General features: G+C 41.8%; 114 protein-coding genes, 3 pseudogenes and 1 riboswitch (2 of these 118 cut by a window edge). Of the genes and pseudogenes, 37 read left to right on the top strand and 80 right to left on the bottom strand.

Annotated features, from left to right (window positions below):
- From argS to speE, 4 genes are all read right to left on the bottom strand, one after another.
- Nucleotides 1-669, bottom strand: the start of a protein-coding gene (gene argS, locus LQ216_RS06320; RefSeq protein WP_230127895.1) for an arginine--tRNA ligase. The gene continues 1,002 nt to the left of window position 1, outside the view; only the first 669 of its 1,671 coding nucleotides appear in the window; it begins with the start codon at nt 667-669; the stop codon falls past the left edge of the window.
- A 4-nt stretch (nt 670-673) separates the two neighbouring features.
- The gene (locus tag LQ216_RS06315) at nt 674-1,114 is read right to left on the bottom strand and encodes a DUF1934 domain-containing protein (protein WP_230127892.1); all 441 of its coding nucleotides are present in this window, start codon (nt 1,112-1,114) and stop codon (nt 674-676) included.
- A 349-nt stretch (nt 1,115-1,463) separates the two neighbouring features.
- The gene (gene speB / locus LQ216_RS06310) at nt 1,464-2,342 is read right to left on the bottom strand and encodes an agmatinase (RefSeq protein ID WP_230127889.1); all 879 of its coding nucleotides are present in this window, start codon (nt 2,340-2,342) and stop codon (nt 1,464-1,466) included.
- Nucleotides 2,343-2,416: 74 nt separating this feature from the next.
- Nucleotides 2,417-3,244, bottom strand: a complete 828-nt coding sequence (speE, locus tag LQ216_RS06305) for a spermidine synthase (RefSeq protein WP_230127887.1) — start codon at nt 3,242-3,244, stop codon at nt 2,417-2,419.
- Between the two features lie 208 nt (nt 3,245-3,452).
- Between speE and LQ216_RS06300 the strand changes: the two genes are divergently transcribed.
- Nucleotides 3,453-5,519, top strand: a complete 2,067-nt coding sequence (locus tag LQ216_RS06300; protein ID WP_230127884.1) for a transglycosylase domain-containing protein — start codon at nt 3,453-3,455, stop codon at nt 5,517-5,519.
- 209 nt (nt 5,520-5,728) lie between these two features.
- On the opposite strand, the gene LQ216_RS06295 is transcribed toward LQ216_RS06300, so the two are convergent.
- On the bottom strand, nt 5,729-6,238 hold the full coding sequence (locus tag LQ216_RS06295) for a YwhD family protein (RefSeq protein ID WP_230128294.1): 510 nt from the start codon (nt 6,236-6,238) through the stop codon (nt 5,729-5,731).
- A gap of 35 nt (nt 6,239-6,273) precedes the next feature.
- Nucleotides 6,274-6,939, bottom strand: a complete 666-nt coding sequence (locus LQ216_RS06290; protein WP_230127881.1) for a site-2 protease family protein — start codon at nt 6,937-6,939, stop codon at nt 6,274-6,276.
- A 137-nt stretch (nt 6,940-7,076) separates the two neighbouring features.
- On the opposite strand from LQ216_RS06290, the gene LQ216_RS06285 reads away from it, so the two are divergent.
- Nucleotides 7,077-7,262 (top strand): 2-hydroxymuconate tautomerase, encoded by a 186-nt coding sequence (locus LQ216_RS06285; protein ID WP_117306339.1) that lies wholly within the window; start codon nt 7,077-7,079, stop codon nt 7,260-7,262.
- Nucleotides 7,263-7,477: 215 nt separating this feature from the next.
- On the opposite strand, the gene LQ216_RS06280 is transcribed toward LQ216_RS06285, so the two are convergent.
- The 3 genes from LQ216_RS06280 to LQ216_RS06270 form a co-directional block, all read right to left on the bottom strand.
- Nucleotides 7,478-7,987, bottom strand: a complete 510-nt coding sequence (locus LQ216_RS06280; RefSeq protein ID WP_230127878.1) for a YwgA family protein — start codon at nt 7,985-7,987, stop codon at nt 7,478-7,480.
- Nucleotides 7,988-8,035: 48 nt separating this feature from the next.
- On the bottom strand, nt 8,036-9,346 hold the full coding sequence (locus LQ216_RS06275; RefSeq protein WP_230127875.1) for an HD domain-containing protein: 1,311 nt from the start codon (nt 9,344-9,346) through the stop codon (nt 8,036-8,038).
- A 180-nt stretch (nt 9,347-9,526) separates the two neighbouring features.
- Nucleotides 9,527-9,748 carry a DUF1450 domain-containing protein gene (locus tag LQ216_RS06270; protein ID WP_230127873.1) on the bottom strand — a complete coding sequence of 74 codons (222 nt, stop codon included), beginning with the start codon at nt 9,746-9,748 and terminating at the stop codon, nt 9,527-9,529.
- A 274-nt stretch (nt 9,749-10,022) separates the two neighbouring features.
- Here LQ216_RS06270 and LQ216_RS06265 point away from each other — a divergent pair, with 274 nt between their 5' ends.
- Nucleotides 10,023-10,787 carry an RsfA family transcriptional regulator gene (locus LQ216_RS06265; RefSeq protein ID WP_230127871.1) on the top strand — a complete coding sequence of 255 codons (765 nt, stop codon included), beginning with the start codon at nt 10,023-10,025 and terminating at the stop codon, nt 10,785-10,787.
- Nucleotides 10,788-11,035: 248 nt separating this feature from the next.
- On the opposite strand, the gene LQ216_RS06260 is transcribed toward LQ216_RS06265, so the two are convergent.
- Complete coding sequence (locus LQ216_RS06260; protein WP_230127867.1) at nt 11,036-11,896, bottom strand: lipoate--protein ligase family protein; 861 nt, start codon at nt 11,894-11,896, stop codon at nt 11,036-11,038.
- 189 nt (nt 11,897-12,085) lie between these two features.
- The gene (gene pta / locus LQ216_RS06255) at nt 12,086-13,063 is read right to left on the bottom strand and encodes a phosphate acetyltransferase (RefSeq protein ID WP_230127864.1); all 978 of its coding nucleotides are present in this window, start codon (nt 13,061-13,063) and stop codon (nt 12,086-12,088) included.
- A 384-nt stretch (nt 13,064-13,447) separates the two neighbouring features.
- Between pta and hemQ the strand changes: the two genes are divergently transcribed.
- Complete coding sequence (gene hemQ / locus LQ216_RS06250; RefSeq protein ID WP_230127861.1) at nt 13,448-14,191, top strand: hydrogen peroxide-dependent heme synthase; 744 nt, start codon at nt 13,448-13,450, stop codon at nt 14,189-14,191.
- Nucleotides 14,192-14,332: 141 nt separating this feature from the next.
- Entirely contained in the window at nt 14,333-14,869 is a 537-nt protein-coding gene (gene gerQ / locus LQ216_RS06245; RefSeq protein WP_230127858.1) for a spore coat protein GerQ, read from the top strand.
- Nucleotides 14,870-14,941: 72 nt separating this feature from the next.
- On the opposite strand, the gene LQ216_RS06240 is transcribed toward gerQ, so the two are convergent.
- The 4 genes from LQ216_RS06240 to LQ216_RS06225 form a co-directional block, all read right to left on the bottom strand.
- Nucleotides 14,942-15,310 carry a DUF423 domain-containing protein gene (locus LQ216_RS06240; protein WP_230127855.1) on the bottom strand — a complete coding sequence of 123 codons (369 nt, stop codon included), beginning with the start codon at nt 15,308-15,310 and terminating at the stop codon, nt 14,942-14,944.
- A gap of 27 nt (nt 15,311-15,337) precedes the next feature.
- Nucleotides 15,338-15,628: a YwdI family protein gene (locus LQ216_RS06235; RefSeq protein ID WP_230127852.1), complete on the bottom strand. Its 291-nt coding sequence runs from the start codon at nt 15,626-15,628 to the stop codon at nt 15,338-15,340.
- A gap of 214 nt (nt 15,629-15,842) precedes the next feature.
- Nucleotides 15,843-16,040, bottom strand: a complete 198-nt coding sequence (locus LQ216_RS06230; protein WP_230127849.1) for a hypothetical protein — start codon at nt 16,038-16,040, stop codon at nt 15,843-15,845.
- A gap of 313 nt (nt 16,041-16,353) precedes the next feature.
- Nucleotides 16,354-17,034 carry a uracil-DNA glycosylase gene (locus tag LQ216_RS06225; RefSeq protein ID WP_230127846.1) on the bottom strand — a complete coding sequence of 227 codons (681 nt, stop codon included), beginning with the start codon at nt 17,032-17,034 and terminating at the stop codon, nt 16,354-16,356.
- A gap of 180 nt (nt 17,035-17,214) precedes the next feature.
- On the opposite strand from LQ216_RS06225, the gene LQ216_RS06220 reads away from it, so the two are divergent.
- Both LQ216_RS06220 and LQ216_RS06215 read left to right on the top strand, forming a co-directional pair.
- Nucleotides 17,215-18,660, top strand: coding sequence for a phospholipase D family protein (locus LQ216_RS06220; RefSeq protein WP_230127843.1), 1,446 nt, complete (start codon nt 17,215-17,217; stop codon nt 18,658-18,660).
- Nucleotides 18,661-18,806: 146 nt separating this feature from the next.
- Nucleotides 18,807-19,136 (top strand): general stress protein, encoded by a 330-nt coding sequence (locus LQ216_RS06215; protein ID WP_230127841.1) that lies wholly within the window; start codon nt 18,807-18,809, stop codon nt 19,134-19,136.
- 54 nt (nt 19,137-19,190) lie between these two features.
- On the opposite strand, the gene LQ216_RS06210 is transcribed toward LQ216_RS06215, so the two are convergent.
- The 4 genes from LQ216_RS06210 to LQ216_RS06195 form a co-directional block, all read right to left on the bottom strand.
- Nucleotides 19,191-20,210, bottom strand: a complete 1,020-nt coding sequence (locus tag LQ216_RS06210; protein ID WP_230127838.1) for a MoeB/ThiF family adenylyltransferase — start codon at nt 20,208-20,210, stop codon at nt 19,191-19,193.
- A 20-nt stretch (nt 20,211-20,230) separates the two neighbouring features.
- Nucleotides 20,231-20,464, bottom strand: a complete 234-nt coding sequence (gene moaD / locus LQ216_RS06205) for a molybdopterin converting factor subunit 1 (protein WP_230127835.1) — start codon at nt 20,462-20,464, stop codon at nt 20,231-20,233.
- Nucleotides 20,457-20,921 (bottom strand): molybdenum cofactor biosynthesis protein MoaE, encoded by a 465-nt coding sequence (locus LQ216_RS06200; protein ID WP_230127833.1) that lies wholly within the window; start codon nt 20,919-20,921, stop codon nt 20,457-20,459. Before LQ216_RS06200 ends, moaD begins: the two co-directional genes overlap by 8 nt.
- Nucleotides 20,922-21,078: 157 nt before the next feature.
- A complete protein-coding gene (locus LQ216_RS06195) occupies nt 21,079-21,699 on the bottom strand; it encodes a molybdenum cofactor guanylyltransferase (protein WP_230127831.1) in 621 nt (206 codons plus the stop codon).
- Nucleotides 21,700-21,922: 223 nt separating this feature from the next.
- Between LQ216_RS06195 and pdxK the strand changes: the two genes are divergently transcribed.
- The 3 genes from pdxK (at nt 21,923) to bshB2 (ending at nt 24,189) form a co-directional block, all read left to right on the top strand.
- Nucleotides 21,923-22,753, top strand: a complete 831-nt coding sequence (gene pdxK, locus LQ216_RS06190; RefSeq protein ID WP_230127829.1) for a pyridoxine/pyridoxal/pyridoxamine kinase — start codon at nt 21,923-21,925, stop codon at nt 22,751-22,753.
- Between the two features lie 397 nt (nt 22,754-23,150).
- Nucleotides 23,151-23,498 carry a YojF family protein gene (locus tag LQ216_RS06185; protein ID WP_230127826.1) on the top strand — a complete coding sequence of 116 codons (348 nt, stop codon included), beginning with the start codon at nt 23,151-23,153 and terminating at the stop codon, nt 23,496-23,498.
- A 19-nt stretch (nt 23,499-23,517) separates the two neighbouring features.
- Nucleotides 23,518-24,189, top strand: coding sequence for a bacillithiol biosynthesis deacetylase BshB2 (bshB2, locus tag LQ216_RS06180; protein ID WP_230127824.1), 672 nt, complete (start codon nt 23,518-23,520; stop codon nt 24,187-24,189).
- Between the two features lie 168 nt (nt 24,190-24,357).
- Here bshB2 and LQ216_RS06175 read toward each other — a convergent pair whose 3' ends face one another.
- The 8 genes and pseudogenes from LQ216_RS06175 to LQ216_RS06140 form a co-directional block, all read right to left on the bottom strand.
- Nucleotides 24,358-25,437: a PQQ-dependent sugar dehydrogenase gene (locus LQ216_RS06175; RefSeq protein ID WP_230128291.1), complete on the bottom strand. Its 1,080-nt coding sequence runs from the start codon at nt 25,435-25,437 to the stop codon at nt 24,358-24,360.
- A 74-nt stretch (nt 25,438-25,511) separates the two neighbouring features.
- A complete protein-coding gene (locus tag LQ216_RS06170; RefSeq protein WP_354958549.1) occupies nt 25,512-26,387 on the bottom strand; it encodes a Cof-type HAD-IIB family hydrolase in 876 nt (291 codons plus the stop codon).
- A gap of 153 nt (nt 26,388-26,540) precedes the next feature.
- A complete protein-coding gene (locus tag LQ216_RS06165) occupies nt 26,541-27,440 on the bottom strand; it encodes an aldo/keto reductase (protein WP_230127820.1) in 900 nt (299 codons plus the stop codon).
- A 227-nt stretch (nt 27,441-27,667) separates the two neighbouring features.
- Entirely contained in the window at nt 27,668-28,771 is a 1,104-nt protein-coding gene (locus LQ216_RS06160) for a PRK06851 family protein (RefSeq protein ID WP_230127816.1), read from the bottom strand.
- 121 nt (nt 28,772-28,892) lie between these two features.
- Entirely contained in the window at nt 28,893-30,125 is a 1,233-nt protein-coding gene (locus tag LQ216_RS06155; protein WP_230127813.1) for a benzoate/H(+) symporter BenE family transporter, read from the bottom strand.
- A gap of 114 nt (nt 30,126-30,239) precedes the next feature.
- Nucleotides 30,240-30,491, bottom strand: a pseudogene (locus LQ216_RS06150) (YbaK/EbsC family protein); the annotation flags it as partial.
- 556 nt (nt 30,492-31,047) lie between these two features.
- Nucleotides 31,048-32,460: a DUF4179 domain-containing protein gene (locus LQ216_RS06145; RefSeq protein WP_230127810.1), complete on the bottom strand. Its 1,413-nt coding sequence runs from the start codon at nt 32,458-32,460 to the stop codon at nt 31,048-31,050.
- Complete coding sequence (locus LQ216_RS06140; protein ID WP_230127807.1) at nt 32,453-32,992, bottom strand: sigma-70 family RNA polymerase sigma factor; 540 nt, start codon at nt 32,990-32,992, stop codon at nt 32,453-32,455. The genes LQ216_RS06145 and LQ216_RS06140 overlap by 8 nt, the downstream gene beginning before the upstream one ends.
- A gap of 474 nt (nt 32,993-33,466) precedes the next feature.
- Between LQ216_RS06140 and LQ216_RS06135 the strand changes: the two genes are divergently transcribed.
- The gene (locus LQ216_RS06135) at nt 33,467-34,243 is read left to right on the top strand and encodes a hypothetical protein (RefSeq protein ID WP_216824904.1); all 777 of its coding nucleotides are present in this window, start codon (nt 33,467-33,469) and stop codon (nt 34,241-34,243) included.
- A gap of 508 nt (nt 34,244-34,751) precedes the next feature.
- Here the strand turns inward: LQ216_RS06135 and LQ216_RS06130 are convergent.
- The 14 genes from LQ216_RS06130 to LQ216_RS06070 are packed head-to-tail and all read right to left on the bottom strand — an operon-like array spanning nt 34,752 to nt 45,852.
- Entirely contained in the window at nt 34,752-35,468 is a 717-nt protein-coding gene (locus LQ216_RS06130) for an ATP-binding protein (protein ID WP_230127804.1), read from the bottom strand.
- A complete protein-coding gene (locus tag LQ216_RS06125; protein ID WP_354958544.1) occupies nt 35,465-35,962 on the bottom strand; it encodes an ECF transporter S component in 498 nt (165 codons plus the stop codon). Before LQ216_RS06125 ends, LQ216_RS06130 begins: the two co-directional genes overlap by 4 nt.
- Nucleotides 35,959-36,543 (bottom strand): cob(I)yrinic acid a,c-diamide adenosyltransferase, encoded by a 585-nt coding sequence (locus LQ216_RS06120; protein ID WP_230127802.1) that lies wholly within the window; start codon nt 36,541-36,543, stop codon nt 35,959-35,961. Before LQ216_RS06120 ends, LQ216_RS06125 begins: the two co-directional genes overlap by 4 nt.
- Before the next feature lie 12 nt (nt 36,544-36,555).
- The gene (locus LQ216_RS06115; RefSeq protein WP_230127799.1) at nt 36,556-36,984 is read right to left on the bottom strand and encodes a bifunctional adenosylcobinamide kinase/adenosylcobinamide-phosphate guanylyltransferase; all 429 of its coding nucleotides are present in this window, start codon (nt 36,982-36,984) and stop codon (nt 36,556-36,558) included.
- A complete protein-coding gene (locus LQ216_RS06110) occupies nt 36,903-37,553 on the bottom strand; it encodes a histidine phosphatase family protein (RefSeq protein WP_230127796.1) in 651 nt (216 codons plus the stop codon). Before LQ216_RS06110 ends, LQ216_RS06115 begins: the two co-directional genes overlap by 82 nt.
- Complete coding sequence (gene cobS, locus LQ216_RS06105) at nt 37,511-38,317, bottom strand: adenosylcobinamide-GDP ribazoletransferase (protein ID WP_230127793.1); 807 nt, start codon at nt 38,315-38,317, stop codon at nt 37,511-37,513. The genes LQ216_RS06110 and cobS overlap by 43 nt, the downstream gene beginning before the upstream one ends.
- Entirely contained in the window at nt 38,299-39,813 is a 1,515-nt protein-coding gene (locus LQ216_RS06100) for a cobyric acid synthase (RefSeq protein WP_230127790.1), read from the bottom strand. The genes cobS and LQ216_RS06100 overlap by 19 nt, the downstream gene beginning before the upstream one ends.
- Complete coding sequence (locus LQ216_RS06095) at nt 39,810-40,394, bottom strand: bifunctional adenosylcobinamide kinase/adenosylcobinamide-phosphate guanylyltransferase (RefSeq protein WP_230127787.1); 585 nt, start codon at nt 40,392-40,394, stop codon at nt 39,810-39,812. Before LQ216_RS06095 ends, LQ216_RS06100 begins: the two co-directional genes overlap by 4 nt.
- A complete protein-coding gene (gene cobD / locus LQ216_RS06090) occupies nt 40,355-41,452 on the bottom strand; it encodes a threonine-phosphate decarboxylase CobD (RefSeq protein WP_230127784.1) in 1,098 nt (365 codons plus the stop codon). Before cobD ends, LQ216_RS06095 begins: the two co-directional genes overlap by 40 nt.
- Nucleotides 41,427-41,690 (bottom strand): cobalamin biosynthesis protein, encoded by a 264-nt coding sequence (locus tag LQ216_RS20475; protein ID WP_354958613.1) that lies wholly within the window; start codon nt 41,688-41,690, stop codon nt 41,427-41,429. Before LQ216_RS20475 ends, cobD begins: the two co-directional genes overlap by 26 nt.
- Nucleotides 41,621-42,394, bottom strand: a complete 774-nt coding sequence (gene cbiB / locus LQ216_RS06085; RefSeq protein WP_354958540.1) for an adenosylcobinamide-phosphate synthase CbiB — start codon at nt 42,392-42,394, stop codon at nt 41,621-41,623. Before cbiB ends, LQ216_RS20475 begins: the two co-directional genes overlap by 70 nt.
- Nucleotides 42,391-43,869, bottom strand: coding sequence for an adenosylcobinamide amidohydrolase (locus LQ216_RS06080; RefSeq protein ID WP_230127781.1), 1,479 nt, complete (start codon nt 43,867-43,869; stop codon nt 42,391-42,393). Before LQ216_RS06080 ends, cbiB begins: the two co-directional genes overlap by 4 nt.
- The gene (locus tag LQ216_RS06075; RefSeq protein ID WP_230128286.1) at nt 43,866-44,840 is read right to left on the bottom strand and encodes an iron ABC transporter permease; all 975 of its coding nucleotides are present in this window, start codon (nt 44,838-44,840) and stop codon (nt 43,866-43,868) included. The genes LQ216_RS06080 and LQ216_RS06075 overlap by 4 nt, the downstream gene beginning before the upstream one ends.
- A gap of 46 nt (nt 44,841-44,886) precedes the next feature.
- Nucleotides 44,887-45,852: an ABC transporter substrate-binding protein gene (locus LQ216_RS06070; RefSeq protein ID WP_230127778.1), complete on the bottom strand. Its 966-nt coding sequence runs from the start codon at nt 45,850-45,852 to the stop codon at nt 44,887-44,889.
- Between the two features lie 189 nt (nt 45,853-46,041).
- A riboswitch (cobalamin riboswitch) is annotated at nt 46,042-46,226 on the bottom strand.
- 395 nt (nt 46,227-46,621) lie between these two features.
- Between LQ216_RS06070 and LQ216_RS06065 the strand changes: the two genes are divergently transcribed.
- From LQ216_RS06065 to LQ216_RS06055, 3 genes are all read left to right on the top strand, one after another.
- Entirely contained in the window at nt 46,622-48,811 is a 2,190-nt protein-coding gene (locus LQ216_RS06065) for a DNA topoisomerase III (protein WP_230127776.1), read from the top strand.
- A 492-nt stretch (nt 48,812-49,303) separates the two neighbouring features.
- Nucleotides 49,304-49,534, top strand: coding sequence for a hypothetical protein (locus LQ216_RS06060; RefSeq protein ID WP_230127773.1), 231 nt, complete (start codon nt 49,304-49,306; stop codon nt 49,532-49,534).
- Nucleotides 49,535-49,666: 132 nt separating this feature from the next.
- Nucleotides 49,667-51,220: an ABC-F family ATP-binding cassette domain-containing protein gene (locus tag LQ216_RS06055; RefSeq protein ID WP_230127770.1), complete on the top strand. Its 1,554-nt coding sequence runs from the start codon at nt 49,667-49,669 to the stop codon at nt 51,218-51,220.
- Nucleotides 51,221-51,473: 253 nt separating this feature from the next.
- On the opposite strand, the gene LQ216_RS06050 is transcribed toward LQ216_RS06055, so the two are convergent.
- From LQ216_RS06050 to LQ216_RS06020, 7 genes are all read right to left on the bottom strand, one after another.
- Complete coding sequence (locus tag LQ216_RS06050) at nt 51,474-52,661, bottom strand: methyltransferase domain-containing protein (RefSeq protein ID WP_230127767.1); 1,188 nt, start codon at nt 52,659-52,661, stop codon at nt 51,474-51,476.
- A gap of 32 nt (nt 52,662-52,693) precedes the next feature.
- A complete protein-coding gene (locus LQ216_RS06045; RefSeq protein ID WP_230127764.1) occupies nt 52,694-53,326 on the bottom strand; it encodes a response regulator transcription factor in 633 nt (210 codons plus the stop codon).
- The gene (locus LQ216_RS06040) at nt 53,319-54,362 is read right to left on the bottom strand and encodes a sensor histidine kinase (RefSeq protein ID WP_230127761.1); all 1,044 of its coding nucleotides are present in this window, start codon (nt 54,360-54,362) and stop codon (nt 53,319-53,321) included. Before LQ216_RS06040 ends, LQ216_RS06045 begins: the two co-directional genes overlap by 8 nt.
- On the bottom strand, nt 54,359-55,102 hold the full coding sequence (gene liaF, locus LQ216_RS06035) for a cell wall-active antibiotics response protein LiaF (RefSeq protein ID WP_230127758.1): 744 nt from the start codon (nt 55,100-55,102) through the stop codon (nt 54,359-54,361). Before liaF ends, LQ216_RS06040 begins: the two co-directional genes overlap by 4 nt.
- 93 nt (nt 55,103-55,195) lie before the next feature.
- The gene (locus LQ216_RS06030) at nt 55,196-55,843 is read right to left on the bottom strand and encodes a PspA/IM30 family protein (RefSeq protein WP_230127756.1); all 648 of its coding nucleotides are present in this window, start codon (nt 55,841-55,843) and stop codon (nt 55,196-55,198) included.
- 19 nt (nt 55,844-55,862) lie between these two features.
- Entirely contained in the window at nt 55,863-56,210 is a 348-nt protein-coding gene (locus LQ216_RS06025) for a flagellar basal body rod protein (protein WP_230127753.1), read from the bottom strand.
- Nucleotides 56,211-56,381: 171 nt separating this feature from the next.
- Nucleotides 56,382-57,725, bottom strand: coding sequence for a DEAD/DEAH box helicase (locus LQ216_RS06020; RefSeq protein ID WP_230127750.1), 1,344 nt, complete (start codon nt 57,723-57,725; stop codon nt 56,382-56,384).
- Between the two features lie 248 nt (nt 57,726-57,973).
- Between LQ216_RS06020 and LQ216_RS06015 the strand changes: the two genes are divergently transcribed.
- Complete coding sequence (locus LQ216_RS06015) at nt 57,974-59,272, top strand: NCS2 family permease (protein ID WP_230127748.1); 1,299 nt, start codon at nt 57,974-57,976, stop codon at nt 59,270-59,272.
- Nucleotides 59,273-59,526: 254 nt separating this feature from the next.
- On the opposite strand, the gene LQ216_RS06010 is transcribed toward LQ216_RS06015, so the two are convergent.
- Both LQ216_RS06010 and LQ216_RS06005 read right to left on the bottom strand, forming a co-directional pair.
- The gene (locus tag LQ216_RS06010) at nt 59,527-60,105 is read right to left on the bottom strand and encodes a hypothetical protein (RefSeq protein WP_230127746.1); all 579 of its coding nucleotides are present in this window, start codon (nt 60,103-60,105) and stop codon (nt 59,527-59,529) included.
- An 11-nt stretch (nt 60,106-60,116) separates the two neighbouring features.
- Nucleotides 60,117-61,316: a ParM/StbA family protein gene (locus LQ216_RS06005; RefSeq protein WP_230127743.1), complete on the bottom strand. Its 1,200-nt coding sequence runs from the start codon at nt 61,314-61,316 to the stop codon at nt 60,117-60,119.
- A 442-nt stretch (nt 61,317-61,758) separates the two neighbouring features.
- Between LQ216_RS06005 and LQ216_RS06000 the strand changes: the two genes are divergently transcribed.
- From LQ216_RS06000 to LQ216_RS05975, 6 genes are all read left to right on the top strand, one after another.
- Complete coding sequence (locus LQ216_RS06000; RefSeq protein ID WP_230127739.1) at nt 61,759-63,297, top strand: FAD-dependent oxidoreductase; 1,539 nt, start codon at nt 61,759-61,761, stop codon at nt 63,295-63,297.
- A gap of 253 nt (nt 63,298-63,550) precedes the next feature.
- Nucleotides 63,551-64,336: an SDR family oxidoreductase gene (locus LQ216_RS05995; RefSeq protein ID WP_230127736.1), complete on the top strand. Its 786-nt coding sequence runs from the start codon at nt 63,551-63,553 to the stop codon at nt 64,334-64,336.
- A gap of 268 nt (nt 64,337-64,604) precedes the next feature.
- Entirely contained in the window at nt 64,605-65,234 is a 630-nt protein-coding gene (locus LQ216_RS05990) for an SIMPL domain-containing protein (RefSeq protein ID WP_230127733.1), read from the top strand.
- Nucleotides 65,235-65,379: 145 nt separating this feature from the next.
- Nucleotides 65,380-66,162, top strand: a complete 783-nt coding sequence (locus LQ216_RS05985; RefSeq protein ID WP_230127730.1) for a transporter substrate-binding domain-containing protein — start codon at nt 65,380-65,382, stop codon at nt 66,160-66,162.
- 33 nt (nt 66,163-66,195) lie between these two features.
- Complete coding sequence (locus tag LQ216_RS05980; RefSeq protein ID WP_230127728.1) at nt 66,196-66,861, top strand: amino acid ABC transporter permease; 666 nt, start codon at nt 66,196-66,198, stop codon at nt 66,859-66,861.
- A 13-nt stretch (nt 66,862-66,874) separates the two neighbouring features.
- Nucleotides 66,875-67,618, top strand: a complete 744-nt coding sequence (locus tag LQ216_RS05975) for an amino acid ABC transporter ATP-binding protein (RefSeq protein ID WP_290369233.1) — start codon at nt 66,875-66,877, stop codon at nt 67,616-67,618.
- Nucleotides 67,619-67,785: 167 nt separating this feature from the next.
- Here LQ216_RS05975 and adhE read toward each other — a convergent pair whose 3' ends face one another.
- Nucleotides 67,786-70,389 carry a bifunctional acetaldehyde-CoA/alcohol dehydrogenase gene (gene adhE, locus LQ216_RS05970; protein ID WP_230127725.1) on the bottom strand — a complete coding sequence of 868 codons (2,604 nt, stop codon included), beginning with the start codon at nt 70,387-70,389 and terminating at the stop codon, nt 67,786-67,788.
- Nucleotides 70,390-70,997: 608 nt separating this feature from the next.
- Between adhE and LQ216_RS05965 the strand changes: the two genes are divergently transcribed.
- The gene (locus LQ216_RS05965; RefSeq protein ID WP_230127723.1) at nt 70,998-72,662 is read left to right on the top strand and encodes a glutamine--tRNA ligase/YqeY domain fusion protein; all 1,665 of its coding nucleotides are present in this window, start codon (nt 70,998-71,000) and stop codon (nt 72,660-72,662) included.
- 86 nt (nt 72,663-72,748) lie between these two features.
- Here LQ216_RS05965 and LQ216_RS05960 read toward each other — a convergent pair whose 3' ends face one another.
- Nucleotides 72,749-73,183 (bottom strand): Lrp/AsnC family transcriptional regulator, encoded by a 435-nt coding sequence (locus LQ216_RS05960; protein WP_230127721.1) that lies wholly within the window; start codon nt 73,181-73,183, stop codon nt 72,749-72,751.
- Between the two features lie 118 nt (nt 73,184-73,301).
- Between LQ216_RS05960 and LQ216_RS05955 the strand changes: the two genes are divergently transcribed.
- Nucleotides 73,302-73,730, top strand: coding sequence for a carboxymuconolactone decarboxylase family protein (locus tag LQ216_RS05955; protein ID WP_230127719.1), 429 nt, complete (start codon nt 73,302-73,304; stop codon nt 73,728-73,730).
- A complete protein-coding gene (locus tag LQ216_RS05950) occupies nt 73,723-74,280 on the top strand; it encodes a cysteine hydrolase family protein (protein WP_230127717.1) in 558 nt (185 codons plus the stop codon). Before LQ216_RS05955 ends, LQ216_RS05950 begins: the two co-directional genes overlap by 8 nt.
- Before the next feature lie 32 nt (nt 74,281-74,312).
- Here the strand turns inward: LQ216_RS05950 and msrB are convergent.
- The 4 genes and pseudogenes from msrB to gnd form a co-directional block, all read right to left on the bottom strand.
- Nucleotides 74,313-74,605: pseudogene (gene msrB / locus LQ216_RS05945) on the bottom strand (peptide-methionine (R)-S-oxide reductase MsrB); the annotation flags it as partial.
- Between the two features lie 132 nt (nt 74,606-74,737).
- Nucleotides 74,738-75,919 carry a nucleoside transporter C-terminal domain-containing protein gene (locus LQ216_RS05940; protein ID WP_230127715.1) on the bottom strand — a complete coding sequence of 394 codons (1,182 nt, stop codon included), beginning with the start codon at nt 75,917-75,919 and terminating at the stop codon, nt 74,738-74,740.
- Nucleotides 75,920-76,049: 130 nt separating this feature from the next.
- Entirely contained in the window at nt 76,050-77,600 is a 1,551-nt protein-coding gene (gene gntK, locus LQ216_RS05935) for a gluconokinase (RefSeq protein ID WP_230128280.1), read from the bottom strand.
- 44 nt (nt 77,601-77,644) lie between these two features.
- Nucleotides 77,645-78,538, bottom strand: a complete 894-nt coding sequence (gnd, locus tag LQ216_RS05930) for a phosphogluconate dehydrogenase (NAD(+)-dependent, decarboxylating) (protein ID WP_230127713.1) — start codon at nt 78,536-78,538, stop codon at nt 77,645-77,647.
- Between the two features lie 145 nt (nt 78,539-78,683).
- Between gnd and LQ216_RS05925 the strand changes: the two genes are divergently transcribed.
- A complete protein-coding gene (locus LQ216_RS05925) occupies nt 78,684-79,529 on the top strand; it encodes a MurR/RpiR family transcriptional regulator (RefSeq protein ID WP_230127712.1) in 846 nt (281 codons plus the stop codon).
- 47 nt (nt 79,530-79,576) lie between these two features.
- Here the strand turns inward: LQ216_RS05925 and LQ216_RS05920 are convergent, their stop codons facing one another.
- The 4 genes from LQ216_RS05920 to LQ216_RS05905 form a co-directional block, all read right to left on the bottom strand.
- Complete coding sequence (locus LQ216_RS05920) at nt 79,577-80,926, bottom strand: GntP family permease (RefSeq protein WP_230127709.1); 1,350 nt, start codon at nt 80,924-80,926, stop codon at nt 79,577-79,579.
- 177 nt (nt 80,927-81,103) lie between these two features.
- Nucleotides 81,104-81,832 (bottom strand): amino acid ABC transporter ATP-binding protein, encoded by a 729-nt coding sequence (locus LQ216_RS05915; protein WP_290369232.1) that lies wholly within the window; start codon nt 81,830-81,832, stop codon nt 81,104-81,106.
- Nucleotides 81,829-82,473, bottom strand: coding sequence for an amino acid ABC transporter permease (locus LQ216_RS05910; RefSeq protein WP_230127707.1), 645 nt, complete (start codon nt 82,471-82,473; stop codon nt 81,829-81,831). The genes LQ216_RS05915 and LQ216_RS05910 overlap by 4 nt, the downstream gene beginning before the upstream one ends.
- A 63-nt stretch (nt 82,474-82,536) precedes the next feature.
- Entirely contained in the window at nt 82,537-83,310 is a 774-nt protein-coding gene (locus LQ216_RS05905; RefSeq protein ID WP_230127705.1) for a transporter substrate-binding domain-containing protein, read from the bottom strand.
- 283 nt (nt 83,311-83,593) lie between these two features.
- On the opposite strand from LQ216_RS05905, the gene LQ216_RS05900 reads away from it, so the two are divergent.
- Both LQ216_RS05900 and LQ216_RS05895 read left to right on the top strand, forming a co-directional pair.
- Nucleotides 83,594-83,926, top strand: a complete 333-nt coding sequence (locus tag LQ216_RS05900; RefSeq protein ID WP_230128274.1) for a DUF485 domain-containing protein — start codon at nt 83,594-83,596, stop codon at nt 83,924-83,926.
- Nucleotides 83,927-83,940: 14 nt separating this feature from the next.
- Nucleotides 83,941-85,485 (top strand): cation acetate symporter, encoded by a 1,545-nt coding sequence (locus tag LQ216_RS05895; RefSeq protein ID WP_230127702.1) that lies wholly within the window; start codon nt 83,941-83,943, stop codon nt 85,483-85,485.
- 49 nt (nt 85,486-85,534) lie between these two features.
- Here LQ216_RS05895 and LQ216_RS05890 read toward each other — a convergent pair whose 3' ends face one another.
- The 5 genes from LQ216_RS05890 to LQ216_RS05870 all read right to left on the bottom strand — a co-directional run bounded on the left by LQ216_RS05890 (nt 85,535) and on the right by LQ216_RS05870 (nt 90,880).
- Complete coding sequence (locus tag LQ216_RS05890) at nt 85,535-87,181, bottom strand: hypothetical protein (RefSeq protein ID WP_230127700.1); 1,647 nt, start codon at nt 87,179-87,181, stop codon at nt 85,535-85,537.
- A gap of 4 nt (nt 87,182-87,185) precedes the next feature.
- Nucleotides 87,186-87,992 carry an ABC transporter ATP-binding protein gene (locus tag LQ216_RS05885; RefSeq protein WP_230127697.1) on the bottom strand — a complete coding sequence of 269 codons (807 nt, stop codon included), beginning with the start codon at nt 87,990-87,992 and terminating at the stop codon, nt 87,186-87,188.
- 528 nt (nt 87,993-88,520) lie between these two features.
- On the bottom strand, nt 88,521-89,567 hold the full coding sequence (locus LQ216_RS05880; RefSeq protein WP_230127695.1) for a class I SAM-dependent methyltransferase: 1,047 nt from the start codon (nt 89,565-89,567) through the stop codon (nt 88,521-88,523).
- Between the two features lie 115 nt (nt 89,568-89,682).
- Nucleotides 89,683-90,111 (bottom strand): threonine/serine exporter family protein, encoded by a 429-nt coding sequence (locus LQ216_RS05875; protein WP_230127692.1) that lies wholly within the window; start codon nt 90,109-90,111, stop codon nt 89,683-89,685.
- Between the two features lie 16 nt (nt 90,112-90,127).
- Nucleotides 90,128-90,880: a threonine/serine exporter family protein gene (locus LQ216_RS05870; protein ID WP_230127690.1), complete on the bottom strand. Its 753-nt coding sequence runs from the start codon at nt 90,878-90,880 to the stop codon at nt 90,128-90,130.
- Between the two features lie 155 nt (nt 90,881-91,035).
- On the opposite strand from LQ216_RS05870, the gene LQ216_RS05865 reads away from it, so the two are divergent.
- Nucleotides 91,036-92,304 carry a dicarboxylate/amino acid:cation symporter gene (locus LQ216_RS05865; RefSeq protein WP_230127688.1) on the top strand — a complete coding sequence of 423 codons (1,269 nt, stop codon included), beginning with the start codon at nt 91,036-91,038 and terminating at the stop codon, nt 92,302-92,304.
- 51 nt (nt 92,305-92,355) lie between these two features.
- On the opposite strand, the gene LQ216_RS05860 is transcribed toward LQ216_RS05865, so the two are convergent.
- From LQ216_RS05860 to LQ216_RS05850, 3 genes are all read right to left on the bottom strand, one after another.
- The gene (locus LQ216_RS05860) at nt 92,356-93,555 is read right to left on the bottom strand and encodes a class I SAM-dependent rRNA methyltransferase (protein WP_230127686.1); all 1,200 of its coding nucleotides are present in this window, start codon (nt 93,553-93,555) and stop codon (nt 92,356-92,358) included.
- 136 nt (nt 93,556-93,691) lie between these two features.
- A complete protein-coding gene (locus tag LQ216_RS05855) occupies nt 93,692-94,708 on the bottom strand; it encodes a PTS sugar transporter subunit IIC (protein ID WP_117307500.1) in 1,017 nt (338 codons plus the stop codon).
- A 510-nt stretch (nt 94,709-95,218) separates the two neighbouring features.
- Nucleotides 95,219-96,622, bottom strand: coding sequence for a PLP-dependent aminotransferase family protein (locus LQ216_RS05850; protein WP_230127683.1), 1,404 nt, complete (start codon nt 96,620-96,622; stop codon nt 95,219-95,221).
- Nucleotides 96,623-96,732: 110 nt separating this feature from the next.
- On the opposite strand from LQ216_RS05850, the gene LQ216_RS05845 reads away from it, so the two are divergent.
- From LQ216_RS05845 to LQ216_RS05835, 3 genes are all read left to right on the top strand, one after another.
- The gene (locus LQ216_RS05845; RefSeq protein ID WP_230127681.1) at nt 96,733-97,269 is read left to right on the top strand and encodes a pyridoxamine 5'-phosphate oxidase family protein; all 537 of its coding nucleotides are present in this window, start codon (nt 96,733-96,735) and stop codon (nt 97,267-97,269) included.
- Nucleotides 97,270-97,418: 149 nt separating this feature from the next.
- Nucleotides 97,419-97,883 carry a DUF3052 domain-containing protein gene (locus tag LQ216_RS05840; RefSeq protein WP_230127680.1) on the top strand — a complete coding sequence of 155 codons (465 nt, stop codon included), beginning with the start codon at nt 97,419-97,421 and terminating at the stop codon, nt 97,881-97,883.
- A 44-nt stretch (nt 97,884-97,927) separates the two neighbouring features.
- Nucleotides 97,928-98,590 carry an NAD(P)H-binding protein gene (locus LQ216_RS05835; protein WP_230127677.1) on the top strand — a complete coding sequence of 221 codons (663 nt, stop codon included), beginning with the start codon at nt 97,928-97,930 and terminating at the stop codon, nt 98,588-98,590.
- Nucleotides 98,591-98,636: 46 nt separating this feature from the next.
- Here LQ216_RS05835 and LQ216_RS05830 read toward each other — a convergent pair whose 3' ends face one another.
- Nucleotides 98,637-100,868 (bottom strand): HAMP domain-containing sensor histidine kinase, encoded by a 2,232-nt coding sequence (locus LQ216_RS05830; RefSeq protein ID WP_230127673.1) that lies wholly within the window; start codon nt 100,866-100,868, stop codon nt 98,637-98,639.
- A complete protein-coding gene (locus tag LQ216_RS05825) occupies nt 100,846-101,538 on the bottom strand; it encodes a response regulator transcription factor (RefSeq protein ID WP_230127670.1) in 693 nt (230 codons plus the stop codon). The genes LQ216_RS05830 and LQ216_RS05825 overlap by 23 nt, the downstream gene beginning before the upstream one ends.
- Before the next feature lie 426 nt (nt 101,539-101,964).
- Here LQ216_RS05825 and LQ216_RS05820 point away from each other — a divergent pair, with 426 nt between their 5' ends.
- The 3 genes from LQ216_RS05820 (at nt 101,965) to LQ216_RS05810 (ending at nt 104,936) form a co-directional block, all read left to right on the top strand.
- Entirely contained in the window at nt 101,965-102,876 is a 912-nt protein-coding gene (locus tag LQ216_RS05820; protein ID WP_230127667.1) for a DMT family transporter, read from the top strand.
- Between the two features lie 654 nt (nt 102,877-103,530).
- Nucleotides 103,531-103,941 carry a hypothetical protein gene (locus LQ216_RS05815; RefSeq protein ID WP_230127665.1) on the top strand — a complete coding sequence of 137 codons (411 nt, stop codon included), beginning with the start codon at nt 103,531-103,533 and terminating at the stop codon, nt 103,939-103,941.
- 59 nt (nt 103,942-104,000) lie between these two features.
- Nucleotides 104,001-104,936, top strand: coding sequence for an aldo/keto reductase (locus tag LQ216_RS05810; protein WP_230127662.1), 936 nt, complete (start codon nt 104,001-104,003; stop codon nt 104,934-104,936).
- Between the two features lie 68 nt (nt 104,937-105,004).
- Here LQ216_RS05810 and LQ216_RS05805 read toward each other — a convergent pair whose 3' ends face one another.
- Nucleotides 105,005-105,757, bottom strand: coding sequence for a class I SAM-dependent methyltransferase (locus LQ216_RS05805; RefSeq protein WP_230127659.1), 753 nt, complete (start codon nt 105,755-105,757; stop codon nt 105,005-105,007).
- Nucleotides 105,758-105,953: 196 nt separating this feature from the next.
- On the opposite strand from LQ216_RS05805, the gene LQ216_RS05800 reads away from it, so the two are divergent.
- Entirely contained in the window at nt 105,954-106,199 is a 246-nt protein-coding gene (locus tag LQ216_RS05800) for a hypothetical protein (RefSeq protein WP_230127657.1), read from the top strand.
- A 344-nt stretch (nt 106,200-106,543) separates the two neighbouring features.
- Here the strand turns inward: LQ216_RS05800 and LQ216_RS05795 are convergent, their stop codons facing one another.
- The 4 genes and pseudogenes from LQ216_RS05795 to LQ216_RS05780 form a co-directional block, all read right to left on the bottom strand.
- The gene (locus LQ216_RS05795; protein WP_230127654.1) at nt 106,544-106,882 is read right to left on the bottom strand and encodes an MGMT family protein; all 339 of its coding nucleotides are present in this window, start codon (nt 106,880-106,882) and stop codon (nt 106,544-106,546) included.
- A gap of 45 nt (nt 106,883-106,927) precedes the next feature.
- Entirely contained in the window at nt 106,928-107,389 is a 462-nt protein-coding gene (locus tag LQ216_RS05790; RefSeq protein WP_230127652.1) for an SRPBCC family protein, read from the bottom strand.
- Between the two features lie 165 nt (nt 107,390-107,554).
- The gene (locus LQ216_RS05785) at nt 107,555-108,448 is read right to left on the bottom strand and encodes a triple tyrosine motif-containing protein (protein WP_290369237.1); all 894 of its coding nucleotides are present in this window, start codon (nt 108,446-108,448) and stop codon (nt 107,555-107,557) included.
- A 72-nt stretch (nt 108,449-108,520) separates the two neighbouring features.
- Nucleotides 108,521-108,940: pseudogene (locus LQ216_RS05780) on the bottom strand (L,D-transpeptidase); the annotation flags it as partial.
- A 419-nt stretch (nt 108,941-109,359) separates the two neighbouring features.
- Here LQ216_RS05780 and LQ216_RS05775 point away from each other — a divergent pair.
- Both LQ216_RS05775 and LQ216_RS05770 read left to right on the top strand, forming a co-directional pair.
- On the top strand, nt 109,360-110,115 hold the full coding sequence (locus LQ216_RS05775) for a hypothetical protein (protein WP_354958610.1): 756 nt from the start codon (nt 109,360-109,362) through the stop codon (nt 110,113-110,115).
- Between the two features lie 45 nt (nt 110,116-110,160).
- On the top strand, nt 110,161-111,411 hold the full coding sequence (locus LQ216_RS05770; RefSeq protein ID WP_230127646.1) for a polysaccharide deacetylase family protein: 1,251 nt from the start codon (nt 110,161-110,163) through the stop codon (nt 111,409-111,411).
- 115 nt (nt 111,412-111,526) lie between these two features.
- On the opposite strand, the gene LQ216_RS05765 is transcribed toward LQ216_RS05770, so the two are convergent.
- From LQ216_RS05765 to LQ216_RS05745, 5 genes are all read right to left on the bottom strand, one after another.
- Nucleotides 111,527-112,369, bottom strand: a complete 843-nt coding sequence (locus LQ216_RS05765; RefSeq protein WP_230127642.1) for a neutral zinc metallopeptidase — start codon at nt 112,367-112,369, stop codon at nt 111,527-111,529.
- A 222-nt stretch (nt 112,370-112,591) separates the two neighbouring features.
- Entirely contained in the window at nt 112,592-112,783 is a 192-nt protein-coding gene (locus LQ216_RS05760) for a hypothetical protein (RefSeq protein ID WP_230127639.1), read from the bottom strand.
- Between the two features lie 132 nt (nt 112,784-112,915).
- Nucleotides 112,916-113,587, bottom strand: coding sequence for a YdeI/OmpD-associated family protein (locus LQ216_RS05755; RefSeq protein WP_230127637.1), 672 nt, complete (start codon nt 113,585-113,587; stop codon nt 112,916-112,918).
- A gap of 296 nt (nt 113,588-113,883) precedes the next feature.
- Entirely contained in the window at nt 113,884-114,933 is a 1,050-nt protein-coding gene (locus LQ216_RS05750) for an LLM class flavin-dependent oxidoreductase (RefSeq protein ID WP_230127633.1), read from the bottom strand.
- 232 nt (nt 114,934-115,165) lie between these two features.
- Nucleotides 115,166-115,343 carry the 3' portion of a hypothetical protein gene (locus LQ216_RS05745; protein WP_230127631.1) on the bottom strand. Its footprint extends 143 nt past the window's final position, so 178 of the gene's 321 nt are visible here — the last part of the coding sequence; the start codon falls outside the window, past its right edge — the gene reads right to left on this strand; it ends in the stop codon at nt 115,166-115,168.

Genomic DNA, 115,343 nt, shown 5'->3' with positions numbered 1-115,343 from the left:
TACGAACTTATCGCCATGTTCCTCGGCGAGCTTTTTACCTATGCCGATAATATCGGCTCCATGATAGCCGTCAGCGGGCATGTCCTTATCGATGCCAAGCGCCTGGAAATAACGCGCCTCGACAGATAAGGCCAGGTTGTTTATCTGGTTTCCGGCGTCGTTAATGTAATATTCCCGGGATACATCGTAGCCGGCTTTAGCCAGCACATTACATAAGGAATCCCCAACAGCTGCGCCCCGTGCGTGGCCAAGGTGAAGGGAGCCTGTCGGGTTGGCGGAAACAAATTCAACCTGGATCTTTTGATTGTTTCCAAAATTGCTTTCACCATAACGGTCCCCCGCCTCCAAAATGGCTGGAATCAGTTCCGTTAAATATTCATTGTTCATGTAGAAATTAATAAAACCCGGGCCAGCGATTTCTATTTTTTCGATTGAAGCTTTCGAACGATCAAAATGTTCGACAATGCCGAACGCAATCATCCGAGGGGCTTTTTTAGCGACTCTCGCCAGCTGCATCGCCATATTGGTGGAGTAGTCGCCATGCTCCTTCTCCTTCGGTAATTCTAATATCACATCAGGAATCTCTTCTTCTGTCGCCAAACCCGCCTTTACCACTGCCGCTATGATCTCCAGCTTTATTTTATCCTGAACCTGCTTCACTACGTTCATCGTATTACGTTACCTCCTTATAAGTGATCACCATTTCATATTGGCCAAGCAAGTTACCCTGCATGAAAAGTTCATAGTCGAATAGAAACTTTCCTTCACGTTTATTCTCATCCCAAAGATGGCTGATTAGCTTTGTCCTCGTTTGCGTCGTCATTGTGCCATATATGCTTTCATAATGGCCATTCGTCACTTCAGAGAGGCTGAAAACCTGCCGCATCTTTACAACACCACTACGCATTAACAACGCGTCAGCTTCTTTAAATTTAAGGGTCGTGTACGTTTTCCCGTTATCATCTTCTTCCGTATACTGCAGGTACAAAGCATTCCCTTTAGTAAACTTTGTACCAGAAGTGACTATTTCATATGTATCTGTTTCATCACCGTTGCTTATTTTCGTATTCAATTTCACTTTAACATCTTGTTTATCGGTGTTTTGCATAGTCATATGCTACACTTCCTTAAATAGAACTATAACTTTATAAGTATAAATATTCTGCCCTAAATTTTCAACTTATCGTTAGAAAAGCGTAAGCGCCCTGCAAGTAAGGAACATCGACTAAGACCTGCCACATCGTGTGGCAAACATCGACGCCAGCCCATCCTGGGCAAGTCCGACAGGCATAAGACAAACCGCGAGGAGACAGTTCCTAAAGTGAAACAGTGGTTTGGCTTATGACCCGAGGGGCTGGGCGCTGCAGCTGGACATCAGTCAAATTTTAAAAATAATACTTTCCTAATCTTAGAAAAAAGACTGTCCTGATGATGATTCAGGATCAGTCTTTTATCCACAAAGTTTATCGCTTTTGGACCCAGCCTAAAATCATTTCACGAATCAGTTTACTGGCCGTATTGGCCGTTTGCTCGGAAACATCATAGATCGGCGCCACTTCCACTAAATCACAACCGACTATCTTAATGTCCGATTTCGCGATTTCATGAATGGAAGCAAGTAATTCTTTCGATGTAATTCCGCCAGCGTCAACTGTGCCTGTACCAGGGGCATGGGCCGGATCAAGCACGTCAATATCAATCGTTACATAGACCGGTCGGCCGGTAAGCTTCGGCAAAATTTCTCTCAACGGCTCAAGGACTTCAAATTTAGAAATATGCATCCCATTTTCTTTCGCCCACTCGAACTCTTCCTTCATGCCTGAACGGATGCCAAAAGAATAGACATTAACTGGTCCGATATGCTCGGCGATTTTCCGGATTGGCGTGGAGTGGGAAAGCGGTTCACCTTCATAATGCTCACGCAGGTCTGTATGGGCATCCATGTGGATGATGGCCAGGTCGGGATATTTTTTGAAGACAGCCTTCATCACCGGCCAGGAAACCAGATGTTCGCCGCCTATCCCAAACGGAAACTTGCCTGCATCGAGAATACCGTCAACAAACTCTTCAATGATGTCCAGACTACGGTGGGGATTCCCGAATGGAAGCGGAATATCTCCGGCATCATAATATTTTACTTCCTCAAGATCACGATCAAGGTATGCACTGTATTCTTCAAGTCCAATAGATACCTCGCGGATTCTTGTCGGACCGAAACGAGATCCCGGCCGGTAGCTAACCGTCCAATCCATCGGCATCCCGTATATGACTGCTTCAGATTCTTCAAAATCCGGGTGGCTTTTTATAAACACGTTGCCCGAGTATGCTTCATCAAAACGCATAGCATGTCCCCTTTTCTGTCAGGTGCCTGACCCCCAGTGGTTTAACGCATTACCACGATGGGGGACTGACCCCTTTATTTAATTAGATCCTGAACGAATTTTGGAAGTACGAAGGCAGCTTTGTGAAGCTCTTTTGTATAATACTTCGTTTCGATTTCATGGAATCTATCTTCGCTTACTTCAAGCGGATCATATTTTTTTGAACCGATCGTGAATGTCCATAAACCGCTTGGATATGTCGGGATGTTGGCTAAATACAAATGGGTAATTGGAAAGATTTCTTTCACATCTCTTTGCACTTCTGTAATCAGATCTGCTTTAAACCACGGATTATCGGTTTGAGCCACAAAGATGCCGTCTTCCTTCAATGCCTTAGAAATGCCTGCATAGAAGCCTTTTGTAAATAGATTGACGGCTGGACCAACCGGCTCAGTGGAATCAACCATGATTACATCGTATTCATTCTCACTGTTGGCGATATGCATAAATCCATCATCAACCTTTACTTCGACACGAGGATCCACAAGCTTGCCCGCGATTTCAGGAAGGAATTTCTTTGAGTACTCAATGACCTTACCGTCTATATCTACTAAAGTAGCTTTTTTGACGCTCGAATGCTTCAAGATCTCACGGATTACCCCTCCGTCTCCTCCTCCGACAACAAGGACATTTTCTGGATTAGGATGGGTAAACAAGGGAACATGCGCAACCATCTCATGGTAAACGAACTCGTCTATTTTCGTGGTCATGACCATGTCGTCAAGAAGAAGCATATTTCCCCATTCTTCCGTTTCTACCATATCAAGCTTTTGAAATTCCGTTTGTTCAGTATGTAAAGTCCGGTTCACTTTCATCGTAATTCCAAAGTTCTCCGTCTGTTTTTCTGTAAACCAAATAGCCATTCATAACCATCCTTTCTATTTGAGCTTTATTTGACAATCCTCGTCCATATTAACGTTCCCCAACAAAAAAATTACAAACTAGAAAAAGTATAGTCGAATCCTATGAAAAAGCAAGAAAAAAGTTTCCTTTTTTCTTAGACGATGTTTAAAACAGCGCGATTATTTTCATACTGATAATAACATTTTCTGGGGGAAAGAGGTGTAAACAGTGGAATTGATTACAGGCCAAGGGTTCAAGCGTAAAGCTAAATACATCCGGGCGATTATCATCTTTACAGGGATTGCCGTAATCCTTGCTTTTTTATTGCTGGCCTCCCTTGTCATTTTTTCAAAAACACTAGGAGCTCCTCCCTTAGCAGTTCCTCAATCTACTCTTTTTTACAGTGACGATGGCAGCTTGATAGGGGAACGCAATAACGGGCAGAAAAGGTATTGGGTGGATTTGCATGATATCTCCCCGGCCTTGGTAGATGCGACTATCGCAGTGGAGGACCGTCAATTTCGCAAGCACCACGGCTTTGACCCGAAGCGGATTGCGGGTGCTGTTTTAGCGGATCTAAACGCGATGTCGAAGGTACAGGGGGCGAGTACGATTACCCAGCAATACGCCAGGAATCTATACTTGAGCCACGATAAAACATGGAACCGTAAATTTAACGAAGCCTTCTATACAATCAGACTGGAAACTAATTATTCAAAAGAAGAGATATTGGAAGGCTATCTGAATACGATTTACTATGGCCATGGGGTGTACGGGATTCAGGCGGCAAGCCAGTACTATTTCGGGAAGGATGCCAAAAATTTAACCGTGGGCGAAGCGAGCATGCTTGCCGGAATACCAAAAGGGCCGGCAAACTACTCTCCGTTTTTATCAATGATTCAGGCGAAAAAAAGGCAAAAGGTCGTTTTGCGCGCGATGGCGAGTGGAGATATGATCCCTAAGGAAGCGGTGGAGAAAGAAAGCCGGGAGCCGCTGGCGTTTAACCGTGGACATAAATCGGTTGATAGAAAGATAGCGCCTTATTTTCAGGATGCCGTAAAGCAGGCTTTAAAGACACAGCTGAATTTGGACGAACGTACCATTCAACTGGGCGGTTTAAAAGTATATACAACGCTGGATACAAAAGAACAAGATATTGCTGAAAAGACGTTCGACGATGTCATTGGAGAGTCATCCGATATACAAGCAGCAATGGTCGCCATGAATCCGAAAACGGGAGAAGTCAAAGCGATGGTAGGCGGAAGGAAGTATGATAAGACTCCTTATAACCGTGCGATCCATGCGATCAGGCAACCAGGTTCGACGATTAAGCCGCTGTTATACTATGCAGCGCTGGAAAAAGGGTTTACGCCATCCTCAACGTTGAGAAGCGAGCTGACTACTTTCACATATGATGACGGCAAATCTTCCTATACGCCACATAATTTTAACCATCAGTATGCCGATTCCGAAATAACCATGGCCCAGGCCATTGCTTTATCGGATAATGTGTACGCTGTTAAAACCCATTTATTTTTGGGTGAAAAAGCACTGTTTGACACGACCCGACGATTTGGCCTAAGTACTAAAATGGCGCACGTCCCGTCTGCCGCACTTGGAACGTCAGGCGTTCGGGTAATTGAGATGGTTAATGCCTACAGTATGCTTGCCAATGGCGGTAAAAAAGTCAGGCCCATTTATATTAAAAGAGTGGAAAAACACAATGGCGAGATTATTTTCGAACAAAAAAGCAAAAAAAAGCAAGTGCTTGATCCGGCAAAAGCATTTGTGATGACTGACATGCTGACAGGTATCTTTGATAAGAAACTAAACGGCTATACAAAGGTTACCGGGAGCTCAATCGCTTCTCAACTGACGAGGAAGTATGCCGGCAAATCCGGCACAACTGAAACTGACAGTTGGATGATTGGATATACGCCGCAGCTGGTTACCGGGGTGTGGGCCGGATATGACCAGCCACAAGAAATCACGGCGAGCGCTGAAAAAGCGTACGCTAAAAAAATCTGGGCGCAATTTATGGAGGAAAGCTTACAAGATAATCCGAAGAAAGATTTCAAGGAGACAGACAATGTAGTTAGCGTATATGTCAATCCTGCAAACGGCAAGCTCGCGACACCCCATTGCCCGGTGAAAAAACTGGCCTATTATGTGAAGGGAACAGAACCAACGGAGGTCTGTACCGAGCATGTACCAGATAATAAGCACTCTAAACAGGAAAAAGAGAAAAAAGAAAAAGACACATGGTATAAACGATTGTTACCCTTTTGGAATTGATTTGATTTTTAGAAACGAAAAACCTCGAGAGTCTTAGCATCTCGAGGTTTTTCATGTCCTTGCTTTACAGCGTTACACGCTGTATTTAGTTTACTTTATTTTACGAAGTATTCACAAGTGGTAAGTTTGAAATTTTGACATTTTTTCTTAAAAGTTGAAGTGCAGGTGAACTTATGAAAGACAGATAAGTTTAGCTAGTGATTCCATTCTTACAAGTCGGCTGCGTTTAACCCCTTCTTCAACTCATCTGATGAATGGTTCCACATATCAGCGTTGTGATTTTTCAAAAACTCAGCCAGCACTTTCTTTGATTGATCGTCCATATGTTCGACAATAACATGGCGTTTCAATGATTTATCCATGCGGTTTACATGCTCAGGCAACGATTTATAGCCCCTTCTAATGGAGCGGTCCACCATCATCTCACAGGCTGTGACCCCGGCATAAAGTGGGCCAGCCTGCGTCGTTTCAATCGTCACCCAAACAAGCCAATACGGTTTGGCATTAGGGACTTCCTCTTTATTCTTAAGGAACTTAATGCCCCGCTCAACCGTACTTCTCGCATGCAATGCCCCGATATCAACAGACGCCTCCCCCGCTTCCACGTCAATAATCACCGGTGAGATGTTGTCGAGCGTCAATACACCCGCACCATATCCCCCATGTCCTTCCGTCGGATCATTTTTAATGATATTGAAACCAAGCTTCTGCTTATCCATCATGTTGCCTCCTTTATGTTAGTGGTGCCAGGCACCTAGAATAGTGTAGAAATAATGTCATTCAGCGTGTTCGTGACTAACGGCAATACCACCTGAAAGATTGGTTGGATTGTATATATACTCAGCGGCGTGATTACCAATATTAGAAAAATGAGTGCTCCGTATGAATCATATTGTGTCAACTTCGCCCTGACATTTGCTGGCGCCAAGTCCTGTATAATGCGATATCCATCCAAAGGCGGAAAAGGGAGCAAATTGAAAACAAATAAAACAATATTTAGTTGGATAAACAAATGGATAAAGGTATATACGTAAACCGGCAAATTCGTGCTAAGCCCCGAGGCCACAAGACTGTGCCAAATGATAAAACCAACAGTGGCGAGCAGTAAATTACTAAAGGGCCCTGCAAAAGAAACGAGAACCCCAGCCAGCCGCGGTCGCTTAAAATTATTGCGGTTTACTGGGACAGGCCGTGCCCAACCGAATCCTGCAATCAATAAAAGCAGGGTTCCAAGCGGATCTAAATGGTTGATCGGGTTTAATGTGACCCGTCCCTGATCCTTTGCAGTATGATCGCCAAATTTATGGGCCACATATGCATGGGAAAATTCATGTAGAGTGAACGCAATTAATAACACGACTACCACAAACGGTATTTCTTCCAAAGGAAAGGCTAAAAACTGATTTAAAAAATTCTCCATTTTTTTCTCCCCGATTTCTTATTACCGTAAGTATACATGAAAAGGTGTCATAAGTTAAAACGCTGCACTTCAGGATTGCATTTTTCCTGATCATATGGAACACTACAGAGAAAGAATTGAATGGAGGAAAAAAAGCTATGCCTTACGTTACTGTGAAAATGCTTGAAGGAAGATCCGATGCACAAAAGAAAGCGCTAGTAGAAAAGGTTACCGAAGCCGTTACAGAAACGACCGGCGCATCAAAGGATAAAGTAGTCGTATTCATAGAAGAAATGTCTAAAAACCATTACGGAGTCGCCGGGAAACGCCTGAGCGACGAGTAATTAATAAAGGCCAAATCGGTTTTCGGTTTGGCCTTTATAATGGCAGATAATAGATTGTCGGGTTTGGCTAATAAATTCTGAGTTCGGATAATAAACTCCGCAGTCTTGATATTATTATAGAAATTAGCAGGTGCCCCTCCCAGAAAACCCTCTCATTTGTAACAACAAAACGCTTGGACAAAGATACTCCAAGCGTCCCTCTAAAAAATTGATTTTTAATTTACCTTAGCTTTCTCTTTTAGCTGATCAATATATGCATATGCTTGATCAATTTCTTCATGCGTGTATTTTTGTTTGCTTTTTAATGTGGCAATCTTCTCCACTACTTCGTCTCTTTCCAGCGCATCAAAATAAAGGACGGTTGAAACAAGCTCGAGGAAGCGGGCATTCTGTGCATTCATATCTAGTAAGCAATCCCCTAGCGCAGGCATATCCAATTCATGCATCGTGAGAAAGTCCATACCTGGATCGGTGATCGAATAACAGTATTGATAATACCCCGCCTTTTTTTCCCTGACTTCACTTAAATATCCCATATCGCAGAGCTCTTCGATTCGCAGCGTCAACTCTTCGGAATATGGTCCGTAAAAATGGAAAGAGAACTTTTCTTGAAACGGGAAAGACAGCTTCTTGGCGATGAAAATGATTTTTTGAAGCTTTTTTCTGCCCGTTACTTCACCGGCAGCTGAAATGGCATTGATAATTTTTGCATGATCCTTAAACAAGGCTCGTCACTCCTCACCCTAAATGTTGCTTTTTCTCTGAATAAAGAATTAATCCTTAAGATCCAGCAGTTCACGTATTTGTCTTTTAATTTCTCTATCCGTTGAATCATCTTTAAGGAGATCGTCGGGAAAATATAGTTTATGGTCTGTCCTTCTTTTGCCTGAAATTCCATCTACAATTTCCGATTCTACTGATAACTCACTTATCTCGCCGTTATTCTTCAGCAAATGAATCGGAAGCCGCTCTTCTTCTTCTTCACCAGGACGGTAAAAGTCATATGGAAGGTCTGAGGATGAATCGACCACAAGATAATATTCCGGATCAATGCCAACCTGTTTAAAGAGGCTCTTTAATTCCATTAGCTTATTCATCTGATCGTTCGACGGATGAAATTCGGTATATTTAAATAGTTTACGGTTCATGAAGCGGTCACAGAGGTCTCTGAGAATAGGATCCTTCTCTTCCTCCCATATCTGAAAATAATAGAGCATGACGGATTCGTCCATTTTCAAATAATCCGCTAAAGTGACGTCCCCCTTAAACAGCGAGTAAAAATGGTGAGGCTCTTCTTGAAAGCGATATCCCGATTCGTATAAATGCTTGGCTCTATGTAAAATTTTCGTAAGAATGACTTCCGCGCTTCTGGTTACCGGATGAAAATAAACCTGCCAGTACATTTGATATCGGCTCATGATGTAATCTTCCACAGCATGCATGCCGCTCTGTTTAATAACCACTTGGTCTTCCCGCGGCCTCATCACGCGCAAGATCCGTTCCATGTCAAAATGCCCATAACTAACTCCCGTAAAATAAGCGTCTCTCTGCAAGTAATCCATCCGATCCGCATCAATCTGGCTTGAAATCATGCTAACAACGAGTTTGCTTTCGTATGTTTTTGCAATTACTTCTGCTACCTTTTTCGGAAATGCTCCGTCAACCTTAGATAGGACGCGGTTAACTTCTGTATCTCCTAAAATGATTTGCCGGGTGAAATGTTCGTGGTCAAGATCGAAAACTTTTTCGAAAGAATGCGAGAAAGGTCCGTGCCCTAAATCATGAAGCAGAGCGGCACATAAGCATAAAAGACGCTCTTCCTGTTTCCATTCAGGCCTCCCCGCAAACACATCGTCGATGATCCTACGGACAATTTCATAAACACCAAGTGAATGGTTCAGCCTGCTATGCTCTGCTCCATGAAAGGTCAGGTAAGTAGTTCCCAGCTGACGGATACGGCGCAGACGCTGAAATTCCCTCGTTCCTATTAAATCCCAAATCACCTGGTCACGTACATGTATATAGCGATGAACCGGGTCTTTAAATACTTTTTCCTCACTAAGCTTTTCCGTGGAATATCCCATTGGCTACCCCCTTTTTTCTTATCCAATTCTATTATATCTTGTCTGCAGAAAAAAACCATACTTCATCAAAATCCGACATTTATAGGAAAAATAAAATCACCGCTGCATGCTGAAGACCTGCGGGTGATTGGTTAATTCGAAGTAACTATATAGGCAGCTGCCCTTCATGCAGGACAGACATCACTTAAGCTTTTTATCAATTTTCTCTATTAACTCATCCTCTGTCAGCGCTGCGACAGGACGGTTATTAACAAATGCGAATGATTTCTTTCGGCCCGGGCCACAATAGGATTGGCAGGCTATATCAATCACCGCGATCGGATCAAGCTTTTGCAGGCGGGGAATAAGAGTCTTGATGTTCGTTGCCTGACAATCGTCACACACCCTGAATTCATTTGACATTCCAGGGTCACCATCCTTTCTATCTAAAACAATATAAAGCGAAACACTAAAAGGTATTCTACATTTTCTAAGAACTAATTTCAAGGCTGTCTGTCTTCCAATCCAATCTGCATAACTGCCAAAAAACTACTATCCTTTTAACTTTTTTGTATAAAATATCCCCGAATTGTCCAAGATGTAAGTAGGACCCCGTTGGAAGTTCGCTTCATTGAATTATGAACTTTCACATTTACTAAGCTATGAATATTTGATAAAAAGAAAGGGAGTAGGTAGTATGAAAGTCCGTCAAGACGCTTGGACAGAGGAAGATGATTTGTTATTAGCAGAGACTGTTCTGCGGCATGTCCGTGAAGGTAGCACCCAATTAAACGCATTTGAAGAGGTTGGAGATAAGTTGAACCGCACTTCCGCCGCCTGTGGATTCCGCTGGAATGCAGTTGTGCGCCATAATTACGACAAAGCGCTCCAATTGGCGAAAAAACAGAGAAAGCAACGACAACGAATCCTGGGCAAGGATCAGGGAGGCAAGAAAAAGCTGCTCTACACTCCTCCAGCTCCGACTATTGAGGATATTAGGGTGAGGGGACCCCATCACCATCAGCACGAATTAAACGAACCTGAATTAGAACTTGAATTAGAATTAGAACCTGAAACTGAAACAATTGCTTATGCCATTCCGGAGACGGTCGCCCCTGCAAATGCGGTGCGCAACGAAGGAAGTGACAGCAATACTCTCACACTCGACGTTGTTATTACGTATTTGCAATCTATGAATAACATGATACTGCAGGCCGAAGTGCTAAAATCAGAGAACGAAAGATTAAAACTCGAAATGGCAGAATTGAGAAAAAGAAACCAGCAGCTTGAGAAAAAGGCTGAGAATCTGGAACAGAATACAGGCATGATTCAAGAAGACTATGAGACATTAATGAACATCATGAATAGAGCGAGGAAGCTCGTTCTGTTAGAGGAAGACGAGCGTCCGGCAACTAAATTCAAAATGGACCGGAATGGTAATTTAGAAAAGTTGGCGGAATAAATAGAAAAGCGGAAGCGCTCTGTTAGTAAGGAAGAACGACTAAGACCGCCACAACCTGTGCGTCGTGGCTAGACATCTTTCAAAGTTAATAAATTTACACGGTCTTTAACTTTAAAAACCAAAATCTAAATAATTCTGTTAAGGAGATCGATTGGCGACAGCCCCATTCACATAGAACTTTTTCACATGTGAAAGAATGAGAGGAATCTCTGTCCATGAAAAAAATCTGTTAAAGGCCCATGGAGGGACTAAACAGATTTTTTTGGCTTTTCAAGTGTAAAAGCCTTTTCATTGCGCTCGGCCACTCTGGCCAAATACATTTCATATACTGGCAGTTCTTGCGGGGTCAGCCCGCTTGCGTGGATTGTTCCGCTCCTAATTTTTAAGGTTTGTAGAAACATGAGCATCACATCCTGAATCGTAAGCGGTACGTTTAACAGTTCGGATAAGGAAGCCATCACTTCCGGCTGGATATCAGGATAGGCGAACTTAGTTTCAGCCTGACCCTTTCCTTGTCGATAAAATTCCTTTAACAGCTCCGCCCTCTCGGATCCACTTTCGCTGACGCACAAATAAATCTGGACAGCTACCCCGCCGCGAATCCTTCGCTGTGAAATTCCGGCGAATTTTTTTCCGTCAATGCTGAGATCATAGCTTCCTGGACAATAAGAACCTGCAATTTCTTTGGCTTCAATCAACATTCCAAAATCCGCAAACATCGTTTCAATGAGCATCCACATCGCATCATACCCGCGATTGATGTCAATCTTCCGTTCTGTTTCCGGAAAAATCAAAGAAAGGTTTAATACCCCTTCATCCAATACAACTGCCAGACCACCGGAATTTCTCACAATCACTTGGTACCCCTGTTCTTTGAGGTAGGAGATGCCATTTTGAAGAAACGGTAGTTTACTATCTTGGATTCCGAGTACAATTGTCCGATGATGAACCCAAGCCCGGGCCACTGCAGGGGAATCGCCCTTTCCTACTGAGGCGCATAGCGTATCATCCATTGCAAAAGACTGCAATGCATGAAACTGCGGTCCCAATGAAGATTGATCGATAATTCGCCACTCTGGCTGTATTAATAACGACTCTTTATCATTCATACGTTTTCTTCCTTTTTTTCGCAGAAAGGAAAGTTTTAAACTTCTTTTCTGCATAAGTGCAACTACGTCTAATCTCCGCCTTACGGCTCGCCAATCGACGAGTTTTCTTTAAAAATCCTCTTCTCATTATAACATAAAATTAATGAACAAAAGGCTGCCTTGCTTGGAAGTAGGGCAGCCTGAACCGTGTTATTTATGAAGGGCCTGAGCGGCTGTAATTATTCCCAGCTTATACACATCTTCTTCGTTGCATCCCCGGGACAGGTCGTTTACCGGACGATTTAAGCCTTGAAGAATTGGCCCGACGGCTTCGAAGTTCCCTAATCGCTGCGCAATTTTATAGCCAATATTACCAGCTTCCAGACTAGGAAAAATGAATATGTTCGCATCTCCCTGGAGCGGTGAGTCAGGAGCTTTTTTCTGGGCCACAGATGGAACGAAGGCCGCGTCAAATTGGAACTCCCCGTCCAATATGAGCATTGGATTCATTTTCTTTGCTTCCTGAACGGCTTCGGCGACTCTGTCCGTTTCTGGTGATTTAGCTGATCCTTTTGTCGAGAAGCTTAGCATGGCCACTCTCGGTTCAATATCAAACATTTGGGCTGTGCGTGCACTTTCAATGGCAATCTCAGCTAAATCCGTGCTGTCCGGAGCGATATTAATCGCACAATCGGCAAAGACATATTTCTCATCCTCACGTACCATAATGAAGACACCCGACGTTTTGCGGACGCCCTCCTTCGTTTTAATGATTTGAAGAGCCGGTCGCACAGTATCAGCGGTAGAATGCGCCGCTCCGCTTACGAGACCGTCTGCCTTATTTGTAAAAATAAGCATCGTGCCAAAATAATTCTCATCCAGGAGGATTTTTCGAGCCTCCTCTTCAGTTGCTTTCCCTTTGCGCCGTTCCACAAATGACGCGACCAGCTCGTCCATCATCATGTAATTATGAGGGTCATAGATTTCAGCACCTTCAACGGAGACGCCTAAAGATTTTGCTTTCTCCTGAACTTGTTTGATATTCCCGATTAGGACAGGTGTAACAAGTTTCTCCTTTGCAAGCCTCCCAGCTGCCGTAAGGATACGCTCATCCTGCCCTTCAGGAAACACAATTCTCAGGTTGTTTCCCGAAATCTTCGCTTTTAATGATTCAAATAAATCACTCATATTATCTCCTCCTTCATTTTCAACCATATAATTTAATCCATGATTCTGTTAAAATGCCCTTTTCCTTATTAAGGATACCCGTTCATCATCAAGAATTCCATCATCGGGAACGGTGTTGGCGTTTTCATAAAAATATTATTAAATTCCGAAAATAACAACATTTTAATAAGGTTTCTTTTAGAATGATTTCCTTTTTTTCTTTTGTTAAACCCATTGCTTATTATTCCATTTCAATCATCCTTATGTTTATATTTTACCAGTTCGGACATTTTTAAAAATATGAACATTTTCCGAACAAATAGCGAATAAGAACTTGAGAAATTATCTTTAATTTATACTATGGTATAGTATGGATGTAATTAAAGAGATATAGGAGTGATCGTAATGAGTGAACCTGCACAAACACTTGATGGCTGGTATAGCCTGCACGACTTCCGGCTGATTGACTGGACTTCATGGAAAATGCTTACGAGCGACGAACGCCAGGCGGCTATTTCAGAATTCAATAGTTTATTGGAAAAATGGAATAAAACCCAAAGCAAAAAAGAAGGCAGTCATGCCCTTTATTCTATCGTTGGCCAAAAAGCCGATTTTATGTTAATGTTTGTTCGCCCTACAATGGAGGAATTAAACGAAATTGAAATGGAATTCAATAAGTCCAAGCTTGCCGAGTATACCATTCCCGCCTATTCGTATGTTTCTGTTGTAGAATTGGGGAATTACCTGCCGGAGGACGAGGATCCTTACCAAAACCCTCAATTCCAGGCTCGCTTGTATCCGATTCTTCCGAAATCAAAGCATGTCTGCTTCTATCCAATGGACAAGCGCCGCCAGGGTGAAGAAAACTGGTACATGCTCCCAATGGAAGATCGTCGCAGCATGATGCGCTCACACGGGATGATCGGCCGCCAATATGCAGGGAAAGTAAAACAAATCATTACCGGCTCTGTCGGCTTTGACGACTATGAATGGGGTGTTACCTTATTCGCCGATGATGTCCTTCAATTCAAGAAACTCGTTTATGAAATGCGTTTTGACGAAGTAAGCGCCCGCTACGGCGAATTTGGTGCCTTCTACGTTGGCAATATTCTTCCCGAAGAAAAGATTCAATCCTTTTTGCACGTATAATTACGAAAGCCCCCTCCTTTGGGGGCTTTTTTATTTTGCAGTCATAAAAGATAACCTCCACCCATACATATGAAATAGTGAGGATTTCTTCTAATCATTCGTGTCCTGCCTTAAATAATTTAACGATTTGGAGGGAAATTGATGAGTCAGCAAAACAACAACAAGAGTTCACAGGGAAACTACGGGTATCCGGGAGGAGTTCCCTACTATCCTTATGCAAATGTAAATCCCGCCCAGCGCCAGGAGCCGCAGTACACGCAATATCCGCCGGGAGGCTACTCCCAGAATCAGATGGCACAGGGAGGCATGGGCTCCCCCCCACCACCACAGGGAAATATGCAAGCCGCGCCTGGTGCCCAGCCTGCTCCGCCAGGGTCACAAATGCAGGGTATGCTGCCTGCTGAAGCTTCGTACATTGAAAATATCCTTCGTCTGAATAGAGGTAAATTAGCAACCGTTTACGCTACATTTGAAGGCAATAAAGAATGGAATGCTAAGGTTTTCAAAGGGATAATCGAAGCGGCCGGCCGTGATCATGTCATTCTGAGTGACCCGCAAACCGGAGCCCGCTACCTGATTCTGATGGTCGCTGTCGATTATGTTACATTCGAAGAAGAAATCGAATATGATTATCCCTACGGCGGAACCACGAACCTTTCCGTTTATCCCCCAAGGTAAGGAAAGAACATAATTAAAAGAGGATGGCTTTTAAGGAATCTTGAACATTCCCAAAAAGCCATCCTCAATTTGTCATAAGTTCTTGTATACAGCCACAATGAACAGCACCCATGCAGCCAGGAAGGAAACTCCGCCTAAAGGAGTGATTGCACCCAATATTTTAATTTGCGTAACACTCAATACAAAAAGGCTGCCTGAGAACAAAATGATGCCAATAAACATTAACCAGCCTGACCAGGTCATAAGCGGTCCGCCAATTTTACCTGAGATAAGAGCGACGATCATCAATCCGGTTGCATGGAACATTTGATATGTAACCGCCGTTTTCCATGTTTCTAAGTATTTATCAGGAATTCTTCCTTCTAAACCATGAGCCCCGAATGCACCAAGAGCAACAGCAATAAAGGCATTGATTGCCCCTAAAATAATAAACAGCTTCAATATAAAAACTCCTCTCAATTTACAATATTAAAAATCAAACAAAGAATCCCCATTTGCATCATCCATCTTTACCGGCTTTGATGTCGGCATAGACACCGATATGGGTTGTGCGGCCTGGCTCACAACAGGTAGCTGACGGTCGGAAGTGTAACCCGCGGTAGGATCATTTTCTATTCCGATTCTCTCTTCAAGCAATAAATCACACAATGCTTGAATCGCAGTAGCGTATCCACCCAGTTTTTCCCGGGACTCTGTATGTTTGGCTTTCGTTACAAGCTCTTCTATTTTATCCAGCACTTTATCTGAAGAAATATCCATGTACCCCACCTCATAAAAGTTTCAGTTAAACTGTTTAATAGCATATCAAAAAACTTACTTATAAACAAAGATGCCTGTTCTTCCGACCCCGGTTGTTTCGAAAGCTACTCGGAAGAGCTAAAGCTTTTTTGTAACATATTTTTTCTCATATTTCGATTTTGTTGCCGGGTTAACTGGTTTTATTGCCGCAACGGGGATTTTGGTTGCCGGAATTTTAATTTTGTTGCCAGTCCCTTTTTTTGTTGCCGATATTTCGATTTTGTTGCCGGTTTAACTGGTTTTGTTGCCGAGACGAGGACTTTCGTTGCCAAAATTTTAATTTTGTTGCCAGTCCCTTTTTTTGTTGCCGATATTTCGATTTTGTTGCCGGGTTAACTGGTTTTGTTGCCGGAACGAGGACTTTCGTTGCCAAAATTTTAGTTTTGTTGCCAGTTCCTTTGTTTGTTGCCGATATTTCGATTTTGTTGCCGGCAACGGGGACTTTGGTTGCGAAAGTTATTCGAAAGAGCTAAATCTTTTTTGTAACAGGCTTTTTCTCATATTTCATGCATGGCTGTCCTGATGAACGAAATACTTCCTGGGAAGGAATCATGGATGTTTTAAACTGAAAGGCCTTACATCCTTTCGGAAACTGAGGGTCCCAGGTTATATAATAATGCTTGCATGACATACAGTTTATTTTTTCAACCATCGCTTTATAACCTCGCTATTGCTTCAACTTTCACTCACCGGTTGGAAATCTGCCAATGGATTTCTTCTTCTCCCCATGCACTTAAGCGGTCGTTTACCTGAGAAAAGGGACGGCTTCCGAAGAATCCCCTTCTTGCGGACAGCGGACTGGGATGCGCGGACGTGATGATATGATGTTTACTCGCATCTATTAACGGAATCTTGCCTTGCGCAGGCTTTCCCCAAAGGACGAAGACCATAGGTTTATCTCTATCACTTAAACTGGTGATCACTTTATTCGTAAAATTTTCCCACCCTTTGCCGCGATGTGAGTTGGCTTCACCCTCACGCACTGTCAAGACAGTGTTCAAAAGCAGTACGCCCTGCTCAGCCCATTCCACTAAATATCCGTTATTCGGAATGGTGCAGTCAATGTCATCGTGTAGTTCTTTAAATATATTTTTTAAGGAAGGCGGCAAGCGCACGCCGGGCTTTACGGAAAAACTAAGTCCGTGAGCCTGGTTCGGTCCATGGTAAGGGTCCTGTCCCAAAATGACGACTTTCACTTTTTCATATGGGGTTAAATGCAGTGCATTCAAGATGTCACCGGCAGCCGGGTAGATTGTATGATTGCTATATTCCTGCTTCAGAAATTCCCGAAGCCGCTTATAATAATCCTTCGTAAATTCAACCGACAGTACGTGTTGCCAATCGTTATGCAATACTTCATTTGCCATATAAAAGCACTCCCCTCTATACCATATTATACGATAACCGCAGGCTGGTATCGAATTCCGGGCATGAAATTGGATTCTATTTTGGGACCTAAGAAAAACAATGCTTGCTTGCTAGGTTTCTTGACACCCTCCTTTTGGATATATATAAGAGATGACAAATTCTTATTTGGGGGAACAGGCATGAAAAAAGAGAAAAAATCATGGTATGCGAAAAAACGCTTTTATATACCAGCCATCATTATCATAATCGTTACGATTATCATTTCATATAACCAGTATAAACCGCTTCCTGATGGTGTTTCCTATGAAGGGGAGATCCACCAGGTGGATGATGTCGACTTCCTATATGATCTTTCATATAAGGATCGAAATGGGGAAATTCAGCATGAACGAAGAATTTTCGAAGAGATTTATCATGCTATTGAAGAAGCAGAATCGTATATTGTCATCGATATGTTCCTTTTTAACGGCTATTATGATGAAAAAGTAAAGTTCCCAAATATCAGCGAAACATTGACCAAAAAAATAGTCGAACAAAGTAAAGCAAAGCCCAATCTGAGAGTAATCTTCATTACAGATGAAGTGAATACATCCTATCAAGCATATAAATTAAAGGAAATTGAGACATTGAAGGACCATGGAGTCGAAGTAGTAATCACTAACCTTGATCGCCTGCGCGATTCCAATCCGCTCTATTCCGGAGTCTATCGGACCTTTTTTCAATGGTTCGGCGAAAGCGGTTATGGATGGATTCGCAATCCGATGGCAAGCAATGCCCCAAAAGTTACCTTCCGTTCGTATTTGCGCCTGTTGAACATCAAGGCAAATCATAGAAAGCTCCTGGCCACCGAGAAAACAGCGATTATTTCATCTGCCAACCCGCATGACGCAAGCGGCTTTCACTCCAATATCGCTTTTCGAATGGATGGGAACATTATCGGGGATTTTATCAAGGCTGAGGAAGCCGTCGGACGGTTTTCCAAAGGACCCGATAAATTTCCCGTATATGAAAAAAAGCCTGAACGAGAAGGACCGATAAAAGTACAATTTCTAACGGAAGGCAAGATTTATCAACATGTGCTAGCAAGCATTCATGACACTAGGAAAGGGGACCGAATCTGGCTCGGGATGTATTATATTGCCGACCGCAAAGTCGTTGAGGCGCTAACCGATGCCGCTAAGCGTGGGGTCAAAATCAAAATGGTGCTGGATCCGAACCAAAATGCCTTCGGTTCCGAAAAAATCGGGCTTCCCAATCTGCCTGTCGCAGCCGAGTTTCAAGAATTAGGGGAGGACAACATTGAAATCCGCTGGTATAAGACGGAGAAGGAGCAGTACCATTCAAAGCTATTGTACATCCAAAAGCCGGAAGATCATGTAATCATTGGCGGTTCAGCCAACTATACAGAACGTAACCTGGATGATTATAACCTTGAAGCTAATGTTAAAATCCAAGCATCAGGGTCCGAACAAATCACCAAAGATGTTGAAGCATACTTCAATCGCATCTGGTCGAACGAAGATGGCACATATACAGCCGATTATGAGGATTATCAAGATAAGCTGCCTGTCATTAAATATGTGCTTTATCGAATTCAAAAGGCATTTCGGTTCACAACCTTTTAAACCGCCATCTAGAGTCATGGTTTGGAATAAATCCAAAAAAAGATGTTTTACGGGGACCGTTTTAGGCTAAATATATAATATGGCTGTACAGCATCTCAATAAATCAAACGAATAACAAATCTAGTAACCCTTAAGGAGGAATTTTTATGTATCAAGTACACGTGATAGAAAACGGAGTCCAAGCGAAGGAAAAAATTGATCATTTGTTAACATCAGGTTACTCAAAAGAAAATCTTTATTTATTTGCACATGATAAAAACCGTTCTGAACATTTGACAGAAAATACAGATACGGAAGGAATCGGCATGAAAGAACAAGGATTGCTTGATTCAGTTGGAAACATGTTTAAGTCCCGAGGCGATGAGCTTCGTTCCAAAATGAGTTCTCTTGGCTTGAGTAAGACGGAAGCGGAACAATATGAAGTAGATCTCGATAAAGGCAAAGTTGTTCTTGTCGCCAGCAAAGAAGTAAATTAATCGCTTATTCATGGAAAGAGGCGGGCCCCAAGTGGAGCCTGCCTCTTTTTTTCATTATCCCAAAATCCTTTGATATAACGCCTTGGCATGCGCCATGTCCTTTGTACCGTGAATGAGGGCGCGTCCATCATGAAAAATGACCATCCGTTCATCATCTGTCTCAAGCGACAACAGGAATGGATTAGATTTCACGGTATATCCGCTTGCCAAAAGATCGCTCCCCAGCTTGTCCAGCTGCAACTTCCGCGGGTTCGGTGGCCGTACTTGAACAGTGTCCCTGCCGCAAAGAACCGTTGTCTTTGTGGCATTCTCCAGCGTTAAAAATGGATAAGTCGGCGCTTCCCCGCATGATAGACAATCACTTTTCTTTGCTTTGCCGACTTTCATTGTTTGGTATTGGTTTCGCCAAAGATCAAACGTTGAAAAACCCGGGCGGACCGCCTCATAATCCTCGACCAGAATCTTCAAAGCTTCGGCATTTTGATGAGCGACAACCATTTGTACCGCAGGTGAAATAATACCGCCTGTATCGCATGTCATCCCCTGGATCGGAATCGAACGGAGCAGACAATTCAAACAGGGCGTCACTCCAGGAATAATTGTAAAGCTCATTCCAACACTGCCGACACACGCACCATAAATCCACGGAATTTTATGCTTTTGGGATAAATCATTGATCACCATCCTAGTCTCAAAGTTATCGGTCGCATCAATGATCAAAGATACACCTGAAAGCAACGGCTCGAGCGTCAAAGCGGTTCCATCGATAATTACGGCCTCAATTTCAACTTCTCCGTTGATATCATGGCAATGCATCTTAGCTGCCTCTGCTTTCGGAAGCTTCTCCCGTACATCTTTTTCTGTATATAATTGCTGTCTCTGCAAGTTGCTTGCTTCAACATAATCTCGATCAACAATCGTCAGCTTGCCGATGCCAGCCCTCGTCAAAAATTCGGCGTTCGCGGATCCTAATGCGCCCGCACCCACGAGCAGTACATGTTTGCTGCGTATTTTTGCTTGTCCTTTTTCCCCAATTGGAGAAAACAATGTTTGCCGTGAATAGCGTCCATCCATGATTGACTCTCCCCCACCTGTCACCCGCCGCTGACCGGGGGAATAAAAGCAACGGTATCCCCATCTGAAAGAACCGTTTCGTCATCGGCAAATTCTTCATTAACAGCCGTCATGACTGTATTCAATTCTTCCAACCCGTAATCAGTGGCCATTTTATTCTTTAACTCGGCAACGGTCCATTCCGTTCCTTCTACGGAAACTTCCTCATTGCCGACAGCATCCTTTAAATGTGCAAAAAAGAGTACTTTAATCATGTAAATCCTCCTTTTCAGGCTTCCCAGACGGATAACGAACGGTTTCCAACTGATCCCCGATCCACTTTTCTCCGTCTTCCCAATGTTCTTTTTTCCAGATCGGGACTATTTCTTTGATTCTTTCTATCGCATATCGATTAGCTTCATAGGCATCATTGCGATGCGGAGTACTTACCGCGATCACCACGGCTACATCCGTAATGTCAAGCTTGCCGACACGGTGGGTGATCGCAACATGCGCATCAGGCCAGCGTTCATTAATTTCCTTGCCGATCTGTTCCAGCTTTTTTACGGCCATTGATTCATAGGCTTCATATATGAGAAAAAGAGTCTTTTTACCTTTTGTCAGCTCTCTGACGGTCCCAATAAATGTGGTAACTGCACCGGCTTCCCTTGCAACAACCTTATCGATTACATCCTGAACCTGGATGGGGTTTTTCGAAATTTGAAAGTTCATTGTCTCATCCTTTTTAATGAAATTATCATGAGATCAGCGGGCTGTCGGATAATCTGCCCTTTTAACTGGATTAAAGCCTCACAATTAACTTCCTTGATTATATTCATAATCCTAACACAGTTAAGGGGGATAATTAACATCCTATGGCTTGGAAAAATTATTTGGGGAAATAAAGGGCCATTTCATCTTCCATGCTTTTTGCGTGTTCATATTCAAGCGGCGTATTCATGTTATAAAACAGATAAGGAAAGAGCTTTTTGTGTGTCGCGTATAGCTCGAAATCAGTTTCTTTCATTATTTTCACATTGATCTTTTCAAGAAAATCCAGCATCCTGAGTTTTCGTTCTTCAAGACATGAGACAATCAGCGGAATTGAAGATTTTCGATACACGGCAAATAAAGGGTGAAGCCTGCCATTGATCTCCGGGACAAGTGCCTCGTAATTTTTTAAGTTATCCAGCATTTCTTCAATGAGAGAAGCCCTTATAAATGGCATATCACAAGCCGAAATGAACACCGTGTCCGTTTTCGATGCTTGCATACCTGCATGCAGCCCTGCAAGCGGACCCAATCCTTCATATTCATCCTCGAGCATCGGAAAGTCCAGAAATGTATAATCAGCCGGTGAATTGGTAATCAAATATACTTCACCGACCGCTTTTCTTAATTCGGAAGCGATTTGCTGGATACTCACTTCTTCCGATATCGGAAGCATGGCTTTATTTGTCCCCATTCTGCTTGATTTCCCGCCTGCTAGCAGCAATCCTGTTGTATTCATTTACGAGTGGGCTCCCTTCCCTCGTTTATTTATCCATTGCGAATGAAATCCCATAATGACTCAGGAGAAACATCAGCTAAAGTGTATTGAAGGATTAGCTTTAAACCCCGTTCCCTTAGGCATTTGTAAATTTACATTCTAAATATAATGGTATATGCTTGACGGAGATATTTCAAAGGTTCATTAAAAATAACATATATTAGTACCGTTAGGAGATCTCACTATGGCAATGAAAAAAGCATTGACCCTGGCCGGCTCTGATTCGAGCGGAGGAGCAGGAATACAGGCTGATCTGAAAACCTTCCAGGAATTGGGCGTATACGGAATGTCAGCACTGACAACGATTGTAACCATGGATCCTAAAAACGGCTGGTCTCACCACGTATTTCCGCAAGCTACCGCGACAGTGGAAGCTCAACTAGAAACGATTCTTTCAGTCGGAATCGATGCAATGAAGACTGGAATGCTAGGTTCTGTAGAGATCATTGAACTGGCCGGCCGTAAAATCGATGAGCTTGGTTTGAAGAATATTGTGATCGATCCAGTCATGGTTTGTAAAGGAGAAGACGAGGTACTCCACCCGGAAACAGCCACCCGACTTCGCGACGTTCTCGTTCCTCGTGCTACGGTGGTAACGCCAAATCTTTTTGAAGCCTGGCAGCTGTCGGGAATTGGTCCGATCCGTACAGTGGACGATATGAAAGCTGCGGCTGTGAAGATTAAACAATTAGGTGCTAAGTATGTGCTGATCAAAGGCGGAAGCAAGCTTGAGCATGAACAGGCAATTGACCTGTTATATGATGGGGAAACTTTCGAAATCTTAGAATCCGAACGGATTGAAACAAGTTATACGCACGGCGCAGGCTGCACGTATTCAGCTGCGATTACGGCTGAACTGGCTAATGGAAGGTCTGTCATTGATGCGATTTATACAGCAAAAGAATTTATTACGGAAGCGATCCGCCATTCGTGGAAATTAAACGAATATGTCGGCCCTACTATGCACAGTGCTTACCGTAAATTCGGGGCAGACAGAAAGCAAGTTTCAAAATAAACAGAACTGAGGATTCATTTAAAAAGTAGGCTCTGTTAAACGATAATGTTGTTTTTGGGAAGGGAATCTGCGAGACTCCTGCGGAAAAACGGGCTGGCAAGACCCCGCAGCGAGGTACGAGTGAGGAGGCTTGACAGTTCGTCCGCGGAAAGCGAGTAGATTCCATGACCATTTGAAAATCAACAATGGAATTTAACAGAGCCAAAAAGTAAAAAGTTTTCCTGTAGATTGGGCATCTTTATAACGTACAGGACTACACTTTTCTTTTTAGGGAAGCCTCTTTTTTCTAGGTATTAAATAGATGGCAGAACCTAACTTTTCGCTTTTTAGGATGCTTTTTAGTAAGATAGATATGATCTAGATTGTTCTATTGTCCGCAGTAGAGGAGGAAAAGCAAATGAAACCTATTGAACGTGCTGAAGTGCAGCATGCCATCAATTCGTTTGCAGGAAGTAATGTTTATTTGCATCTGGAAACGACCAATGGTGCTTACGCCACCCATAATGATGAATCATTCTTTTCCGCAGGCGCGTATATCCGTAATGCCTTTATCAATTATGAGCATGGCAAGATTATCGGGGACGGCCCTTATCGAGTCGGCTTGAAGCTTGAAATTGGCTGGGTTTACGCGGAAGGCCTGACGCATTATGAAATAGATGACCAGGGAAGGCTTTTGCTGGCAGGATTGGATTTCACAGGAAAGCTAGCCGTTGCCATGCAAATCAGCCCGAGTCCTTTTGAATAAAGAAAGGAGCAGTACCGTTATGGAAAAAGAACGTCATGTATTAGTAATCTTCCCTCATCCGGATGATGAGGCTTTTGGAGTTTCTGGTACGATCGCTTTGAATATTGAAAGTGGAACACCCGTCACCTATGTCTGTTTGACACTTGGTGAAATGGGACGTAATCTGGGTAATCCGCCTTTCGCGACAAGAGAGTCGCTTCCGAAGATTCGCAGGAAAGAACTGGTGGATGCTGCCAATACTTTGGGCATCCAGGATTTGCGGATGCTTGGTTTACGCGATAAAACGGTGGAATTTGAGGATGATGAAGAGCTGACCGAAAAAATGTCGGCCTTTATCGAGGAATTAAATCCTTCCCTTGTCATCACCTTCTATCCGGGATACAGTGTCCATCCTGACCACGAAGCTACGGCAAGGGCAGTAGTCCGCGCTGTAAAGCGAATTGAGCCGGATGCGCGCCCTAAATTGCATTGTGTTGCTTTTGCTAATAATAGCCTCACAGAGCTAGGTGAGCCTGACATTATTAATGATGTTACCGCTGTAGAAGATAAAAAAATCGCTGCCATTAAAGCCCACCGGTCACAAACCGAATCGATGATAGCCTCCTGGGCCGAAAAAACGGAAAACCAGGACCCGGTAATGTTGGCCTGGATTCGGCAGGAACGTTTTTGGACCTATAAGTTTTCAGAATGATTCTTTTGGATGGAACGGGATTGGCCTTTGCCCATTCCTTCTTTTTTTGCAAAAAAAATCCGCCTGCGTTAGCAAGCGGATAAAAAGGGGGATTACTATGGAAAATTCATCATGGTTATAGTATGTCCCCCGTCCATTTTCTTTATACCCGGTTTAAAAAAATTTTTTTTATAAAGATGAAAGCCGGAGCCGATATAATTTATCATCCTCTTGATCTGGGTTTCCTCTTCCGTCCGTGTTGTTGCTTATAAAATATAAGTACTCTTCGTCAATCAGGATATCGCGGACCCTTCCCGCACCCGTAAAAACATTGCCATCTTCTTTATTCTCGAGGTCAAAAGTTTTAACGGCTTCCCCTCTTAACGCACCTAGATAAAGGCTCCCTTCATGATAAGCAATTCCTGAAGGTGCCCATGTGTCAGTCCCCACATGGAATAGCGGGCTTTCCATTCCGTCTTTCTTTTCATCCCCTGTAATCAAAGGCCATCCATAGTTTTTTCCTGGCGTAATTTTATTGATTTCATCATAGCCTGAAGGGCCATGCTCGCTGCTGTATAATTGACCGTTCTCATCCCAGGTGAGGCCTTGGGGATTGCGGTGCCCAAGTGTATAAACAGGGGAATCAGGAAGTGGATTATCCTCCGGGATACTGCCATCAAGGTTCAGGCGTAGAATTTTCCCGCCTAATGAGTTGCTGTCCTGTGCAATTTCTTCCTTGCTGGCATCCCCTGTAGTAGCGTATAGTTTCTGATCCGGTCCAAGCTTCAGCCTGCCTCCATGATGGTAATTTCCACTTGGGATTCCATCGAGGATCACGTCCATTTCCTTCCATTGCTGATTAGCGTATTGAAGAACTGCAATCCTATTCATCGCATTTCCATTTTGCTCGTACGTATAATAAGCGAAGGCTTCTTTGGACTCTTGAAAATCCGGACTAAGCACAAAACCAAGCAGGCCTGCTTCCGGATTATCGGAAAGGGAATGATCCAATTCAACTTTCTCACGAGTCATCTTCTCGTTTTCCCATTTCACAATGGCGCCGCTTCTTTCAGCCAAATAGAAGGTGTCATTGATTTTCTGAATGGACCAGGGAGCTTCCAGCTTGGTCAATAAAACCTCAGCATCTCCCTGGTTGGCTGATTCTTCGGGTTGAGGCTTACTGTTGTCTGTGTTGTTTTGATGGTTTTTGGAACAGCCGCTGATTAGGATTACCATACTAAAGAGAATCATAAACTTTTTAACCACAATACTCCCTCCTTTTCAATGTTAGAAGCGGTATATGATGTCGGTCAAAGCTGTAAATGATCGGCCGCCTACGTAACCTATAGTCCTTCGTTCAAAACCTTATTTATTGCCTTAGCCACGCCATTTTCATCATTGGTATCAGTGATAAAGTTACATAAATTTTTAATCTCAGAAGGTGCATTGCCCATCGCAAAGGATCGGCCGACACGTTCGAGCATCGAGACATCATTGAAATTATCACCAATCGCCATGGTATCGCTTAATGAACCGCCTCTATCTTTTACATACTTTTCTAATGCGATTCCTTTCTGTGCGTCCTTGTTCGTAACCTCAAGGTTTTCCCGCCCGGAAGAACTGACAGCGAGTGTTGTATTCTCCTTTAAGCCACTTGCAGCCTCGCCGAGTTTTTGAAAATCATTAGAGAAAATTAAAAACTTATAATATTCGAGTTCATGAATACTAAAAAGGTTTTCGTAGTCTTCTATCGATTTTATCTGGCTGACAGTAACACGCTGCCTTGCCTGCTCGGTCACCTTGATTGGATCTAAATCAGGATTCGCCGTGAGTAAAATATCAACCAATGTAGCCATGGACTTTTCATAGTTTTTCGTATAAGTCCCATCGCTTGTATAAACTTCAAAGTAGATTCCGATTCCCTCTAAATATCGTATGACAGATTTAACTGTATCTGGATTCATTGGATTCGAAGCAGCGATTGCTCCATCTTTTGTATAAACCACCGCGCCATTCACACAAATGACCGGACACTCTATATTGGCCTCATCCAGGGCATAGCGCGCCTCCTGATAAGATCTTCCGGTCGCGATGATTACTTCCACCCCTTCTTTTTGGGCGCGTTCGATTGCCTCCTTATTTTCCATGCTTACCTTTTGTTCTTTATTTAATAATGTTCCATCCATATCACTGGCAATGAATTTAACCAACCATAACACCTCTGTTTCATTTTGCTTTAAAAATTACACGCTCATATTTTATATTTTTTACTATATAGCATTTAATACTCGTTTTATTATCCGAATAAATTCAGGGTTTGCCAAATACTTAACAAAAAACAGCCTGAATAGCCCAGGCTGTCAATCGATATCTCAATCCACATTTTTCCCTCGGGAGCTTACCCAGATTTCATACCATTGCTCGCGATTCATTTTTAGTGACAAAGCATTTACAGCACTCTGGATCCGTTCGACCTTTCCCGAGCCGACGATCGGCATGATTTTTGCCGGATGATGCATGAGCCATGCGTAAATCACTTCATCAATATTGGATGCTCCCAGTTCTTCCGCTATTTTTTGCAATGTGGTCCGTACCCGTGACGGCTTATCTTCCTCACTTGTAAAAATAATCCCTCGATTTAAGGGCGACCAGGCCATCGGCGGCATTTTCTTCTCGATACACTGGTCAACTACGCCATTTTCAAAATGATCGCGGTACAAGACAGATAGTTCGACTTGATTGGTCACCAGCGGTACATCTAAATAAGCATTAAGCATATTCACTTGAGACGGCAGAAAGTTGGAAACACCGAAGTGCTTGACCTTACCGGCTTTTTTCAAGCTTGAGAATGCGTCAGCGACCTCTTCCGGATTGGTCAAAACATCCGGGCGATGAATGAGTAGTACGTCTATGTAATCCGTTTTAAGCATTTTTAATGAACGCTCTGCCGATTCGATAATATGCTCCTTGCTTGAATCATAATGATTTAAACGGAAGCCATTTTTATCATTCGCGAGCTTGATACCGCATTTTGTGACAATCTCCAGCCTACTCCGAAGCTCCGGCTTTAAAGAGAGGGCGTTTCCAAAAAACTCTTCACACGTATATTTTCCATATATATTGGCCGTATCGATCGTCGTGATTCCCAATTCCAGGCACTGCTCAAGCAAATGCAGCGTTTCCTGATCCGTATAATCCCAATCCGCCAATCTCCAGTGTCCATGAATAATTCGGGAAAATTGCAAATCATCTTGAAGCTGAATCCTCTCCATGTAAGCACCCTTCCTTTTCTCGTTATCAATTCGTCTTTTTTTGCAGACGGCAGTGATATATCTTCCCGCCTGCAATAGGCAAATATGAATCTCAGCCTTAAAAAGCTCGTCAGTCTTTATCTTATCATAGCCATGATGAAAGTCATAAACGATTACATCCTTGTAAGGCATGCTTTATCAGAAAAAAGAAAAGCCGGTAGATTTAATATCCGTGCCGGCTTTTACCTTTATAAAGAGGAAACACCTGCTATTTGTTCAATAGCCGCCTTTATTTCCTCTTGTATTTTTTCTATTTTTACAAAGTCCATTGCCGCTACATAGATCGCTTCCAACTCATCGTGCAAGGTTTTTGCTTGTGCGAGATACGAAATGGCTTCGTTCATTTTTGATTTATACCTCCCGGAGATTTCATTTATCTCCTGGGCATAGTTATCGTCTGTTCCCGGTGTAATCGCCGCCTTATACATATCGATGATTTCATCGCCTTCCCGGCTTGGGAAATATTCATGAGGGGCCGTGCTGTCAAAAATCGCAAGACCGATTTCCCTGACAATCACCATGTCCAGGCTGTTTGGATCAAAGCCGCAGTGATAGATTTCCACATCAAAGCCTCTTTGTTCGGCAGCAGTCGCCAATTTCTTCAGCATAGTCGACTTGCCAGAGCCAGGCCTTCCTTTAATAAAATAGCGTTTAGCTAAATCCTCGGTAAGGTTCGGAACAAAATCAACGGCTCCCTTGGGGGTCGCTGCCCCGAGGAAACGGTGGCGGACGAAAGCTAGCTTGTTAATGAACATTTCACCGAAAAACGTTTCTTTCAATTTTTCAGTCAACTGGTTCACTTTGTTGAAATCCATATGTTCTATATATATTTTTTCCCACTCATCGTGAACCCGAAGCGCTTCCGCAAATTTTGAATACGCTGTTTCAAAAGAATGGCTAATCTCCGCGGAAAGCCGGATAATTGCCTCTTTTTCAGCAGCTAGTTTGTCTGAATCCCATGCCTCCCCTAAATTAACATACTCTTCAATGGCTCCCGGAGCCTTCGGTTCAATTACATGGGGAGCCGTTCCATCCACAATACCAACCTTAAATTTCGGGATAATGACTCCATCAATCGATTGGTTATCAGAGGAGCAGTGCAAATATTCAATATCAAATCCTTTACCTGCCCATGCCTGGCCTACCTTTTTCATAAGGGTGGACTTCCCTGTGCCTGGCCCGCCCTTTAGGATAAATAATTTATCAAGTCCTTGAAGATTGGATTCATACAAACTGTAAAAACCGCGTGCTGTGTTTCCTCCGGCATAATAGTTTTTAATTTTTCCCGTCAAGTTACCAACACTCCTTTTTTGAAATGCTAAGGATCGCTTCAACCATTAGTATATGCATCACCCCCTTTATGGGTGAATGCCTATGTCAAATGGGAAGGGGATTGGAACAGGAAACTATATATTAAGGACTCTTTTTTTCTACCGTCCGGGCAATGACCGCTCCAATTAAAAGTGCCCATACCGGGGAACTAATATGGAGAAAGGATACGTTTGACATCGCAATGACAAACGCGGCCAGCGCGCTTAATTTATATTGACTTCCGGCAAAGCCCATTTGCAGGCTGGAGTGAAGGACGCCGATCAAAGCAAATCCTGCCAGCAGGGCAACAAAAGCCTGCGGCAAACCTTGTATGAACGGAACAATCGTCCAGGCAAAAGCTCCGAACAATAAAAGTACGACCCCGGATACAAAAGAAGCCATATACCGCTTTGATTTAGGGCCTGAATCCGGACCGGCACAAATCGCCGTCATCATTCCGGCGATATTTGCACTTTGCCCTCCGAAAAAGCCCGCAAAAATAGAAAAACCACCGCTAAGCGAAACGATTTTGCGAATAGGCGGCTCAAAATTCGAGCTTTTCAGTGCACCGATTCCAGGTGCGGCATCATTGCTCAGGATCAGCATAGCAAGAGGCAGGGCCAGTGTCAGTGCCCCCATCCAAGTGAATTCCGGTGTTTGAACGGATGGCAGGTAAAAAGCGGTCTCCGCAGGCACCATGTTCAGACCCTGTGTCCATAATAAAGCAAGGAAAGCTACCACAACCGCCATCATGACAGGTGGAAAACGCCTGCTATACTTCGTGAAAATTAAAAAACTGACGAGAGCCGCTCCTCCAACCATTGGCAATTCCTTTATAGATGGAACGAGTTGAACAACATAACCCGTTACCAGTCCTGCGAGCATTGCCGAAATAATTTCCTTTGGAACCCATTTAATGATTCTTGTAAAAAGGCCGGATATACCAACGAGAAAAATCAACAGCCCTGATATAACATATCCGCCAATCAACTGTTCGTATGTAAATTGGGAAGTCATCGTTGCCAAAAAAGCGACACCGGATATGGAATGGCCTCCTGTGATCGGAATTTTGTACAACATCGACATAAGTATGCCGAAGAGTCCGCCGAAGAAATATACGGCAAACATCCAATCGACTGTCTGTTGCTCCGTAAACCGTCCTGAATCAGCTGCTTCTAAAATAATTAATGCTGGGCCAGTCATGACCAATGTACTTGAAATGAGACCAGAAGATATATTTTGGCCCGTTACATCCCGGAACAGATGCCTTCGATCGGATTCCCCTTTTGTGTTGGAAACCCTTTGTCGTCCTTCATGCTTTTCTTGCATTTCCATCTGATCCACTCCCGTTTCCCCGATGTATGAATACCTATTATATTTGGGACAAGAATGGTTTTTTGTCAAGATGCTTCATTACTGCCTCGGTTCCCAATTTCGATAAAGAGCGATTTATACTTTAATTAACCCTAAAAATTTTGCTTCAATTGCCTTGATTAATCCCGCCGGCTTTAGCTCCACCTGGATTCCGACTTTCCCGCCGCTGACAGTCAACGTATCCAGCTTCAAAGCACTTTCGTCAACATATGTCGGGTAAAGCTTCTTCATCCCGATTGGTGAGCAGCCGCCCCGGATATAGCCTGTCCATTTTTGCAAGTCCTTGACGGGAAGCATTTCAATCTTTTTCTCACCGGCAGCTTTGGCTAAATTGTGACCGGCGAGCCAAGGGCCTCACAATCAATGACACAGCTCACGATGCAATCGTGGAGGAATGTTTAAATAAGATTGCCACATTTTTGCAATGATACCTTCCGGATTGCCGGGAGGTATTTTTTATTGTTCCTGTAGATTTAAAAGAAAGTTTGATCATTTGTAAAAAAGTTCGATAATTTATAAAAAAGATTGATAATAGAACAAAGTTTGATAAATCTCTGTATAAATATAGGGGTTTTCTTTTAAATGTATTCAATTAAATTTAATGGAAGAGCGTTGTTGCTTGAAATTAGGAAATAATGGGATAATTGAGATAGTTTTAGATAGATACATTTTTTTCTTTTATATTCTTATACGAAAAATAAAGGGTGTAGGTCTTGTTGTATTCAACAAACGGGCCATCTAACGGAATAAAAGTAAAAGCCCCCCTGATTGCCGGGAGGCATAGTTCACTGCTTCATTCTTTATTTGCCTCTTTCCTCACGAAAAGTGAGCAGTATTCCATATGTCCAGAGTGTATATGGCAACATATAGGATGCTGATGAGTTTATTTATTCACCATTGGAAGGTCAACAGTAAATGGTTGTAAATCCTCAGATGGGACAAAGCTTGAAAAATCGAACTGCAGGATTGTATTTTCCAGCTTTAAGTTCTTTATTTTTTCTTCTCCATTCAAATCGAATGTGGATTGGAAGTGTAGCGTTGCCTTATCAATCATTTTTACTTTATTAAAGGGAATACCGTGGTTTTTAGGAGGCCACGGATTTTCTGGGTCAATCTTGGTTAAATATTCCTTATCAACCAACCAGAATAGGTATTCTAAATTATGGTTAATTGTTTCAAGTTTACCTTTACTCAAATTCTTCGGAAGCCCTGTAAGTTGATAATCTATTGCCAATTTCCCACCTTTTTGAGTAACATCGTTTACCTGCAAGCCTAAATTGAACCGTGTGCTTTTTAAGGTGAAAGATTTTATATTCAAAAGCTGTTGTACTTTTGGATCTGCTGCTGATAACGAAGGATAAAAGGTAAGTGATGTAATATCTGAATTCAGCTTAGTCATTTCTCTTCTCACGGTACTATGATATCCATCTTCTTGTTTCGATTCCTCAATAATTGTTGGGTTTCCAAACGTATACATTTTCCCTTTATTATCAACTACTTTTATATCAATATCATCGCCCTTGTATTTCTCCACGGTCTCATAAATAAGCGAAGAAGACGTTTTTGCGGTAAGAATCTCCTTTATACGGACTTTGACCTCATCTTCTGGGTATCCCTGCTCCTGATTAATAACAAGTGTACGATTTTTTTCTTGTTGAATTGGAATATCAAAATTCCATTCACCTTTTATCCCGTTGATATTATGAATCGTTATGGGAAGAGTAAAATTCTCCTTAATTGATTTATATGGATATTCCATTTTCCATTGGAAGTTATATCCATCTTCCACTTTCTTAATGTTATTTGACCTTCCACGTAGCCACGGGTCATGATCCCCTTTATAGTTTTCGAAGTTCATATCAAAGCTTACTTCCCCTTTTTCGTTCCCCCCTTTTTCAACATCTTCATCTACAAATCCTGTGATTGACACCACATTTCCATCAAAGTAGGCGCTGGTTAGTTTTACAGTGACTCCATTTTTTGTTAAAGATTGATTTAATTCTGTAACTGCATCCTGATTGGCCAATTCTACACCCATTGAATCGTCAAAGTCTTTAAAGATTCCGCCAATTAAGGGTGCATTCGCTAATACTTTGTTCATTGTAGGATTAATAAAACCAGAGGTGACAGTTATTCCAAGAAGAGCAACGGCAACAGCTGAACCTGCAAGAACTGTCTTTTTCTTTGTTTTTCCCTCTTGTCCTGACATTTTTAAGCCTTTATCAATGGCGTTAAATATTTTTTCTTTTGGTACAACTATTTTATCAATTGCACTTTTTACTTCCTTTTTATCCATGACACTTGTCCCCCTTTTCTTTATAAGACTTTTTTAAATTAGCTTTCCCCCTGCTTAAATAAGTTTTGACAGTTCCTTCGGGAATCTCCATAACTTCGCTAATGGTTTTAATAGAATAATCATAGTAGTAAAATAAAATAATGGCGGTTCGATAATTCTCTTTTAACTGTCCAATAGCATTCAAAAGATTTATTGCCTCATCTTGGTCCGAATGATCTGTTACCGATAAATTAGACAACACTTCGTCTGTTAGTGGCACAATATTATTTCTTCTTTTGAGAATATGACCAGAACATCGGATAATGATCTTGGTAAGCCAAGTCATAAAGTATTCCGGTTGCTTTAAAGCGTGAATACTCAAATAAGCTTGATATGTCGTCTCTTGAACCACATCCAATGCATCCTCTTCGTTATGTACATAAAGATAAGCAGTTCGGTAGATTTGTTCATAGTGCTGCTTGATAAGTTGTTCAAAGGCTTTTTTATTGCCTCTAATTGCTTTTATTACCAGCTTATCATTCCCAGACTCCATCTTTCTTTCAACCCCTTTCAACTATTAGTGGAATATATCTTCAGAAAAAGTTTCAAAAATAAAAAATAAATTTAATTAACCCTTTAAATAGATTACCATGTAAGAAAACGTACCAATAACACGTATATCGATATTCCGCAATCGGGCGCGTTAATGGAAAACAACCGTGCCACAATAGGACCAAGATTTTGTATAATAGATTATGTAAATATTGTACAATGCGGCTATATTTAACAAAGTAAGGTTGGAGGTTGATAATTATCTTTGAAAAGAGCGAAAGTTCAACGGAAGTGGTTTTGCTGCAGGTATAAGATTAGGTGACGGTTTAACTTTAACTATGATTTGAAAGTTTATTTGCTTTATAGTTGTTATGGCTTGCCCTTCTTTAAATATCAGTTTTAATAAAACTGGTTAACCCATATTATATTTGATATTTTTAAAAAATAATTGAGCGAAAATCAGAGGAGTAGTATTATGAATTCTATCAAAATCACTAATAAAAGAAACATTATTATAGGGTTGTTTCTCTCATCTATTATCTTATTATCAGCTTGTGGAAATGACTCAAGTGGATCTACAGAAGATACTAAAAACAAAGTACACAAAGTTGAAAACACTACAGAGGATAAACCCGAAGAGAAAAATGCACCTCTGGATATTTTGAATCAACTTGCAACACTTTCTACCCAAACAGAAGAGCTTTATGTTACAGGCAATATAGTAATTGGCGAAAATGAAGAAGTTACACCTGGTATTTATGATTTAGAAATCACAGGAGGTTCTGGAAATATATTTGGTGACCGTTCTTCTGTTTCTTCGTTATTCATAAATTGGGTTGGAGGAGCAAAAGAAAATACTGGAGGATATCCTTCAAAAATACGAATGATACTTTTTGAAGGTGATACTCTTGAATTTAGCGATATTTCTAAAGTTAAATTTAATGCAGTACCTGAAAAGGTTGAACCTTCTAATGAATTAGGTATAGGTGAGTTTATAGTTGGAAGAGATATCATGCCTGGAGATTATAAACTTTCAACTAATGTTAAATTAAATCCTGAATTTGAGAATTTAGGATGGAAAATTACAATATATAACGATGAAAATGGTCAGAGCAGAGATCAAATGTTTACTGCTACTAATGATGATGTAGTTGTCAGCTTAAAAGAAGGTGAAGTTATTTCAATTTCTTACGATAATACTGACCATGGTTCTTCTTCAGATGATGCAAAATTAATATTTGCAGAATTATAATAAAAAATAATCGTTATTTTATTCGGTTGAATATTTTCATCCGAAAAAGTTTCAATAATTCTTGTATGTGCACGGTTGGCTTTCTTCGGTTAAAGGGCGCTTTAATTGAGGAAGGATCACAGAAATGATCAAACTTTTTTATAAAGAATGATCCAATTAAATATATTAAGAGCGTGTTTTTGATCAATCTTTTTTTCAAACACGCTCTTTCTTTTTGTTCGTTTATCAAGGTTATTAGAATCAATTTACTCAAACATGATTCAAAAGCAACACTTCCAATAGGGTAGACCTTTTGGGATAGTTTTGTCAGAGAAATAAAATCTATATTTTCAGGTGTCACATATACATGTCCTAAAACACAGTGTAAAGAAGCAACGAATGATAAACGAGCTGGAAGCTGGAGAGGAAATCATCAGAGCAAAGAAAGCCACGTAAAATCCATAAAAGATACATGGCTCGATGTATCAGACGAGAATCCGTATTCGACATTCCTTCATGCGGTAGGCGTTCAATGGCCGGACAGTGTTATTTTGTTGAAAAAATTACCGCTTATCTCTTGAATCTCCTGTTCCAAATCCGCTGGATAGGAAATGATAAAACAAGTGGATGGACCTGCAGACTTATGTAAATCCAGTTTGATTCCTATGTTTTCTATGTTTTCGATTTTTATGCCTGGTAAAAACCTGCATAGTTCATCGGCTATTCCTTTTGAACCGACTGGCAAGATCGTGACTCTTTCATTTTGCCAAAGCTGTTTAAACAACTGCAGCGGAGCGATGGATCGCGATTCTTCGACCACTTCAGCACCTACCAACGGTTTGCCGATAACAGCCAAATTAGCCTCCTGCAAAGGCAGCGCTTCCGTTGACGCTGATTTGCCGCCAGTCCCAAGCACACTCAATCCCAATGCAGACTGAAGCAGTTCCATATTGGTTTCTGTGCTTCCGGTAATAGGGATATCCAGTCCCAATTCATCCAAGCCCTCCTGGATTCCCTCTTTCAGCTCCTCCCATACCGATTCCCCACAAAAGTTCTGCATGACGATGGAAACCGGGAATCCCCCAGCTGCCATGCATTCCATGACCGCGACCCGAAAGGAATAATAGGAAACAACATGATAGGGGACCTTCACGAGATCCTTTTCCTTCATGCCGATTCCCCCGCTATTGTCGGTTGCTATAATCAAAACTTGGTCATTGAACGGGACATATAATGGATCTCTCATTCGTTTACTTCCTTTTGAGGCAGTATCTTTTTCACAACGGGATGAAGTCTTGGGGTCAACAGATGGGCAAGTGCCAGATTAATAATTGTTCCCGTAAGCAAAGAAGGCAGCAGTGCTGTATAAAAGGCAGGACTGATCAGCGTCATAAAAGGAAGCGGTGCTATTAATGCATTACCAACCAAGAAAAAGAATGCAGCACTTTTTTGCTTTTTCGTTCGATATAGGCGACCATATCCCCATACCAAAACAGCCATTTCAACCATAATTAAGAAGTGAAAGGGCCCAAGGGGCATGCCGCCTAAAATGGCCGAAATAATATGGCCGGCTCCTGCAATGACCGCGCCGAATAAAGGTCCCAATAACACAGAAGCAAGCAGGGCAGGAAAGCTATCCAAGGCAACCGTTCCTATAATGGCAGGAAGCTTGATGAAGGACCCGACAGCGGAGAGGGCAATAAAGATTGCCGACCAGCTTAGTTTTCTGGCAAACATCATTTATCCTCTTTTCTTTTTCCATCCCTAAATACTTTCGCACTTCTCGCATATTCCACATCTTTCACACCTAACCGAAAATTAATCACTCGTGCAAGCGCGAAGAAATAATCAGACAATCTATTTAAATATTGCAAGGCTGCAGGTGAGGTATTTTCATCCTCTTTCATTAGCGAAACGGTCAGCCGCTCTGCACGCCTCGTTACGGTTCTCGCAATATGGATGGAAGCAGCAGGCTTCGTCCCCCCTGGTAAAATAAAACGTTCAAGCTCCGGAGCTTCCTTAATGAAAGTGTCTATCCTGCTTTCCAAAACAGAGACTGCTTCTTCAGTCAGCTTTAACGGACGCTTTTCGGAAATTGAGGCAAGATCACCGCCACAGTCGAACAGTTCATGTTGAATTCGTTCCAGGTCTTCCAGGACATCTTCAAAAACGGATGAATCTAGTTCTAGAATCGCCTGACCGACAAAGCAATTTATTTCATCAACGGTTCCGTATGCTTCGACGCGGATATCGTCCTTATCAACCCTTCCCCCTATAATGCTTGTTTTTCCTTTATCCCCGGTCCGTGTATATAATTTCATGCCGATTCCTCCTTATTTGATTTGCCTATTCAACCCGTACCAAATCACATCTACTCTATCAGCATTTGAAGAAATATCCTGATAGACCCAGCCAGTCATATCCCGCCATTTTCTATCTGCTTGCGCAAGCGGTACAATCCCTTTTGTAATGTCCGCCCCGATAATAACGACCAGGCGCTTTCTGCCGCTCGCCTCCCATATTTTCCATTCCTTGAGCCTTTTTCTCCAGATTTCCCTGCAAGTATGCGCATCCAATACCTTACAGTCTTCTTTAAGGAACTGTTCGATTCCTTCTATTACGAGAATATTGCTATCAAGGACAGTTAAATCGACAGGAAGGATATCGCCATTATATGCATTTAACACTTTCCCTTTTCTTTGATAATATTCCTTGACCCACTTGGATTTGCCGTTATAAGCGCCTCCCGTAACAAAGTGCACCTTCCATCCCTCCTAAAGTCTTCCGTATGGAAATTCATTTCCCACCCATTTCCGTGTGGGATGCCCCATTCCCAAAATGGCTTTTCCACCGGAGCATATTTCATTAACAGATATCGGATAACTCCTCCGTGTGTCACAATCGCAGCCCGTTTAATCCCCTGTTCAGCCATTTGCTCTTTGACTGATTTCCAGCCGCGCTGGACTCGGTCTGCAAACTGATCAAAGCCTTCTCCGTTTGGAGGTATTACTGCAAGGGGGTCCTCGAGCCATTTTTTATAGTCGCGATCTTCCAATAAATCCTCATATGTCTTTCCTTCCCATTCTCCAAAGTGAAGCTCCCTGAACTCCTTTATTTGCTGGACGGGTTTCTCAGGGAACAGGATCGCTGCCGTATCTGTACACCTTTTTAAATCGCTGGAAAAAACCAATGGAGCATCCATCACCAATGGGCAAAGCTGGGCCTTGCCTTTCCTGCTTAGCGGCGAATCAGACCAGCCGAGATAGGCTTTTCTTTCATTCGCAACCGTCAGTCCGTGACGAAATAATGTAATAACCAGATTGTCATCCACAGTATTAATTCAACTCCTTCAACGGAAGCACCGTTCACATCACCTGTGATTCCGCCAAACCATTTTATAATCTTCCTTTTTAAAAAAAGCATTGAAAAAATTAAGACGATTATAAGAACGATGAATGAATAAAAGCTTGTTACGTTTGTGGACAGTAAGGCAAGCCCTGCCAAAGCTAAATATACTGGATATACCGCTGTGCTGTTCTTTCCCGCTGCCGCTTGAAAGAAGGCCGCCAACCCATCCGTTTTGGCCAATGGCATTTTGGCTAAAATAAGACCCATGGCCGTCCTGCCCAAGAAGGGAACCATAATAATCAGACTATAGGACCATGGCTTGATATTTTGAATAATTTCATAGAGAAAGAGCATCCGGCTGCCTAGAAGTACAATGACAGAAATAACCCCAAAAGCACCCGTTCTTGGATCGCTCATGATTTCCAGTCGCTTTGGTATGTCCCGGTAGGAAAAATAAGCATCACTTGCATCGATCCAGCCGTCAAGGTGAAGGCCACCCGTGATGATGATTGTCAGCAGCCAAAGGAAAAAGGCTGCGGCAAGCGGAGATAAGGGTGTCCATTCTAATAGGACAAATAATAAAACTGCATAGACCATTCCTTGTAGCAGCCCCAGCAGCGGGAAGGTGTGGAACGTTTTATTTATGTATTCTTTATCCATTGGCAACTGCCTCTTCACCGGAAGAATAGTGAAAAATTGCAGATTGATGAGGAATCCGGTCCATATTTTCATTTTTCCTGGCCCCATTCGTTCAAAATCCCCTTCACTTTTTCCCAGTTTAAAAAAGGACGTATCTGTTCCACAGCTTTATCCAGATTCTTATACTTCTCTTTATTCATGTAGATTGTCTTACTTAATGGCAGATGCTTTTTCTCCCGGAGACGATTCAGCCACAAAGTTCTCCATTCGTCATTATGGAATAGATGATGCATATAGGTCCCTATCAACCTTCCTTTTTCCGTATAAAAACCTTCCGCTTCTCCTGAATCAAGTATTATAAACGGTAACTCTCTTTGTCTCGTTCTCCACACAGTATCTCCTAAATGGATTTCATATCCTTCAAGCCGGACAGTTTCTTTTACGCCTGTTTCAGGATGCAGGCTTCCCTTTGAGCGGATGGTCTTTTTCTCTGTTGAGAAAATGGTTTGTGCGGGTACGAGGCACAGGCCTTCTTCTTTCGTTTGCGGCATACCCGTATCCGAGCCTTCATCATCTATCAATTGTTCACAGAGCATTTGAAAGCCGCCGCAGATTCCGATGATCGAACCCCCGTCACGATAGTAGTCTATCACCTTCTGGGCTAATCCCGTTTTCTTCAAATAACGCAAATCTTGAATCGTGCTTTTTGTCCCGGGAATGATCAAGGCATCCGGCTTTCCAAAATCTGAAGCTCCTTCCACCCATCTGATGGAAACCTCTTTCTCGTATAGGAATGGTTCGAAATCCGTATAATTCGATATGTATGGCAGCTTCAACACAGCCAGGTCAAGCGGCGCCTTTTTAGAAGCTGAAAACCGGTCCGACAAGGAAAGCGAATCTTCTCCTTCAACCATATGCCCGCTTATATAGGGAATAACCCCTAAAACAGGAATCCCTGTCTTCTCTTCGATCCAGACAACACCATCTTCAAACAAATGGATATCGCCTCTGAATTTATTCACAACAATTCCCCGGACCCGTTTTCTTTCAGAAGGTGTGAGCAGTTCAAGTGTTCCGATAATACTGGCAAATATCCCTCCTCTTTCAATATCCGCGACAAGAATCACCGGCACATCAGCTAGCTCAGCGACTTTCATATTCACTAGCTCTCTATCTTTTAGGTTAATCTCGACAGGCGAGCCTGCCCCTTCCATAACAACCACCTCATATTCTTCTTTGAGTTTGGAAAGGGAAAGCCGGATCGCTTCGATTCCTTGTTCATAGAAGTTCACTCGATATGACATGCCTGATAGCGTACGGAGCGACTTTCCAAAAAGGACTACCTCTGAGCTCTGATCAGATTTGGGCTTCAAAAGGATCGGGTTCATCCAAATGGTCGCTTCCGTGTTTGCCGCTTCGGCTTGAATGCCTTGTGCCCTACCGATTTCATATCCATCAACGGTTACATAGGAATTATTGGACATATTTTGCGACTTAAAGGGGGCGACCTTCATTCCTTCCTGTGCCAGAAGCCTGCAAAAAACAGTTGTAATAAAGCTTTTTCCGGCATCTGATGATGTTCCTTGAATCATGATTCCTTTCATTCTACTTCCCCCTTCATAAGCACTGCGCAACCAGCTTCCATTAAATAGGCAGTGTCAGACATGGCCACCATTTCCTGATGAAGGCTGCCAATCATTTTTGAATAGGTTTGATTTACCCCTTTAGCGATGACCGGGGCATGAAGTACCTCATTGCTTACGACAATCAAGGATGCCGCATGCTTACTTATTTCTTTAATAGCGTCTAATAACCTCTTTCTTAACGAAGCCAGGAAGGCGGGGTCTTCCCATTCATCCATATTTGAAGCAGACGGGAACATTTCATTATTTAACAATGTTGTTAGACAATCGAGCAGCACGATACTGTTTGAGTCTAAAAGCGGTACAGCCGCTTCTATCGCAACCGGATACTCTAGAGTGATCCAATTTCCGGCCCCGTTTTCCCTATCGCTTTTATGCTGAGCAATCCGCTCTTGCATTTCCGGGTCGCCGGGACGTCCGCAAGCGATATAATATAACGTTCCATTTTGATGATTGGCGAGATTGATGGCAAGCTGCTCCGCAAAGCTACTTTTGCCGCTCCTTACTCCTCCTGAGACAAAAACGAGGGATGATTGCGCCATTGTGTTAAGACCTCCATCAGTCCTTGATTATCACATTCATTTTTCACGGCAAACCTCAGCCATCTTCCGTCTAAACCAGGAAAGTTGAATGTATGCCGCGGCACGATTCCGTTTCTTAACAAAAACCGAACTAGGGGCAGCAGATCTGATCCATACCGATCTTTTACTATATAAAAATTAACGCTGCTATCTGAAACAATGAAACCACTGTTTTCATAGAAGTTTTTCAGAGTTTCCCGTTGCTGGCTGACTAATTGTTTGGTATTTTCCACGTGTCTTTCATCCTCAAGGCTTATTTCACCTGCGATAAGAGCAAGGCTGTTCACGCTCCAATGAGGGCGAAATTTTTTGATTTGGTCGATAATGTCCGGGTTGGCGAGCAAGTATCCCAGCCTTAATCCTGGTATCGCATACATTTTTGTTAAAGACCGGAGGATTATCAGATTGGGATATTCATCGATGCAGGAGGCATACGTAAAGCCCTCTTCCAGGAAATCATGGAAGGCTTCATCGATGATTGTATAGCAATTATGCTTTTTGCATGCTTCCAGCAGCTGTAAAACGGATTGTTGCTCAAAAGAAATTCCGGTCGGGTTATTAGGCGTGCATAAAAAAACGGCGTCGGCTTCCTTGATAAGCGGAAGGAGCCGCTCGAGCCGGAGCTCCCAATTCCCTTCTTCGAGAATATGATAACGCAAACGGCAGCCCGCCGATTCACAGGCTTGTTCATATTCAGAAAATGCAGGCTCGATAATCAAAACGTTTTTTCCTGATAAAAACCGGGCAACAAGAGTGATCAGTTCCGCTCCCCCGTTTCCCATTAAGATTGTATCCTGCGGAAGCTTCTCTTTTATCGAAATACGGTTTATCAACGAACTAGCGTTGGGGTCGGGATAATCTTTCACCAATTCAAATAACTGCGGCCATTTCTTTTTTAATCCAGGAGGCGGGCCGAGCGGATTGATATTTGCGCTAAAGTCAATGATATGTTCAGGTTTGGTTATTTGTAGTGATTGATAAAGTAAATGGGGGTTAGATCCATGAGAGGGCCATTTCAAGGCTGATACCTCCTATCCATAATAACAACATGAAGCCAAACGATGCCCGCTGCATTAACGTAATTGATTTCTGAATATGAATGGATTTGAGGCTGATAACAGGGGCTCCCATTCTGGCCCGGTCCGAAATACTGCCTTTATAATAATTCACACCACCAAGCTGGATTCCTAAAATGGATGCTGTTGCGGCTTCTCCCCAGCCGCTGTTGGGGCTCGGATGCTTCGGGGCATCCCGCAGGTAATCTTCCAGCAGTCTCTAAAACTATTAACCTTTGATTTCATGCTTATTAACATCGCGAATGCGGTCAATCTGCTCGGAACCCAATTTACGAGATCATCCAGTTTCGCAGAGGCCCAGCCAAATTGCCCGTACCTCTCGTTTCGATAGCCGACCATGGAGTCGCATGTATTGATTGCCCTGTAGGCAATTGCGAAAGGGGCTCCGCCAATTGTTCCCCAGAACAGGGGAGCCGTCACCCCGTCACTCGTATTTTCAGCCACTGTTTCAACCGTGCCGCGGACAATTTCACTCACGTCCAGCTTATCTGTATCACGCCCGACTATATAAGAAAGTTTTGCCCTCGCTTCAGTTAAATCACTGTTGCTTAACGGGTGATACACTTCCATTGCTGCTTCCTTTAAGCTTCTTTGAGCAATCGCAGTTGAAATCAGGATCGCTTCCAAAAGCACACCGGCAGCGGGATGCAGTGAATACATGACAAAGACAGTTACATACGTTACAAGCAACACTGTGATAAGTACAGTACCCGTCATAAGTAGGCCCATCCATTTTTTGTAGCTGCCCTTATTCCAACGCTTATCCAAAAAGCCAATAAGTGCCCCCATCCATCTAACGGGGTGAGGCCAATTTTTCGGGTCGCCGATCAGCAAATCCAGTAAATAGGCAAGGGTGACAGCAAGTAAATGATATAAAACCATCATAATGAATGCCTGTTTTTATATTTTTCGAGACTAATTGTCATGCATTCGTATATCCCTTTACTGATGAGGTTACCAAGCGGTGTGATCGTCCCGGCATATTGAATCTCGTTACCTTGTTGGATAGAAGCAATCAAAATACTGTCTGTTGACGTCCCTGTAGCATATGTGCCTGTTACCGGATCTTTGATGCCAAAATCCAGCAATGCTTTTACCTTTGCTTCTGTAGCAGTGACCATACTTTGGACAAAGGCGGCTTCAGACAGGCGACCATTTATGAATATCCAAGTATTGATGGTACCCGGAGTTTGTTTATAGCTTATCCTTTTGTTGCTTGTCGCATCGACGGCATTCCCAGTGCCTGCTGTCAGTACGATGAAAACCGAAATGTCATCTTCCTGGTAAAACCGAAAAACCACATCATTCAAATTGACTGCGGTCATCATCCCTACCGTCTCTTCAGGAACAAATCCGCGAGCGAGCAAATACTCTTTCATTTCTTGAATGTGGTCGCTGCAATCATAGTTTTGATCGACATATCTGTTTATGAAAGTATGGTGCCAGCTAAACCCTGCACCCGTCACACCGGAAGACAACGTTCTAAGCGGAATCGGCGCTACTAGTTGAATGATATCGTCTGACACTTTCAGATATTGCTCGTTTATCTCAATATTAGTGCTGTCACCACCAGTTCCTTCAGGCAATAAAACCATTTGCGGCTTCGGAATCGCTGGATGTGCGAGTCTTTCAATACTGGTATGATAAACTGTTTCAATTCTATCTTTCCGAAGAACCTCGATCGGCGTTCCGATTTGATTGATTCGCCCTTTTTCAAGTAGCAGCAATCTATCGCAATAAAGACCTGCCAGATTTAAATCATGAAAGATAGATACAACGGTTAGTTGCCGTTCTTTCGTCCATTGTCTTAATTGGTCGAGCAGTTCTTTTTGAAAAGATAGATCGAGATGGTTGGTCGGTTCATCGAGCAGCAATATTTCCGGTTCTTGCGCGAGAGCCTGAGCAAGGAAAACACGCTGTCTCTCTCCTCCAGAAAGTTCGTCTAAATAATGGTCGCCAAAAGCCGTGATTCGTGTCTGAGCCATTGCCTTTTTCACGATATCTTCGTCTTCTGCACTCCAGCTTTGCAGCCAGCCCTGCTGATGGGCATACCTGCCAAGAGAAACGGTTTCTTTGACCGTGTAGGAAAATGACTGGGCGGAATGTTGTGGTAGCACAGCAACAATCTTTGCGAGCTCCTTGGCCGTATGATCTTTTATTTTCTTTCCTTTTACCGTGATTTCCCCTTGCCCATACGGCAAGATACCACTCATCATCTTAAGCAGTGTCGTTTTCCCGCTCCCATTTGGACCAAGAACGCCGAATAATTCACCCTGATGGACATTAAACGATATGTCATTTACCACAGCTTCTTCACTGTACCCGCCTGTCACATCACGGATGCTAAGAAGTTCTGTCATCTCCGCTCACCTCTTCTCTTCACTAGAATGACTGCGAACACCGGTGCACCAATAAGAGCTGTAATAACACCGATTGGCAGTTCAGTAGGCGAAATCACAGTCCGGGCCACAAGATCCGCAAGTATCAAAAATCCTCCGCCTATTAAAATGGAAAGGGGAAGAAGGTGTTTATGGTCCGGACCCCATAGGAGTCTTGTCAAATGCGGGATGACTAAACCGACAAAGCCGATGGTGCCCGAAACAGCAACCGCTGCGCCTGTCAAAATCGAGCCTGCCGACAGTAGGAGCAGCTTTCTTTTCTGTACATTAACCCCTAAGTGCTGCGCCTGCTCCTCGCCAAAGGACATCGCATTCAATTCACGGGAACTGATTATAAGCAACAAGGATCCAATGATAAAGAAAGGAAGCATGATTTGGATGTACTCCCAACCCCTCATCGATACGCTCCCGAGAAGCCAGCCGATAATCTGTCTTAATTCGTCTCCTGTCAAGGCGATCATCAAGGAAATAAAAGCACCTAAAAACGAACTGAAAATAATCCCCGTTAAAATGATTGTCTCAACCTTCATGGACCGGTCTATCTTGCGGGCAAACAGCAATACAATAAAAATAGTTACAAATGCAGCCGTGATGCTAAAAAGAGGCAATGTATACAACCCTATGCCTGGCAATGAAATCTGGAAGAAAAGAGTGACGACTGCGCCTACCGAGGCACCTGACGAAACACCAAGAGTATATGGGTCGGCAAGCGGATTCCGCAGCAAGCCTTGAAAGGCGGCTCCGGCTACCGCGAGAGACGCCCCCACCAATCCTGCTAAAATGACCCTCGGCAGGCGGATATTCATGACGATGGTTGCATACATCGGATCGATTTGCCCGGCAACCGGAAGATGAAACGCTTCCTGTCCAATAATCTTTAATATGTAAGAAATCGGAACAGCGACTGTTCCGATCGAAATACCAATGACCATGGCACAAATAAGGAAAATTGTTGCAAGTAAATAAGCAATCCACTTATTATTTGTTAAAGATATCAGGGTATACGGCTTTCGCAAATTCTTCTACTCCTTCGGCAAGCCTTGGTCCTGGCCTGCTCACGAGATCTTGATTCACTTCAAATATCTGCTCATTTTTGACAGCGTTCAGATTCTGCCAGCCTTCGCGTGTCTGAATTTGTTTAATAGAATCAGGTCCGTATAGTGAAATAATGGTATCCGGGTTTCCTTTGATGATCGCTTCCTGATCGATCGCAACCCAACCTTCTTGATCCCCGGCTGCATTCTTTGCATTGATAGTCTGAAGCATTTCATCCATGAATGTGTTCTTGCCCGTTGTATAAATATCAGGCACCGCTGACACCTCAATATAAGCCGTTTTTCTATCTTCCTCCGGGATCTTGGCCGCTGCGGTTTTTATTTCTTCGAACTTCGCTTTCAAATCGGCTACGATTTTTTCTGCGTTTTCCTTCTCCCCCGTCGCTGTACCAATCATTGTGATAGATTCATACGCTTGGTCAAAGGTTTGCGCGTTGTTTACGACAATAACATCAATACCGGCATCTTTTATCTGCTGAAGGCCTTCTTTTGCACTATCTCCTGAAGAAGCATGAGCCAACACCAAATCTGGTTGTAAAGAGATCACTTTTTCAACGTTGAACTCCAGCCCGCCAATTTTCTCTTTTTTAATAGCTTCTTCTGGATAATTATCAAAATCGGAAACTCCGACGATCTCATCATCCAACCCTAAACTAAAAGCAATTTCCGTGTTGCTTGGAATCAGTGAAACAATCTTTTCAGGCTTTTCTTCAATCGTAACCTCTTGATCACTGGCATCCTTAATCTTTACCGGATATGCCGCTTCTGCACCTTGTTCCGTTTTCGCTTTTTCATTTGAATTACTTTCCTTGCCCTGGTCATCGCCGCAACCAGCTAAAACCCCTATGGATAATAGAATTAAAAATAATAATGAATACAACTTTTTCATGGTACTTCCTCCAGATTCATAATGTGATTCTTGTATAGTTCTTGCTGAGTAACTATCATTTCATCGCAGAAACCAGTCTTAAACGTAAAAAAATCTCCAAATTTATATTGGAGATTTTAGTATGGCCAGTAAAATTAAGTAGAATTACACCTAAACTGCCGCCACACACCTCCCCATCCTCGTAGGTTTCACTGGTGCACGGATACAGGCAGGTTTCCTGGCTTATGGTCATCGTTTACGGCACCTTCCCATATCCTAATCGATACAGTGGTCATTTGCCGTTTTACTCCCATTTACAGTGGCGGGACCGCGTTGGTTTTTCACCAACTTCCCTTTTAAGTCTACTAATAGACACCTAGTTCCGTTTCTATGTATGAAATTTTTTCTGCTTCCCTGATTATACACGAATAAAAAAAGAAGTGACAACAATTTTGCAAGAAAAGCGCAAGCGCCTTGCAAGTAACGCACATCGACTAAAGTCTGCCACATCGTGTGGAAGCTCTGGAGCGGCACCTCGAGGGGCTAGGCGCTGGAGCTAGACACATTATATATTGAAAAGATCATTCACTTATCAAGCTTTAGCTTGGCAAGCGCCTCTGCCAGTGCTGTATTGATTGGTTCATCTTTGTTTTGTTGTTTCATATTAGGAGTTAACATGAAATTTAGAACGTAGAATTGAATATCGCTGCTAAGTAAGTGGGTCTAAGCAATTCCACCTTTAAATTATGGTATATTAGACGGTACATAGTTAGTAAAGGAGTACGAATATATGGTAAAAAGTGTGGTAATCGCTGAAAAACCTTCAGTTGCACGTGATATTGCAAATGTATTGAAGTGTAATAAAAAAGGTAATGGATTTTTAGAGGGCGACAAGTATATTGTCACATGGGCATTAGGACATTTAGTGACACTCGCAGATCCAGAAATTTACGATAATAAATATAAAACATGGAATTTAGTAGACCTTCCAATGTTGCCAGAGCGTATGAAATTAGTTGTAATGAAGCAAACTGGTAAGCAGTTCAATGCTGTGAAATCGCAACTAACACGTAGCGATGTAAATGAAATAATTGTTGCTACCGATGCGGGAAGAGAAGGAGAATTAGTTGCACGCTGGATTATTGAAAAAGCGAACGTGAATAAACCGATTAAACGTTTATGGATTTCTTCAGTAACAGATAAAGCGATTAAAGATGGTTTTGCCAATTTGAAACCCGGTAAGAACTATGAAAACCTTTATGCTGCGGCTGTTGCACGCTCAGAAGCTGACTGGTATATCGGTTTAAATGCAACACGTGCCCTAACAACTCGATTTAACGCACAATTAAACTGTGGCCGTGTACAGACACCTACTGTCGCAATGATTGCCTCACGTGAAGATGAAATTAAAAACTTCAAAGCGCAAACGTATTATGGTATCGAAGCTCAAACCGCTGATCATTTAAAATTGACTTGGCAAGACGCAAAAGGAAATTCACGTAGCTTCGATAAAGAAAAAATTGAAGCAACGTTTAAGAAATTAGATAATATTAAAGCAACGGTTACAGACATCGAAAAGAAAGCTAAGAAAACATTTGCTCCTGGTCTTTATGATTTAACTGAACTACAACGTGATGCAAATAAAATTTTTGGCTATTCTGCAAAAGAAACGCTAAACATCATGCAAAAACTATATGAGCAACATAAAGTGTTAACGTATCCACGTACGGATTCGCGTTTCATTTCTTCAGACATTGTTAGTACACTTCCAGAGCGATTAAAATCATGCGGAGTTGGAGAATATCGTTCTTTAACAAATAAAGTCTTAAACAAGCAAATATTGACCTCTAAATCGTTTGTTGATGATAGTAAAGTATCAGATCACCATGCAATTATTCCAACAGAAGGTTATGTGAACTTATCAGCTATGACGGATAAAGAGCGTAAAATTTATGATTTAGTGGTGAAACGTTTCTTGGCAGTGCTGTTCCCAGCATTTGAATACGAACAATTGACTCTTCGTGCGAAAATTGGTGATGAAAACTTTGTTGCAAAAGGAAAAACAATTCTTTCAAGTGGTTGGAAGGAAGTATATGAAAATCGATTTGAAGATGATGATGCAACAGATGATGTAAAAGAACAAATCTTGCCTCGTATCGAAAAAGGCGACACATTAAATGTAAAACTAATTGCTCAAACATCTGGTCAAACAAAGCCCCCTGCACGCTTTAATGAGGCGACGTTACTATCGGCAATGGAAAACCCTACGAAGTACATGGAGACTCAAAATAAGCAGCTAGCAGAAACATTAAAGTCAACAGGTGGATTAGGGACAGTAGCGACACGTGCGGACATTATCGACAAGTTATTCAACTCATTCTTAATTGAAAAGCGTGGCAAGGATATTCATATTACATCTAAAGGTCGTCAGTTATTAGACCTTGTACCAAATGAGTTGAAGTCACCAACAACTACTGCTGAGTGGGAAATGAAGCTGGAGCTAATTGCGAACGGCAAGCTGAAGAAAGAAGTATTCATCAATGAAATGAAACAGCATACAATGACAATTGTTGCTGAAATTAAAGCGAGCGAAAAAAAATATAAGCATGACAATATCTCAACAAAATCTTGTCCAGATTGCGGAAAACCAATGCTTGAGGTAAACGGTAAAAAAGGCAAAATGCTTGTGTGTCAAGATCGTGAATGTGGTCATCGTAAAAACGTAGCACGTGTTACAAACGCTCGCTGCCCACAATGTAAGAAGAAACTCGAACTTCGTGGCGAAGGTGACGGCCAAATCTTCACATGTAAGTGTGGCTATCGTGAGAAGCTATCTGCTTTTGAAGCAAGACGTAAAAAAGAAGGTAGTGGAAAAGCTGATAAACATAGCGTACAGAAATATTTAAAACAACAGAAACAAGATGAACCTGTTAACAATGCACTAGCTGAAGCTTTAAAAAAACTCAAATTGGATCAATAAAAACAAAAAGTAAAACGCAAAGCGATTGCTATGCGTTTTATTTTTATTAAATTAGCATATATAAAGTTTTTCAAACCCCATAATTCCTAAATGGATTAGATTACATTTAATTGTTTGATACTTTATTTGTAGACAAGACTGCACATAATTCATCCCAAAAGTGAGTCATATGCAGTCTTTTATTTATGTCATTTTTAAAAAATCCTAGATTAACACTATTTATTTTCAACTTATTCATATATCGATATCCAGACAAAACCCTCCTTATTTTTCGAGCAATTATTGCGAAATATTTCCCAAGAAATATGTCGAAACATTGCTGAGTTCTCTACGTTTCTTTAAGACTTTCATTTGTAAGTTAGACATCTAAGAGAAATTCGCACCTATGATAGTTTTCACCTTATAATCATTTGTAATTTTTGGTATTATTAACATAAATAAATGGCACCTACCAGATAATAAAAACTAAATAAAAAAGGGACGGTGTTTCAAATGAAAAATACTCATGAAACGCAATCGACCGAAGAATATGTTTATGAAGAAGGGAAAATATATTCACCTATAGAAGACTTGCAGAGAATTGAATCAGGTGGAGCTTATAACAAGGACAGCTTAGATATAAGTAAGCAGCCTAAAGGAATAAGATATATCGGATATTTCATTATAGGTTTTATAGTCATTACCTTTCTTTTAATAACCGCTATATATATTTTTTTTAATTAAAAGCCACTTTTGTGGCTTTTTTCATGGGACCCGCGGAGTTTCCAGTAATGGAATGATAGCAATCTATCAAAGATTTTAGTAAGATGGGAAATAGATGTTTTTTTTACAATTCAAATGGAGGTTCAAAGTAAAATGAGCTTACTTTCAATAGATAAATTAAGCCACAGTTTCGGTGACCGTACGCTTTTCAAGGATGTTTCCTTTCGCCTGATGGCAGGGGAACATGTTGGATTGGTCGGGGCAAATGGTGTCGGGAAATCAACATTAATGAGTATTATTACAGGCGAGCTAATTCATGACACAGGCCGTGTCGAATGGACACCTGGCGTAACATATGGTTATTTGGATCAGCATACTGTCCTAACGAGAGGGAAAACAATCCGCGATGTGCTTCGCGATGCCTTTCTTGCTTTATATGAACAAGAGAAAGCCCTCAATGAAGTGACGGAGAAGATGGCAACAGCCACTCCCGAGGAATTGGAAGACCTTCTTGAACAAATGGGACAAATCCAGGATAAGCTGGAAGCAGGAGGCTTTTATAACCTGGATATTAAAGTCGAGGATGCAGCCCGCGGGCTCGGCCTTGATGCAATCGGACTAGATCGGGACGTTTCAACGCTAAGCGGCGGCCAGCGGACTAAGGTTTTACTCGCGAAATTGCTGCTAGAACAACCCGAGGTACTGTTATTGGACGAGCCGACGAACTTTCTCGATGTCGAGCATATTAGGTGGTTGAGCCATTATTTAAAAGAATACCCTCATGCTTTCTTTTTAATTTCCCATGATACGGAATTCATGAACGGTATCGTCGATGTCATTTTCCATCTCGAGTTTTCCAAGCTGACACGCTATACCGCGACCTACGAAAAATTCCTGGAATTAGCAGAGATTAATAAGAACCAGCATATCAATGCATATGAAAAGCAACAGGAATTCATTAAAAAGCAGGAAGATTTTATTTCTAAAAATAAAGCACGCTACTCGACTACTGGACGGGCCAAGAGCCGTCAGAAGCAGCTCAATCGCATGGAACGGATCGACCGTCCTGAAACAGCGATGAAGCCGAGATTTGACTTTAAAGAATCACGCGGGAGTAGCCGTTATGTTTTTGAAGGTGAGGATTTGGAAATAGGCTATGATCGCCCGCTTCTCCCTAAATTGACCATGAACATTGAGCGTGGTGAAAAAATTGCCATCGTTGGATACAACGGAGTCGGAAAGTCGACATTGCTCAAGACGATTCTTGGTAAAATTCCACCATTAAGCGGTTCAGTTGTCTTAGGTGATTTTCTGTTTCCTTCTTACTTTGAACAGGAAGTCAAAGCAGACAATATCACTCCGATTGATGATGTCTGGAATGCGTTCCCTCATCTCGATCAGCCGAAGGTCCGCGGTATCCTCGCAAGTGTAGGGCTGAAAAATGAACATATCACCCGCCCGCTGAACCAGCTAAGCGGTGGGGAGCAGGCAAAAGTCCGGCTTTGTAAGTTAATGCTTAATGAAAGCAACTGGTTGTTATTTGACGAACCGACAAACCATTTAGATGTTGTCGCGAAAGAAGAGCTGAAGCGTGCGATGAAAGCATACAAAGGTACGATTGTCCTTGTCAGCCATGAGCCTGATTTTTATGAAGATTGGGTTACAAAGGTATGGGATGTCGAGGAATGGTATAACCAAATTAACTAACCTAATGAAAAAATCCATCTTCTAAATTGAAGATGGACTTTTTTATCTATATGAATTGACCTAAAGAATTACGCATTGTTGATTTTTGGCTCATTTAAGTTCCAACGGCATAGGTCGAGGAGAAAGCGAGCTTTTTCCTCGACCTATGCCGTTGGAACAACCTTTCAGCTTTGCTGAAAGGCATGTGAAACCAGGGTTTCACATGAATGGGCCAAAATATATTGGTCAACAGCTTTAATTTCATAAATTCAACTTATATATTTTCAGCAACGAGTGTATATGTTTTGGGCAATCCGATATCATGGATTTTATGATTCGGTTCTTCCTCCAATACCTTTATCACCAGGCCAGCCTGTCCCACGGCCGTAACTAGCTCCCCGATCGTCCATTTTCTTTGGGCAACCTTGGCAAGCTGTTTCTGATCCTCGCCGGGCATATGCTTGGAGAACGCAACAGTATGGGTCTCAATCGCCGGGTCAAAATAATTCCCGGTCACTTTGTGCTTCTTTCCGGCAGAGGTTATTAATTTTGTGGAAATTGGATGAAACTCATGCAGGATGAACCTTCCTCCCGGTTTTAATAACCGTTTTACGATTTCAAAAAGCGGTTCGAGATCAATTAGATAATGAAGCACGCCAAGCTCCATTAAAACGATATCAAAATCCCCGGTAATCTGTTCTTTTGGCATAGACAATACGTCAGAAATAACATACTCAATGGAAACATCCGCAGCAGCTGCCAGCTCCATTGCGAAAGCAGAATTCTCCTTAGAGAAATCGACAACCTTAACCTTTGCTCCCAATAAAGCGAGCGCGGCAGCCTTAACCCCATTAGATCCCATAAGATGAGCAACCTTTTTGCCGGAAACTTCTCCAAGATATTTATAAAACGGATGCAACCTCCATTTTGGGTTTTCTTTAATCTTTGCCGCAATCTCCTCAGGAGTTCCATACCGGTTTATCAAGGCCTGATAGTTATTTTGGTTCCAGGCTTGTTCATTTTGAGAGGTAAACCCGTGCTGCTTCTTTTCCAGATATGTATGTATCTCGTCACTGTAAGCTGCCATTACCCTGTCATACAAGTACGTGTAGAGGGAACGGCACCAAATATCCACTCCTTCATTTTTCACTAAAATCCGATAAGGATCTGTTTTAATCGTTGTATTGAATAAGCAGCTTACCGTAACATGAATACCGTCAACTTCAAATTGGAAAGCGACCTGCCCCGGATTTCTTTCCGTTTCTGACGGTGAATAGGCAGAAAAAAGCTGATGCGCCTCATTGAATAGATCCCATTGTACGGACACAGTTATGCTTGAATACTCTTTTATCTCTACACCTTGAGCGATAAGTGCAGAAGCCCCCGTAAATTGATAGGGGATGCTACCTTGCTCGAGTGAGGTTCCTACGGTCAGGATTGTATTAAGATACCTTATTTTCATGAAATCCTCCAAAATTTCTTACAACAGATTCTTTATTTAACAAGTGAATGCTTAAACGCATAGATAACCGCCTGGGTCCGGTCGTGAACCTCGAGTTTGCTTAAAATATTGCTTACATGGACCTTTGCTGTCTTTAGAGCGATAAACAATTCATCTGCTATTTCTTGGTTCGTTTTTCCTTCAGTCATTAAAAGAAGTATTTCCATTTCTCGGTTCGTCAATTGCTCATGTGGCAATTGAATGTTTCTGGAACGCATCTTCGCCATCATTTTACCGGTCACTTCCGGTTCAAGAACAGATTGACCCTGGTATGTAGAACGAACAGCGTCGGCGATATCACTGGCCTTGGATGTTTTCAGCATATAGCTGGTTGCCCCTGCTTCCAGGGCAGGATACACTTTTTCATCGTCAAGAAAACTTGTCACAATGATGACTTTAGCTTCCGGCCATTTCTCGATAATGGCGCGGGTAGCTTGAATGCCATCCATTTCTTTCATGACCAAATCCATTAAGATAATATCGGGACGTAAGCTCAATGCAAGCTCCACTCCCTTTTCGCCATCATCAGCCTCCCCGATGACTTCAATATCAGGCTGTGAAGATAGATAAGACGAAACACCGATTCGTACCATCTCATGATCATCAACAAACAATACCTTAATCATCGCTTCTGCCTCCTGCAAGTACCGGGACTTTTACTTCAAGCCTTGTACCTTGATTGGGAACACTGACAATCTTCATTGTCCCTCCTATTTCAACCGCTCTTTCATGCATATTTTGCAAGCCGTACGAGCCTGTTTTCGATTCATCCATATTAAATCCGAGACCATCATCGACAATCCTGAGAATAATTAAATCATCCCTTCCGATCAATAGAACCTCCAAGGTATTGGCTTTTGCATGTCGCAATGTATTGGATACAGACTCCTGGAGAATACGAAACAGATGATCTTCTATTCCACGGTCTAACGGCATCTGCTCTATCTTCCATGAAATGTTCATCGGAACCTTTTGTGATAATTCCGCTAACAGTTCCTGAATTCCTTCCTGTAGTGACTTATCACGCAGTGGAACAGGACGAAGGTGTAAAAGCAATGCTCTCATCTCGAGCTGAGACTGATGAATCATCCCCTCAATCAGCTTCAGCTGCTTTGTTTCTGCGCTTTCCGATTCAGGCTTCGATTCCGTTATTGCTGACATAAGCATGGATGCCGCAAACAACTGCTGGCTGACAGAATCATGCAGTTCCCGGGCGAGCCGATTGCGCTCCTGAGAGACGATTTCCTGGACGATCTTCTCTCGATCAGCCACTTTCTCACTTGCCATTTTTTGCGACATTTTGGCTTGTTCTGACACATGTTTATGAATATTCTCAATTCTGGTAGAAATCATTGTCAATTCCTGGACAGGATAAGAATCTTTCCGGGACGGAGCGTTTCCCTGCTCAAGCTGGTACAACGCATCCCCCACCCTTTGAAGGCGCCTCCTCCAAGACAAGCCCGAGCTTATTCCAAAAATAAGCCCCAAGCATAAGCTTAAACCTGGCACAAAGAGAACAAAAGGGATATCCATGATTTCTTTTTTCCATAACAAGCTCCAATCCTCCAATGGAAACACAAAGAAAACAACCGCAGACAGAAGTATGGATAATGTGAATAGGACAGCGATTCCGTATATAATTTGCCGGGCTATTACACTCATATCCTTTTCACCTCTATATCTCCTGTTATGAGCGAGGTGATAATTTTCACTTTCTGGCCCGTATTCTGGTAATCAACCGTCTGATAGGAAAGAATCTGATTAAAAACTTTGGTTTCCTGGTGCTGAAAAATGTCAGCTCTCCCAGCTACCACCGAATGATGAATGCTCACTTCGATATCGTAAGGAATAAAAATTTGGATATTGCCGATGAATTGTCTAATGGAGATGACGGCTTCACCTTTCGGAAGAATGGTATTGCTTAAATCAACAATTGTATCGCCGATTCCGCCCTGTATGTTTATATCGTTCCACTCATAAATGTAATCCGATGTTTTTTGGCGGCCAAACCACTTATTCTGCAACAAGTGATCCACTTTAACCAGAGGTTCTTTTTCCAGACCGTCATGTGAATTTTCTGGCTCTATCAGCACAGGCTTGATGACTTCAGGATTTTGTTTGGACTGATAAAAAACAAGAACGATATATAGTAAGATGGCTACTACGAAAAATTTAAAGATCATCATGTTTAAAACGGTAATGATCGTTCCAGTTAACCCGACCCAAAACATGACTTTTCCTACTTTACGGGAATATGATTTGCGGCCAAGGTACATGAGTCCAATTGTCAGGGCAAGGGAGAATAATAAGCCCCCGTTAAATAAAGAAATTTCAAGAAAAAGCAATATAATTCCTATCAATAATATCCAGCTAATATAATCGGTTTTCATTTGTTTAAACATAGGGGCACCTCTCCCTTCACTAACCGGGCCTGCCTTAAGAAATAGTTCAAAAAGGCGCAGAAAACTACGCCTTTTAAGAATACCATGACTTTATTAGGAAATAGAATGTGTTTCTTTGTTTTTCAATTCTTTTTCAAGCTGAGCGATCCGGGCATCGATTGTATTGCGGTGATAAGCCGAGTTGACCTGGTGTTCAAGCCGGTCGAGATAGGATTCCATTTCTTCGAATCTCGCAAAAGATTTAGTCGACGCTGTTGTTGAATCCATTACTTGATTCATCCGATGGTGTGCACGGGCAATATTTTCGCGTCCCATCAATTCCAAACGCTTAAGATTCATGTCTTTTAGCTTGTGTTTCATTTCTTCATACTTGCGCTCTAACTCATCAAGCTGTTGCTCTGCCTTTTGCAGTGAATCCTTCAACCTCTGGCAACGTTCTTCGTATTGGACAGCTTCCTCGGCTGCAAATCCATGTAATTCTGTTTCGCCTGCTTGTTCTGCGATCTCAGCCTGGCGTCTACGTTTGTCTGCAAGATTTCTTGCATGGCTATATTCCCGAGTAAACTCTTCTTTTAAAAGATATTGCCGCTCTACCAGTTTGCGTACTTTCTCCGTTTCCTGCTCCGACTGGCGAAGATATTGGTTTAATAAAGCAATCGGGTTTTTTTGCTCTTTTTGATCGAGTATTTCATGAAAATCCGCTGTAATTGTTTCTTTGATTCTCGTAAATAAGTTACTCATTTCATTCTCTCCTTTTAATTTATCTTTTTATTTCGGCCCATTGTTTTTCGAAATTGATAAATGGATCCTCCTGTTCTTCTTTGAAAGTGGTTTTCTTGGCTTTGTTCCAGTTTTTGTAGACGATGTATAAAACATATGCCGCTACAACGCCGATGATGGACGGAATATTAGCCACCGACGCTGCCAGTGCGACAAGGCCGATGAGCCCCCAGACGATTTTCCCTGAGGTGGATGCTGATTTCATAAATTGCTTGATGACGTAGTAAAGAATCACAAGGCTGATGACTAACCCAATCATTGGGCCGACATTTGCGAGTAAGACACACCCCGCGATTACCCCTGCTATCAGTAAACCAAATTTTTTCATTTGACGTTCCTCCTTTCATGTTTCTAGCTTATCTATTTTCCCGTTTCCCCATAATGAGCTTTAGCTATATTTTCAGATAAGACCTGAGGCTTAGATGCAATTGGAAAAGAAAAAAACCCGTAACAACGGGTTTTTAAAATTATTAACCGAAGGACAAGCCAGACTTCATGCTTATTTTTCTCTTCGTCTTCCACGAGATGCTTGCTTCGGCTTCCTATTTACTTTTGTTACATGATTTTTATCACTATCTTTAGTGTTTCGTTTTACCCTTCCTTCAGTGTTTCTCTTCGCTGATGTTCTGCGTCCGGTCCTGTCACCCGGTTCCTTCTCTGGTCTGAAGTTTTTATCTCGTCTATTTTGACCTTTTTGCTCGCTGCCACTCGGGGAATTCGAATTAATCTTTACTCCCTCTATTACTTTTCGTTCTAAATCGACCTTTATCCCCTTTTCAATCGCTAACAATTGAGGGATATCTTTTGGAGCGATAAACGTTATCGCGATACCGTCTTCCCCCGCTCTTCCCGTTCTCCCAATCCGATGAATATAGCTTTCTGTATCTTCGGGCACATCATAATTAAATACATGTGTAACCCCTTCCACATCAAGCCCTCTAGCTGCTACATCAGTAGCAACCAGAAGTTGGATGGCTGCTTCCCGGAATCCTTTCATTACTCGTTCCCTTTTAGCCTGTGATAAATCTCCATGAAGTTCATCCGCATTATAACCGGCGGCTTTAAGAGCATCATATAGCTTACTTACTCTTCGTTTTGTCCTGCAAAAAATAATCGCCATAAATGGAGGTTCTTCATCAATCACTTTAAATAAAGCAGCTTGTTTTGCCCTGTCAGTCGTTTCAATTACACGCTGCCTGATCCGTTCTATTGTGATGTTGTTGCTTTTTACGGAAACTGAGACTGGATTGACCATAAAGCGCTTAGCAATGGACTCAACCTGCTTTGGAATCGTTGCTGAAAAAAGCAGAACTTGTCTGTTGCTTCGAACCATTTCAATGATTTGCTCCACTTCAGGCAAAAATCCGATATGCAGCATCTGATCTGCTTCATCTAATACCAACATTGAAACGTTGCTAAGATCAATTGTTCCCCGCCTGACATGATCAAGCAGCCTTCCAGGAGTGGCTACCACTATAGATGTGTGATGCTGTAATTGTTTCATTTGCCGCTCCACATCTTGTCCCCCATATATAGCCGCAGCGCTTATACCTGTAAAAGCTTTTGTAAGCTTGTTTAATTCAGTGGTTATTTGAAGTGCAAGTTCTCTAGTAGGCGACACGATTAGGGCTTGCACATGATCGCTTTCTAATTTTATTCCTTGAAGAATCGGAAGGAGAAAGGCTAATGTTTTGCCTGTTCCCGTCTGGGCTTTTGCAATTACATCCCTTCCAGCGGTTATTTCAGGAATCGATTTTTCCTGGATAGGTGTTGGCGAAGTTATTCCGGAATCTTTAAGCACTTTATTCAGATTTTCTCGTATTCCTAGCTGGGAAAAATCCATTTATTTGGCCTACCTTCTCTCTTATCTGTTTTAATCTGCTTAGTATATCATTTATTCGGCTATTTAATTGAGAGACATCACCATCTGACAGCGGCCCAAAGTTTTTTTATTTTTACTCTGGTATTGCCCCCGCCAGATTCCTAATTTAACTTATAACATGATTCACTTAAGACTATACTAATGATCGTATATCCATGTTCTTAAAACGAAGTCGGATTGGTTCGCAGTATGTAGAAAGGAATGTCAGTATGTTTAAACTGAAACAAAGAAACACCAGTGTTAAAACAGAGATCCTTGCCGGTCTTACAACCTTCTTAACAATAGCGTATATCATAGTCGTTAACCCAATGATTTTATCAGATGCAGGAGTACCCTTCGATCAGGGTTTTACAGCTACAATCATTGCTACCGTGGTCGGAACGCTCTGCATGGCTTTTTTTGCTAACTACCCAATTATTATTGCTCCGGCCATGGGGTTAAACGCGTATTTTGCTTATTCAGTGCTTGGTAATAATGATATCCCTTATACCATTGCTTTTTCCGCTGTTTTTATTACCGGAATTTTATTTTTAATTCTTTCTCTTACCTCTTTCCGAAGTAAGCTTATTGATGCTATTCCTCATAATCTAAAGCATGCAATCAGCGCTGGTATCGGACTGTTTATTACTTTCATCGGTTTGCGCCTGTCCGGTATTGTCGCCGATCACCCTTCCAATTTGGTCACGCTTGGTGACTTCAAAGATCCGAAAGTAGCAATGACTTTAATCGGAATTGTCATTACAATCATTTTAATGACGTTGAACATTCAAGGTGCGCTTTTTATAGGGATGATTATTACCGGGGCAATAGCTTATTTCACTGGGCATCTCCATTTTACAAATGGTTTAGTGGCTACCCCCCGCCTTCCTGAAGGACTTGTTGTCTTTAATCCCATCACATCCATTAACGATGTCATTCAATATGGGTTGTATGGTGTCGTATTTTCTTTTCTGCTTGTTATGTTATTCGATACAACCGGAGCTTTGCTCGGTATTGTCAGACAAGCCGGCTTATTAAGAGAAGGCAAACTTGATCGGGCAGGCAGCGCCTTTTTTGCTGACTCAATCGGTACTACGGTTGGAGCTATGTTTGGGACAAGTCCAACTGCTGCTTCCGTTGAATCCTCGGCTGGTGTTGGGGCAGGCGGAAAGACCGGTTTGACCGGACTTACTGTCGCTGTCTTATTTATTATTACAGCTTTTTTCAGTCCGCTGGTAGGAGCGGTTTCAGATGTTACAGCCATTACCGCACCGAGTTTGATTATCGTCGGTAGCTTCATGATTAAAAATATTTCGGAAATTAATTGGCACGATTTTGATGAAGCTTTCCCTGCATTTTTAGTCATCGTCAGTATGCCGCTAACTTCGAGTATCGCAAACGGTATTGCGCTTGGCTTCATTTCCTATCCCATCATGAAAATCGCCAAAAGAAAATTCCGCGACGTTCACCCGCTTGTCTATATCTTTGCCATTCTTTTCTTATATCAGCTTATCTTCCTGGCTAGTTAGTTAGAAAAGCGTAAGGAAGAACGACTAAGACCGCCCCATCATTATGTCTTCGTCGGTTCTGACCCACATCCTGTGGGCCTCCGACAAGCATAAGATGCACCTCGTAGGAGGGTCAAGTAAGGACCATCAGCTAAAATCCGTCACGTCCTGTGCGTCGGGGCTAGGCGCCGAAGCTAGACACTAATTCATATGGAAAGATATATATTATTTTATATGCAAAAAAGGATGCCTGCAGCAAACAGACATCCTCTTTACTATTTATTCATTTGAGCCAAGAAGTCTCCAAGTAAGTCATCTAGACTTTCTTCCTCTTCTGTTTCCTTGCTCTCACTGGAATTCTTTATCTCCGCCTGGTTCCAATCAAAATCATCTAAATCATTTTCTTGTGAGGTAGATCCTTCATTCCCAGTCGCTTCTTGTTCCAAATCCATTGAGTCTGGTAAATCTGGCACATCTTCCTGTAAATATAACGCCTCATCAATTTCCATTGCATTGCTATTCATTGAAGCAAGCAATGCCGTTGCCCGCATCGGGTCGGTCAGTAACTGATAAAGAATACTGCCGAGAAGCGCTTCCGAATGAGCATGCTTCAACCAGTCCCGCTGTGATTTGGTCAATTTTTGTGGCAAGGGAATCTTAATCATTTCCCTTTCTTGTATAGAGCTGTTCCCTGCACCTTCTAACACAAACTCAGCAATTTTGCTTGAAAAGTTTCTTTTCTCTGTTTCTTTCAGCTTTTGAAGCTGCCTTATGATGTGGTCGGGAGTATCAGAAGGAAGGCGGAAGGTTATCGCCTGACCCCTTTGGATGCCCGAGGGAATTGTATTTTTCATATAACCACCGCCTATTTAGCTGTGCCGGCTTTTTGGTCTTCCACTTTGTTTTCTGATTTAGCTGGTTTTTCCGTCTCTTTCCTTCTGGTGAAGTCCGCAATAAGCTTATAATAGGCATTAGCCATCATCCAGATGCTTTCCTTCTCATCTTCAAAGAAGTCAATATTATAGCCATCTAAATTGTTATTGAGTGTCTTTAAATAATCCTTCAAAACAATGGCCCCACCGCCGACAAAATAGCAGATTTCCGTCTGGGAATTCTTTTGCCACACATTGCGAAGATGACGGTATTGTTTTTTGGCAAGTTCACCTAAAATGCGATCTGTGATATCGTGCACGCTTACTCGGCTTCCGCGTACCATAAGATGGTTTCTATCATTTTTCTTCGTGATGATTTCAACGACATCCCGTCTGCTGTCGAGTTCAACACCATGCTTCTTTCTAATTTCTTCTCTAATCGCTTCAAGTGCTTCCGCAACACCGAGATTAAAGCCTTGTGCTTTATCGTCGTCAACTTTACGGTTTTTAATAACGGCAATATCCGTTGACAGTCCACCAATATCCTGAATAAGGATACGCTTATCAATTAAATCTCTGTTAATGACATTCAAATCGTTGTCCATCACTAAATTGATATATGCTGCAAAGCCTTCCGGATATACTTTTACATCATCAAATTTAATATTGACCTTTATGCCCTGGTATTTCGGCGTGATCAAAAACTCTACCTGATGAACAGATCCAAGAAGTTTGGAGCGGTAGCCGACATCTTTTCCTTCTTTCACTTCACGAAGAGGAAGGCCTGTCCCTAAAGAATAGGTGGCATCTACGACATTATTGGTTTTTTTGAAGATTTGGGCATTTTCTTCCTTAACTGCATCCAATGCCAATGCTGCAAAAAGCATAACCAACGTCTGATCTTCTTCGGATTTACTGCTCCCGAGATCCAACTCCGATGGATTATCACTTTTCGTTGCTAGATTGCCAACCCGGTAGATAACATTATTGTCTTGAAGGGCAGGGGAGTGGACCCTGATATGGATTCCATCGATCGGGTTTTGCTCATTTAGTTCTTCGATTCCGATTACGGGACGGTCCTCCGTATCTCTTGCGACTACATTAGGTATGTAAAGCTCCGAGTCTAACTTTCCAAACAAAGCTTTGATGGCATCATTACCAACATCTACTGCTGCTATTCTAGAATTACTCACAAAACCATTCCCTTCTCTTTTATATGCCAATAGGAAAATGTGATGGCACATTTATTTAAGAATAGAAAAGTTTCATAGTTTGGTCAATACTTCTTTCGGTGGATAATCGTCTAGTCAAATTGTATTCACATTTGTAAACATATGACGATAAGTTGTGTACATCCTTTCATATCAACGTGTATACATATTTGTATACTTGTGTACGTTTTTTGTACACGTTGTATTCTTTTTTGTAAACAAGTATACAAATATCGTAAACATTCAAATAATCCTATCCTCTACTAAAAAACATAATTATTTAAACACTCCTAAATTTCAATTCGGGTTCATGTGACTCAGCCTAAAAAACGTGTATAACAGAAAAAAATGGGTATGGTAATTAATGGACTAAATCATCAGGAATAGCAAACGATAAAAAGTTTTACTGGAGGTATGTATGTATATGAGTGAAGAAAAGGAAAAAAAACAACTCCCGCAATACCCTGAACCATATTGGAGGGATCTAATTGACTTCCCGACCTTTGATAAGCTGGATCATGATATTGAAACAGACGTAGCAATTGTAGGCGCTGGAATCACAGGAATCACAGCTGCCTATCTTCTGGCGAAGGAAGGCCTTAATATTGTTCTCATTGATTCAGGGGAAATTCTAAATGGCACAACTGCGCATACGACAGCAAAAGTAACCGCGCAGCATGGCCTGATATATGATCAGCTTATTAAAGACATAGGTGAAGAAAAAGCAAAGCTATATTATGAAGCGAACAAAGAGGCAATGGAATTTGTCATAGAAACTGTCAAAGATTTAAAAATTGATTGTGATTTAACATATGAGGATGCCTATGTTTACGCGGCAACAGAAGAATACGTGAACAAAATCCAGGATGAAATCAAAGCTTACCAGAAGATCGGCATACCCGGAGAGTATACGGAAACAATCCCCTTCTCCATTCCCTGTAAAGCAGCGGTAGTAATGAAAGAGCAGGTGCAGTTCCATCCATTAAAATATTTAACTGCCCTTATTCCTCAGATTACCGAAGCAGGCGGCAAAATATTTGAACATACAACAGCAATGAAAGTAGAAGACGGAGATACACCTAAAATCCTGACAAGAAATGGACAAACCATCAGCTGCAAATATGTTATTTCAGCCTCCCACTTCCCTTTTAACGATGAAATGGGCCTTTATTTTGCAAGAATGCACGCAGAGCGCTCCTATGTACTCGGGATAAAAGCGGAACAGGAATATCCAGGTGGTATGTACATTAGCGCAGACAGTCCGAGCCGCTCGTTGCGTTATACGCAAATCGATGGAGAAAAACTTATTCTGGTCGGAGGCGAGGGCCACAAAACCGGACAGGGAATTTCGACGTTTGAACATTATGCTGCACTGAAAGCCTTCAGCGAAGAAGTCTTCAGTATTAAAGAGATTCCGTACCGTTGGTCAGCACAGGATATCATAACGATGGATAAAGTCCCTTATGTAGGCCCGGCTACGGAAAACCATCCGAATGTTTTCATTGCGACCGGCTATGCTAAATGGGGCATGACAAACAGCACGGCAGCCGCTAATTTGCTAAAAGATCTTATTATCAAAAAGAAAAACCGCTATGAAGAGCTCTACACTCCATCCCGTTTCCATCCAAAACCAGGCGTTAAGAATTTAATTAAAGATAATGCCGATGTCGCAAAGCATCTGATTCAAGGTAAGTTCGCCATGGTTCATAAAGGTCCAGATGATTTAGGAAAAGATGAAGCGGCGATTGTAAAAATCAACGGCAGCAAAGCAGGCTGCTATCGCGATAAAGACGGGCAGCTCCATGCTGTTGATTCCACCTGTACCCATATGGGCTGCGAAGTAGAATGGAACAGCGGTGAAAGGACATGGGATTGCCCATGTCACGCCTCGCGATTCTCTATTAGCGGAGAAGTTTTGGAGGGCCCGGCTGTCGAACCTTTGAAGAAGGTTGATTTAAAATAGGAAAGGCTCAAGCCCCTTCTAAATTGTACCCTTTGTAAAGAACAGTTTAAAAAAGACTAGGCAGTTTTAAGGAGATGATCTCATTATTGAACAGGGGTCATCTTATTTAAATTCCACTGATATCTGTAGTTATTGTAGAGCGACGTCATCATTGATCCTGCAAGAAATCGGTAAATTTGCCCATGTTCGGTTTGCCCTTACTGCTATAGGGAACAATAAATTGGCATGCTCTAATCGAATGGAGGAATTTAACATGGGCAAAACAATTTTCATTACAGGCGCAGGCAGCGGGCTTGGCAGAGGTGCAGCAATTGGTCTTGCCAAAAAAGGCCATCGTGTGATTGCGACTACAGAGCTGACTTCTCAAAAAACAGACCTTCTGCGGGAAGCAAATGACCTGGAACTGGATATAGAGGTGATCAAAGTCGATATTACCAACCCTTTGGATCTGAAACAGATTGAGAAGTATGATTTTGACGTATTTGTTGCAAATGCTGCCATTAATGAACGAGGGCCGCTCGGGGAAGTGCCAATGGACCGGCTTCGGGCACTTTTTGCAGTAAATGTTTTCGCAACCTTGGAAACAGCACAGATAGCTGCACGGAAGATGGTTGAAAAGGGAAGCGGAAAAATCGTCTTTATGAGTTCAATTTCTGGAATTTTAGCATCTCCATATGGCGGTCCGTATGCCGCTACAAAGCACGCGATTGAAGCAATTGCCCATACCCTGCAGTTGGAACTTAAAGGATTTGGAGTAAAAGTTGCCACCATTAACCCTGGTGACTTCAAGACAGGCTTTAATGATCGCGCTGCAGAAGAGCTATGGAAATGGTACGATGAAGAGAAAAACTTCACGAGGAAAGAGGATATAAAAAAGGCGGAAGATGGGTTAAAAAACCAGTTCGACCCGGAAGATATGATTGCAAAAATGGTAGAAATCATCCCAGCTGACCATCATAAATTCCGAACCGCCTATCCTCAACAAACGGAAAAACAAATGAAGCTAGAAGAACAAAAGTGGTGGGAGATGGATATATAAGAGAGGTACCATCAGACTACTATTTGGGAGCGCCTCCACGTATTGTCTTTTAGGCAAGGAATATTTCTTCATTATACAAAAAGTACCCTATAAGTAGACTTTTTTTAGTGTCTACACTATAGGGTACTTTTTTTCTGAAGGGGTTTTTCTTTTGTTAACCCCATCTTCCCCTCTTTGAATTGTTTCTGTACCAAATAAAAGTCATTTTACCACCCGGTTTCCCGTACATTGTCTAATAAGCACATTGTGCGGAAAGCAGGTGAAAGCATTGAGCAATCATAATAAATCGAATACCTTGATCGTTTCAGGAGAGGAAACCATTCTGGCTGCTCCCGATCAAGCAATTATTAAATTAGGTGTTATCACAGAGAACAAAGACCCCGCAGTCGCCCAACAGGAAAACGCAAACGCCATATCCAAAGTAATAAATTCGATTACCGGTTTAGGTATACCGGAGAACCAAATAAGAACTGTTGAGTATCGGATTGAACCCCAATACGATTACCAGGAAGCAATGCAAATCTTCAGGGGTTATAAAGTGACTCACCTTATTCAAATAACCATAAGTAACATAAAACAAGTGGGAGAGATTCTGGATACGGCTGTTAGTAATGGTGCCAATACAGTATCGAGCTTACAGTTTACCCTTTCAAATCAGGAGGCTTATTATAATCAAGCCCTTTCCCTTGCCGTCGAAAATGCTCGCGAAAAAGCCACCTCCCTTGCAAAAGTACTCGGTGTTACCCTCAACAAAACACCGGATCTCGTCCAAGAAGTCAGTGTTAACCAGCCAATCCTATTCCAGTCCACAGCTCTATTAAAAAATGCCGCCACTCCCATTCAGCCGGGAGAATTAGACATTCCCGCTGCAGTCAGAGTTGAATATTCATATTTTTAAATAAATTTCGATCATATTTTACATTTGTTTAAGGTTGTATATTTTTCCTTTGTGATTCCACAAGATTATTTAACCGGGATTTAGGGTAGTTAACTAACTAGGTAACTATTAGTCCTTAAATCCTGAAGGGAGAAAACGATCACGCATGAAAATGAAAATCAAGCTAGCCCTATCATCATCCCTTTTACTACTCGCCTTTCTATCAGGCTGTGCTGAGAAAGACAGGTTGGATGACGGCTCTAAGCTAATAGATGAGGATACCTTTGTATACGCGGCTTCCGGAGAATTTAAACCGTTCAGCTACACGACAGATGATATGGAACTAACCGGATTCGATATCGAGGTCGGCAAGGCCATTGCTGAAGAATTAGGGTTAAAGCCGGTCGAGAAGCGCATAAAATTTAAAGGGATTGTCGAAGGCGTCAAAACCGGACGGGCTGACGCAGCGGTTGCGAGTCATACAATAAATGAACAGCGCGCGAAGCATGTCTCATTCTCGACACCCTATTACTATTCAGGTCCGCAAATCTTCGTAAGGCCAGACAGCGGCATTAAAACTATCGATGATCTTAAAGGCAAGGAAGTAGCCGCTGCAAAAGGTTCGACATATGCCGATACCGCGTCCAGATATACAAACAACGTGAAAGTATATGACAGTGATATAACAGCGTTGAAAGCATTGGATGGCGGCCGTCATGATGCCGTAATCACCGACTTTGTAACAGGCAAAACAGCCGCGAAGGAAGGTTTCAAAATCGAAGGCCGCCAGCTGATTGAACGGAGTGAACAGGCAGTTGTCTTGCCGCAGGATAATCCACAGCTGTTAAAGCGCGTAAATGAGGCGCTAGAAAACCTTCGTAAGGATGGAACATTATCGAAAATCAGCAACAAATACTTTGGAGAAGATATCACCACAAAGCCTGAATAGATTATAGAAGACAGTAGAAAGGAAGTTGTTCATTTGCCTAGTTTTTCTCATTTTTTTACTACATTGATAGATTCGAATGATGTATTTATCGATGCCATGCTGCTGACCTTAAAGCTTACGGCGGTTTCTGTATTGGTGGGTATTGTAATCGGACTCTTTTTTGCTCTATTAAAAATTTCTAACATTAAAATTCTAGGATGGATTTCAGATGCCTATGTGTATTTGATTAGAGGTACCCCTCTTATTGTCCAAATCTTCGTCCTCTACTTCGGAATCAGCGGTATTTTCCTGCTTCCCGACTTCTGGGCAGCTGCTCTAGCGCTTGCGTTCCATAATGGGGCATACATCGCCGAGATTTTCCGCGGAACCATCCAATCGATTGATAAAGGGCAGATGGAAGCCGGACGCTCCCTTGGGATGAGTACGCCCTTAACATTAAGGCGCATTATCCTTCCTCAGGCGTTCAGACGAGCCCTCCCACCGCTCGGGAACCAGTTCATTATTGGTCTAAAGGATTCCTCGCTGGCTGCCTTCATATCGATGAACGAGCTGTTTAACGTGGCCACTACGCTTGGATCGAATAACTTTGACGAAATGACATATTTATTGATTGTTGCAGTCTACTACTTAATTCTTGTAGCTCTGTTAACCGCTATTGTAAATATTTTAGAAAAGAGATTGGCAGTAAGCGACAAATAGGGAGGATTTTCAATTGAGTGAGCGAACAATGATTCGAATAAAAAATTTAAATAAATCATTTGGTGATCTTCATGTGTTGAAGGACATTGACATGAAGGTGCTGGAGAGCGACGTGGTTTGCCTGATCGGCTCCAGCGGCTCCGGCAAGAGTACATTGCTGCGATGCATCAACTATTTAGAAAAGAAAGATAGCGGTCAAATTTTAATTGAGGGGGAGGAAATTACCCCGGATTCCCATGATATTAACAAGGTCCGTGAAAAAGTGGGGATGGTATTTCAACACTTTCAATTATTCCCACATATGACGGTGGTCGAAAATATCATCGAAGCGCCTACCCATGTAAAAAAGGTGCCCAAGAAGCAGGCCATCGAAGAAGCGAAACAGCTGCTAGAAAAAGTAGGACTATCTGATAAAGCCGATGTGTATCCAAGTAAGCTTTCCGGCGGGCAGAAGCAACGTGTCGCCATCGCTCGAGCGCTGGCTATGAAACCAGACATCCTGTTGTTTGATGAGCCTACATCTGCGCTTGACCCTGAGCTTGTAGGCGAGGTGCTCGAAACCATGAAGGGGCTTGCCAAGGAAGGGATGACCATGGTTGTCGTCACCCATGAAATGGGCTTCGCACGTGAAGTTGGCGATTGGATCATCTTTATGTCCGAAGGAAGAATCGTAGAAAGTGCGCCTTCCGAGGAATTCTTTATTAACCCTAAGGAAGAACGTACGAAAGAATTTCTAAGTACCACCGATTTAAAATAAACCGAAGACGAACTTTGCAAAATTGATTATTAACCTAGCTCATATATCGATTTCTCGTTAATAATCAATCTATTTCGACACGGTGAGAACGATCAAAATGGAAAAATAAAGGAGGCCGACCCAAAAGCACGTGACGTGATTTTTAAGTCGGCCCTTTTAAACAGCTGTTATACCCCTTTGAAAGTGTTGCGGTATACTTCCTCTAATTCGGTGACGAGCGGCAACTTAGGGTTGGCTGTTGTGCACTGATCTTCAAATGCGTGATCTGCCAGCTCAGCCACTTTACTCTCGAAATCCTCTTTTTTAACCCCGTTTGCTTCGATGCTCATCGGTATATTAAGTTCTTTTGCCATTTTGACAATGGCCGTTATCAGACTTTCTACACCTTCCTCCGTTGTTTTTGCCGGCAGCCCGAGAACTTTCGCAATCTCAGCATAGCGCTGATCGGCGATAAAATATTGATATTTCGGGAAAGCGGCAAATTTGGTCGGTTTTGTCGCATTGTACCTGATTACATGCGGCATTAAGATCGCATTGGAGCGACCATGGGCGATATGGAACTCAGCACCCAATTTATGGGCAAGGCTATGGTTTATGCCAAGGAATGCATTGGCAAATGCCATACCAGCGATCGTTGAAGCGTTGTGCATTTTTTCACGGGCTAACTCATCGCTTCCGTCCCGATATGCCTTTGGCAAGTATTCAAATACAAGCTGGATCGCTTTCATTGCAAGTCCATCCGTGAAGTCGTTCGCCATATTAGATACGTATGCTTCGATGGCATGGGTCAGCACGTCCATTCCTGTATCGGCTGTGATATGCTTCGGAACGGTCATGACAAATTGCGGATCGATAATCGCCACATCCGGTGTCAGTTCATAATCGGCAAGCGGAAATTTCGTATTTGCTTCTTTGTCGGTGATAACCGCGAATGACGTAACCTCAGAGCCGGTTCCTGATGTTGTCGGGATGGCAACAAATTTTGCTTTTTCGCCTAGATGTGGGAATTTTACGACCCGCTTGCGGATATCCATGAACTTCTGCTTCAGCCCGTGGAATTCTGTCTCAGGATGCTCGTAGAAAAGCCACATGCCTTTTGCCGCATCCATAGCTGAGCCTCCGCCAAGCGCGATAATCACATCAGGCGCAAAGCTTTTCATCCTTTCTGCGCCTCTGGTGACAGTCTCTATAGAGGGATCCGGTTCCACATCGGAAAAGATTTCACAATGAACATAGTCCGGCCGCTTTCTTAAATAATGCAGGACTTTATCGACGTATCCGAGCTTTACCATTCCAGGATCGGTAACAATGAATGCTTTCGAGATATTAGGCATTTTAGCCAAGTATTGGGTTGAGTTTTTTTCAAAATAAACTTTCGGCGGAACTTTAAACCATTGCATATTAACATTCCTTTTGGCCATTTTTTTAATGTTGAGAAGGTGAATCGCACCGACGTTTGTTGAAACGGAGTTGCCGCCGTACGTTCCGCATCCGAGTGTCAAGGAAGGCATGTAAGCATTGTAGATATCACCAATCGCTCCTTGGGAAGAAGGGGAGTTTACGATAATCCGGCCTGCTTTCATAATCCTTCCAAACTCCTCTGCCACCTCTTCATCTTCGGTATGAATGACAGCGGAATGACCGAGCCCTCCGAATTCCAGCATTTCCTCAGCAAACCTTAAGCCTTCCTTCCTGTTGGCAGCTTTATAGTATGCCAGTACAGGGCTTAGCTTTTCACGGGAAAGCGGGTACGCGGGACCTACGCCCTTCAGTTCAGCGATCAATATTTTTGTTTCTTCAGGAACAGCGACACCGGCCAGTTTAGCAATTTCAAACGCCGGCTTTCCTACTATATCCGGGTTTACTGCACAGGTTTTTTCAGAAATGACAAGACTTTCGACTTGTTTTCTTTCCTCTTCATTTAAGAAGTAGCAGCCGTTATTCTGCAATTCGTTCTTGGTTTGTTCATATATTTCTTTATCAATAATGACTGCTTGTTCGGAAGCACAAATCATCCCATTATCAAATGTTTTAGATAAAATCAAATCGTTTACCGCTCGTTTTACATACGCTGTTTTTTCGATATAGGCCGGAACGTTTCCCGGACCGACCCCGAGCGCTGGCTTACCTGAGCTGTAAGCGGATTTCACCATGCCGGAACCACCTGTCGCCAGAATTAACGAAATACCAGGATGATTCATAAGCTCCCTTGTTGCATCCAAAGATGGTGTTTCAATCCACTGAATGCAATGCTCAGGCGCTCCTGCCCTTCTTGCTGCATCGCGGAGGATTTTTGCTGCTTCGCTACTGGATTTCTGGGCGGATGGATGAAAAGCAAAGATGATTGGATTCCGCGTTTTAATGCTAATTATCGCTTTAAACATAGTTGTGGAAGTTGGATTAGTTACCGGTGTCACACCTGCTATGACGCCAACCGGCTCGGCAAATTCGATTATTCCTTCATGGACATTTTCATGAATGATGCCAACCGTTTTATCGTTTTTGATATTATGGTACACATACTCTGTAGCAAACAGGTTTTTTATAATTTTATCTTCATAAACTCCCCGTTTTGTCTCTTCGACTGCCATCTTGGCAAGCTGCATGTGTTGATCGAGCCCTGCCAGCGCCATTTCTTTTACAATGCGATCAATTGCTTCCTGATCGAACTGTCGGAACTGGTCGAGAGCCTTCTTTGCGTTTTTCGCCAATGCATCGATACTCTTCATTACCGCGGTTTTTTGACTTATTACTTTTTCTTCAGTCGCCATAAAAAAACCTCCAATAGTTTGTGAAATATTTCACATGTGCTTTGAAAAATATAGGCGAGCGCTAGGGATCCTTCTACCGTTCACCTTTATATTTTTATTATAGTAGTTTGTTGGAAAAATGTGTTTGTCATATTTGTGAATAATTGAACATGTAACATAAAATAATATTTTTCCTCCTTTTTAAACGGATTAGTCATTCGCAAACCGGATTGCGGAATATTTTCACGAAAGACAGATCATTATATGCTGTTGCGTTCGGCTTCGCCAGCACTACATAGTTGACGGTCCAAATACAGAATGGAAAGTCTGTTCCTTCATCAACTTTCATCGCTTCAAACACAATAAATCATGCGGATCATTCCTCCTTTTTCTTTCAAGCTTGAAGATTATTGAAGCACTCTTTACATATCTAATGTAGCATGAGTTCTAAATTGAAAGATTGTGAAACATTGAACATTTATCGCGTTTTTTCTGAGTTGAGTTTCAAATAACCAAACCTTCTTGGCATCAAGCAGGCCCATCTGGAGCCAAACATGGAAATATGTCTGTATTTATGATATATATACAGGTAAAATTAAAAGCACTAGAAACCATGAAAGAGGTCGAACATGTTGGAACATAACTCTTCAAATTTTATTAAAAATATTATTAAAGAAGATCTGGAGACCGGCAAGCATGACCGTATCGTGACACGATTTCCTCCTGAACCGAACGGATACCTGCATATCGGCCACGCAAAAGCGATCATCCTGAACTTTGGTGTTGCAGACGAGTTTAACGGGAAAACAAATCTGCGCTTTGACGATACAAATCCCCTAAAAGAAGACGTTGAATACGTGAATTCCATCAAAGAAGATGTAAAATGGCTCGGCTATGATTGGGATAATCTGTTCTTCGCTTCGGATTACTTTGACGAAATGTATGAACGGGCTGTGCTGCTGATTAAAAAGGGGTTAGCGTATGTGGACGACCTCTCAGCGGATGAAATCCGTGAATATCGCGGGACATTGACCGAGCCTGGCAAGAACAGCCCTTATAGAAGCCGTACTGTTGAAGAAAACCTGGATTTATTTGAGCGGATGCGAAATGGTGAGTTCGGTAACGGTGAAAAAGTGCTTCGCGCCAAGATTGATATGTCTTCACCGAACATCAATCTGCGTGACCCGGTGATTTACCGGATTGCTCATGTTACCCACCACAATACGGGTGATAAATGGTGTATTTACCCGATGTATGCATTCGCTCATCCTCTGGAGGATGCGATTGAAGGTGTTACCCATTCCATTTGCACTTTGGAATTTGAGGACCAACGCCCGCTTTATGATTGGGTCGTGGCAAACTGTGAAATGGAAAGCACACCCCATCAATACGAGTTCGGACGGTTGAATCTAACAAATACGGTTATGAGCAAAAGAAAGCTGAAGCAATTGGTCGATGAAGGTCTTGTCGACGGATGGGACGACCCGCGTATGCCGACAATTTCGGGCTTGAGAAGACGAGGCTACACACCTGAAGCGATTCGCGCTTTCTGTCATGAAATTGGTGTTTCAAAAGCATATGGTGCAGTCGATACCCAAGTGTTGGAGCATTTTGTCCGGGAAGACTTAAAATTAAAAGCACCGCGTACGATGGGAGTCATCAAGCCGCTTAAGGTGGTCATCACTAACTATCCGGAAGATCAGGTCGAAATGCTCGAAGCTGAGATCAATCCAGAAAATCCGGAGATGGGCACAAGACAGATTCCATTCTCGCGGGAGATTTATATCGAGCAGGACGATTTTATGGAAGATCCGCCGAAAAAGTACTTCCGCCTTTTCCCTGGAAATGAAGTCCGCTTAAAGCATGCCTATTTCATCAAATGCGAAGACGTTATCAAGGATGAGAATGGAAACGTAATCGAGCTACACTGTACGTACGATCCGGAAACAAAAAGCGGTACTGGCTTCACAGGCCGAAAAGTAAAAGGAACGATTCACTGGGTCGATGCCAAGAATGCGGTTCCTGCGGAATTCCGTCTATATGAGCCGCTCATCCACGACGAAGAGGAGAAGGCGAATGAGGAAGCAGCTGAAAAATCCTTCCTTGAACGGGTTAACCCAAAATCCTTAGAAATTATTCAAGGGTTTGTCGAGCCAAACATGAAGACTGTCAAGCCACAGGATAAATTCCAGTTCTTCAGACATGGCTACTTCAATGTCGATCCTAAGCATACAACTGCAGATCATATTGTCTTCAATCAAATCGTTGAACTAAAAAGTTCATTTAAAATTTAAGATATTAATAAGCCTGGAATCCTAAAAGAATCGGATTTCAGGCTTTATTTGTACAGAATAAACATTTTACGTTTTTTCTATTTTTACTACATTTCTACTCGTGGCGTTTCGATCCGTGACAAGACCACATGGGTGACTGTGGATGCATATGGAATCGTATCATTGATGAACTCCTCCACTTTTTCGATGCTTTCGGAATGGATTTTTAAAATATAACAAGCCTGCCCGGCAATCCGATAGCAAAATTCCACACAGGAAAGTCCTCCGATATATCTTTTAAACCGATCATACTCTCCATTTTTTATCGTCGCCTCAATAATACATTCAATCGGATAGCCCAGTTTTTTCATATCTGTTTCAAGGCTGTACCCCTTAATGATTCCAAAGGACTCCATCTGCCTGACCCTTTCTGTAACAGCCGGAGAAGACATATTGACCTTCTTTCCCAGCTCCCTCATCGATAATCTGCTATCCTTTCCTAGCTCTTGTAAAATAAGACGGTCGATTTCGTCGATTTTCATTTTTAAACTCTCCCCTTAAAAGTGGTTAAATTTTTAAATATATTTTTATTTAATCGTTACAATCTAAATTAAAAATTGCATAATTTTACCTTACTATTATCTCAAAGGGGGAATTTATATGGCAAGGATTAAAAAATCGGCACTTGGTTTTTCACCTTTTCAACAGCTCTTTTATTCACAAGAAGTTCTTGATAAATGGAGTTCATTATCAGAGGCTCTTTCTGAAGATGCCTTACTATCTTATCAATTAAAGGAACAAGTAAGGAGAGTCTTAGCATTTGGAAATCGCTGTGAATACTGTCAATCTAAAGGAAGGCCTGAGAGTCCGGAAAATATGAAAACAAGCTATGCAGTTGCTTTCACTGAAGTCTTTCTCATGCAGCGGGAAAAGGTAGAGGAGAAGTTTTTTCACGTCTTGAAGGAAATGTTCACTGATGAAGAAATATCTGAGCTGATCGCTTTTATTTGCTTCACAACAGCTCAGCAATACTTCGGGGCACTTATGGAGTTAAAACCGGAAAATAAGGAGGAATCAATAAATGAATGAATTTGATACTGCCCTATTACTTATAGACTTCCAAAAAGCTTTTCACGATAAAATATGGGGAAATCGGAATAATCCAACTGCAGAAAGAAACGCGCAAGAACTATTAGGGAAATTCAGACAAAATCACTGGCCGATCATCCATACCCAACATCTTTCGAATAATCCAGATAGCTTGTTATATAAAAATGGAGGAGCCACTGAATTTATTGATGGTCTGCTGCCGGAAGCAAATGAAAAGGTTATTGTGAAGCATGTAAACAGTGCCTTTATCGGAACTGAACTTGAAGATTACCTGCGTGAAAACGGGATTACCCGGCTGATTACCGCCGGTTTAGTGACGGATCATTGTGTATCGACAACAGTCCGGATGGGCGGTAACCTTGGCTTTGAAATGATTGTGGCGGAAGACGCCACAGCAACATTCGATCACGAGGATTTCATTAGTGGCCAAATATTTACTGCTGACATTATCCATAGGGTGCATTTGAGCAGTCTCCATGGTGAGTTTGCCATAGTGAAGTCCACGGCCGATATTTTAGATTCGATTTAACTAAACGAGTGGTTTTTTTCCGCTCATCCTTATCATTTGATTTTAAACAGCAACAGTAAGTCGCTATACCCTTGCTGCTCCATTTCTTCTTTCGGGATGAAGCGGAGGGCCGCAGAATTCATGCAGTAACGAAGTTCAGTTGGTACCGGGCCATCCGGAAATACATGGCCAAGATGTGAGTCGGCTTTCCTGCTTCTCACCTCCGTCCGTGTCATCCGGTGGCTCAGGTCGATTTTTTCCGTGACGCTTGCCGAGTGAAGCTTGGCCAGCCGCAGCCGCTGTCGTACTTGTCCCGGGAGCTGAACAGCGGTTCCCTGGAGACGACTCTACTTGAACTACTCACCGCTTAACACCTATACGGATTGTTTGTTTACAATTCGACTTGCCCTACAGGCAAATTGTAAAAAGGCAATCCCTTTATACCAAAAAAGAATTGCCATTGTTCAATCCGTATTTGCTATAACACAAAGCTTACAATAACTGAGGATAGCACACTAACCAATGTGGCACCGTACAATAATTTCAAGCCGAAACGAGCTACCGTGTTTCCTTGTTTTTCATTAAGGCCTTTAACCGCTCCAGCAATGATGCCGATGGAAGAAAAGTTTGCAAAGGATACAAGGAACACTGAGATGATGCCAAGCGTCCGTGCACTCAAGTCTGCTTCCACCTTTCCTAATTCAATCATCGCCACAAACTCATTCGTCACCAATTTAGTGGCCATGATACCTCCGGCCGTAACCGCTTCTCCCACTGGCACACCCATTATGATGGCAATCGGCGCGAAAATATAGCCGATAATTTCCTGAAAGCTCATGCCTAAAGCCATATCAAAGACATTATTGATTAAAGCGATTAAAGCTACGAAGCCGATCAGCATTGCCGCTACAATGATGGCTACTTTAAAACCATCCATAATATACTCGCCGATCATCTCGAAAAACGTTTGTTTCGCTTCCTCCTGTACCTCAAGGATGTCTTCTTTATCATCCACTGTGTAAGGATTGATAATCGACGCGATGATGAAGCCGCCAAACAGGTTAATAACAATCGCAGTTACAACATATCTAGGTTCGATCATCGTCATATAAGCGCCGACAATCGACATCGATACTGTTGACATTGCGGACGCGCATAATGTGTAGAGACGGTGTTCAGGCAGTTGGCCGAGCTGTTTTTTTACGGTAATGAAAACCTCGGATTGTCCAACCATTGCGGATGCAACGGCATTATACGATTCCAATCTGCCCATTCCGTTTATTTTGCTAAGCACGATGCCGATTCCTTTCATGATAAAAGGAAGAATTTTAAAATGCTGTAAGATGCCGATTAAGACGGAAATGAACACTATCGGGAGCAATACATTCAGGAAAAAAGGCAACTGCCCTTCATTTGCCAGCCCGCCAAACACAAAATTAATTCCCTCATTAGCGTATTCAAGTAATTTTCCGAAGCCATTCGCAATCGCCGTGATCATCACTAACCCGAATTTTGTATTTAATAAAAGAAAGGATAAAATCAATTGAATGAAGACCATGATGATAATTGGTCTGAATTTGATATGTTTCCGGTTATTGCTCGCTATCCATGCCAAACCAAAGACAACGAGCAGGCCGATTATCGCGATGATATATTTCATTAGCTGCCTCCACTAAGTTGTATTTTTTCAGAAAAAGCAAACGGTTTTATGTACTTGTTTATTGTTAGTCATTCAGCGTTTTTTATAACTTGTCCCAAATAAAGAAGCCGGCTCATCCGGCTCCTGTCAATTATTCTTCTTTTATCATCTTCTTTTGGAAGTCAGCGATATTTTTATACTCCTGATCCAATAGTCTTGGCAGGCGGATAAAAATCGGTGTCAGTTCCTCATATACCGCTACATTTTCTGGAATCGGCTTGTGATGATGAGTTGCGCCGACCATTTCGGAGACAACATTCAACGAATCAATTTCGCCAAGTCCGTACATTCCAAGGATCGCAGCGCCAAGGCAGGAGCTTTCAAAGCTTTCCGGTACAGATAATTCCTGATTGAAGATATCGGCCATCATCTGACGCCATAGCTCTGATCTTGCAAAGCCACCGGTTGCCTGGATTTTCACCGGCTCCCCAATTAATTCCTGAAGCGCGAGAAGAACAGTGTAAAGGTTAAAAATGACCCCTTCCAAAACCGCGCGGATTAAATGCTCTTTTTTATGGTGCAAACCTAAGCCAAAGAAAGAACCTCTTGCGTTCGCATTCCATAGCGGTGCTCTTTCTCCCGCGAAATAAGGATGGAACAATAATCCGTCAGCACCCGGCTTCACTTTGGCAGCAATCGCTGTCAAAACTTCGTATGAGTCAATTCCGAGCCGCTTGGCAGCTTCTATTTCGGAGGCTCCGAGCTGGTCGCGAACCCATCTGAAAATCATTCCGCCATTATTAACAGGCCCACCGATCACCCAATGATTCTCAGTCAAGGCATAGCAGAATATGCGGCCTTTCGGATCTGTTACGGGGCGATCAGAAACGGTCCGGATCGCCCCGCTCGTCCCAATCGTCACCGCCAAGACTCCCGGTTCAATCGCGCCCACTCCCAGATTCGAGAGAACTCCATCACTTGCTCCGACAACAAACGGGATGGATACTGGCAGACCCATTTCGTTTGCATAGGTTTCATCCATGCCCTTCAGGCTGTAAGTAGTCGGAACCAGCTCAGATAATTTTTCTGCTGTTACACCGGCTACTTTCAATGCCCCTTCGTCCCAAGCCAATGATGTAAGGTTGAACAGGCCCGTAGCTGAGGCGATCGAATGGTCGACTACATATTTGCCGAAGAGCTTATAAAAAGCATATTCCTTGATGGAAATAAACTTATAAGTCTTTGCAAATAAGTCGGGCTGCTCATTCCGAAGCCATACCAATTTAGACAATGGAGACATTGGATGAATTGGTGTCCCCGTTCTCAAGTAAATATTATGACCATCCATTTCATTGAGGATTTTTTCCGACCACTCCGAGCTTCGGTTATCAGCCCATGTAATACAGCGCGTTAAAGGTTTACCATCTTGGTCAACTGCAATAACACTATGCATCGCTGAGCTGAAAGAAACACCAAGTATCGTTTCAGGGTCGACATTTGCCTTTTCAACTGCTTTCTTAATGGAAAGAACAACAGCTTGAAAAATCTCGTCCGGATCTTGTTCCGCCGTTTCAGGGGTAGGAGAGTATAATGGATATTCGATGCCATGGCTGGAAATAATCATGCCATCCTTCGAAAACAACACAGCCTTTGTACTGGTTGTCCCAATGTCTACTCCGATTACATATTTAGTGTTCAAAATCTTTCCGCCTCCTTGCAAAGTCCCCAACTATAACAAACCGTATATTATTTTTTTACCACACTATGGCCGCCGAATTCATTTCTTAAGGCTGCAACGACTTTTCCTGAGAATGTATCTTCATCTAATGAGCGGTAACGCATCATCAATGACATCGCGATAATCGGAGTAGCAGCCTGCAGGTCAAGCGCTGTTTCGACCGTCCACTTTCCTTCACCGGATGATTGCATCACACCTTTGATGTCATCAAGACGAGCGTCCTTTGAAAAAGCATGTTCAATTAACTCCATCAGCCAAGAGCGGATGACTGACCCATTATTCCATACCCGTGCAACCTTCTCGTAATCGAAATCATACGGACTTTTTTCCAACACTTCAAATCCTTCGGCAATGGATTGCATCATGCCATATTCAATGCCGTTATGCACCATTTTCAAGAAATGACCACTGCCGATTTCTCCTGCGTATAGATACCCGTTTTCCACAGAAATGTCACGGAACAACTCCTCGACAGAGTCGAAGGCAGCTTTGTCTCCGCCAATCATCGTGCAGACTCCGTTTCTTGCTCCTTCCATTCCCCCGCTCGTCCCAACATCAAGGAAATGGATGCCAAGATCTTTTAGATCAGATCCACGTCTGATTGAATCCTTATAATTGGAGTTGCCTCCATCTATGACAATATCTCCTGGATTTAAGATGCCTTTTAACTCAATTAATACATTTTCGGTAATGTCTCCGGCAGGAACCATCATCCAAATGACGCGAGGGGCCTTCAGGTTTTCGGCCAAACCGGCAAGCGAAGAAACCCCTTTGCCACCAGCGGTTGCGAGCTTTTCTATATTGGCAGCATCTACATCATAAGCTACCACCTCATGCTTATTCATAACATTCAAGGCAAGATTATATCCCATTTTCCCAAGTCCTATAATTCCTATTTCCATGACACTCACCTTTTCAAAAAAATTTTCAATCATGCTTCCATTATAAGAAATATTTTTTAATATGTGAACCTTAATAAAGAAATATTTTTTCACACGATCTTTTATGCTATAATTTTTTTAAAATCAGGGAAGGAAATTTCTCTTTATGACACAAAATTGCTTAGGAAAAATTAGGTCTTATTATCCGCGTTTTAGTGAAAAAGAAAAAAAGATTGCTAATTATATATTGGAAAATCCAGAGCAGATTATACATTGTACTATCAATGAAGTGGCTGAAGATTTGAATGTTGCCGATGCTACTGTTTTTCGCTTTTGCAAACGCATCGGCTTTAAAGGTTACCAGGCGATGAAAATAGCGCTTGCCTCTGAAATCATGACGCCGATCCAGCAGATTCACGAAGAAATAACGGAACAGGATAATGAAAAGACGGTAGCAGAAAAGATTTTCAAATCGAATAATCGATCGCTGGAAAACACTCTGCAAATTCTTGAATCCGACTCGCTAAAAAAAGCGGTCTCGCTGCTATTAAACGCGAGACGGGTTGAATTTTACGGAACCGGTGGATCCTCTGTCATCGCGATGGACGCCTACCATAAATTCCTTCGAACCGGCATCCAGGCTTTTGCTTTTATCGATACCCATTTTCAGCTAATGTCCGCTTCACAGCTAACATCAGACGACGTAGCGGTTGTCATTTCGCATTCTGGAACGAATAAAGATACGATCCAAATTTTAAATACAGCAAATGAAAACGGTGTCAAAACAATCGGCATCACCAGCTTCCCAAAATCACCTCTCAGCCAAAGGGTTAATGTTCCATTAATCACGAGTGCTGAGGAGACAGAATACCGTTCTGAAGCTTTAGCATCAAGAATCAGCCAACTAAGTTTGATTGATGCACTCTACGTAAATGTCATGATGAAAAATAAGAACAAAGCCAAACAATCTCTCCAAAAAATAAGAGATGTCATTGCCGAAACAAAGATGTGAATATAGATACATTCAAGGCGGACTTTATCGTAAAGTCCACCCTTTTTTTAAACAAATGTATTGAGGATTAAGATAAAGACAAGGGCCGCAACAGAGATGATGGTCTCCAGCGCTGTCCAGGTCATTAATGTTTCCTTTACGTTCATGCCGAAATATTCTTTAATGAGCCAGAATCCTGAATCGTTAACATGGGAAAGGATCAATGAACCTGCACCAGTTGCCAAAACGAGGAGTTCTATATTTACACCAGGTATCACCGCTACAATAGGAGCCACGATACCAGCTGCCGTCATCATAGAAACGGTAGCAGAACCTGTAGCAACCCGGATCATCGCCGCAATTCCCCATCCTAAAAGAATAGGTGAGACATTTGAATCTTGAGCAAGCTCAGCGATATAATCTCCAATCCCTGAATCAAGCAACACTCTATTAAACGCTCCGCCTGCACCGATAACCAAAAGAATCGTTGCCGTCGGCGCAAGACAATCATTCGTGAATTTCAAGATGGTTTCACGAGAAAGGCCACGGAAGAAACCAAGGCTAAAGAATGAATAAACAGTTGCAATCAAAAGAGCTACAATCGGATCCCCAATAAAAAAGAAAAATTCATACGCAAAGCTTTCTTTCTCAAATACTAATTGTGCAATAGAAGAAGCAAGCATTAATAGAACAGGAACTAAGATTGTGAAAAGAGTATTAAAAAACCCAGGAAGTTCCTTTGTTGGATTTTGCTCGGCCAGTTGGTCGCCGATTTCCTTTGGAACTTCTTTATAGATTCTTTTTCCGATCCATTTCCCGTATACCGGACCGGCAAGGATTGCAGTCGGAATACCGACAATCAAAGAATAAAGAATGGTGAGCCCAACATCAGCCTGGAAAATGCCTACAGCAGCCATGGCGGCTGGGTGCGGCGGCACAAGACCGTGGACTACAGATAAACCCGCCACTAACGGAACACCGATCGACACAAGAGACATTTTCGTCTGACGTGCAATTGTAAATACTAATGGAATTAATAGAACGAATCCAACCTGGAAAAAAACCGGAATCCCGACGATGAATCCTACCCCCATCATGGCCCAGTGAACGTTCTTTTCACCAAACCTTTTAATAAGAGTTTGCGCGATACGCTCAGCACCGCCCGATTCAGCCATCATTTTTCCAAGCATGGTTCCTAACGCCAATACAATTGCTAAGAATCCAAGTGTATTCCCCATACCCGCTTTTATCGAATCAATGATACTCGGAACCTCAGGGTTTGAGGAAACAAGCGGCATTCCCGTTGCTAAACCGACTCCGATTGCCGTGATGATCAACGCGACAAAAGGATTTAGCTTGGCCACCGTTATAAGAAGCAGAAGGACAACAATCGCTGCTAAAACAATAAATAATAACATAATACTTTAATCCCCCTTAAAGATTTTTCATTTTTTTATAATCTGCTGAAAGCACTTTCATTCTTGATTATATGAAAAAATATTTCTTAAATCAACCATTTAAGTAAAAAAATATTTTATCGTAAAATAAACATGATAAAAGGGCGACCTTATTATTAGCAGTCGCCCTTTCATTTCTCACAATACTTTACTCAAGAAAGATTTTGTCCGTTCTTCTTGCGGGTTGCTAAATAACGCGTTGGGCTCATTTTCTTCCACAATGTAGCCCCCGTCTATAAAGAGAACCCTGTCCCCTACTTCTCTGGCAAATCCCATTTCATGCGTGACGACGACCATTGTCATCCCTTCCTTGGCCAACTGCTTCATAACTTCGAGCACATCTCCGACCATTTCCGGATCAAGAGCGGATGTTGGTTCATCAAATAGCATAATTTTAGGATTCATGGCCAGCGCCCTCGCAATGGCAACCCGTTGCTTCTGACCGCCTGAAAGCTCAGCAGGATAACTCTCCGCCTTTTCTCTCAATCCCACCTTGTCCAACAGCTCGAGCGCCTTAGTAATTGCTTCCTCCTTCGAGGAGGAACGAACCTTCATCGGAGCCAAAGTGATGTTTTCCATCACGGTTTTATGCGGAAATAGATTGAACTGCTGAAACACCATGCCAACCTCTTGACGAACTTCATTTATGTTGGTTTTCGGGTCGGTAATATCCTGACCATCAATAATAACATGCCCTTCTGTAATCTCCTCCAGCTGGTTTAAGCAGCGTAAAAAGGTGCTTTTGCCTGAACCAGAAGGTCCGATGACACATACGACTTCTCTCTCTTTTATTTCAGCATCAATGCTCTTAAGCACTTCTTGGTTACCAAACGACTTTTTTAAGTTTTTCACAGTAATCATATTCATCGCAGCTCAAATCTCCTTTCCAGGAAATTAGCAAACAGGGTGAGTAAATAAATAATGATGAAATAAATAATGCCGACCGTAAGCCAAATGTTAAAGGCTTCGAACGTTGCCGCCGATTGGATTTCTCCCTGCTGAGTTAAATCCGCGATCCCAATAACAGACAGCAGCGAAGTATCTTTTAAACTGATGATTGATTGGTTTGTAATTGTCGGCAGCATCCTCCTGAACGCCTGTGGCAAGACGATATGCCTCATATTCTGTATACCGGTTAAGCCCAGTGATCTGGCTGCTTCTGTTTGCCCTTTATCAATGGACTGGATTCCGGCCCGGATGATTTCCGCAAAGTATGCGCCTGCATTTATTGCAACCGTTATGATCCCCGCCGTTGTATTGTTGAAAGAAATAAACGGCAAGGAATTAAGGCCAAAATAAATAAAAAACAATTGGACCAAAAATGGTGTCCCGCGAATCGCATCAATAAAAGCTACCGCAATCCAATTTAATGGTTTTATATGGGTCAGCCTCATTAATGCAATCACTAAACCAATTAAAAAACCGATAATGATGGCAATGATAAAAATATACAATGTCACTTGAAGACCTTCCAGTAAATAAGGCAAGGCCGCACTGATAACATCCATCAGTAATTCTCTCTCCCTTCAAAAAAGAGGGCGCGCTATGAGCGCGCCCTCCTGTGAAATCTATTATTCACCTAAATACTTATTCAGTATTTCATCATATCTTCCGCTGTCTCTTAACTCTTTTAATCCATTGTTGATTTTGTCCAGAAGCTCTTCGTTTTCACCCTTCAAGACTGCGATCCCGTATTTGTCACCATTCAAACGGTCACCGACAATCTCAAGACCAAGATCTTTCTGGGCAATCGCATAAGCGATTACCGGATAATCCTCAAGCAGAACATCTGCATTGCCGTTGGAAACTTCCTGGAACATTGCCGGGCTGTCATTAAATTGGACAACTTTATAGCCTTTTTCCTTCGCTTTTTCTGTGGCAAATGCAGCCCCGGTTGTACCTTTCTTAACCGCTACAGTTTTACCCTTAAGGTCGTCCAGTGTTTTAATATCCGTCGTTCCTTTTTTGACTACAAGGGTAAGTCCCGCATCAAAGTATGGATCCGAAAAATCCACCACCTTTTTACGATCGTTGGTAATGCTCATTCCCGCTATAGCAACATCCAGCTCTCCTGCCTGCATCGCTTGAATAATGCCCCCGAAGTCCATTGGATTTAGTTCTATTTTAAATCCTTCGTTTTTCGCAATTTCGTTAATTAAATCAATATCGATTCCTTTATACTCTCCGCTCTCCTCGAACTCAAACGGCGGGTAGGTCGTATCGATTCCTACCTTATAAACTTTTTCTTCTTTCGTGCCTGAACCCGAGCCTTCTTCAGAAGTTCCACATGCCGCTAATAATAGAATCATAACAAAAAAAAGACTGAAAAAACCTATTTTCTTCATAGATAAACCCCCTCTATCATTCATAATATTATGTATCTTCTAAAATTATACATTTGTATAGCTGAAGAGTAAATCCCTCTCTTTCTTTCTATGAGCGAAAGACAACCACTTTTTACCCAAAAGAATAAGTAGTTAAACATTACGACACGAATTGTCGCAATATGTTTTATTTTCTGATTTTACAATCTATTTGGGAAACATTATAATACTATTATGTATTGGACTTTAGCCTTTTAAAGGGGAGGGACAGTCCATACAAAACAAAGGGGGAATTATATTGGCGATGAACGAATCAGGAGTAAAAAAGATGCAAAAAAATTCATCTATTGATTACACGAAAGTTGTCCATTCATCATCCTTCAAAGAGCTTATGCATAAGAAAAAGAAATTCATTATTCCTATGTCCATCTTTTTCATGGTGTTTTATTTTACTCTCCCCATCTTGACCGCTTACTCGACGGTTCTTAATCAACCGGCATTTGCATCGATAAGCTGGGCCTGGGTTTTTGCATTTGCCCAATTTATCATGACTGTTACTCTATGTATGATTTATACTCGAAAAGCTAGAGAATTTGATGAAATTGTTGAAAAAGTAAGCAAAGAAACCAGAGGTTAAGGGGGCAAATCCAGATGAATATGTTAGCTTTTGCTTTATTTATCGCAATTGTAGCGATAACACTGATCATTACTTATGTGGCTTCAAAACGGACAAAAACCACGAGTGACTTCTATACGGCGGATGGAAGCCTGACCGGTTGGCAAAATGGACTTGCCATCGCGGGGGATTATATGTCGGCTGCCTCGTTTTTAGGAATCGCTGGGATGGTAGCGCTTTCAGGATTCGACGGTTTCTTCTATAGTATCGGGTTTTTGGTAGCGTATCTTGTCGTTTTGTTTATCGTAGCCGAGCCATTAAGGAACTTAGGGAAATATACACTGGCTGATATGATCGCGGCACGTTTTGACGAAAAAAAAGTCCGAGGGGTCGCAGCCTTAAATACAATTACGATTTCAACTTTTTATATGATTGCTCAATTAGTTGGTGCAGGTGCACTCATAAAATTATTATTAGGAATTGACTATGTATATTCCGTTTTAATCGTCGGAGTTCTGATGACGTTATATGTAGTATTTGGTGGCATGATGGCTACAAGCTGGGTCCAGATTGTCAAAGCTTTACTGCTTATGGGCGGAACATTTGTGATATCAATCATGGTGTTCGCCAAATTTGATTTCAGTGTCATCACAATGTTTGATGCAATGAAAACAGCTACACCTTTAGGAGAAGATTTTCTGAATCCTGGCAATAAGTTTAAGAATCCAATTGATACCATATCGCTCAACCTGGCACTTGTCTTAGGAACAGCCGGCCTTCCGCATATCCTCATTCGTTTCTTTACGGTTAAGGACGCAATCACGGCTCGCAAGTCGGTTGCCTATGCAACTTGGATTCTCGCTGTATTCTATGTCATGACAATCTTCCTAGGATTCGGGGCAGCCGCTTTTGTAGGGTATGACAAAATTGTAGAAGCAAACGCTGCCGGCAATATGGCCGCACCATTGCTCGCCCAGGCACTCGGCGGTGACTTCCTGTTTGCCTTCGTCTCTGCAGTCGCTTTTGCGACGATACTTGCGGTTGTTGCAGGTCTCGTACTTTCTGCGGCCTCAGCCTTTGCACATGATTTTTATAGCCATATTTTACGTAAGGGACAGGCCACTGAAAAAGAACAGATGGTCGCAGCTCGTTGGGCGTCGATTGGCGTCGCGGTAATCTCGATTATCCTTGCCTTATTCGCCCAAACGATGAACGTTGCATTCCTTGTAGCACTTGCCTTTGCGGTAGCTGCCAGTGCCAACCTGCCGATTATCATGCTGACCATTTTCTGGAAGCGATTTAATACGACAGGCGCAGTATCTGGAATGCTCGTAGGTTTGTTCAGTGCCCTATTCCTTGTAGCCATTAGCCCTAACGTTTGGGCTCCGGAAAAAGGCGTAGCCATTTTAGTAGGAGATCCGCTCATCTCGCTTACAAACCCTGGAATCATCTCGATTCCGCTTGGATTCCTGGCTGCCGTTGTCGGCACCTTGGTTTCCAGTAAAAAAGCGGATGCGAAGAAATTTGATGAAATTCTCGTAAAAGCCAATACAGGTATTAAAGAATCAGTAAGCGAATAAATAATAAAACCTGATGGCAGCAACTTACCTTGCTGCCATCAGGTTTTTCTTATAAATCTATCGCATTTTTAGTAGGAAAAGACCATTTCCAAACTATTAGATTGATAATAAACAAAAGAACTAAATAGATATAAACTCCATACTCGAATACATAAGCTGCAATAAAGTGAAGCGCAGCTAACAAAAGGAGGAAAGTCAGCAATAGAAACGTTTTGATGCCCTCATTTTGCTGAATGGCCTCGTATGCTTCTGAGAAAGGCATACCTGAAGACAATGATCTAAAACAAAGCACTACAAACAGTAAGAAGCCGAAAAACATAACAGTTAAATCAGGAAGAATTCTGAATCCAAATAAGGAAATGAACAACATTCCTACAAACAAGAAAAGCGGAAAGAGATATCGGGTAATACCAGCCTTTAACGCTCCTTTATAAATAGACCCTTCAGCTTTTATGGGAATCGTTTTATAAATCCAAGCAGCCTTAAAATTTTTCGAGTAATTTAACATCAAGACCAAGGTCGGAATAACCATTCCGCAAAAATACATATTATAATACATCCTGCTATTTTTAATCTCAGCCAAGCTGCTACCATCCAGCGAATTAAAGATTAAAAAGAATGGGAGAATCAACGAAATGCCCAAACCAGGATATAGCTTCAATTTGAAATCGCGCTCATTTGCCATCATATCAGAAGCAAATCGAAAAAATATCTGTTCCTCCCGACTTTTACACAATACTTTTGCCGACCAAGTCATAAATCGTTTCTTCTTTTTCCTGCTGCCACTCACACTCGTTAGACGGTGCAGGCTCCGTTCATATAAAGGAATTAGTTTAATATACAAGAAAATTGAAATAAGCGGGACAATAAACGCTAATACTGAGAAGAGCGTGTAATACCCATTGGTAGCATCATTCAATATCCATTCAAAAGGAGCTCCATACCAGATTGGTAAGATAAAATAATGCCACCATTCTGGTTCCAAAACGGCTCTCGCATCCATAAAATCAAAAACTCTGAACAAAAGTTGATATCCTAATGTCATGGCAACCGTTAATCCAATTTGAAAATAATTAATAATATCTTTTAATCTTTCTCCATCAAAAAATCTCAATATCACTAAATATAATAAAGCTGTTAACACAACGACAAAAATATCTATCAAAATAATTTCCGCTAAAAATAAGATGAAAAATCCAATTCCATGACGGATTAACGAAACAGCAAGTGCAGGTCCTGAGATCGCCATTGTTAGATAAAACATGTAGATAAAGATATGTAGAAATTTGGCCATACCCATTGTCCGTCTATCAACCGGCTTCGAATAGATAATCGTTTTATCCCGTGTATCCAATAAAACAGAAGAAAAATCAGATACTAATGAAGTCAAAACGATAAAGATCAATACGCCAAAAAAGAGACTCATTTGTAGCATATAATTGTTGCCCATAGCAACAACTACTGCCATAAACCCTCCTAATATCACGTAAAACCACAAAGATTTAACAAACTGGTTTTCATCTTCGCTCTTTTTATTCTTCTTATTGCCCGAACCAGCCAGAATCGTTGGAACTTTTCTGCTGTCCATAACCAATTTGACTTGCAGGATGCTCCTCATTTTTTCGTAATCGACTCCAAGCTTTTCAAACAAACCCTTGCATCTATCAAGAAACTTCAATACTCTCAAGTTTTTCATGCTCTCATCCCTCTTGTACAATAGATACAAATTCTCTTGCTACATCCCGATGATCGGTAAATCCTGTAAGCTGATTAAAGATCTCCTCCAAGGAACCTTCCTTGCTTCTTTCTTTAAGTTCAGCAAAGCTGCCATCCGCGACAATCTGGCCACTCTTTAATAAAACAATCCGACTCGAAATCTTCTCTACCACTTCCATAATGTGAGAAGAATAGAAAATTGTTTTCCCCTGCGCAGCAAGCTGAGCAAGAATCTCCTTTACTACAATTACACTATTAGCGTCCAAACCGCTTAGAGGTTCATCCAAAAATAATATATCAGGGTCATGAAGCAAGCTGGCAATAATCATCACCTTTTGTTTCATTCCTTTTGAATAAGAGGAAATCCTTGCATCGTATACCTCTGCGATTTGAAACACAGCTATCATTTTTTCTGCTTTCATTTCAACCATATCGCGGTTTAAGCCATAAAGTTCACCGATAAAGGATAAATACTCTCTTGCGGTCAGATTTTCATATAGTTCCGCAATCTCTGGTACGTACCCGATTTTTCTCTTATACTCTACGTTTCTATCCGCTATGTCTTTTCCATCTATTTCAACGGTTCCACTGTATTCCTCTAGCAATCCAAGCATTACTTTTACCGTTGTGCTTTTCCCTGCACCATTGGGGCCGATATAACCAATAATTTCTCCTTTATGTACGTCTAGATTTATATCTTGGAGCACGGTATTCGCACCGTAATTTACCGATAACTCCCTAATTTTTATAATCGGATTTTCACTGATGTCCACCTTTTCACCGTCTTTCATTTTATTGGTTGTTCACCAAAAGAAGTGGTTTAAGCTTTTGATTATCCGTTGATTTCCGCTCCGCGGGCAGTCCGGGAGCCTCCTCGGCAAAGGGCACGCCTCCGGGACTTACACAGGATGTGTTGGCGTCGACGTAAGACATAAGGACGTGGCAGATCTTAGTCGACGTTCCGTTAACTGGCCTGCTTTTCCCGCAGGACGTTGAATCATCATCCATGAATAGGCACCGCACGAGAAAATGCGTATGCATTTTCGAGGGGTCTTGCATATCCTCGCCAATCAACTTTGTTGCAAAATTACTGAGATATTATGTTAATCAACATTAAACCACCAGTTATGGTGATGAACCATTTTATTTAAATATTAACATCACTTGGAAGTTTTTTAAAGACAGATTTGCAGACCTTACTAAGATTGGGCGTAGTTGCACTCATGCAAATCCCCAGCTTTTACTTCCATTCTGCCCAGACGAAAAAAGCCAAATAGAAAACATCTGTTTTGATGTCTCTCCATTTGACTTAATTCGAATTATCTAGGCTGTGCCACGATCCCATTATGAACCTTAATATATCCATGGCGGAGGATGTCAAAGCCGCCTTCATACACATACAATCCCATCTGACGGACATCCATTAACTCCCTGTACGTATGGTTCATCACATCGGCCATGATCGTGTAAAACAAGCGTGATTTCAGCTGCAAACGGGGCGTAGTCATTATCACGTAACCGCCCGGCTTCAAGAATTTGCGGTGCCAATCCATCGCTTCTTGTTTAAAGTCATCCGGAAAGTGCTCTAAAAGTCCGACGCTCAGGACGATATCGAATTCTTTGCCGAATGGTAGGTTCCGGATATCATCCACCACGTAATCAATATTCATTTGGTCTTTATGCCAGACCCGCGGATGGCCGGTAACCGGATTAATTCCAAGGAATGGATAACGATCAGGAAAGTGACCGAAACGGTCTGTGCGGCAAAAGTCATCATAATCGACCATTACGATTTCGCCCTCAGGGTACATCGCATATAACTGCATCGCTTCATAGCCTTCAGCGGCACCCAAGTATAGAATACGGGGTTTTCTTATATCAAGTCCTTCAAAAAGGGCCCTCTTTCCACGTGGATCCCAAATACCATCCTCCACCCGGTGGGCATAATTCCATAACGATAACCGGATCGTTTCACCGAGTGCCTTTTTCACGTCACTTAACTGAAAACGAGACAAGTATCCCTTCAATTCTTTCTTTGACCTGGAAATCTCTTCAGGTACATCTTTTACAAACCATTCATGAAATGATTTGTTGAAAAACTCCCAAGACTCCCGTACAGACATTTCACCGTTCTCCTGCTCCCAGTCACGTTTCGATTTGGCCACAGTTTTCACTTCATATGGCTTGCCGACATCCTTCCAAGTCAGCACAGACCAGTCTGAAACAAGATTAGCATTGATAAACTTATCAAGATATTCATTTGTCGGATTTCTCAGATCGATTCGGTAGCTCGATGTCAATTGCGTCGATTCAAAATCGGCTTCAGTATAAATCGCTTCATTCAACTTTGTTTCAGGTAAGCTCATTACATTTCACTCCCTAAGAAAACGCTTTCATATAAATTCTACACCACTCGGCCAAACCCTCTTTTCGGGCATCAAAAGAAAAAGGACAGGAATGAAATTATCCCTGCCTGATCACTTACTTTCTACTGTATTTCTTTACAACTTGGTTCAAGACTTCGGAGAAAACAATCCCCATAGCAATAGCCCCTGAGAGCATTGAGACTTTTGCGGCAAGCTGGACAGCTGTACTATAATCGTTGCTGACAAAATGCCTCATCGCATCGTATGCCATTCCTCCCGGGACGAGGGGGATGATGCCCGACACATTAAAAATGATAATCGGTGTTTTATATAATTTAGCAAAGGTCTGGCTGATCAGTGCTACAAGAAAGGCCGCTGCCAGCGTGGCAAAAACACTGTCGAAGTCGCTTTCGACAAGCGCATAATAGAGCATCCAGCCAACCATTCCGACGAATCCACACTGCATGATGGACTTCTTCGGGACATTAAAAATAATCCCGAAAGCGGCAGACGCAATAAAACTAGTAATAAGCTGTGCAATCATATAGTTACCTCATCGTTTAAAAGAATGAAAGGACAACGGCAATTCCTGACCCTATCGCAAAAGCGGTTAAAGATGCCTCAGCGCCCTTTGATATTCCCGAGACCAGATGTCCGGCCATTAAATCCCGGATTGCGTTTGTAATCAGCAGACCCGGCACAAGCGGCATAACTGAACCGATTATTATTTTATCGATTTCGTCCCCTACTCCGGTATAAACAAACAGGGTTGCCACCAATCCAATAATTAAGGAAGAAAGGAACTCTGAAAAAAATTTAATCTCAAGCAATCGATTGAGATAAATCAGACAAGAAAAACCGATCCCTCCTGTCAAACATGCCGGAATGAAATCATGCCATCCACCTTGAAACATAATCAGAAAGCAGCCGCTTGAAATGAATGCAGCAAGAATTTGCAGCCATAACGGATAAGCGAGCTTAGCTTTTTCCAGCCGTTTCAATTGAACAAGAGCATCCTTGGCGGATATCTCCCCGCTGCTGATTTTTCTGGAAATGCTGTTCACTTCAGTAACCTTCTTCAAATCTGTTGACCTATTTGAAATTCTATATAATTTACTCGGATCAGCTCCGTCAATCGAAAAGATAATTCCTGTCGGAGTCACAAAGCTATGTGAGTGATAGATCCCAAAGGAGGCTGCGATCCGGGACATCGTGTCTTCCACGCGATTCGTTTCCGCGCCGCTTTCCAGCATGATTTTCCCTGCTAGCATACACACTTCGATAACTTCATACGTTTTTGGAAGATTCTCCATAACCCACACTCCATCGGTAGACAAGATTGTTCTTCACTTAGATTATTATTATTTCCTTTGTGTGTCAAAAGCCATTGTAAAACGAAACACATAATAGGATAATGAAGCGATGCTTTTATATTCTAATTTTCTATCACGAAAGGTTGTGTCACCATTTGAAAGGTTTATTAAAAAGCTATAAGGGGACGCTTTTGCTGCTCATTGCCATCATTATCGGCGGGGCTGCCGGATTAATTTTCGGTACGGAAGCTTCCGTTGTTAAACCATTTGGGGATTTGTTTTTAAACTTAATGTTCATGATCATTATTCCGCTCGTATTCTTCAGCATTTCTTCAGCGATTGCTAGTATGAATGAAATGAAGCGGCTTGGAAAAATCATGAGCAGCATCCTCTTGGTTTTCTTCATCACGGCTGCCATTTCAGCTATTCTTGGCTTTGCCGGTACGATGATTGTCAATCCATTAGAAAACACGGATACTTCGGCAATTAAAGAGTTAATGAGCTCAGCTGATAGTATGAAAGAAACACCGGAGGAAGTTAGCTTCCTAAGCCAGCTTGTTAATACCTTTACGGTTCCTGATTTTTCAGCATTATTGTCAAAAAGCAATATGCTGCAGCTGATCGTCTTCTCGGTTTTGTTCGGACTCGCCACAGCTATTGTTGGGGAAAAAGCAAAGCCGGTTTCTGCATTCTTATCTGCCGGCTCAGTCGTGATGATGCAAATGGTTAAATTTGTGATGTATTATGCGCCAATCGGGCTTGGCTGTTACTTTGCAGCCGTTATCGGAGAACTTGGACCGCAGATTCTAGAAGGTTATTTGCGGGCATTTCTTCTTTATCTAGGATTGGCACTCATTTACTACTTCGGGTTCTTTACTCTATATGCCTTTATTGCCAGCGGAAAAGCCGGAGTGAAAGTTTTCTGGAAAAATGCGTTCACTCCCTCTATCACAGCCATCGCTACTTGTTCAAGTGCCGCGAGCATCCCAGTTAATCTTGAATATGTTCGAAAAATGGGTGTGCCTAAAGACATCGCGGAAACGGTTATTCCGCTTGGCGCCAATACCCATAAGGACGGATCTGTTTTTGGAGGAGTACTTAAAATCGTTTTCTTATTCTCCCTTTTCGGTAAGGACATGACTAGTTTTTCAAACATTTTAAGCATTCTTGCTGTCTCCTTTCTGGTAGGAGCTGTAATGGGAGCGATTCCTAGCGGAGGAATGATTGGTGAAATGTTAATTCTCAGCATTTTCGGCTTCCCTGCAGAAGTGCTTCCTATTATTGCGGTTATCAGCACGATTATTGATGCACCGGCAACTTTGCTCAACTCTACAGGAAATACCGTAAGTGCAATGATGGTTACCCGTCTCGTCGAAGGGAAAAATTGGTTGAGAAATAACTTAGCCAGAGAAAACGCAGCTTAACTTTATGAAAAAGCCGGAATTGTTTCACGTGAAACGACTCCGGCTTTTTTGTTATATTTTCAGCTTCTTAATAAAGACGACCTTCAAGTAATTCCCTTCCTTATATTCATCGATTGTCTTAAAGTCTCCTGGAAGGGAAAATTCCTCCAATATCTTATAATTAATATGGCTCTCTTTAAAAGCCATATCGATAAAGCTCTTAAACCGCTTCATATCAAAAGCACTGCTGTTCGTTGAAGCTACGATAACCCCGTTGTCCTCCGTTATTTCAATCGTATCTTTCAAAAGATTTTTATAATCCTTTGCCGCACTGAATGTGAATTTCTTAGACTTGGCAAAGCTTGGCGGATCGAGTATCACCAGATCAAACTTCAATTGTTTCTTTATCGCGTATTTAAAATATTTGAAAACATCCTCGACGATAATATCATGGGCTTCATGATCAATGCCATTTACACTGAACTGCTCTATCGTCTTAGAAAGGCTACGGTTGGCCAAATCGACACTCGTCGTTTTCAAAGCCCCTCCTACAGCGGAAAATATAGAAAAAGCCCCTGTATAAGAAAACATATTTAAGACATTTTTTCCTTTTGCATAGTGATCACGTATCCTCTTTCTCACATCACGCTGATCGAGAAAAACACCCACCATCGCTCCGTCATTTAAATGCACAGCAAAATTTACGCCGTTTTCTTTTACGATCAGTGGAAATGCTGGTTCAGCACCCATTACGAAGTCATCTTCGTCTATATACTGCCCCTTCGTATCAAAGCGTTTTTTTTGGTAAACGGCTTTCACACTGGCTGTATTTGTTAATGCGTTTAAAATATAATCCTTAAATTGATAGATCCCTTTGCTGTACCAGCTCACGACATAATAACCATCATATTGATCGATAATCAGCCCTCCGATTCCGTCTCCCTCTCCATTAAAGAGCCGAAAAGCTGTTGTATCTTTTTCTTTATAAAAGGATTCCCGGTGATCAAAGGCCCTCTTCATTTTCCTGTTGAAAAATTCCTGGTCAATTTTTTCATTCTCTTTTCTCGTCAATACCCAGCCGTAGCCTTTGTTTTGCCTGCCGTAATACCCTTTTGCGATAAAATGGTTTTTCTCGTCCAAGAGCCTGATAACGGATCCTTCTTTTTGCAACTGGTTTTCATTTACCAGAGCTTCCTTGCTTATTAACGGATAACCTTTGCTAAGTCTAGCCGCGTCATTCTGTTTTACGTTTACATTGATTTCCGATTGCATGATTTTACACCCTATCTGCAAGCCAAAGTGAACCTGTTGGCCGGCATTCAATATCTTTTTACCATTATAACCAATGTTCAGCTTCAACTCCAAAAAACAAAGAGCACAGCAACGTTTGCTGTGCCCTGCCTAATCGTTATTGAACCTCCATATGCAAATCGCCCGCTTTTGCCCAGCCGGCCATTTTAATCAGCTGGTATAGTCCTAGCGTGATGGCAATCGGAAGAACAACCCCAACTGCTATATAAATCAAGAATCCTTCGATTCCCTGTGTTGCTAAAATATTTAGCGGTGCAATGAATGAATTCAAGCCAAGCCCGGCAAGCTCATAAGAAACCTGAAAATCGAATCCCAGCGTTGCGATTGGGGCGCAAATGATTGCCGCGACAAAGGGCGGGATTACCAATCTCGGATTTTTAATAAGATTGGGGAATTGGACCTTTGGCGTAACAGCAACCTGGGCCAAAAAACCGCCAAGGTCATTCTGACGAAGCGACATCGCCGTAAATCCGACAAATTGCGCCGTACAGCCGATTAGTGCCGCAGCGCTTGATACTGGGTCCATTTGCAAAGCAATCGCAAGAGCTGCAGATGAAGCAGGTGTCATTAACAGAATACTCCAGACTAACGAAATGACCATCGAAGCAATAAGAGGAGACCCTTGTACTGAAGATGTGATTTCTCCGCTCAACCATTGCAATAACGGTGTCGTGACAGCCGCTAACCCGACACCCGATACACCTCCGACCAATATTGCCCCCACTGGGATTGCCATCATATCCAGCTTTGTCTTTCCTGTCAAACGCTTGCCGACATATGTGGCGATGGCGGCGGCGAGCACCGCGCTTATCGGTTGTCCTGGTACGATCGTGAAGAACCCCTCGGCTGTAGGATGAATCGCCGCTCCTCCCACCGCTGCGGAGGCCATTGCACTAAAGATGACCAACGTATTGCCACCCAGCTGATAAGCAATCCCTGCCCCAATTGCTGGAGCAAGCAACACCTTGGCCGCTGATCCTATTCCGATAAATGCTTCCCAGCCAATGAATTTCCCGATTGTTTCAAACAGAAGTCCTATTCCCAGCGTAACCAATACAGCATTGGCAATTCCTGTAGAAGCTTTATACATTCGTTCGACGAAATAATTTTTCATTTTATCCGCACTCCTCTGTCAATAAACCTGTTGTATTTTTTCAATCTATCCAAATAAAAAACCCTTCCATGATGGATGGGCGCTTGAGTCGTTTGAGCGCCTTGTCCTTCAATGCACAAGATAGACTCAAACATTCCACTGTAAGTCAAATGGCTGTTCCAGTCCTCTATGTGTTAATAATGAGAATAATATCTGCCTGTACACTCATTCGATTTTTCATCTTTATTTTTCCTCATTTCTTATTGTTTTTGTTATCCTAACATAAGTTTTCTGAATATGTAAATAACTTTTTTAATTCTGACAAATTAAAAACGCTTTCATAATTAAGGGGTCTTTCTAGGATTTGAAGTTTAATTATTATTTTTATATAAAATTAAATTTATCCTAGTAATTGAACGAATTACTTCCATCCGAGATAGACCATTGCTTAAAACAAAATAAAATCACAATCATACTGTTTCAAAAATACAAACAGTATGATTATGATTCAAATGCTTCCCACTATTTTCACTAATACCACGCTTTTTTCAAAAGGCAAATTCCCGCTTCAATTTGTTCTTCCGTCATTCCGCCAAAACCTAACATTATTAATGAAGAGGGGCTCTGTTCTTTATCAAGCCAGTATTTTTCAGGTGAATAAACCTTTACTCCATATTCTCCAGCTTTTCTGACTAATTCCTGGCTGCTGTCTCTGTGATTTACACGGAGTAAGATATGCAACCCCGCTTTACTGCCTATAACCTCGACATTATCACTGAGATGGGTCTCAATTGCATGTAATAAGGCATTATGCTTTCCATGATAAACTTTCTTCATTTTGCGGACATGTCTCTCGAAAGAGCCATCTTTCATAAACAAGGACATAGCTCGTTGGGTGATCAGTGGAGCAGATTGATTATAATTGAGCTTTTGCTTAAATTCTTTAACCAGCCTCGATGGTACAACCATATAACTCAACCTGGCAGCAGGAAGGAATGATTTTGAGAATGTCCCCAAATAAATCACATTCTCCTTAGTATCCAAAGCTTTTAGTGATGGGATAGGCTGGCCTTGATAGCGGAACTCGCTATCATAGTCATCCTCTATGATATAGCTTTTATTCTTATGAGCCCAATCCAGCAGCTTCTGCCGCTTTTGAATCGGAAGCACCATTCCGTATGGAAACTGATGGGAAGGAGTAATGTATACGAGATTCTCTCGGCTCTCTTCCAGGCGGTTTAAATCAAGTCCATCCGACTCCAGGCTTATAGCTGAAATGTGGCATCCGTGGTTTTCGAAAACAGACCTTACTCCGTCATATCCCGGATTTTCAAATGCGACAGATTTCCCGTGTAATGAGAGAAGCTGGCAGATTAAACTTATCGCATGCTGCGTTCCGGCACAAATTACGATTTGTTCGGGCGAACAGGTAACCCCCCTGGCCTGGAATAAATAGCTGGCTATTTCCTTTCGCAAGCTCTTGTCTCCTTGTTCATCTCCATATACATATAATCCGGCATCCGGTCCTTCAAGTGAATCCTGCAAACAACGTTTCCATTTCTTTAATGGAAAATGGTGCGAATCTACATCCCCATATTTAAAGTCGTAAGGATACATCCTTCCCCTCACAAAATCCGATTCTATCCTCATCGTATTTTTTATATTCTGCCGTGATGTGAGCGTCTTTTCCATAGGCAGCACCTTTAGCCCGCTTCTTGGCTTACTTTCGACATACCCTTCTGCCACTAGCTGCTGGTATGCATTCTCGATCGTATTCTTGCTGATTCTTAAATGCTCTGATAAATAACGAATAGATGGCAAAGAAGAACCCTCAGGTATTTCTCCTGCTTCGATTTCACTTTTAATATAGTTATATAACTGCACATACAAGGGGACATTGAGTCTTTTATTAAGAAAAGGAGTTAATTCTATCATAATACCTCCATCTGACCTCAATAAATTTGTTTAAACTGTCACTTTTTTCCGGGTCATAAATTTCCTATGATCATTATACTATCACATTCCAATTATAAGGAGAGCATTCCATGAGACAAGCAAAATTAGAAACTAATGACCAGAAAAAGATAAATGAATTCTTATCTCAGACTAAAACGGGCTATTTAGGCTTATCAGACAAAGAACATCCTTATGTGGTTCCCTTGAATTTTGTCTGGCATGACGAATGTATTTATGTGCACGGCGCAACCGAAGGAAGAAAAGTCGATGTGATAAAGGAAAACCCGTATGGATGTTTTACGGTCAGTCAAGATTTAGGAACGATGGCTGATCCCGTTCCTGCAAAAACAGATACCGCCTATATGAGCGTGATGGTATTCGGAACCATTGAAATAATCAGCGATTTAGACGAGGCCACTTCAGCGATGCAGGCAATGCTGAATAAGTATGTACCAGGCTATTATAACTCTCCCCTGGCGAAAAACCATGTAGAGAAATACCGCTCTCCTTTAGGAAGCAAAACACTAGTTTTTAAGCTAGTTCCGGAAAAACTATCCGCAAAAGAAAACATGCTTAACGAAAATGCGAGGTTCTATTCAGGCAGAACGGTGAAGGATGATATCTAAATATATGAGTGCGCACTAGGGTATATTTTTTGCCGCTTTCGGCGTCAGATCAAGCCATTAATGATCTTTAGCTAGGTTTGACATAGACCAGAGCCTTTCATATAGTTGAGGTAGACAATTATTACCTGAGTAAAGGAAGGTCGATGCGGATGAATGAAGCATCATCTGTTAAAAAAAAACTGCAATTCAAAGACCGGGGACAGCCCGTGTTAATTATTAACGCCCCGAAAGCCTATAATGAGATCAGCGCAGCCTTCACCGGAGAAGTCGATAAGGACCCGAAACGTGAAGGCTATGAATTCGTCCAGGTCTTCGGGATATCAAATGCAGAGATTCAATCACTGGCACGGGAGGCTGCAAAAGTAATTACAGAGGATGGATTGTTATGGCTATGCTACCCAAAAAAGTCTTCCAAAGTTTATAAAGGGTCTGACTGCAGCCGCGAAACTGTGGCTGTGCTGCTTGCGCATGAGGGCTATGAGCCCGTCAGGCAAGTCGCAATTGACGAAGACTGGTCTGCCTTGCGTTTCCGCCCAGTAGATAAAATCAAAACAATGGTTCGGGATTTTGCTGCTACCGAAAAAGGGAAGGAACGGACACAGGGCAATAAATAATATCCGTTCTTATAAAAAAAGTCGGAATGACAGAGGTGCAAAAAGTGGGAGAGAAAGCTGCTTTACTGCTGGGAGCCAGCGGCCTTGTTGGTTCAGAGCTGCTGCAATGCTTGCTGAATGAAAAGGACTACGCCTCGATTGTCATCCTCGTTCGCAAACCGCTCGGAATCCAGCACCATAAACTGATAGAGGTCCAGGCAGACTTTGATCATCTGGAATGGTACCGCGAGCATTTTCACGTGGATGATGTCTTTTGTTGTTTAGGCACGACCATTAAAAAAGCGAAAACAAGAGAAGCAATGACGAAGGTGGATGTTGATTATCCGTTGAGTGCCGCTAAGCTCGCTCAGGAGGAAGGAGCAAGGCAAATTCTTGTCATCAGTTCAATGGGTGCTGATCCACAGTCCTCCTTCGCTTATTCCCGCATGAAAGGAATGCTGGAAGTGGAATTAGGCAATGTAGGTTTTCAGGCATTGCACATTTTCAGGCCCTCTCTTCTGTTAGGAAACAGGAAAGAATCCCGACCGGGTGAATCAGCAGCTGCCGTTCTATTACCGCCATTATCTTTCCTGCTCGTCGGTCCCTTAAAGAAATACAGGGCAATTCAGGCAAGGACTGTGGCACTGGCCATGCATCGCGCAGCCCGGAATAATAGCCAAGGAACAACGATTTATTTATCTGATGAAATGGAAGCTTTGGCAAAATAATTCTATTAAAAAAAGATGACCCGGGAAGGCCATCTTTTTTTCTGCTTTATATCGTCGCCAGTCCAATCGTCACTTTGAACAAATCTCCATCCAAATCGATATCCATACTGCCGTCATGAAGATCAACAATGGATTTAGCTATCGCGAGTCCGAGACCGGATCCATCGGTATGGCGGGAAGTATCTCCGCGTTTAAAACGCTCAAACAATTCGTCTGTATTGCCCCCCAGCTCATACTTGGAGACATTTTTAAAAGTAATCACCACATGGCTCTGTTCTTTAATCAAATCAATATAAACCCTGGTATGCTCTAAAGAATACTTCAAAATATTGCCGATCAGGTTGTCAAATACTCTCCATAATTTTTGTCCATCTACATAGGCATAAACCGGTTTCTCTGGAACCGCCACCCTGAATTGCAGCGTTGAACCCTGGATCGTTTCATCGTATTCGGCAAGCGCCTGCTGAAGGAGCTGGACAATATCGACATGGTCTTTTGCGAGTTCAATATTGCCGCTTGCCATTTTAGACGCTTCGAATAAATCGTCGATCAGCACTTTTAACCGTTTGGATTTGCGGTCAATCACCTGCACGTACGCATCCCGGTCTTCGTCAGCTAAGTCCGGTGATTTAAGCAGCTCTGTGTATGAAATAATGGAAGTCAGTGGCGTTCTCAAATCGTGGCTGACATTTGTAATCAGCTCCGTTTTCAAGCGTTCACTTTTGGCCTGGGCTTTTTCCGATGCTTTCACGCCATGCTTTAGCGTGTTAATGCTTTCTGCAAGCCTTGCTAAAACAGATTGGCCTTTAACCGGAAGATCAGGCTCGAAATTCCCGTTAGCAAGAGCGCTTGCATTCTGAATGATCGTGTTAAAATAGCCCGTACGTATGATAAAGAAAATAAGGACCGGCAGGGTTACCACCAAAAATAAAAACAAATAAAACAGGATCACACCCGGGTCCATGAAAGTTATGCCTGCCCCGATACCGGACAGAAAGACAACCATTAAGAGAATCAGCAGCTGAACTCCCACACTCGTGTTTAAGAAAGCCCTTTTTAAAATGAAATATCCCTTATAAATTAATGCTTTTCTCCATTCTTCTTTGAAACTGCTAGTTTCTTTTAACACAGCCAAAAGCAAGTAAAATTGCAGGAGTGTCCCTGCCATAGCGATCATGCTTGCAGGCAGCACCCATTCTAACAAATCATAGATATATGAATACAGATTATCATAATATATCTCACTGTTTAGAACCTGGAAGGCCAAGGCCACCATAACTATAAAACTCGCAACATAAGCTATGAGTCTCAAGTCGATTGGAATCCGCTGATAGATTCCGTCCCATTCTAACGATTTCACCAATTGGAAGGGCTTGATTTTTTTATACATTAATATGCTTAACACTAAACATAGAAGGCCTATTCCAGCATAAACGTAAAAGGTGATTTGAGCTTTCTGATAATCGTGATACCTGATCATCAATGGATGTTCCGAAGACGTTGATTTCGGGATGGCAATCGCTCCTTCAAAGGTTTGCGTCTCTCCTTTATAAAGTAGCGCAATTATATCGTCATAACCCTCCCCAATATAGGGATAGCTAGCTTCCGTGGAAAGATAACCGTTTTTGGAATCAGAATAATTCTGGATAAAGAGCATTTCTTTATCATTCATGATCTCTTTGACCGAACCGTCTTCCACACCATTTAGATTGGTAAACACTTCTCCGGTTTCGGTATTTTGAAGATAGTATTTAATCGCTCTTTCGTACTCCTGAAACTGCGAGTCGTAATCCTCTCTTTCCTGAAAGAATCGATCAATTTTCTCTTCTTCCTCTTTGACTATTTTCTTCCGTATATGTTCGTCACTTTTAAAGTTGTTCGTAATATCTTTAATCTTCTCGTCTCTTTCCGCTTTATACAGATTGGCGACTTCTTCATTGTTTGCTGCCAGAGCATCCTGAATTTGCGGTTCATATTGATTTTTGATTGTAGAAACCTGCTCCGATAAGTTGCCGTACCGATAACGATGCTCTTCAATTTCCTCATCTATCACAGTAATATTATTCCGAAGCTCTACTTTTGTCTTGTCATGTAACTCATAGATACTTAGTAAACCAATGAATTGATCCATTTCAACATCAAACTCAGGTGAATGGAAATAATCTTTCTTTATATATTCACTGCCTTTTGAAACGATTGAGAGGGTACCGCTTATCCCAATCGCAAGAATGGCTGTCCAAACTATAAATTTAATGCTATTTCTCCATTTTATATCCAATTCCCCAGACCACCTTTAAATATCTTGGATTTTTCGGATCAATCTCAATCTTCTCCCGAATTTTACGGATATGGACAGCAACCGTGTTTTCTGCGTTATAGCATGGTTCCTTCCAAACTCGCTCATAAATTTCGTTTATTGAGAACACCCTTCCCGGATGAGACATTAACAGAACAACTATTTTATACTCAATCGGGGTCAGCTTAACTGCTTCTCCATGAATCGCGACTTCCTTCGACTCCTTGTCCAGCGTCAGGCCGTTCAAATTAATCAGCTTGTTATTTCCTTCATATGTACCTAACGTGACATAGCGCCTGAGTTGTGATTTTACCCGGGCAATAAGCTCGAGCGGGTTGAATGGCTTGGTGACATAATCATCGGCACCAACCTGCAGGCCTAGCACCTTATCACTGTCTTCGCTCTTTGCACTTAAAATGATGATCGGAATGTTTTTTTGTTCACGGATTTTAAAAGTCGTCGAAATCCCGTCCATTCTTGGCATCATGATATCCAGAATAATTAAGTGTACCGCTTGCTCTTCCAGCCTTTCGATCGCTTCGATGCCATCACTGGCCTTGATCACTGTTATTCCTTCATTCTTCAAATATATTTCAATAGCGTCGCGAATCTCTTTCTCATCATCGACAACCAGCACATTAAATTCGCTCATAATCTCTCACTCTCCTTTCAAAATTATATCATGTGCATATATTTGGAAATATCTATATTCTAGCCCGAAAATCTTAACATTCTCGTAGCATAATTCTTAAGACTTTCTTAAGAAAAGCTAGGTTAAAAGTGATTGTAGATAATCTGTACTTTTGGCTCATTCGTGTGAAACAGAGGTTTCACACGCCTTTCAGCTATGCTGAAAGGTGGCTTCCTGTATAAAAACGCCTGGGAAAAGCTCGCTTTCCCCAGGCGTTTTTATACAGGAAGCTGAAATGAACCAAAATAAACATAGCTTTATTACATAGCCTTAAACAGCTACAGCCACAGAATTATTATCTTTTAATCAGCTTAATGAATTGCCATCCTTTTTCTCGTTTGATATATTGAGAGTATTTTCAGAAAACTCATAAAGGCGGTCCTGTCTATGAAAAAGCACTATGTCCTTTTATTTCTTATTCTCGCTAACCTATTCTGGGCCGGCAATTATGTGTTTGGAAAGTTTGTTGTAGCAGAAATGTCCCCTCTGCAACTAACCTTCTCGCGGTGGTTGATCGCTGTGTTCTTTTTGTTTCCAATCGCCCACTGGATTGAACGCCCTGATTGGAAGAAGGTATGGATAGAATGGAAGACCTTACTAGTGATGTCGATATTGGGCATCATCGCCTATAACTTTCTTTTATATGAGGCTTTAAGATTCACAACTTCGATGAATGCGGCACTGGTCAATTCAATCAATCCTGCTGTGATTGTCCTGTTCTCAGCACTGCTGCTCAAGGAGCGAATTTCTCTGAAGAATGGACTTGGTCTGTTCATTTCCCTGCTAGGGGTTCTCCTCGTCTTAACCAAAGGACAGCTGCAGCAGATTTTTCAGCTTGACTATAACCAGGGAGACCTTCTAATGCTTCTAGCTATATTGGTCTGGACCTTTTATTCGATCATCGGGAAAAAGCTAAAAACGATTCCTCCGATTGCAGCCACAGCGGTATCCGTCTTACTCGCGTTATTCATATTGCTGCCGTTTATTCTAATGTCCGGAGTAGAATATCATCTAAGTCGGCAAGCTGTAATTGGGTTATTGTATATTGGGATATTCCCTTCAGTGGGATCGTTTATTTTTTGGAATGTGTCGCTTCGTCATATTGGTGCCAGTCGGGCGGGGATTTATTTGAACTTAATTGCCGTTTTCACGGCTATTCTCAGCTTGCTCTTAGGCAAGACCATTACATTCGTGCAAATGATTGGTGGCATTCTTGTCTTTATCGGTGTCTATCTAACCAGTCAAAAGACGAATAAAGAAACTACAGAAAGCTCTATTAGAAAAGAGAGCATAAGTTAAGATACGTTTTCTCATACTAGTCAAATACATACAGGCTAACTATTTCTGTTTACCATATGTAGTTTGATTAACAGAGTTGGCAGCATAGTCTAACCAATTTTTCGTTTTCGAAGTGAACCTAACATCGAGTGTTGGCTTATTCGCAGGATTTCAAATATTTACGGAGTACCAGATTTCTTCAACAAAAGGGCACTGATCCATTAGGTTAGCAAAACTGGCCTCCACCCCTTGGTTAGGCATGACGAAGGAATGATAGGGCAATTGACCCGTTGAGACATGGGAGGGAAAGCCCCCAGGGGCAGCGTGGAGAAGAAATCATATGGAATAATATGGATAATAAAACCTACTCCTTTATTTAATTATGCCTTCAAGTAGCCAAAACGTCCTGATATCACTCCATCCTAATCAAGAAATTATACCCAACGAGAATGAAATCCTGCGAATAAGCGAGTATTCGGGAGAAAATCGTATTTAACTGAGGGAGTTGAATAAGAAGGATTTTGGAAATGGTGTTGAATAAGTTAATAGATGTAAATTTTTTGAACAAAGGGAAAGTGTTTTAGGGGGTGCTTTCCTGGAATTGCTTAAATTTTCTATAAATCGTATACTTTTAAGTAATTGGTTACATTTAACAATCTTTTATATGGGGTGAGAATGTTGAAAAAATATTTGTATATTGGAATTTTACTTGGAACTATCGTTTTAGCAGGGTGTAGTGTAAATGAGGAAACAGAAGGACAGGTAAATGAAGAAACATCGGAAGGTTTGACTGATGGACAAACAGTAGAAGATGAGCATTTATCCGATACCGATAAAGGAAAGGTAGTGATGCCAGCAATTCCTTTAGTAGATTTAACTCAAGAACAAAAAGAATATTATCACAAGCAATACGCTGCTATCATAGAGGATGTAAATTCAGAGTATGCAACAGATTTGGAACTTGATCCTATTGACAAGTTTCATGAGGATTGGTGGGTTGAAGTAGAAGATTTTAGACAAATAGCAAGCGATATGGCAACTAAGGAATTTACATCTGTTAATTTTGGTGGTGATGTTGTTGAATAAGTGTAATCGAAATAAAACATGATTTTACTGAACCTTAGAAAAGGAGATGTTTATCCATAATGGCTGAGAAGACACGTATAGGAAAAACAGATTTATATGTAAATCCGATCGGACTAGGAACCAATGCTGTCGGTGGGCATAATATTTATCCAAATCTTAATGAAGAGACTGGAAAAGATGTTGTCCGTACAGCTATCGATCATGGCATCAACTTTTTAGATACCGCGTTCATCTACGGTCCTGAACGTTCGGAAGAATTGATCGGCGAAGTGATCAAAGAAAAAGGCAAGCGGGATGAAATTGTCATAGCTACAAAAGGCGCTCATAAGTTTGTAGATGGAAACGTTGTCTTGGATAATTCGCCTGCTTTCTTAAAAGAAGCCGTAGAGGGCAGTTTAAAACGGCTTCAAACGGATTACATCGATTTATTTTATATTCACTTTCCAGATGAAGGCACGCCAAAAGACGAGGCGGTCGGTGCGTTAAAGAGACTGAAGGATGAAGGTAAGATCAAAGCAATTGGAGTATCGAACTTTTCCATCGAACAATTAAAAGAAGCAAATAAAGATGGTTATGTGGATGTGCTGCAATCTGAATATAATTTATTTAAACGTGAGGTAGAGCAAGAAATCTTGCCGTATACCGCTCAAAACAATATTTCGTTCATCCCTTACTTCCCGCTTGCCGCGGGGTTATTAGGCGGAAAATATAATAAAGATACAAAATTTGAGGACGGTCGTGCTAAAGACCCGTTATTCCAAGGAGAGGCTTTCGTTCGAAACCTGGAAAAGGTTGAGCAAGTACGTGAAATTGCTAATGCAAAAAATGCAGAGGTTGCTCATGTAGTTCTCGCCTGGTATTTAACTCGTCCTTCAATTGACGTATTGATCCCCGGTGCAAAACGCCCTGAACAAGTTACAAACAACTTGAAAACATTAGATGTTCAATTAACGAATGAGGAAATTGAAAAGATCAGCCGGATTTTCCAGGCTTAATTTTCATTACTGCAAAAACTCCTTCTTCAGCTTCTTAACGAACTGGAGAAGGAGTTTTTTATTTATCCTTATGAAGGGTACGATAAAAAGTCCATTTTCTTTGCCTTATATACCCGATATCCTAATTTTTCTCTATAAGAAATCAGTAGCCGATGATGGTTCTGGATAGCATCGTCCATTTTCCGATCAAAGTTTTTAGGATTCACAGTATTAGCATAGTCTTTCTCCTCAACTGGATACTCTTCTAACTCTTGCAAGACTGTATTAGAATGAAGTGCCTCCACTGTTTTAAACCCTGCATTCTTAATCGTTTTAATCCATTGTTTCTCAGTTAGAATATCCTGCATTTTATAAAATTCCATAAGTTCCTTTTTTTCATCGCTGTTTAATTTTTGTTCAGCAGTCATGTCGATATTCAATAACACGCCACTTGGTTTTAGTACCCGGCAATATTCAGATAATGCTTTAGGTATAGTGGCAAAAGATGTAGAGGATTCCGCAATGATAAAGTCAAAAGAATCTTTCGGAAAAGGTAAATTTTCCAAATCTCCTTTAAGAGCTTTTATTGAAAGATTTTCGTCTTTAAATCTCTCAGTTGCTGCTTTAAACATTGCGGGGTGCTTATCAATGGAAAAGACATCACATGAAAATGTCTTTGTTAAATAAGCTGACGTTTGCCCAGTCCCACACCCTGCATCAAGAACTTTCGAATGGCGGGTGATTTTCTCATTTTCCAATATTTTTTTAGTAAGCGCGATTCCGCCCGGATGCGCCCCATCTATTCCGTAATGTGCCAAAGCATCTTGATAAGAAACACTCACGATATCTACTCCCTTTGGTTTAATTTATAAGATGGTTTAGTTTATGATAAAGCCCCGAATAACGATACTTCATTCGCTAATTTATCAACTCCCTCAGTTTTTCCGCTTTCGCCTTGTGTATTTAACCATGCAAACAAGCACCTTTGGACATAACCTGTTAGAGATAGGAATTCGTAGATATATTGGAGGTGTAATATTGTCTATATCGCGCCATTACGATATGTGTTGCCGACACGTCGGAAGAGCTGTAGAAATTAGAACCCATGACGGCCGTAAACACCGTGGGATTATTGATCGGGTTAGTCACAACAGAGTGTATCTTCGCCCAATTGGAGGAAAACGCAACTATGGGGGATTTGGTTATGGTGGCTGGGGCTATGGAGGTGCAGGAGTTGCCATTGCAGCCATTGCAGCCATTGCGGTAATCGGAGTTTTATGGTGATAAAAAAGGTAATACGGAACATAAGCATCTAGATATGAGCAGAATTATATAAAGAGATAGTCCCTGGGGGCAAAAATATAAAGGCTGTCGAGAATCCTCGACGGCCTTTATTTATCAAAAGGCTCTGTTAAACGATAATGTTGTTTTTGGGAAGGGAATCTGCGAGACTCCTCGAAAATGCATACGCATTTTCTCGTGCGGTGTCTATTCAAGGATGATGAATCAACGTCCTGCGGAAAAACGGGCTGGCAAGACCCCGCAGCGAGGTACGAGTGAGGAGGCTTGCCAGTTCGTCCGCGGAAAGCGAGTAGATTCCATGACCATTTGAAAATCAACAATGGAATTTAACAGAGCCTATCAAAAAAAAGATCATCAGGCTCGGGACGAAATTGGTATTGCTTTAGATCTATCACGTTATCCCTTATAAATTCGATTCCTTCCCCCTCAAGAAACAACTTTTGTAAAGATTTCGACTCGTAATCTTTAACAGCGATTACCCCTTTAGCATTGATGACCCTATGCCAGGGGAGCTTATGCTTCTTGCTCATTGAATGAAGAATTCTGACGACCTGCCTGGCACCACGGGGGCTTCCTGCTAATTTGGCAACTTGTCCGTAAGTCATTACTTTTCCTTCAGGTATCTCTTTAATGATCTCGATTACTCTTTCAGTAAATGGTGTCATAAACTTCCTTTTCTTTCACTTCTTTTTACTTTTCACAGTCTACCATTATTGTACCTGCTTATTACTTTCAGATTCAGCAACACTTTTTACTTTTTTTACAAATTCCACCACCATCTTATCGTTTGCAAACAGTAAGAATAACTTCACGAACCATTTCAAGGCGCGGTTAGTTGCTGTATATCTAAAAAAAGTTGTATTTTCATTGATTTTATTTAATTCATAGAAAGCCGTTATCTCAAACATATTCGCAAGTGTAAAACCGACTTTCAATTTCTTATGGTCTGGAAAATCTTCGTATTCTAACGTTTGGACATCATACTCCTCGATGCGCTTTCCTTCTTTATATTTTTGGCGGTAGATACTTCCGACCACTTCCTCCGTTATTTTAACCGGCTTGTTCTCCACGACTTGTGGCATGATTTTTTGCATTTGGGCATCATTATTAAAGAGCTCCCAAACTTGTTCAATTGGAGCCTGTATTTCAATATATTTCGTCCACTGTTTCATATAGGATTCTCCCTTACATAGATATTATCTAATAATGCAGAAACACCTGTTCTAATATTATAGAACATTTTTCCTCTTCCGGGAATATGGGAATGATAATCAAGAAGAAAGAGACAGCAAAAGCTGTCCCTTCTTTTGAATTATTATTAATAAACTGCGGTTCTATCAACCAGTTCCGTCCTCCTCTGTCCCGTTTGCCGTGATTTCAACCTGCGCGTTTCTCTCCAGCCGTCCGGTTACAGAAGTATCCCCAGTTAGCTCTGCAAGAGAAAGGATGTTGAAATCGATATCTAGCGTACCTTGTATTTTATTGGACAGCTTGTGTTTAATCTGGACCCTGATTTTATATTTTCCTGGTGTATCAGGTTTCCAGTTTATCTCTGTCGACGTCGAATAATTTTTTATTGTCGTCCACTTTTCCCCCCCGTCAGTAGAATAAGAATACTCAAACAGGTTATTGGCATTGTTGGTCGAATTAGCAAAAAAGGTAATATCCGTGTGTACAGGTTGCGTACTTTCTTTATCTTTATCTGTCGTGAATGATGTTAATACTGCTTCGTCGTAAATATTATAAGAAATCGTTTGTTCATGATCAAAGACTTTCTTAGACCATTTATGTTTAACCTGGACTTTGATTTTATATTGACCTGGTGCAGCAGGCTTCCAGTTTACCTTTGCCGCTGAAGAGTATTTTTTTATTGTAGTCCATTTTTTTCCGTCAGTAGAATAAGAATATTGGAACAGATTATTCGCATTGTTATTCGAAATGGCCGAAACGGAAATATTCGTGTTCTTTAGCTGCGGACTTGCCTTATCCGTTTTCACTGATTTCATTGAAGCTGCTTCATAGATGTTATAATTGATAATTTTCTGATCATCGAATGTATTTTTTGAATGCTTGCTTTTCACTTCAACCTTTAGCTTATATGTACCCGGCTTTGTCGGCTTCCACTGAACCGATTTACTCGCAGAATAATTTTTGATAGTTGACCATTTTTTGCCGTCATAAACGGAATAGTTAAACGATGGAGAATACCCTGTAGAAGCGCCGGCATTTATAGTAAGTATTGTATTTTTTAATTGCGGACTTGGCTTGCTAACTGTTACTTTCCCAATTTTGCTTTTTGGGACATACCCATTAGAAGCAGCAATGGCATCAAAGCTTTGACTCGAATGGGTAATGATGACCGGCGTATTATTCTTGACTTGGCTATACAGCCAACGGACATCATTATCGTACATTCTGATACATCCCGAACTTGCATATGTACCAATTGAACTTGGATTATTGTTTCCATGGATCGCATAGGTTGTCCCGTAGGTGCCTCTAGCGTTTATCCCCATCCACCGATCACCTAAAGGATTGCGGGGATGGCCGCCTGGAATATTCTCCTTGTAATACGGACGGTTTACAATCTTTGTGACTATTTTAAATTTGCCTTCCGGTGTATACGATCTTTTTCTGCCTGTAGCGACTTTAAATGTTTTGACTAACTTGCCTTCATTGTAATAGGCCAGTTTATTGTTCGCTTTGTTAATGATGATGAGCTGGCCTTCGCCCTTTGCTTCTGTTTGACCTGAAAAGAAAAAGAAACTGAATAACACAATTAAAATTGCCGCAAATTTCTTCATCGTTATCTCCCCAATAAGTTAATGTAAATATTACAGTAGCATTAAATATTTAAACATTTTGTAATAATGTGGAGGCAACTCTAAGAAAAGTTTCGACTGTTTTCTTTTCTATCTAGTCTAATTTATCTATTATTCTTATTTTTTTGCCCTTCATAAGTAATATAACTATCTTGACTGTTGACAATATTCTACAGAAATATACAATAAGAGTAGTATAATAATAGGATTTTTGACGCATTTTGTCATAATTATTGGAAAATAAACGGTAACAGGGGTTATTTTTTCCCTTTGTACCATTTTGTGAAGCTTTAATTTAGAAGGAGATGAAAAATTTGACCATGGAAGAAAAGAATAAATCAAAGGGTTGGTTTAAGACGGTTCTTTCTAACCAAAATGAACCCAATCAAAATAGTAAAGAAGAGCAAGAGTTCACAGAGGCAGTGGAAGATCCTTTTTTTATAGATGAAGAGACTATTAATCCTGTGAGTGAAGCTGTGCCATCGGACAATTCTGGTAATAAGCCGTTATTTACTAAGGACAACCAGGACAAAATCTCGCTGGATATGATTGTTTCTTTAGAAAATATGCTAAAGGACCGGCAGTTAGTTCTATATAAAAATAAAGGGCTTGAAGACCAATTATATACAGCGAATGAAATCATTAGCCGCTTAAAGCACGAACAAGTGAAAAAAGACCAGCTGGTTCAGGAAAAGAACAAAGAAATCAGCGGGTTGGAAAGCAAGCTGACAAACAAGCAAATGAGCTATGATCAGCTTCTTGAAGATTATAAAGATCATCAAAACGCTTCAAACTTTGAATATGAAAAGATTTCAAACCAGCTTGAAAAAGAGATTCAGAAATATAACAAACTAAATGAAGAATCTACGAACGCCCAATATCAAAGCATGTTAAAAGTCAAAAATCTTGATGAGAGAATCAGAGATCTGGAAGTAGAGAATCAGAGATACGCTGAGCAATATGAAAAAATCCTTGATGAGAAAACCCAGTTAATGGAGACCATTAATGATTTTACAGAACGGATGTCTTTTTCTTTTAATCCAAAGGCGAATGGTTCCAACACACCAGCTGAATAAACCGGCCGCAGCATTTAACTAATGAGGAAAGGAGGGCGCCCGATCATGCCAGTCTACTTTGGAAAATTGCTTGAACTATTATCGATTGAAAGAGAATCTGAGCAGTCTTTTTTGCGAGTCAGATTATCATTTGGACAAGAAGTTGAGTTATTATGGGAAATCGATGATCATACAGCGGAAAGTCTGGAGTCCATGGCTGTATTAGAGGATCACTATAGATACAGATTATCCTTACATGGATCCTGGGACTCAGCCAAACTGGAATATATAAGTTTTTTTACGAAAACCCACCGCGATCGAAGTGAAAAAATCTATTTTTCCTGTTCAGAGAAATATGTAGAAGGCTTAAATTTCATTAAAAGCATCGAGTCCATCAATGAGATTCATGCTTTACCTTTCTTGCCTGTGGATCAGCCGGCTGATGAACCGGAACAGGTGCAAGAGAAAAAGCCTGTTACTTTCCGTTATAACCCTAAACTTGCCTGGGCTGCCGTCATCATGATCAGTGTCATATCCACTATCCTGTTAGGGTATTCAGTCCACTCAAATAAAGACGAAATAGCTCTTGCTCAAAAATCATCGTTGAAAGATGTAACTGAACAAGCCAGTGTGAAACAGAAAGAGAAAGATATAGAAAGTGTAACCACCAGGGAACAAGCTGAAACCGGCACTCCTGCTGTAACACTAAATCAACCTGCTAATGATAGCATTCCGACCGTAACACTTGATCAGTCTGTAAATTATAACATTCCAGAAGGCACTGTTGCTCTTACCTTTGATGATGGGCCTACCAAATACACAAAGGAAATCGTTGATGTTTTAAAGAAATATGAAGTTGGAGGCACCTTCTTCTTCGCCGGCTTTAATGTAAAGAAATTTCCTGATCATGTTCAGTATGTTAATTCGAACGGTTACTCGATTGGCAGTCATTCGATGACCCATACAAATTTCGCGGAGATTCCTTATGAAGAACAGCAAAATGAACTGACACAAATTAATCAGTTAATCGAAGGCCTTATCGATGAACCTGTGCTGCTTTTTAGACCACCATACGGCGCTAATAATGATCAAACAGTCGAATTAATGGAGAAACACGATAATAAGATGGTCCTCTGGAATAAGGACACGGAAGATTGGAAAGGCCATGATTCCGATGTGATTTTTGATTATGTAGAAAGCTCCAAAGCATCCGGGTCTATTATCCTTTTGCATGAATCCCAAGAGGTGATTGATGCACTGCCAAGAATTATTGAATATATGCAGGAACGAGATTTGGAGATCGTGAATTTACAGTAAAACCCATTCGCCAATGAGGTAGCGAATGGGTTTTTGCATTTTCTAAGCTTTATAAACCGCGAACAGATCATTATGGGTTGATTCCATATCATAATAACCCGCTCTTTGCCTGCCTCTATAGATTCCTTGCGTTAAAGGTATCTCCGCCTTCTATCGTGCCGGATTGGAATCCTTTATTAAACCAACGCTTCCTCTGCTCGGAAGTTCCATGCGTGAAGCTCTCAGGCACAACATATCCCTGAGCCTTTTTTTGGATCGTGTCATCTCCGACAGCACTCGCTGCATTTATGGCTTCTTCAAGATCTCCCTCTTCAACTACATCCATTCCCTGAGCGTGGTGGGCCCAAACGCCGGCCAAATAGTCGGCTTGCAATTCAAAGCGGACTTGATATTTATTGTACTCCGTTTGACTGAGTTTCTGGCGCTGAGTCGCAAGCTTGTCAGTCGTTCCCAGAAGTGTCTGCACATGGTGTCCCACTTCATGAGCAATCACATAAGCCATCGCAAAGTCCCCAGGAGCTTGAAACTTTTGTTGGAGCTCATCATAGAAACTCAGGTCAATGTAGAGCTTCTGGTCTCCCGGGCAATAAAATGGTCCCACCGACGAACCGGCTTCCCCGCAGGCAGACTGGACGCTGTCTGTATACAATACTAGGGTCGGTTCTTCATAGACCAGGCCTTCCTCCTTGAAAATTTCTGTCCAAACTTCCTCTGTGTCTGCAAGGACGACAGAAACAAATTCCGAGTGCTCCTTGTCCTGTTCGGTTTCCTCATAAGGTGCGGGATTGTCTGAACCCGTAGTTCCCAGGTTATTCAAAAGGTCTCCCGGATTTCCGCCAAGCAGGGCCACGATAATGATAATGACTATACCGCCGAGTCCCCCTCCAACAAGCGTTTTACCTCCCACGCCTCTTCGGTCTTCTACGTTAGAGCTTCCTCTTCGCCCTCTCCATTTCATAATATTCCTCCCCTGAAATTGACTACTGAAATGTATTTATATCATTAGTGTTATACCCAGGATTGGAAGATTTATTTAAACTGAGATGAATAATTTTAGAATTAGGGCCAGTCCTTCTTGTTTTTTCCAAAAAATTAAGATTAGGTTCTCGGTAATTGAATCTAAGTGAGGTTGTTATTTTTTTCGCCCCATAGACTTAGTGCGAATTAACAAAAAAATGACCTACCCTTGGGGCAAGTCAAGTGCTTGATATGCTAACTGATACTTCCCACCTTCAGCAACTTCTGAATGGTACAATGCCTTCAGGGCAAAGTTTTTCTCAAGATCGTGTTCGTCCATCAACTCTTTTAAACGCTTTTGCAGTTCATTATTGTCTTTAACCAACTGTTTCATTTGCGATTTTATGTACTTCAAGAGATATTTAACTCCTTTCGGATTCCATACATTTCATTAATCATTGTCATTTACGATTAAATAAAACATCGGTGATTGTACGCTTAGTGTAAGAAGAAATTAACCTTCTATCATTTTAAGAGGATTTATATATTATTTATCTCTCTGATATAGATCCCGACTCTTGTAACCCGCACCAAGAATCATTTTCATTTCCTCGCGCCTCTTTTCTTTAGTAGCATCTTGTTTTGCACTATAAATATAACGAGCCCAATCTTTGCGGTATCCTGGAGTAAGTGATTGATAAAAAGCAAGTAAATTGGGAGTATGTTGTAAATCTTTTTCCACATCTGGAATCATCTCTATATAATCATCTACGGATTGACTTGCCGCTATCGAAGTGTGATTACGGCTTCGAGAATCTTCTTTTAGACCTACAACCGTAAAGACGTCATCTAATCCTACCATACGTGCAAATTTAATGTTACTTGTCCTAACATAACCATTTTCATCTGCACCTAACCCATCTAACAAAGCATCACGATGAATATACGTTGGATATACTTTATTCCCCTTTTTTGGATAAGCCAAAAAGATATAGCCGCTTTTATTTAGATAATTTTTCTCGATAACTTTGTTAACGAGGCCTTTTAAAGCCTCCATATCCAATACAAAAGCAAAGATAAGATCGTATGTACTATCTGTTAGCTTTGTATCATAATCTGCTAACTCTGCTAAATAATTTTCACCCTCTGGCAAATGCAATACCGCAACTTTTTTATATTTTTTTAAGTTTAGTTTTTCTACTATAGTTTTAGCCATCATTATCCACCTATTGAATTTATTCTATTGCTTCTTCAATGTAAAAGTTTCCTTTTTCGTTAGCAACTTTTTGAGTTTTCAATTTGCTGCAAGTTTGCAGCTCAAGTTATTTGATGTTACTTATTTTTTCAAAATACCTTTTTTATTTGTAATACGGTTCCTCGTAATGTATCTAAATGAGGGTTAATTTGGACAACTATTCTATAACCCAATTAACCGTGCTTTTGCATAGGTGCATAGAGTTTATGGTAAACAAGACATTCTCACTGGCAAAGATTGTTCAGTAGTAGTTGCTTGGTTTACTGCATGGCTTCCCATTTGGCGATTTCGTCCCGAACGATAGGGGCCACTCTTTTCCCCAACAGCTCGATTGCTTTCATTACATCCGCATGTGGCATGGTACCAACCGGTACGTGAAGCATAAATCGTGTGATGCCTACCTTCTTTCGAAGGTGAATGATCTTTTGGGCCACGGTTTCCGGATCCCCCGCATACAATGCACCTTCAAAGCTTCGTGCCGCATCGAATGCTGCCCGGTCATAATGCCCCCAGCCCCGCTCCCTTCCAATCACATTCATGGCTTGTTGGGTGGGAGGGAAAAATTTATTTACTGCTGTCTCGTCATCCTCTGCGATGAATCCATGTGAATGGGACGCAACCGGTAATTTGGAAACGTCATGACCAGCCTGAGCCGCCGCTTGTTTATAAAGCTGGACAAGTGGAGCGAACTGGACTGGACTTCCTCCTATGATTGCCAGAACAAGCGGCAGCCCCAACAGTCCTGCGCGGATGACCGATTCACTATTGCCCCCGCTCCCGATCCATACAGGCAAAGGATCTTGCACCGGACGAGGATACACACCAAGATTGTTAATGGCAGGGCGATGTTTGCCGGACCAGGACACGACTTCGGACTTTTGTAATGTCAGCAGCAAGTCCAGCTTCTCCTCAAAAAGCTCATCATAGTCTCTTAAATCATAGCCAAATAGCGGAAAGGATTCGATGAAAGAACCACGGCCTGCCATGATCTCCGCACGTCCATTCGAGATGCCGTCAAGCGTAGCAAAATCCTGGAACACCCGTACCGGATCTGCAGAAGAAAGTACAGTGACCGCACTTGTCAGCCGAATACGCTTTGTCTGTGATGCCGCAGCAGCCAACACAACGGCTGGAGACGATGCTGCATAATCTTGACGATGATGCTCCCCTACCCCAAATACATCCAATCCTACTTGATCGGCAAGCACAATTTCCTCAACGACTTCACGCAATCGTTGTGCATGACTGATTACTTCCCTCGTTTTAACATCAGGTGTTGTTTCTACAAACGTGCTGATTCCTATCTCCATTAACAATCCCTCCTGGATTTGTGATAATTTTGTAAAGAAGAGCGGATTTTTCTGTTCTTTCTTTCTACTTATATTATTTCACTTTAATATACCTCAAAGTCGAGATTTTTTCATTACGAACGAATTGAAGGAATGTATTAAATTCCTAATCTGTGGTGGATTCTGGACTTTATCAGCGAAATATACTTAAAAAAGCACATCAACTTTACCCATTGATGTGCTTTATCTATTTTCATTTAATAAATCCATTTATGTATTGATAGAGTTCTTCTAATTCTTGCTCTTTTGCGACAATGCAATTCGGATACTGTTTAATCTCTGCAACGCTCGATAACTTAAAATCGTTGGGAGTAGGGAGCCCAGATGCACAAATAATTAAATAATCCGCAAAAAAAATCACTCCTGTTATT

This window comes from Bacillus sp. CECT 9360, assembly GCF_918741275.1.
Lineage (GTDB): Bacteria > Bacillota > Bacilli > Bacillales > DSM-1321 > Peribacillus.
The sequence above is the reverse complement of the archived record's forward strand: the minus strand, read 5'-3'. Positions and strand labels throughout refer to the sequence as shown.

Bases quoted from the DNA above. Each gene is read 5' to 3' on its own strand.
- LQ216_RS06285 (WP_117306339.1), top strand. From the start codon at position 7,077: ATGCCTTACGTTACTGTGAAAATGCTTGAAGGAAGATCCGATGCACAA.
- LQ216_RS05825 (WP_230127670.1), bottom strand. From the start codon at position 101,538: ATGAGCGAATTTAATGTGCTGGTTGTCGATGATGAGAAAGAGATTCGC.
- LQ216_RS06080 (WP_230127781.1), bottom strand. From the start codon at position 43,869: ATGACAGAACTTCTTAGCATCCGTGATGTGACAGGCGGGTACAGTGAA.
- LQ216_RS05775 (WP_354958610.1), top strand. From the start codon at position 109,360: ATGGAAGAAAAGAATAAATCAAAGGGTTGGTTTAAGACGGTTCTTTCT.
- LQ216_RS05900 (WP_230128274.1), top strand. From the start codon at position 83,594: ATGAACGAATCAGGAGTAAAAAAGATGCAAAAAAATTCATCTATTGAT.
- LQ216_RS06295 (WP_230128294.1), bottom strand. From the start codon at position 6,238: ATGGATAAGCAGAAGCTTGGTTTCAATATCATTAAAAATGATCCGACG.
- bshB2 (WP_230127824.1), top strand. From the start codon at position 23,518: ATGGAAAAAGAACGTCATGTATTAGTAATCTTCCCTCATCCGGATGAT.
- gerQ (WP_230127858.1), top strand. From the start codon at position 14,333: ATGAGTCAGCAAAACAACAACAAGAGTTCACAGGGAAACTACGGGTAT.
- LQ216_RS06045 (WP_230127764.1), bottom strand. From the start codon at position 53,326: ATGATTAAGGTATTGTTTGTTGATGATCATGAGATGGTACGAATCGGT.
- LQ216_RS05950 (WP_230127717.1), top strand. From the start codon at position 73,723: ATGAATGAATTTGATACTGCCCTATTACTTATAGACTTCCAAAAAGCT.
- LQ216_RS06125 (WP_354958544.1), bottom strand. From the start codon at position 35,962: ATGATGTTTGCCAGAAAACTAAGCTGGTCGGCAATCTTTATTGCCCTC.
- LQ216_RS06070 (WP_230127778.1), bottom strand. From the start codon at position 45,852: ATGAAAAAGTTGTATTCATTATTATTTTTAATTCTATTATCCATAGGG.
- LQ216_RS06195 (WP_230127831.1), bottom strand. From the start codon at position 21,699: ATGAATACAACAGGATTGCTGCTAGCAGGCGGGAAATCAAGCAGAATG.
- speE (WP_230127887.1), bottom strand. From the start codon at position 3,244: ATGGCTATTTGGTTTACAGAAAAACAGACGGAGAACTTTGGAATTACG.
- LQ216_RS05815 (WP_230127665.1), top strand. From the start codon at position 103,531: ATGTTGAAAAAATATTTGTATATTGGAATTTTACTTGGAACTATCGTT.
- LQ216_RS06275 (WP_230127875.1), bottom strand. From the start codon at position 9,346: ATGGGATATTCCACGGAAAAGCTTAGTGAGGAAAAAGTATTTAAAGAC.
- LQ216_RS05810 (WP_230127662.1), top strand. From the start codon at position 104,001: ATGGCTGAGAAGACACGTATAGGAAAAACAGATTTATATGTAAATCCG.
- LQ216_RS06050 (WP_230127767.1), bottom strand. From the start codon at position 52,661: ATGAAAATAAGGTATCTTAATACAATCCTGACCGTAGGAACCTCACTC.
- LQ216_RS06010 (WP_230127746.1), bottom strand. From the start codon at position 60,105: ATGAAAAATACAATTCCCTCGGGCATCCAAAGGGGTCAGGCGATAACC.
- LQ216_RS05890 (WP_230127700.1), bottom strand. From the start codon at position 87,181: ATGAAAAACTTGAGAGTATTGAAGTTTCTTGATAGATGCAAGGGTTTG.
- LQ216_RS05965 (WP_230127723.1), top strand. From the start codon at position 70,998: ATGTTGGAACATAACTCTTCAAATTTTATTAAAAATATTATTAAAGAA.
- LQ216_RS06015 (WP_230127748.1), top strand. From the start codon at position 57,974: ATGTTTAAACTGAAACAAAGAAACACCAGTGTTAAAACAGAGATCCTT.
- LQ216_RS05895 (WP_230127702.1), top strand. From the start codon at position 83,941: ATGAATATGTTAGCTTTTGCTTTATTTATCGCAATTGTAGCGATAACA.
- gnd (WP_230127713.1), bottom strand. From the start codon at position 78,538: ATGGAAATAGGAATTATAGGACTTGGGAAAATGGGATATAATCTTGCC.
- speB (WP_230127889.1), bottom strand. From the start codon at position 2,342: ATGCGTTTTGATGAAGCATACTCGGGCAACGTGTTTATAAAAAGCCAC.
- LQ216_RS05750 (WP_230127633.1), bottom strand. From the start codon at position 114,933: ATGGAGATAGGAATCAGCACGTTTGTAGAAACAACACCTGATGTTAAA.
- LQ216_RS06235 (WP_230127852.1), bottom strand. From the start codon at position 15,628: ATGGATATTTCTTCAGATAAAGTGCTGGATAAAATAGAAGAGCTTGTA.
- LQ216_RS06265 (WP_230127871.1), top strand. From the start codon at position 10,023: ATGAAAGTCCGTCAAGACGCTTGGACAGAGGAAGATGATTTGTTATTA.
- LQ216_RS05905 (WP_230127705.1), bottom strand. From the start codon at position 83,310: ATGAAGAAAATAGGTTTTTTCAGTCTTTTTTTTGTTATGATTCTATTA.
- LQ216_RS06020 (WP_230127750.1), bottom strand. From the start codon at position 57,725: ATGGATTTTTCCCAGCTAGGAATACGAGAAAATCTGAATAAAGTGCTT.
- hemQ (WP_230127861.1), top strand. From the start codon at position 13,448: ATGAGTGAACCTGCACAAACACTTGATGGCTGGTATAGCCTGCACGAC.
- moaD (WP_230127835.1), bottom strand. From the start codon at position 20,464: ATGATTAAAGTACTCTTTTTTGCACATTTAAAGGATGCTGTCGGCAAT.
- LQ216_RS06140 (WP_230127807.1), bottom strand. From the start codon at position 32,992: ATGGAGTCTGGGAATGATAAGCTGGTAATAAAAGCAATTAGAGGCAAT.
- LQ216_RS05850 (WP_230127683.1), bottom strand. From the start codon at position 96,622: ATGATAGAATTAACTCCTTTTCTTAATAAAAGACTCAATGTCCCCTTG.
- LQ216_RS06215 (WP_230127841.1), top strand. From the start codon at position 18,807: ATGTATCAAGTACACGTGATAGAAAACGGAGTCCAAGCGAAGGAAAAA.
- LQ216_RS06185 (WP_230127826.1), top strand. From the start codon at position 23,151: ATGAAACCTATTGAACGTGCTGAAGTGCAGCATGCCATCAATTCGTTT.
- LQ216_RS06145 (WP_230127810.1), bottom strand. From the start codon at position 32,460: ATGGATAAAAAGGAAGTAAAAAGTGCAATTGATAAAATAGTTGTACCA.
- LQ216_RS05755 (WP_230127637.1), bottom strand. From the start codon at position 113,587: ATGATGGCTAAAACTATAGTAGAAAAACTAAACTTAAAAAAATATAAA.
- LQ216_RS05960 (WP_230127721.1), bottom strand. From the start codon at position 73,183: ATGAAAATCGACGAAATCGACCGTCTTATTTTACAAGAGCTAGGAAAG.
- LQ216_RS06165 (WP_230127820.1), bottom strand. From the start codon at position 27,440: ATGGAGAGGATTCAGCTTCAAGATGATTTGCAATTTTCCCGAATTATT.
- pta (WP_230127864.1), bottom strand. From the start codon at position 13,063: ATGAGTGATTTATTTGAATCATTAAAAGCGAAGATTTCGGGAAACAAC.
- LQ216_RS05920 (WP_230127709.1), bottom strand. From the start codon at position 80,926: ATGTTATTATTTATTGTTTTAGCAGCGATTGTTGTCCTTCTGCTTCTT.
- LQ216_RS06025 (WP_230127753.1), bottom strand. From the start codon at position 56,210: ATGAAAAAATTTGGTTTACTGATAGCAGGGGTAATCGCGGGGTGTGTC.
- LQ216_RS06120 (WP_230127802.1), bottom strand. From the start codon at position 36,543: ATGAAATTATATACACGGACCGGGGATAAAGGAAAAACAAGCATTATA.
- LQ216_RS06315 (WP_230127892.1), bottom strand. From the start codon at position 1,114: ATGACTATGCAAAACACCGATAAACAAGATGTTAAAGTGAAATTGAAT.
- LQ216_RS05915 (WP_290369232.1), bottom strand. From the start codon at position 81,832: ATGAATATGATTACTGTGAAAAACTTAAAAAAGTCGTTTGGTAACCAA.
- LQ216_RS06030 (WP_230127756.1), bottom strand. From the start codon at position 55,843: ATGAGTAACTTATTTACGAGAATCAAAGAAACAATTACAGCGGATTTT.
- LQ216_RS05860 (WP_230127686.1), bottom strand. From the start codon at position 93,555: ATGCAATCGGAAATCAATGTAAACGTAAAACAGAATGACGCGGCTAGA.
- LQ216_RS06270 (WP_230127873.1), bottom strand. From the start codon at position 9,748: ATGTCAAATGAATTCAGGGTGTGTGACGATTGTCAGGCAACGAACATC.
- LQ216_RS06065 (WP_230127776.1), top strand. From the start codon at position 46,622: ATGGTAAAAAGTGTGGTAATCGCTGAAAAACCTTCAGTTGCACGTGAT.
- LQ216_RS06060 (WP_230127773.1), top strand. From the start codon at position 49,304: ATGAAAAATACTCATGAAACGCAATCGACCGAAGAATATGTTTATGAA.
- LQ216_RS05955 (WP_230127719.1), top strand. From the start codon at position 73,302: ATGGCAAGGATTAAAAAATCGGCACTTGGTTTTTCACCTTTTCAACAG.
- LQ216_RS05770 (WP_230127646.1), top strand. From the start codon at position 110,161: ATGCCAGTCTACTTTGGAAAATTGCTTGAACTATTATCGATTGAAAGA.
- LQ216_RS05845 (WP_230127681.1), top strand. From the start codon at position 96,733: ATGAGACAAGCAAAATTAGAAACTAATGACCAGAAAAAGATAAATGAA.
- LQ216_RS06290 (WP_230127881.1), bottom strand. From the start codon at position 6,939: ATGGAGAATTTTTTAAATCAGTTTTTAGCCTTTCCTTTGGAAGAAATA.
- LQ216_RS05870 (WP_230127690.1), bottom strand. From the start codon at position 90,880: ATGGAGAATCTTCCAAAAACGTATGAAGTTATCGAAGTGTGTATGCTA.
- LQ216_RS05840 (WP_230127680.1), top strand. From the start codon at position 97,419: ATGAATGAAGCATCATCTGTTAAAAAAAAACTGCAATTCAAAGACCGG.
- LQ216_RS05765 (WP_230127642.1), bottom strand. From the start codon at position 112,369: ATGAAATGGAGAGGGCGAAGAGGAAGCTCTAACGTAGAAGACCGAAGA.
- LQ216_RS06130 (WP_230127804.1), bottom strand. From the start codon at position 35,468: ATGAGAGATCCATTATATGTCCCGTTCAATGACCAAGTTTTGATTATA.
- LQ216_RS06040 (WP_230127761.1), bottom strand. From the start codon at position 54,362: ATGAGTGTAATAGCCCGGCAAATTATATACGGAATCGCTGTCCTATTC.
- LQ216_RS06095 (WP_230127787.1), bottom strand. From the start codon at position 40,394: ATGGCGCAATCATCCCTCGTTTTTGTCTCAGGAGGAGTAAGGAGCGGC.
- pdxK (WP_230127829.1), top strand. From the start codon at position 21,923: ATGGCAATGAAAAAAGCATTGACCCTGGCCGGCTCTGATTCGAGCGGA.
- LQ216_RS06100 (WP_230127790.1), bottom strand. From the start codon at position 39,813: ATGAAAGGAATCATGATTCAAGGAACATCATCAGATGCCGGAAAAAGC.
- LQ216_RS06210 (WP_230127838.1), bottom strand. From the start codon at position 20,210: ATGGATGGACGCTATTCACGGCAAACATTGTTTTCTCCAATTGGGGAA.
- LQ216_RS05875 (WP_230127692.1), bottom strand. From the start codon at position 90,111: ATGATTGCACAGCTTATTACTAGTTTTATTGCGTCTGCCGCTTTCGGG.
- LQ216_RS05940 (WP_230127715.1), bottom strand. From the start codon at position 75,919: ATGAAATATATCATCGCGATAATCGGCCTGCTCGTTGTCTTTGGTTTG.
- LQ216_RS05910 (WP_230127707.1), bottom strand. From the start codon at position 82,473: ATGGATGTTATCAGTGCGGCCTTGCCTTATTTACTGGAAGGTCTTCAA.
- LQ216_RS05855 (WP_117307500.1), bottom strand. From the start codon at position 94,708: ATGAAAAATTATTTCGTCGAACGAATGTATAAAGCTTCTACAGGAATT.
- LQ216_RS05925 (WP_230127712.1), top strand. From the start codon at position 78,684: ATGACACAAAATTGCTTAGGAAAAATTAGGTCTTATTATCCGCGTTTT.
- LQ216_RS05985 (WP_230127730.1), top strand. From the start codon at position 65,380: ATGAAAATGAAAATCAAGCTAGCCCTATCATCATCCCTTTTACTACTC.
- LQ216_RS06220 (WP_230127843.1), top strand. From the start codon at position 17,215: ATGAAAAAAGAGAAAAAATCATGGTATGCGAAAAAACGCTTTTATATA.
- LQ216_RS06075 (WP_230128286.1), bottom strand. From the start codon at position 44,840: ATGGTCATTGGTATTTCGATCGGAACAGTCGCTGTTCCGATTTCTTAC.
- LQ216_RS06200 (WP_230127833.1), bottom strand. From the start codon at position 20,921: ATGAACTTTCAAATTTCGAAAAACCCCATCCAGGTTCAGGATGTAATC.
- LQ216_RS06055 (WP_230127770.1), top strand. From the start codon at position 49,667: ATGAGCTTACTTTCAATAGATAAATTAAGCCACAGTTTCGGTGACCGT.
- LQ216_RS05790 (WP_230127652.1), bottom strand. From the start codon at position 107,389: ATGAAACAGTGGACGAAATATATTGAAATACAGGCTCCAATTGAACAA.
- cobS (WP_230127793.1), bottom strand. From the start codon at position 38,317: ATGGGGCCAGGAAAAATGAAAATATGGACCGGATTCCTCATCAATCTG.
- LQ216_RS05880 (WP_230127695.1), bottom strand. From the start codon at position 89,567: ATGAGCTTACCTGAAACAAAGTTGAATGAAGCGATTTATACTGAAGCC.
- LQ216_RS05820 (WP_230127667.1), top strand. From the start codon at position 101,965: ATGAAAAAGCACTATGTCCTTTTATTTCTTATTCTCGCTAACCTATTC.
- adhE (WP_230127725.1), bottom strand. From the start codon at position 70,389: ATGGCGACTGAAGAAAAAGTAATAAGTCAAAAAACCGCGGTAATGAAG.
- LQ216_RS05795 (WP_230127654.1), bottom strand. From the start codon at position 106,882: ATGACACCATTTACTGAAAGAGTAATCGAGATCATTAAAGAGATACCT.
- liaF (WP_230127758.1), bottom strand. From the start codon at position 55,102: ATGTTTAAACAAATGAAAACCGATTATATTAGCTGGATATTATTGATA.
- LQ216_RS06000 (WP_230127739.1), top strand. From the start codon at position 61,759: ATGAGTGAAGAAAAGGAAAAAAAACAACTCCCGCAATACCCTGAACCA.
- LQ216_RS06225 (WP_230127846.1), bottom strand. From the start codon at position 17,034: ATGGCAAATGAAGTATTGCATAACGATTGGCAACACGTACTGTCGGTT.
- LQ216_RS06155 (WP_230127813.1), bottom strand. From the start codon at position 30,125: ATGGAAATGCAAGAAAAGCATGAAGGACGACAAAGGGTTTCCAACACA.
- LQ216_RS06260 (WP_230127867.1), bottom strand. From the start codon at position 11,896: ATGAATGATAAAGAGTCGTTATTAATACAGCCAGAGTGGCGAATTATC.
- cbiB (WP_354958540.1), bottom strand. From the start codon at position 42,394: ATGATGGTTTTATATCATTTACTTGCTGTCACCCTTGCCTATTTACTG.
- LQ216_RS05995 (WP_230127736.1), top strand. From the start codon at position 63,551: ATGGGCAAAACAATTTTCATTACAGGCGCAGGCAGCGGGCTTGGCAGA.
- LQ216_RS05885 (WP_230127697.1), bottom strand. From the start codon at position 87,992: ATGAAAGACGGTGAAAAGGTGGACATCAGTGAAAATCCGATTATAAAA.
- LQ216_RS06135 (WP_216824904.1), top strand. From the start codon at position 33,467: ATGAATTCTATCAAAATCACTAATAAAAGAAACATTATTATAGGGTTG.